A 115,343-nucleotide genomic window follows, 5' to 3' on the forward strand; every position below is an offset into this window, starting at 1 on the left:
CTTCTCTTCATCCGTCAGCTCGCGGGCATAACCGCCATCACCGGAGGCATCCTTCAGCGCCTCGGTCATGATGAACTTCGCGCCAAGCGACTGGACCTGCTCGCCCGCAGCCGCACGAACGTCGGTGGCGGTGACGACAGCGCCCAGACGGCGCGCGGTTGCGATGGCCTGAAGGCCGGCAACACCAGCACCCATGACGAACACCTTGGCAGCCGGAACGGTGCCGGCGGCGGTCATCATCATCGGCAGCGCACGATCATACTCGGCGGCTGCGTCGATCACCGCGCGGTAACCGGCAAGGTTGGCCTGCGAGGACAGGACGTCCATGGACTGGGCGCGCGTGATGCGCGGCATGAACTCCATGGCAAAGGCGGTGACGCCCGCAGCAGCCATGGCCGCAACGTCGCCCTCATTGCCGTAAGGGTCCATGCTGGCGAGAACCAGCGCGCCTTTTTTGTAGGTTTTGACTTCGGCCGGCGTCGGACGCCGCAGCTTCAGAACGACATCGGCTTTCGAGGCATCGGATGCCTTGCCGATTTTCGCTCCGGCTTTTTCAAATTCACTATCGACAATACGCGACTGCTCGCCTGCGTTCTTCTCGACGACAATGTCGAAACCCAGTCCAGCAAGCCGTTTGACCGTTTCAGGAGAGATCGCAACGCGACCTTCCGTAACGTCAACTTCTTTAGGCACAAATATGCTTTGTCCCACCGTCATATCCTTTCGGTTGGACCGTCCTCCCGGTCACGGAGCTGCGGCGGCAGCCCCGTTTGTTGTAGCGGATGGCTGCTTCAGGGCAGCAGCCAGACACCCAGCGCAGTGATGAGGATGAAGAGAACGGTGCTGGAGAAAAAGCCAGCAGGGGTGAAGAAACCAAAAGCCATGGCCACCAGAATGGCGACGATCACCAGGCTTGAATATTTGATGACGGCCAGGAAGAGATTGTAGGTCTTCTCGTGCTCGGCGTAGTCCATTTCTGCGCCCGTTTCGGCCGGTCCGGCCGGCATATTCTCTGCCATCACAAAAACCCCATCGGAATAGAATTGGTCTTGGGAGATAGCGAAAAGATGGCGCAAGGGCAATGGGAGGATTGCCCGTTAAACAGCCAGATGCGCTTTCAAACGGTTTGGGAGAACCGTTTTGGCCCAATCGGTACGCTTTTTGGAACAAATCGTCGGCACACCGCCGCAATGGAGGCGTGCAATCTCACTGCCAGATGAGAAAAGCCGGCCCGGGCGTCAGGAAAGCCAGCGCTTGCGCCGCTTGTAGTGCTTCACATTACGGAAGGAACGCCGTCCCTCGCCGCCGACGCCAAGGTAGAACTCCTTCACGTCTTCGTTTTCGCGCAGGGCCCTGGCCTCGCCATCCAGCACCACGCGTCCCGATTCCAGAATGTAACCGTATTTTGCATAGCGCAGCGCCACATTGGTGTTCTGCTCGGCCAGCAGGAACGACACGCCCTGCTCTTCATTGAGCTGTTTGACGATCTCGAAAATCTCTTCGACCAGCTGCGGCGCGAGCCCCATGGAGGGTTCGTCAAGCAGGATCATCTTCGGGCGCGACATCAGCGCCCGGCCAATCGCCGTCATCTGTTGCTCGCCGCCCGATGTGTAACCGGCCTGCGAGTTGCGCCGCTCCCTGAGGCGCGGGAAATAAGTGTAGACGAGTTCGAGGTCCTCGCGGATCGCCGCCTGCCCGTCGCGACGGGTGAAAGCGCCCGTCAGGAGATTGTCCTCGACCGAGAGATGGCCGAAACAGTGCCGCCCTTCCATGACCTGAATGCAGCCCCGGCGCACCAGATCATTGGGCGAGAGGTTCTGCACCTCATCGCCACCGAACAGGATGGACCCCTTGGTCACCTCCCCACGCTCTGCGTGAAGCAGGTTGGAGATCGCCTTCAGCGTCGTGGTCTTGCCGGCGCCATTGGCCCCCAGAAGGGCCGTGATGCCGCCGCGCGGCACCGAGAGCGAAACGCCCTTCAAGACCAGAATGACGTGATCGTAGATCACCTCGATATTGTTGACTTCAAGGATCTGCTCTGCGGCTTCTGCCGGTGATGCTGGCGCTGTGGTCGTCATGCTTGCATGTCCTGTTTGAGCGGATCGCCGCTCCCCGTCGGGGCATTGAAGGGGAGCGGCGGCAGAAGGTGCTACATCTTGCACTCTTCATTGACCGGCCAGGGCGCGTTCGCCTCGGCATACTCCTTGGCCTTTTCAAGCTCGAGCGGCTCGATCTCGGCGCGGTCGGGCGTCAGGAGGTCGGACGCCTTGACGAACTTTGCGCCGTCCCACTGCAGCATCCAGCCGCCGCCATGGCCCGTGTGGTTGGAGCAGGAGGTGCTGAAGGGCACGAGCATGCCATCCGCGCCCAGCTCTTTCAGGCGGGCTTCATCCAGATTGATGTTCTCCAGCCCCCAGCGCAGCTGCTCCGGGCTCGGCGTGCGAACGTCGAACTCTTCCTGAGCGGCCTTGATGCCTTCGACCAGGATCACGGAGATCATCAGACCGCGCTGATAGAACACGGAGTCGAACTCGCCCTCGGACTGGTTGATCTGTGACTTGCCGGCATCGACGACATATTTCTTGATGTCGGCCATCAGCGGCGCTTCAGAATTCGGCACACTCCACGAGATGGAGCGATACCCCTTGCCCTGTTCGCCAACCAGTTTCAGGTCGCCATCATGGCCGGACCACCAGACGCCGACGAACTGATCCATCGGATATTTCGTCTTCACGGCTTCGGTGATGGCGCCGGCGTTCATCGCACCCCAGCCCCACATGACCACGAAATCCGGACGCTCACGGCGGATCTGCAGCCACTGCGCCGACTGGTTCTGCATCTCGGTCAGACCGACCGGGATCGGCACCAGTTCGAAGCCATGCTTCTCGGCCAGCACTTCAAGCAGCGGAATGGGCTCCTTGCCGAAGGGGTGATCGAGGTGCAGGAAGGCGATCTTCTTGTCCTTGAGACTGTCGAGATTGCCGTCGGAAATGTTCTTCAGGATCATCGACGCGCCATCCCAGTAGGAAGATGGCGGGTTGTAGGCCCACTGGAACACCTTGCCGTCGGCCATCGGCGAGAAGCCGTAGCCGGGAGCCAAAATCGGGATCTTGTCGACATTCGATTTCGGCAGAACCTGAAGCGTAATGCCCGTGGACCAGGGCTGCGTGACCACGGCCCGCGCCTTGGTCTTTTCGTAGCACTCGACGCCCTTTTCGGTGTTGTAGCCGGTCTCGCACTCGTCATATTCGAGTTTGACGCCGTTCAGCCCGCCATCACGCTCGTTGAGCAGGGTGATGTAATCGCGCTGACCGTTCATCAGCGGCGTGCCGGTGGCCGCAAACGGGCCTGTGCGGTAGGCCAGGTTCGGAATGTAGATGCTATCGTCCTGCGCCATGGCAGGCCCGGCAATGCCAACGCCCATCATGAGCGCCGACGACAGGATCGCAGTTTTGAGCATTCTCTTCATACTGTCTCCTCCACTTGTTCCGTTCTTCAAAAGGAAGGGGCGAACAATCCCCGTTTGATGCCCCCTGCCCGCCTAGTGCGGGAAGGGCCAAAGAATGAACTTTTCGCGGATCATGGCCCAGAAACGCGCCAGACCGTGCGGTTCGATGATCAGGAAGGCGATGATGAGCGCGCCGATGATCATGATGTTCAGGTGCTCGACCATGGCGGAATCGACCGGAATGCCGAAGGCCCCCGGCACGCTGCTGATGATGACCGGCAGCGCCACGATGAGGATCGCGCCGAGGAAATTGCCGAGGATCGAGCCAAGCCCGCCAATGATGGCGATGAACAGCACACGGAACGAGAGCGGAATGTCGAACAGGTTCGCTTCCGCCGCGCCGCGCCACAGGAACACGAACAGCGCCCCGGCAATGCCCACCACATAGGACGACACGAAGAAGGCCATCAGTTTGGTGCGCATCAGGTTGATGCCCACGAGCTCGGCGGCGATGTCCATGTCGCGCACCGCCTTCCACATGCGCCCGATGCGGCCGCGCGTGATGTTGATGGCGAAGAAGGTGATCGCGCAGACCACGCACAGAACGAAATAGTACTGCGCCATGGCCGTGGCGCGCGGCCCCGCGACCGTGATGCCGAACAGATCGATATTGGGCACCTGGATCGCGCCGGAGGCGTTGTAATTGTAGAGCCAGGCCCATTTCTGAAACAGCCAGACAAGGAAGAACTGCGCCGCCAGCGTGGCGATGGCCAGATAGAAGCCCTTGATGCGCAGCGATGGCAGGCCGAACAGCACGCCAATGGCCGCCGAGAAGAAGCCCGACAGCGCGATCGCCACGACGATGTTCATCTCCGGGAAGATGGAGACGAGCTTGTAGCAGGCATAGGCGCCCACGCCCATGAATGCGCCGGTGCCGAGCGACAGCTGCCCCGCATAGCCGGTGAGGATGTTGAGGCCGAGGGCTGCCAGCGAATAGATGAGCACCGGGATCAGGAGTGCGCGAAAGGCGAACTCGCTTGCGGTGAACGGAAAGATGACGAAGGCGAAGATCAGGATGACGCCGAGCAGGATCGCATCCTGACGCACCGGAAACAGCGCGTGATCGGCTTCGTAGCTGGTCTTGAACTGGCCTGCTGTGCGGTAAAACATGGATTACACCCGCTCGATGATTTTTTCGCCAAACAGCCCCTGCGGGCGGAAGAGAAGCACGAACAGCGCCAGCATGTAGGCGAACCACGCTTCGGTGTTGCCGCCGAGCAGCGGCTGGCCCCAGTAGATCTCGAAGACCTTTTCCAGAATGCCGATGGCCAGCCCGCCGATGATCGCGCCCATCACGCTTTCCAGACCGCCGAGCATGAGCACCGGCAGCGCCTTGAAGGCGATGACCTCCAGCGCGAAGGACACACCGGCCCGCGCGCCCCAGACAATGCCCGTGGCGAGCGCGATCACACCGGCGATGAACCAGACGATCACCCAGATGGTGGAGAGCGAAATGCCGACGGACAGCGCGGCCTGATGGTCATCGCCAAGCGCGCGGATGGCCCGGCCGATCTTGGATTTGTTAAGGAAGACCAGAAGAGCCGCCACGAGAACCATGGCTCCGATGACCGCCGTCAAATCCTTTTCCTCTATGGAGACGAAGCCGCCAAACGGCTCGAACACGATGCTGCCGGTCGGGATGAAGAGCTGCTCGGTGATCATCACCTTGTTCTCGCCGCCGAAGATCAGTTCGCCGAAGCCGATCAAAAACAGGGTGATGCCGATGGTCGCCATGAACAGGATGATGTCGGGCTGGTTGACCAGCGGCCGAAGCACCACGCGCTCGATGGTCATCGCAAGGATCAGCATGACGACGAGCGTGAGCGGCAGCGCCAACAGGGCGGGAACGCCCTTTTCATAGAGGCCCACCAGCGTCAGCGCGGCGAACACAACCATGATGCCTTGCGCGAAGTTGAAGATGCGCGAGGATTTGTAGATCAGCACGAAGCCGAGCGCGATCAGCGCGTAAAGCACCCCGCCGACGAGCCCTTCCCAGAGCACCTGAAGCAGGAAATCGGGAGCCGCGGCCATATCGGCGAAGGGCTGCACCAGAACATCGTTCAAGAATTCCATACGTTCCTCCCCTCGCCGCCTAGTGCGGGACGCCCAGATAGGCGTCGATCACGTTCTGATTGTTTTTCACCTCGTCAGGCGGGCCGTCGGCGATCTTCTTGCCGTAATCGAGCACCACCACGCGGTCGGACAGGTCCATGACCACGCCCATATCGTGCTCGATCAGCGCAATCGTGGTGCCGCGCTGCTGGTTCACGTCGATGATGAACCGGCTCATGTCTTCCTTTTCCTCAAGGTTCATGCCCGCCATGGGCTCGTCGAGGAGAAGAAGGGTCGGCTCCATGGCGAGTGCGCGGCCGAGCTCGACACGCTTTTGCAGGCCATAGGGCAGCTTGCCCACCGGTGTGCGGCGAATGTGCTGGATCTCCAGAAAGTCGATGATTTCCTCGACCTTCTCGCGATGCTCGATCTCTTCGCGCAGCGCAGGCCCGTGCCAGAGCATCTGCCAGCCAATGTTGCGCTTCATCCTGACCGAACGCCCGGCCATGATGTTGTCGAGCGTCGACATGCCCTTGAAGAGAGCGACGTTCTGGAAGGTGCGGGCGATGCCCTGCCCCACCGCCTGATGCGGCTTCATGGAGCGGCGCTCCTTGCCGCGAAAGATGATGGTGCCTTCCTGCGGCGTGTAGAAACCGTTGATGACGTTGAGCATCGAGGTCTTGCCGGCGCCATTGGGACCGATGATGGCGCGGATCTCGCCCTTCAAAACGTTCAGCGAGATGTCTGTGATCGCCTTCACGCCGCCGAAGGAAAGCGAGACATTCTTCACGTCGAGAAGCACACCGCCCCTGGCGATGCCGTCATCGGGCGCGGTGAGCTCATTGGGATCGGGGCGCGGGTTCATTCGGCAGCCTCCCGGACATTTTCGGCCGGAACCTCATGGATCCCGGCATCGACGATCTTGACCGTCGCGCGGATGACGCCCTTGCGGCCATCCTCGTAAGTGACCTGGGTTTCCACGAACTTTTCCGTCGAGCCATCGTAAAGCGCCTCGATCAGCTCGCCGTAACGCTCGGCGATGAACTTGCGGCGCACTTTCTGGGTGCGGGTCAGTTCGCCGTCATCGGCATCCAGCTCCTTGTGCAGGACGAGGAAGCGCTTGACTTGCGAGGCCGCCATCAGGGGCTCGCGGGCGAGCCTGCGATTGGCTTCGTTCACATGCGCGGCGATGGTCTCATAGACGCGCGGATGCCCGGCCAGTTCCTGATAGGACGCGTAGGCGATGTTGTTGCGTTCGGCCCAGTTGCCGACCGCCTGCAGGTCAATGTTGATGAAGGCCGCGCAGAATTCGCGCCCATGGCCGAACGCCACCGCTTCCTGAATGTCGGGGAAGAATTTTAGCGTGTTCTCGATGTATTTCGGCGCAAACAGCGCGCCCGAGGCGAGCTTGCCGACATCCTTGGCCCGGTCGATGATCTTGAGCTGGCCGTCGGTGTCGAAGAAGCCGGCATCGCCGGTGTGCACCCAGCCATCCTCGGTCTTGGTTTCGCGGGTTGCCTCGTCGTTTTTGTAGTAGCCGACGAAAACGCCCGGCGAGCGATACATCACCTCACCGCTCTCAGCGATGCGAATTTCCACCTCGGGCGATGGCAGCCCCACCGTGTCGGGACGGATCTTTCCGTCTTCCTGTGCGGTGATGTAGACGGTGGCTTCGGTCTGACCGTAGAGCTGTTTCAGGTTCAGCCCGAGCGAGCGGTAGAAGGAGAAAAGCTCCGGTCCGATGGCCTCACCGGCCGTATAGCCGACCCGCATGTTCGAAAAGCCCATGCGGTTTTTCAGCGGGCCATAGACCATGAATTCGCCGAGCCGGTATTTCAGCCGGTCCACGAGCCCGACCTGCTCGCCATTCAGAATGCGCTCACCGACCTTAGCGGCATGGGCGAGGAAATAGTCGAACATGCCCTTCTTGAGCTTTCCGGCATCTTCCATCCGCACCATGATCGAGGTCAGCATTGCCTCGAAGACACGCGGCGGCGCGAAGAAATAGGTCGGCGCGATCTCGCGGCGGTCCTCGTTCACCGTTTCCGGGCTTTCGGGACAGGCAACGCAGAAGCCCGCCGTGTAGGACTGGGCGTAGGAGAACAGGTGATCGCCCACCCATGCCAGCGGCAGATAGGCGATGATCGTCTCGTTCTCGGTCAGATTGTCGAAGGCGTTGCCGTTGATGGCCGACCGCACGAAATTGTCGTTCGACAGCATCACGCCCTTGGGGCGGCCGGTGGTGCCGGAGGTGTAGAGAATGACCGACAGGTCATCCCCGCGCCCCTTCCCGATCTCGGCCAGCCAGCCGGCATTCGCCTCGGGCTCCCCGGCGAAGCGGCGCATGCCCGTTTCGCGCACATCGTCATAGGCATGAAGATGGGTGTGGTCGTAATCCCTGAGGCCGCGCTCCTCGTCATAGACGATCTCGGTCAGCAGCGGCACCTCGTCCGAGATGGAGAGAACCTTGTCGACCTGCTCCTGATCCTCGACCACGGCGAAGGTGACCTCGGCATGGTTGAGCACATAGGCCATCTCTTCCGCCACGGAATCGGCATAGACCGGCACGGGAACCGCGCCCAGAGACTGGGCGGCGGCAAAGGTCCAGTAGAGCCTTGGCCGGTTGGAGCCGATGACGGCGATCTTGTCGCCGCGCTTCAGGCCGATTTTCTGAAGGCCGAGCGCGAAAGCCCGCACCTCCTCAAGCTGTTCTGCCCAGGTCCAGCTCTGCCAGATGCCATAGTCCTTGAAACGCATGGACGGCCGGTCGCGGAACCGCTCGGCGTTCAAGAGCAGATATTTGGCGAACGTATCCTTAGACGCGTCTGTATGCGCCAAGTCGCTTACCTCCCACTGTCAGCGGTAGATCCGCTGTTGTTCCGGTTCCTCCCCGAACCGGACTATTGATTGGGTTGAGGGTTCCACGAAACCCGCAGCCATTCAACACGCCCCTTGACAGACACCGCACCAGTTTGTCTTTATACTGGAGGAAGTCTATGCGCAGGCGGCAGTATTTCCGAAGCGCGAAAAGCATCTTTCAGACCAAAGTCTAAAGCTGATCTTGGAGCCGGACGGCGCGCGCCTTTGCGCCTGCTGAACAGGCCCGAACGATGCTGCCCATCGGTCGATCAGCATCTTCCCGTCCGGCATTTTCCCGTCAGGAATCGTAGCGGCTCAGCGCCTCGGCATCGACAACCGTGATGCGCCCGTGCTCGGCCTTGAGAAGCCCCTCGTCTTCCAACTCGTGCAGGGCGCGATTGACCACCTGGCGCGAAACGCCGGCCAGAAGGCCCAGTTCCTCCTGGCTGATCTCGATGGCGTTGCCGGCGCGCGGATAGAGCGTTCGATTGAAGAACCACGACAGATTGCGCGCCACACGGGCGTTCGGCCCGAGAATGCGGTCATATTCGATGGTGGCGATGAACTGGCCCATGCGCTCGTTGAGCTGGCGCACGAGGAAGCGATTGAAGCCGGTGCTGTTTTCAAACAGCCACATGAAGGTCGGGCGCGACAGCATGGTGAGCCGCGTGTCGCGGATGGCGACCACGTCATACTGGCGCGGTTCGCCCTTGAGCACCGACCCTTCGCCGAACCAGCCGCCATCGGTCACGCCGGCAAAGGTCATTGCCTTGCCGGCAGCCGAAATCGCACTGATCTTGATGAGCCCCTCGGCGACGCCGGTCCAGTGGTCCAGCCGGTCACCGCGGTGACAGATATAGCTTCCCTTGGAAAACAGGCGTTCCGTCAGGCCGCGCCGCGCACGCTCCAGCTCGTCGTCGCTCAGTTCGACAGACCAGATGGCATCCGCTGCAATGTCCTTTTTGATGCTCATGTCTTTTCGATAACCCGCCTGCCGGCGAGCGACAAGAAGCGATCCCGGCGAATGGCAAATAGATCAGGCAGCGTCGAGCAGATATTTCGCGGTCGGGAGAACGGTCAGCGGCGCCACATGGCCGGGCGCCGGGCGCTCAAAAAGGAGCCGCTGTTCGGATTTCGTCGACAGGAAGAAGGGAAAACGCTCGACAATCGGGCCGAATTCCTTGGAGCAGATGCCGCCAAAGAGCATCAGGGGAATGCTGATCGGCGGGTATGCGCGCTCCGGGCTCATCTGACGCGCGCCAAAGATGCGGCGGTAGAAGGCCGTGTGTTCCTGACGGATCAGACAGGCGCAATAGGTTGAATGAAAATACTCATAGGCAGCAATGACCAGACGCAGCGACACATAGGGTAACGCCCGGTATTCGCGCGCGATGTCCGGATCGGCCGCAAGCATGCTCGGATTGATACAGGTTTCGCCGTCATCGATATGCGGCAACATGATATCGCCAAACCCCTTGGTGACGGGGCCAAGCGGATTGTCATGGTCGATCTGGTGCAGACGCACAGTGCTGACCAGACGCTTGTCTATGTAAACAGCGAAATTGTAGCAGTTGGGAAGATCGTCCAGATCATCCTTCACGATCTGCCGCTCCGACTCCGGCACGAAACCATGCGCATGATAGGAGCGATAGCGAAGGTGAAAGATCTCTTCCCGATCTTCGCTCGTATCGCAACGGCGATACTCCGTGCGCTCCAGAAGCGCCATCACGCCATCGATGAAGCTTGAAGACTTTCTTTCCGTTTCACGGACGAAACGCTCCGCCCCCGGTTTTAGGCCGACCAGGCCGGTACTCGTGACCATTGCCGCATGCCCCACGTCGACTTTTACAACCTCTCGTACATTACAAGCGTAAACCCCTCACGGTTTATGTAAAGCTGAAATTCGTACGAATTATATTTAGGTTTTATTAACCTTAACAAAAGCTTTTCGGGCAAACGCCATTGCAAAGCAAAGAATCACGCCTTGTCAGACAGATGCGCGGTTGGTGCCGGAAGGGGAATGGGCGGGGAAGGACTGCTTCACTTCCGCCATGGTCTCGATGCCGGAAGCCGTAAGCGCTGCACCGAACAGGAAACCCTGTAAAAGATCGGGTTTCACATGGCTTTCGAGCAGCCGGAGCTGGTCGAAACGCTCGACGCCTTCGACGGTCACATCGAGGCCGAGCTTGCGCGACAGGTCCACAACGCCCTGAAGCAGGTGAAGCGAACGCTCGCCCTCCTTCAGATTGGCAACGAAGCTGCCGTCGATCTTGACCTTGTCGAGCGGTAAGGTGTGCAAATAGCTGAGCGAGGAATAGCCGGTGCCGAAATCATCGAGCGCGATCCGCACGCCAAGCTTCTTGAGCGTGTTGATGTAGCGCACCGTGGCTTCCGTATCATTCAGAAGCGCGGTCTCTGTCACCTCGATTTCGAGGCGCGACGGATGCAGCCCTGCCCTCTCGAGCGCGCGCTCCACCTTGCCGATGACGTCACTGGAACGAAAATCCTTGGCCGACAGGTTGACCGAAACGCCCACATGTTCGGGCCATGTCACGCATTCCTTGCAGGCCGCTTCCAGCACGATGGTGCTGATTTCGGAGATCAGCCCCATTTCCTCGGCAAGCGGAATGAAGATGGCCGGCGACACGAGACCAAGATCCGGGTGATCCCAGCGGCACAGCGCCTCGCAGCTTGCGATCCGCATCGTGTGGGCGTCCACGATCGGCTGGTAGACAACCCGCAGGCTGCGGGCCTCAATGGCGCTTCTGAGGTCGGCCTTCATCACCTGGCGATTGCGGAAGGCAACATCCATTTCCGTCTCGAACAGGCTCCAGCCGTTCTTACCGAGCTCCTTGGCCTTGTAGAGCGCAAGGTCGGCCTTGACGATCATGGAATCCACATCGCTGGAGCGAACGGGAACAACCACGGCGCCACCGCTCGACTGGATGCGCATCGCGTGGCCGGCAACATCGACTTCACCACTGAGCGACGAGAAGATCTGCTCGAACTGACGGGCGAACTCGGCCTCGTCTTCCACCTGGTTGAAATAGAGCATGAACTCATCGCCGCCAAAGCGGCTGATGCGCACATTGGCGCTCTCAAAAGCGGAAAGCCGCTCCGCCATGGCGTAGATCAGCCCGTCGCCAACCGGATGACCCAGCGTGTCGTTCACCGTCTTGAAATCGTCGAGGTCGAGAACGGCCAGACCGCACAGGCGGTCCTGATCGCCCGCAGCCATGGCCTCGGAAACCTTTTCATGGAAATAGGCCCGGTTGGGCAGGCTGGTGAGGCTGTCATAGCGCGCCATGAAGCGGATCTTCTCTTCCGCCTCCACACGGCTTGTCACCTCTTCGAAGGTGAGCACACCGACCTCGTCATGGCCTTCGCGCGCGGCGAACTCGAAGTGACGGCCATTGGTCATCCGCAGCAGAACCTTTCGGTTGCGCCCCTCGCGCAGGGCCTTCGAAAGGTGCTCCTCGGCATAATCGTAATCACGCTGGGACAGGAGACCGCTCGCCACGCCGCGCATCAGCAGCGATTTGAGCGTGCGGCCAAGCATCTGCTCCGGTGATTTGAAGCCCAGCATTTCGGCGGCCTGGGTATTGCTAACCACCACCCGCTCCTCATTGTTCAGCATGAGAAGGCCGTGGTGCATGGTGTTCAGCGCCCGGTCGAAACGCTGCGCCAGGCGCGTGGAGCGCTTTTCCTCGCTGATCGCCGTGAACAGCACGGTGCGCACCAGATCGGCCATCTTGGTGACCACCAGCATGAAGGGCGCGATGAAAAGGCCAAGCGCGAAATGATAGAAATCGCCCTTCAGCATCAGGCCGAGCGCCATCGGGAAGACGATGGTGAGCGTCAGGATCGACACCATTTTGTGGGAGCCGTAATTGCGCCCGGCAATGGTGATTGTGCCGCTCAGAATGGCGGAAACGGCGGCGAGTTCACTGAAATTGTCGCTCGACCAGACGATCGCGAAGAAGCCGAACGCACCGACCACAAGGCCGTGCAGGCTGCCCCACCAGAGATAACGGTTCTCCCAGGCGAGCGCCGAGGGGTAATCAGAGATCAGATCGTGATCGACGCGCGTGATCTTGAAGTAGCGCCACAGTCCGGCGGCAAACATGGCCGGTCCGAAGAACAGATGCGCGGCCTGGCCGGTTTTATAGTAGAGGAGAAGCGCAATCAGGCCATAGCAAGCCGCGCCTACGGGCAGTACTCCGACGTCCTGAAACAACGAACGGATGTACCCAACGTAGACGTCTTCCGGTATGCTGTTCTTAGAGTTTTTCACTGCATGAGCCCGATTGACGGTCCCATTTGTGACACAACAGCATTAAGAAAAGTTTATCCGGCTTTTCACCATGCCAGTCGGCAAAATCCAGCTATTCCGCAGCCTTCAGAAGCGTCCCCGGCTCATCGCCATCCTCAAGACGCTGCCTGAGCCGCGCCCGCTCGCCGGCAGCCTTTTCGGCGTTGCCTTCCTTGATGTAGCCGAAACCGCGAATGAGAGAAGGCACCGAAGCCAGAGCAACAGCGGCCTCAGCACGCTCGGGCGACAGAAGCGCCTCGATGCGATCCAGATCGCTTTCATACTCGGCAAGCAGCCTGCGCTCCATGCGCCGTTCTTCGGTGCGACCGAAGAAATCCAGAGCGGTTCCGCGCAGGCCCTTCAGGCCTGCAAGCAGGCGGAAAGCGGTCATCATCCACGGACCGAAAGCCGACTTCCTTGGATGGCCCTGCGCATCGTGACGACCGAGGATCGGTGGCGCCAGATGGAACTCCAGATGGTCGTAGCTCTCGAACTCGGCGGCGAGCTGACGCTTGAAAGCGCCATCCGTATAGAGCCGGGCAACCTCGTACTCATCCTTGATGGCCATGAGCTTGAAGAGATTGCGGGCGGCGGCTTCCGTCACTGCCGTTGAGCCTGGTAACGCCTTTTCCTCGGCGGCGCGCAGGCGGGCGATGCGGGCGCGATAGCGTTCCGCATAGGCCGCGTTCTGATAGCCGGTGAGGAACGTCGCACGCCGCTCGATGACCTCGTCCAGCGTCTGCGACAGGGGCTGGCGCACATTGCCATTGGACGATTTGGCGACAAGCCGGCGCACATGCTCGGGATCATGCGCGGCCCGGCGGCCCCAGCGGAAGGCCGAGACATTCATGGACACGGCCTGCCCGTTGAGCGCGATGGCCTTCTCGATGGCTTCCGCCGATACGGGTAACCCGCCGTACTGATAGGCCATGCCGAGCATGAACATGTTTGCGCCGACGGAATTGCCAAACAGCACGCTGGCCGTGCGCGTGGCGTCGAAGAAATGCGCCTTCTCCTCGCCTGCCGCAGCGCGAATGGCCTGTTTCAGCCGTTCGATGGGCAGCGAGAAATCGGCGGAGCGGGCGAAATCGCCCGGCATGACTTCCGCCGTGTTGGCCATGAACAGCGTGTGCCCGTGGCGTGCGGACGCCAGAACCTTCTTCGCGCCTGAAACGACGAGATCGCAGCCCAGAACCAGATCGGCCTCGCCTGCAGAAACGCGGATGGCGTAGATGTCTTCAGGCGTCGGCGCGATGCGCAGATGCGTGAACACCGCCCCGCCCTTCTGCGCGAGGCCGGCCATGTCGATGATGCCAGCGCCCTTGCCTTCCAGATGCGCGGCCATGCCGAGGATTGCGCCGATGGTGACGACGCCGGTGCCGCCGATGCCATCCACCACGGCCGACCAGCCGCGCTCCATCTGGTAAAGCGCAGGCTCCGGCACACCTTCCAGCGGATCGTTCGCACCGGTGACGCCCTTCGCCTTCTTCAGCTTCGCCCCGTGAACGGTGACGAAGGAGGGGCAGAAGCCGTTGACGCAGGAGAAATCCTTGTTGCAGCTGGACTGGTCGATGCGGCGCTTGCGGCCGAATTCGGTTTCCTGCGGCTGCACCGAAACGCAGTTCGACTTGACGCCGCAATCGCCACAGCCCTCGCAGACCAGCTCATTGATGAACACGCGCTTGTCGGGATCGGGGAACGTGCCGCGCTTGCGACGGCGGCGTTTTTCGGCGGCGCAGGTCTGATCGTAAAGCAGGACCGAAACGCCCTTCACCTCGCGCAGATCGCGCTGCACCTGATCGAGATCGTCGCGGTGGTTGATGGTCGTGCCCTGCGGGAACGCCACCACGCCGGCATATTTTTCCGGCTCGTCGCTGACCACGGCGATGCGTTCCACACCCTCGGCGCGCACCTGATCGGCAATCATGTCGACGGTGAGACCGCCCTCATGCGGCTGGCCGCCGGTCATGGCCACGGCATCATTGTAAAGGATCTTGTAGGTGATGTTCGCACCGGACGCGATGGCGAAGCGGATCGCCATGGAGCCGGAATGATTGTAGGTGCCGTCGCCCAGATTCTGGAAGAAATGCTCGCGTTTCGAGAAGGGCGCCTGGCCGATGAACTGCGCGCCCTCCCCGCCCATGGCCGTGAAACCGATATTGGAGCGGTCCATCCAGGTGGCCATGAAGTGGCAGCCAATGCCGCCGCCGGCGATGGAGCCCTCGGGCACATTGGTGGAAGTGTTGTGCGGGCAGCCGGAGCAGAAATAGGGTGCGCGACCGGAGACGTCCTTGGTGTCGGCAAGCATCGCCTGAAACTGGCGCAGGCGCGACACATGAGCCGCGATCTCTTCGGACGGGCCGATTACCCGCAAGATGCGCTCGCCGATGGCGATGGCGATCTCGTTGGGATCGAGTGCCGCAGTGGGCGCAAACAGGCGTTCGCCCCTCTCGTTCACCTTGCCGATGATCTCCGGCTGGTTGGCCGTGCCGTACAGGTTTTCGCGCAGCTGCACCTCGATGAGCGAGCGCTTCTCCTCCACGACGATGACCATGTCGAGACCGCGCGCGAAGTCGCGCATATGCTCCACGTCGAACGGCCAGGGACAGGCCACCTTGAAAAGACGGATGCCAAGCTGGTTGGCGCGCGCCTTGTCAATGCCCAGATCGTCGAGCGCCTGACGCGTATCGAGATAGCTCTTGCCGAGCGTGACAATGCCGATCTTCGCCTTCGAACCGCCGGAATAGATGATGCGGTTGAGGTTGTTGGCCTGCACGAAGGCGGCGGCGGCAGCGCGCTTGTAATCGTAAAGCCGCGCCTCCTGGCCGAGCATGTTGATCTCGTTGCGGATGTTCAGCCCGCCGGGCGGCATGTCGAATTCCGGGCGAACGATGTTCAGCCGTTCAAGCGAGACATCCACGGCTGCGGTCGACTCGATGTTGTCCTTCACGCATTTGATCGCCGTCCAGGTGCCGGCGAAACGGGAGAGCGCGTAACCGTAAAGCCCGTAATCGATGAGCTCCTGAACGCCGGCCGGGTTCAGGATGGGGATCATCGCATCCACGAAGGCGAATTCGCTGGCGTTGGCGACGGTGGAGGACTCGGCCGTGTGGTCGTCGCCCATCAGCGCCAGGACGCCGCCATGCTTGGAGGAACCGGCCTGATTGGCGTGGCGGAACACGTCGCCGGACCGGTCGACGCCCGGCCCCTTGCCGTACCAGACGCCGAAAACGCCGTCATATTTGCCCTCGCCCAGAAGCTCGGTCTGCTGCGAACCCCAGCAGGCGGTGGCGGCCAGTTCCTCATTCAGGCCCGGCTGAAAAATCACATTGGACGCTTCAAGCTGCTTCTTGGCCTTCCACAGCTGGAGATCGAGACCGCCAATGGGCGATCCGCGATAGCCGGAAACGAAGCCTGCCGTGTTGAGCCCTGCGCGTCGATCACGCTCGCGCTGCATCAGGAGCATGCGGACAACCGCCTGCGCGCCGGAAACGAAGATGCGTTCCTTGGTCAGATCATACTTGTCGTCGAGCGCAACGTCATGAAGCGTCATGAATTATTTCCTCCTCCGCGGATCACGTGTTGGAAACGTTTCCGCAAGGGTAGTTTTGTATTCGACCGGCATCCCGTCAAACGAATTTGCCGCTCGGGCCACAATGCGCAACACCGCAGCAAAGCAGCGATTTGAAAGGACATTTTATTAGCCCTGCAACGCGTGCGACGAACGAATCTAACGGCGCCGCACTTACACTTCTCCCGTTCCGTGCGGCGAGTGCAACAGCCACATCCATTAATTTAGGTGGGCAGCGCAAAAAGGCGACTTTTCTTGCGCCATTACTTTTGCAGCCGCAACAAAGCTGCTAATCACTCGATACCCGTTTTACGGGCAGGAAGGGCAGGACAGGGAACAACTGCCGCCCAACCAAAGGGGAAATGCAAGAGGGCCCATATGGCAGATCACACCGCGCAACTCGCCGTGCGCGCAAACGGCGGAGGTTTGTGACCCCGTGCGCGCAATCGCTTCTCTCGTCCGCGCCATAAGCGGATTGAACGCCTTTATCGGAAACGTCTTTTCCTGGCTTTCGCTGGCCATCGTTCTGGTCTGCTTCACCGTCGTGGTGCAGCGTTATGTCTTCTCCGTCAGTTTCGTGTGGATGCAGGATCTCTACATCTGGCTGAACGGCGCAATGTTCACGGCGGTGGCCGGCTTTGCGCTGTTGAGAAACGACCATGTCCGCGTCGACATCTTCTACCGGCCCGCCAGCACAAGGCGGAAGGCCGTGGTCGACCTGATCGGCGTGTTCCTGTTCCTGCTGCCTTTCTGCTGGATCGTCGTCTATTACGGCTGGAGCTTTGTTAGCCGGTCATGGCGGCTGGGCGAAGCGTCCGCCAATGTGGGCGGCATGCCGGGGCTTTTCATACTCAAGGGGTTCATCCTTGCTTTCGCGGTGCTTTTGGCGTTGCAGGGCATCGCCATGGCGCTGCGGTCCATTCTCGTCCTCAATGACGCAGAAGACCTCCTGCCCCCGAAACTCCGTTACACCAACGATGAAGAAGAGCAGCCGGAGGCAAGCGTCTGATGGATCCGGTTCTTATTGGCGAGCTCCTTTCGGGGCTCATGTTCTTCGGCATTATCGGCTTTCTGCTCCTGGGCTTCCCGGTGGCTTTCACGCTGGCCGGCGTATCGCTCATGTTCGGCCTTGTCGGCATGTGGTTCGGCGTGTTCGACCCGTCCAATTTCGGCAGTCTGGCCAACCGCTATATCGGCTACATGACCAATGAAGTGCTGGTGGCCGTGCCGCTCTTCATCTTCATGGGCGTGATGCTCGAACGCTCCAAGATCGCCGAGCAATTGCTGCTTACGATGGGCAAGCTGTTCGGCAATCTGCGCGGCGGCCTTGGCATGTCGGTCATCATTGTCGGCGCGCTTCTTGCCGCTTCCACCGGCGTGGTGGGCGCAACGGTCGTCACGATGGGCCTGATTTCGCTGCCGGCCATGCTGCGCGCGAATTACGATCCAAAGCTGGCGACCGGCGTCATCTGCGCGTCGGGCACGCTCGGCCAGATCATCCCGCCATCCACCGTTCTCATCTTCATGGGCGACATGCTTTCGGGCATCAACGCGCAGGTGCAGATGGCCAAGGGCAATTTCGCCCCGGTGCCCGTCTCCGTCGGCGATTTGTTCGCCGGCGCGCTTCTGCCCGGCGTCATGCTGGTGGCGCTCTATCTCGGCTGGACAATCTTCAAGGCCATCTTCGATCCCGCCTCCTGCCCGGCAACGCCGGTGCCACCTGAAGAGAAGAAAGAGCTGCTTGGCGAAGTCGCGGTGGCGCTGGTGCCGCCGCTGCTTCTGATCATGGCCGTTCTGGGCTCCATTCTGGGCGGCATCGCAACGCCGACAGAGGCAGCCTCCGTGGGTGCGGTGGGCGCAATGGTGCTGGCGGGGCTCCGCTGGCGGCTTTCCTTCGCGGTTCTGCGCGAGACGGCCATCGCCACGGCCTCCATCACCTGCATGGTGTTCATCATCCTGTTCGGCGCGTCCGTGTTCTCCATCGTCTTCCGCCTGATGGGCGGCGACAATCTGGTGCACGAGTTCCTCGCCAACCTGCCGGGCGGCACGCTGGCGGCCGTGGCCGTGGTGATGCTGATCATGTTCCTGCTGGGCTTCATCCTGGATACGTTCGAGATCATCTTCATCGTGATCCCGATCACCGCACCGATCCTGCTGGCTCTCGACGTGGACCCAGTGTGGCTCGGCGTTCTGGTGGGCGTGAACCTGCAGACGAGCTTCCTGACGCCGCCCTTCGGCTTTGCGCTGTTCTATCTGCGCGGCGTCGCGCCGCCCAATGTGAAGACATCGATGATCTACAAGGGCGTTCTGCCCTTCGTGGGACTGCAGGTGCTCGCAATCGCGATCATGTTCATGTTCCCCGAGATCGCGACATGGCTGCCAAGGGCGATCTACAATTAAGGCGTCCGGCAGCCGGGTGATCTGCTCCAGCTGCCGCATGCAAGGACTGCCGCTCAAGAGGCGACAGTCTGACGGCAACAAAAAAGCCCGGGCCAATGCCCGGGCTTTTTTATTTCAGCCGAAACCGGTCAGATCGAGAAGTACTTCTTGCGCGCCTCGATGAAGGGACCATCCGTGCCTTCGGTGCGGGTGCGCAGGATGTTGAGCGACTCGATGAAGCTCTCGGTCGTCTTCTTGGTGAGCGCATCACCGGAATCGCGCAGCTCGCCCATGATCTCGGCAGCGGCCACCGCACCGGCCTCGACGATATCGTCGGGGAACTGACGCACATTCACGCCATGCTCTTCGACAAGCGTCTTCAGCGCACGCGGATCGTTGGCGTAGAAGTCCGAAGCCACCTGGTCGTACTCGGCCTGGCAGACGTCACGGACGATTGCCTGCAAATCAGCCGGCAGTTCCTGATACTTCGCCTTGTTGACCACCAGCTCGGTTGCCAGACCCGGCTCCACGAAGCTCGGGAAGTAGTAGTTCTTGGCAACCTGATAGAAGCCCAGCGCCAGATCGTTGTAGGGACCGACGAACTCGGCGGCGTCCAGCGTGCCGGACTGCAGTGCCTGGAAGATCTCGCCGGCGGCCATGTTGGTGACCGTTGCGCCAAGCTTCTCCCACACGCGGCCACCGAGGCCAGGGGTGCGGAAGCGCAGACCCTTTACGGAATCGAGACCCGTAAGCTCATCGCGGAACCAGCCGCCGGCCTGCGTGCCGGTGTCGCCCGACAGGAAGCCCTGAACGCCGAACTGATCGTAGATCTCATCCCAGATTTCCTGACCGCCCATGTAACGCACCCAGGCAGCCATCTCGCGCGAGGTCATGCCATAGGGAACGCCGGTGAAGAAGGAGAGCGCGGGGCTCTTGTTCTGCCAGTAATAGGCCGCGCCGTGGCTCATCTCGGCCGAACCGTCAATGACGGCGTCGAGCGACTGAAGCGGCGGCACGAGTTCACCGGCGGAATAAACCTGTACGGTCAGGCGACCGTCGGATGCGGCGGTGATGCGGTCGGCGAGACGCTGCGCGCCAACACCCAGTCCCGGAAAATTCTTCGGCCAGGTCGTAACCATGCGCCAGGTCTGGTTGCCCTGCGCAATCGCCGGCGTGGCCAGTGCTGCAGCGCCTGCGCCGGCGCCGGCAAGGCTGGCCTTCCGGAGAAATGAACGACGATCCATGAAATACCTCCCAAGTATTCAAAAAGCGAAAAAAATGGCCGTTAAACGGCCTCTTCTACTGAACAGTGACGCGTGTAAACACAATCATCCCGTTCCGAACTGTTATCAATACACGCAGCCGCGTGGGTGTCTAGCGCGAACGGAATCTGGCCCGATGAAATTTTGTGAGTGCCTCTAGCCAGCGAAAAACCGCAGAGAAAGCCGGCTTTCAAAGAAAATACCCCTTTTCGAACCCGGCTGAATCTTCCCCAAACGCCTCAAAACGCCCCCTTACCCCTCATTTTCAACAGGAAAACGTCCACGCACACGCAGGGCGGCCCGCGCAATGTCGACTTTTGGCTCACTTGAAGCCACGCTGCATATGCAACACAAAGCAAACACCCGAGAATCATAAAAAAACGATCCGGGGGGAACACATTGCTGGGAGGAAAGCATGGCGGGGCTCCTTGGCCTTTCGCGCCTCATAGACGCTATTAATCGTTTCATCGGGAAACAGGTTTCCTGGCTCATCCTGTTCGCGGTGCTGGTCTCCGCCTACAACGCCATCGTGCGCTTTCTCGGCGACGGGCTGCCCGCCTATCTGCCGATTCCCCGCGCCTCCAACAGTCTTCTGGAACTTCAGTGGTATCTCTACGGAACCGTGTTCCTGCTGGCGTCCGCCTACACGCTGCAGCGCAATGAACACATCCGCATCGATATCGTCTCGAGCCTGTTTTCCAAGCGCACGCGCGACTGGATAGACCTGTTCTGCCACATCTTCTTTCTGCTGCCCTTCGTCACGCTGATCGTCTGGCTGAGCTGGCCATGGTTTCAGCGCTCCTTCGTGTCGGGCGAGATTTCGGCCAATGCGAGCGGACTGATCATCTGGCCGGCGAAATTCATGGTGCTCGCCGGCTTCGTGCTTCTGACCGCGCAGGCGGTTTCCGAAATCATCAAGCGCTGGGCGGTTCTGAGCGGCATGATCGACGAGCCAAATCCGCAGCATGAACTCCACCCGGCAGCGGAAGCCGCCATCGAGATGGAGGAAAAGCGCGATGATTGATTTTATCGCCCACAACCTCGCGCCCATCATGTTCGTGACCGTCATGGCGATGCTGCTGATCGGCTACCCGGTCGCGTTCACGCTGGCCGCGGGCGGTCTGCTCTTCTTCGTCATCGGTGTCGAGCTCTCGCACATTTCGAGCGAGATCCGCCTCTTCTGGCCGCTCCTGCAATCGCATCCCGAGCGCATTTACGGGATCATGTACAATGACACGCTGCTGGCGATCCCGTTCTTCACCTTCATGGGACTGATTCTCGAACGTTCGCGCATGGCCGAAGACCTGCTCGACACGATCGGCCAGCTCTTCGGGCCGGTGCGCGGCGGGCTTGCCTATGCGGCGGTTCTGGTCGGCGCGCTTCTGGCGGCGACGACCGGCGTGGTCGCCGCATCGGTGATCGCGATGGGTCTGATCTCGCTGCCGATCATGATGCGCTACAATTACAATCGCGGCTTTGCGACCGGCACCATTGCGGCCTCCGGAACGCTGGCGCAGATCGTTCCGCCGTCGCTGGTGCTGATCGTCATGGCCGATCAGCTCGGCCGTTCGGTCGGCGACATGTATGTGGGCGCGTTACTGCCGGCACTGGTCATCATCGCGGCCTATTGCCTGCTGGTTTTCGCGGTCACCATCTTCAAGCCGGAATGGGCGCCTGCACTGCCGCCGGAGACCCGCAAGCTCGGCGGCGGCGTCATGTCTCTCATCCTTCTGATCGCCGCATCCGTGGCGATTTATTTCGCCACCTATCACACCGTCTTCGCCGAAATGCGCGGCGAGGTGCGGCTTGTCTGGGCGGCCACCACGGCGACGATCTTCGCGCTTCTGTTCAGCCTCGCCAATCGCTATCTCAAACTGAACATCCTCTCGCGGCTGGCCGAACAGGTGGTGATAGTGCTAATCCCGCCGCTGGCGCTGATCTTCCTCGTGCTCGGCACCATCTTCCTGGGCATCGCCACGCCGACCGAGGGCGGCGCGATGGGGGCCGCCGGGGCGCTGCTCCTCGCCATCGTCAAAAGAAGGCTCACCTTCACCGTTCTCAAACAGGCTCTCGACGCAACGACGAAGCTCTCGGCATTCGTCATGTTCATCCTGATCGGCGCGCGCGTCTTCGGCCTGACCTTCTACGGCATCAACGGCAATGTCTGGATCGAGGAGCTTCTACTGGCGCTGCCTGGCGGCGAGATCGGCTTCCTGCTCACCGTCACGGTGATCGTGTTCATTCTCGGCTGCTTCCTCGACTTCTTCGAGATCGCCTTCATCATGGTGCCGCTTCTGGTGCCGGCAGCGGAAACGCTGGGCATCGACCTGATCTGGTTCGGCGTCATCCTCGGCATCAATCTGCAGACATCGTTCCTGACACCGCCCTTCGGCTTCTCGCTCTTCTATCTGCGCTCCATTGCGCCGATGAAGGAGTGGAAGGACGAGGTGTCCGGGCGGATATTGCCGGCGGTCAAGACGACGGAGATCTACAAGGGGGCGATCCCGTTCATCATCATCCAGTTCCTGATGATCATCCTTGTGATCAGCTTCCCCGGCCTCGTGACCCACTACAAGAAGGAAAGCACGGTCAATCCCAGCGAGGTGGAGATCAACATTCCCTCCTTCGGCAGCGGCAATGATGGCGGACCCGGATTTGGGCTGCCCGGCGGGCTCGGCAGTTCGCCCTTCGGCGCGCCACCCGGCCAGTCCGGCGGCAGCGATGGCGGCGCGCAGAACAACGGGCTGCAATTGCCGGGCCTTGGCGGCCTGCCCCCGATCGGTGCACCCGCCGATGTGCCGGAAGCCGCACCGCAGGAGCAGGAGCAGGAGCAGAAGCCGGCGACCCCGGATCTCAGCCAGCCGCCAAGCTTCGACTGACCGAACCGACAGCCAAAAGAAAACCCCGGAGCGACCGCTTCGGGGTTTTCACTATCTGCATCCAATCAGAAGGCTAGAGCTTGCCGGCCCGCTGCTGGATCATCATGAAGGTATCGAACGTGTACTCGGAAAGCTGCGCCCACAGATAGGCGTCCTTCTTGAAGGCCTGCTGATTGTCGTAGATCTTCTTGAAGGTCGCGTTCGAGCCGTTGATCTCGCTGTAGGTCTCCATGGACGCATTGTAGCACGCTTCCAGGATTTCCTGGCTGAACGGCCGCAGCTGCGCGCCATCCGCCACCAGCTGACGCAGGGCTGCCGGGTTCTTGTAATCGTAGCGCGCCATCATGTCGGCATTGGCCGCGCGACAGGCCGCATCGACAACGGTCTTGTAGGCATCCGGCAGTTCGTCCCACTTCTGCTTGTTGAACATGGCGTGGAGAACCGGGCCGCCTTCCCACCAGCCGGGATAGTAATAATACTGGGCGACCTTGTTGAAGCCGAGCTTCTGATCGTCATAGGGACCGACCCACTCCGTCGCGTCGATCGTGCCCTTCTCCAGCGCCGGATAGATGTCGCCGCCGGCGATCTGCTGGGGAACGACACCGAGTTTCTCGATGATCTTGCCGCCCATGCCGCCAATGCGCATCTTGAGGCCCTTGAGGTCCTCGACCGTGTTGATCTCCTTGCGGAACCAGCCGCCCATCTGTGCGCCGGTGTTGCCGCATGGCAGGGCATGGAGACCCTGCTCATTGTAGAACTCGTTCATCAGCGTGTTGCCGTCGCCATAATAGAACCAGGCATTCTGCTGACGGTAATTGAGGCCGAAAGGGATGGCGGTGCCGAGCGCGTATGTCGGGTCCTTGCCCCAGTAATAATAGGAGGCCGTGTGCGCCATCTCGACCGTTCCGGTGGCGGCTGCATCGGCTGCCTGCAGACCGGGCACGATCTCGCCGGCGGCAAAGACCTGAATTTCGAAATTCCCGTCCGTCGCGCCTTTCACGAAATCGGCCATGGTCTCGGCTGCGCCGTAAATCGTGTCGAGCGCCTTGGGAAAAGACGAGGTGCAGCGCCAGGTGATCTTTGGCATTGACTGGGCGATTGCCGGCGTTGCCAGGGCTGAAGCGGCAGCGACACCCGTGCCGGCCATGCCCGCCTTCTTGATGAAGGTTCTGCGGTCCATATGTTTTCCTCCCATTCTGGAACCGTCTGCCGAAGCACGCATGCACTTCGACCCGTTTATGGTTTCGTCGCTCCATATGTTTGCTTTTCTTGAGCGCCGAAAGCCTTGCGCATCAATGCACGCAGGGGTTTTCAAGTCCAGCGCCGAGCCCCCCGTTTACGACCAATGTCGAAGACCCAAGAAAAGGCTCAAACGCCCCTTTGGAAACGCTTCGGCAATCTCTACATTCGGCTTCAACACACACAGCCGCCAACCTACGGAAATTCAAATGCCCACGCCCCTCATCGCCGTCACGACGGACGCAAAGGATCTTGAGAAATACACCTGGCACGCAACGCCGCAGCCCTATCTTGACGCGGCGATCTCGACCGCCGGCGTGCTGCCGGTTCTCGTGCCCTCGCTCGGCGACAAATACGACCTCGACAGCCTGCTCGAGACGGTCAACGGCGTGCTGGTGACGGGATCGGCATCCAACGTCTATCCGGCGCTCTATGGCGGAGACGCCACGGACGAGAACGGCCCCTACGACCATGCGCGCGACGCGACGACACTGCCGCTCATTCGCCGGGCCATCGAAAAGGGTGTGCCGCTTCTGGCGATCTGCCGCGGCATTCAGGAGCTCAACGTGGCGCTTGGCGGAACGCTGGCCATGGAGGTCCACGAGCGCGACGGCGCGTTCGACCATCGCGGCGACGAGGAAGCCGCGTTCGATGCGCGTTTCGCCATCCGCCAGTCGGTGAAGATCACGCCGGGCGGGTGCCTGGCGGGACTGTTCGACACGTCAGAGATCGCGGTGAACTCGGTGCACCGGCAGGCGGCATCGACTGTCGCGCCGCGCCTTCAGGTGGAAGCCATGGCCGATGACGGAACCGTTGAAGCCGTTTCGGTGAAGGATGCGCCGGGATTTGCGCTCGGCGTGCAATGGCACCCCGAATACTGGGCGCACAATGACAATGCGTCGGCACGAATCTTCAAGGCTTTCGGCGAGGCCGTTCACCGGCACGCAAACGCCCGCATCAGCGCGCGGATTGCGGCGGAATAGGCTCAGTCTTCGCGGTAGAGGCTGAGAAGGGGCGAGCTGGGTCGCAGGGACTCATAGGTCACCCCGTCGCCGGGGAAGAACTCGACCAGCGTTTCCCCGGAAGCAGAGAGGAACGCGACCGTGCCATCGGCGCGTTCCTGCCAGACCCGCGCACCGGCAAGTGCGGGCACAAGCTGCGCGCAGGCGCTGTCGAGGGTCAGTGGCGCCTCGCCGGATGTGTCCGCGCGGCGCACCTTGCACACATCTTCAAAACCGATGCGCATCAGGGTGAATTCGGAGGCGTTCGTTCCTGCAAGCGCTTCCTGCGTCAGCGGGGTTTCGGAGCCATCCCTGGCCGAAACCGCATCTGAGAAATAGCCGCCCGAGGCCAAAAGCGTGGCCAGCAATACACCCGACACAAACAGTTTCATATAGGCGGAACCCCCAACTCAAAGTAGAATCGGAAGTTCCGCTTTCCTGGTTAACAAATCGCTAACGAAGCGCCATTCAGCGCGTGACGGAAGCCGTTTCCGGCACCGGCGTAATCGGCTGCCCTTTGACGAACCAGGAGACGAGATTATCCACCACCAGATCGGCCATCCCCTGCCGCGTGGCCACCGAGGCAGAGCCGACATGCGGCAGCAGGGATGCGTTCTCCACGGCAAGCAGCGCCTCGGGCACGTTGGGCTCATCCTCAAACACATCAAGCCCGGCAGCGAAGATCGTGCCATCCTCAAGCGCCCTGACGAGAGCTGCCTCATCAACCGTGCTGCCGCGACCGATATTCACGAAAACACCATTGGAGCCCAGCGCCTTCAACACCGCTTCATTGATGGCCTTGCTGGTTTCCTCGCCGCCGGGCGCGACGCAGATCAGCGTATCGACGGCAGAAGCGAGCCCCAGAAGCGTGTCGTGATAGGCATAGGGCACATCATCGACCGCTCGGCGGTTGTGATAGGCAATCGGCAGGCCAAAGGCTGCAAGACGCTGTGCAATGGCGCGGCCGATGCGGCCCATGCCGAAAATGCCGACCGTGCGCCCGCGAAGCGACCCGCGCGAGAATGGGTAAGCGCCCTCGCGCACCCAGTAGCCCTCGCGCAGCCATGCTTCGGCGCGCGGCAGCTCGCGCACCGTGTTGAGAAGGAGCCCGACGGCCGTGTCGGCAACTTCGTCAGTCAGCACGTCGGGCGTGTTGGTCACCATCACACCCTTGCGGGCGGCATGCGCGGCATCGACCGCATCATAACCCACGCCGAAATTCGCGATGATCTCAAGATTGGGCAGCGCATCGATAAAGGCGGCGTCCACCACCGTCATTGAAGCAATGCCACGCACTTTCGCGGCCATCTCTTCCGTGACCAGAGTGGCGTCGGCCTGCTCCAGCGTCAGGAGTTCAAATTCTGCATCAATGCGTTCCAGCGCGTGCGGGTGCAATCGCCCCGGCACCAGAATGGCGGTCCCCTGCGTTTCCGACAAATCCACTCTCCCAATAAGATCAACAGTAAAGGCCAGGACGAAACCGGTCAGCGTTCGACCGGTTTCCCCGTCGACTGGCGTATGTGCAGCTCCGGCTTGATCAGCTCCTGAGCAAGGTTCACATCAGCGCCGTTCAGCCGGTCCAGAAGGACCCGCGCAGCGCGGCGGCCAACTTCACGCTGACCATTCCAGACCGTCGTCAGCGCCGGCGTGGCGATGGCGGCTTCCTCCAGATCGTCATAGCCGGTGACGGAGACATCCACACCCGGCACGAGGCCAGCGCGCGCAATGCCGTTCATCAGGCCGATGGCAACGAGGTCGTTCCAGCAGACGGCAGCCGTCGGCTTGTCCTTGAGCGCGAGGAAAGCACCGGCGATCTCGAAGCCCGCCTGCTTGGTGCGCGGCCCCGGAAAACGCCATTGCGGCTTGATCTCCAGCCCCGCCTTCTGCATGGCGTCGACATAGCCCTGATAACGGTCGCGACCCGTAGAGGTCTGATCCGTGCCACCGATCATGGCGATGCGCGTGTGACCGAGCGAGATCAGATGGTTGGTGGCAAGCCCCGTGCCATAGGCGTCGTCACCCCGGAACACGGGCACGCGCGCGCCCTCTACCGAACGTGCAATGAGCACCGTCGGCAAACCGTTCTCCTCCACAAGACGAATGTCCTGCGGCGGCGTGCCAATGGCCGGCGACATGATCACCCCGTCTGCGCCAAGCTGCAGAAGCGTGTCGATGAAGGTGCGCTGTTTCTCAAGCTGGTCGTAATGGTTCGACAGCAGAAAGGTCTGGCGCGACCGGTCCAGCTCGCTTTCGATGGAGCGGAGAATCTCGGCAAAGAACGGGTTCATGATGTCGTGCACCACAACCCCGATAATGCCGGATCGCGAGGTGCGCAGGCTGGCTGCGCGCCTGTTGTAGATGTAACCGATCTCCCGCGCATGCTCCTTGATGCGCTGGCGCGTGGCATCTGCCACCAGCGGGCTGTCGCGAAGCGCGAGAGACACGGTCGCCGTTGAAACACCAAGCGCTTCGGCGATTGTTGAAAGCTTGATCTTCTGCGCCAGTCGACCTCTCCCCTACCCGCAATACCAACCCGCATCTGGTGTCGGACAACGACAGATGCGTCGGATCCAACCCAAAATCAGGTCGTGACAGATTAAGCCACCTTAAACTGTTTAAGGTTGCTTATGCCATGGCTGGGGAAAAGGTCAATCTAGTTACGCATTCTGCATAGAAAGCTTGATCAAGCCGATCCTCGGGCGTCGCTGGAAACGCCGAAGATCCTAACTACGCATCGACCTCCGCATCTTCGTCCTCGTCAATCATGTCGTGGCTTTCGCCATTCAGATTGGCTTCGATTTTCAAGAGGAGCGTGGCGAGGGCCTTTTGATCTTTTTTATCGAATCCCTTCAGTGCGAGCTTCTCGGTTTTGCGAACCGATTTTTCGATTGCCTTGATGGCCTGCTCGCCCTGTTCGGTCAGAAAAATATGGGCACGTCGTCCGTCTTCGTCCGATAATCGCTTTTCCAAAAACCCCTGATTGGCAAGTCGATTGATTGTTTTCGTAATGGTTGGCGGCCTGACGCCTAACAGTCCGGCAAGCTGACTTGGCGCTTGCCCGTTTTCAATGGATAAGGCTAACATGATCTTGTCCTGGCCGGCATAGAAGCCGTGTGCCAGAAGCCGCTCGGCCAGAGCGGTACGTGAAAGCCTGGCGGCCGACTGCAACAACCCTATCGTCGCGCCCCTTACAGCTTTGGCCATATATTTAGTCCCCTTTAGACATCCTCGAGAATGAGTTAGAACGCCCCTGCGGTCAAAATAGCCGTAACGAAGCTCAATGCAACCTAAGATTGACCAGTTTCATACCAATGGGGATGGTCTACTTTTGGCTAAGCATACAACGTTATCTCGTCTTGAGGCAGTCGGTATTAAGCAATGACCACACAAGAAGTTCCCTCCGCTCAAGGCAAAAGGATTTCCATTTTGCCTCTGGGCGCAACAGAGCAGCATGGCCCGCACCTGCCGCCCGAAACCGACTGGATCATCGCCCAAGCCATTGCTTCAAAAGCAAAAAGCGCCTGCCCCGCAAATCTCGACATCACGTGTCTTCCGGTTGAGAAGATAGGCTATTCTATCGAACACTCGGACTCGCCGAAAACGCGCAGCCTTTCTTTCGATGAAGCCGTTGAACGCTGGGTCGGCATCGGTGAGGCGCAGAACAAAGCCGGCGCAAAAAAACTGGTCCTTTTGAACGCTCACGGCGGAAACTCACCGCTTTTGACCATCGTGGCGACGGAATTGCGCGTTCGATTCGGCATGCTGGCGGTCGCCACGAGCTGGACCCGCTTCGGCTATCCGCAGGATCTGGTCTCCGACGAGGAGCGCGCGCTGGGCATCCATGGCGGCTTCATCGAAACATCGGTCATGCTGGCGCTGCGACCGGATCTCGTCGACATGGAGAAGGCGGCAGACTTCCAGTCTGCGCAGGCCGCCTTCCGCCGCGACTTCAGGCATCTGCGCGCCTACGGGCCACACGCTTTCGGCTGGATGATGCGCGATCTCTCGCCGGTGGGCGTGACAGGCAACGCGGCGGCTTCCAGCGCAGAAGCGGGCGAACGCATCATCGACAACGCAGTCACAGGCTTCGTCGAGCTGCTTGTCGATGTCGACCGGTTCGATCTGTCCCATTTCGAAGACTGACCGTGCAATCGGCAAAACGCCGTCTTATATAGTCGAGAAACCTTTCAAGTTATGCGAGAAACCATGTCCGACGCGCAGACCGAGACGCCCAGCGAAACGACCCCGAACCAGATCCCGGTCACGGTGCTGACCGGCTATCTCGGATCCGGCAAGACGACGCTTCTGAACCGCATTCTCACCGAAGACCACGGCAAGCGTTATGCGGTGATCGTCAACGAATTCGGCGAGATCGGCATCGATAACGACCTGATCGTGGAATCCGACGAGGAAATCTACGAGATGAACAATGGCTGCGTGTGCTGCACGGTGCGCGGCGACCTGGTGCGCGTGGTCGAAGGGCTGACCCGGCGTCCGGGCCGGTTCGACGCCATCGTGGTGGAGACCACGGGCCTGGCCGATCCCGCCCCCGTGGCGCAGACCTTCTTCATGGATGACGATGTGCGCGCCAAGACCCGCCTCGATGCGGTGGTCGCACTGGTCGACGCCAAGCACCTGCCGCTGCGCCTGAAGGATTCCAATGAGGCCGAAGACCAGATCGCGTTCGCCGATGTCGTGATCGTCAACAAGACCGATCTCGTGACGCCGGAAGAACTGGCGGCGGTCGAGGCAACGATCCGCGCGATCAACCCGATGGCCCGCATTCACCGCGCCGAACGCGCCGGCGTTTCGCTGACCGAGGTTCTGGACCGTGGCGCATTCGATCTGAAGCGCGTGCTCGACAATGATCCGCACTTCCTCGATCACGACGATCCGGACCATGTGTGCGGCCCCGACTGCGACCACGATCATCATCATGACCACGGGCATGATCACGACCATGGGCATGGGCACCACGATCATGCGCATGACCATGGCGCTGCCTCGCCGATCCACGATGCGGGCGTGAAATCATTGTCGCTGCGCGGTGGCGAGATGGACCCGAAAAAGTTCTTCCCGTGGATCGAGAAGACCACCCAGATGGACGGGCCGAGCATTCTGCGCCTCAAGGGCATCATCGCGTTCCCGGACGATCCGGACCGGTTCGTGGTGCAGGGCGTACACATGATCATCGAGGGCGATCACCAGCGCCCCTGGCGCGACGACGAAAAGCGTGAGACGCGGCTCGTCTTCATTGGCCGCGACCTCGACACCGAGCGTCTGCAGCGCACGTTCGAGGCCTGTCAGGCATAAGGCCTGACAGAGCCACGCGCGCCGCGCCACACGAAAATCCATAGACCGGCATCGCCCAGGACCTGCCCACATGCCCACAGTCGCCCCGCTCGACCTCGAAAGCCATTGCATTGCCACTGCCTGGCTGAACGACATTCCGCATTTCGCGCTGGCCGATGGCGTGGTGCATCGTCTCGACAATGGCCACAAATGGGCAGAGGTTCATGACGGGCTGCTGGCCGCCTGCCCCGACGTCGATCATGCACGCCTTATCACCGGCGGCGAAGATGGACGGGTCGCAGCACTCGCGACTGACGGCACGGTGGAAACGCTTGCCGAGATCGGCCGCAAATGGGTGACCAGCGTTGCTGCCGGTCCGCAGGGCACGGTCGGCTTTGCGGTCGGGCGCAACGCCTATGTGCGCTTTGCCGATGGAAAACAGCGCGAATTCCAGCACCCGCGCTCGGTGGAAGGCATCGCCTTCGCGCCGAAGGGGATGCGGCTTGCGGTTGCCCGCTACAATGGCGCGACGCTGCATTTTCCGGCCACCGACGGCAAGCCGACAGAGCTGGAATGGGCGGGCGCGCACACCGGCATTACCTTCTCCCCGGACGGCAAGTTCCTTGTCACCACCATGCAGGAAAACGCCCTGCACGGCTGGAAACTCGCGGATGGCAAGCATATGCGCATGGCCGGCTATCCGGGAAAGGTGAAGAGCTTTTCGTGGAGCGCCAAGGGCAAGTGGCTCGCCACGTCCGGCGCTCCGGCAGCCATTGTCTGGCCCTTTCAGGCGAAGGACGGCCCGATGGGCAAGGCGCCACTTGAGCTGGGAACACGCGGCGACACGATGGTGACGCAGGTTTGCTGCCATCCGACCGAGGAAATCGTCGCCATCGGCTATGCCGACGGCATGATCCTCGCCGGGCGCTTTGCCGACCAGAAGGAGGTGCTTCTGCGCCGGCAGGGCAAGGGCGCGATCACCGCCATGGCCTGGGACGATGATGGCCGCCGCCTTGCCTTTGGCTCCGAGACAGGTGAAAGCGGCGTGGTGGATATCGCGGGTTGAATTTCACGCCCTGTGCCTCAGTCTTTGCTTGCAGCGCGCGCCGCGTCCTGTAGCTTCCTCACCTGACTGGAAGCATGGGGGAGCGAGCGGTGGATAGCAGGCAAACAGTGCAGGAGATGCCTGCCCGGCTTGAACTCACCCCCGCGACCTATCGCCATCTTCTGAAAACGGCGCATCGCCACGCATCGCACCAGATTGAAGCGGAAGACCTGCTGCATGAAACGCTGATCGCAGCGCTGAATGCCGGCAACCGGCCATGCGTGGAGAACCGCGCCTGGCTTCAGGGCGTCATGCGCAACGTGGCGGCGACGAAACGGCGCTCCGCCGCCCGTCGGTCAACCCGTGAGAGCGCCGCAAGCCTTCTTGAACCTTCGGAAGACGGGGATGTTCCGACCGCGTTTCTCGCCGGCCTGCCAAGGGGCCAGAGAATTGTTGCGCTCCTCGCGCTCGGCGGTCATACGCGCAGTGAAATCCGGCACCTTCTGCGCATTTCCGATGCGAGCCTGCGTCAGCGCATTGCCGGCCTTCGCAAGCGTTGGCGCGATGCCCCGCCCGATGCAGCTCCCCTTCCCGGAAAGTTGCTGGCGGGCACGCTCGCCTTCGGCACGATCCGGCAGAACCTTCTTCCGCTGACCGGTCGCAATTCTGCATTCCTTGCAAGCCACGATCCGGACGGACACCTCTTTGCGGTAAGTTTTTCTCACCCCAAAGCTCACAAACCTGGCTCCTGCGGCAATCAAGAAGCAGAACCAACATTGTAACATCAGGAGACACACATGCTTTCCAACGTCCGCATCGGCACCATCTGCTACTACGTCAACGACATCGACCGCACGGAAGCGTTCTACCGCGACGTGGCCGGGCTGAATGTCCAGAGGATGGAAGGGGACGAGGAGACGGGCGACTGGCTGCTGGCCAGCACCGAGAACAATATCGAGCTCATCTTCTTCAAGATGGAGTCGCGCCCCGGAAACACCCCCATTGTGGTGTTCGACCTCTCAGAAGGTGGCATCGACAATGTCGTGGAAGGCCTTGCCGAGAAAGGCGCGACCATTGTGACGCCCGTCAGCCATGCTCCCGGCGGATGGTCTGCCGAATTCGCAGATCCGGACGGGCATGTCCTGTCCGTTTATCAGTCGGAAGAGCGCCCGCGCAGAAGCGCCTAAGGATCACCGCACCAGAACCGCTCGCAGATCGTTGACATTCGTGCCGGTTGGCCCCGGCGCGAACAGATCGCCCAGAGCATCAAACGCGCCCCAGGCGTCATGCGCGGCAAGCAGCGCCTTCGGGCCGTGGCCGGCAGAGCGCAACCGCGCGACGGTGCCGTGATCGGCAAAGGCGCCGGCATTCTCCTCAGACCCGTCGATACCGTCCGTATCGGCGGCGAAAGCCGAGATGCCGGAAATACCCTCGATGCCAAGCGCAAGCGCCAGAAGGAATTCGGTGTTGCGCCCGCCGCGCCCGCCGCTTCGGCGCAGCGTCACCGTGGTTTCACCGCCCGAAAGCAGCACGACCGGCTTTCTGAAAGGCCGGTCGCGCAGCGCAACCTCTCGGGCAATCGCCGCATGAACGCGGCCCACCTCACGCGCCTCACCCTCAATCGCATCCGACAGGATGACAGCAGGCACGCCCTGCGCCTCGGCGGCGGCGGAGGCCGCTTCCAGTGAACGCGCGGCCGAGGCGATGACATGAACATCATGACCTGCAAAACGCGGATCATCCGGCTTGGGCGCGTCTGCCGCCGGTGATGCGAGATGCTGCATCACCGCATCGGGCAGCTGCATGCCATAGGTCTCGATCACGGCAAGCGCGTCCGCGCGGCTGGCCATGTCGGGTACGGTCGGACCGGATGAAACAAGCGCCGGATCATCGCCGGGAATATCCGAAACAATCAGCGAGACGACCCGCGCGGGATGGGCCGCGGCGGCCAGCCTGCCGCCCTTGATTGCGGAGATGTGCTTGCGCACCGTGTTCATGGCGGAGATCGGCGCGCCGGACGCCAGAAGCGCCTCGTTGACGGCGATCTCATCGGCGAGCGTCAGGGAACCTGCGGGGGCGGGCAGCAGCGCCGATCCGCCACCGCAGACGAGCGCGATCACCAGATCATCCGGGCCGAGCCCGGCCACGCTGTCCATGAGACGCTTTGCGCCGGAAAGGCCGGCCTCATCCGGCACCGGATGCGCCGCCTCCAGAACCTCGATCATGCGGGTCGGCGCGCCATAGCCGTAGCGGGTGACGACCACGCCTTCCAGAGGCCCGTCCCAGGCATCTTCCAGCGCCGCCGCCATCTGGGCGGCCCCCTTGCCGGCCCCGACCACGATTGTGCGGCCCCGGGGCTTTTCCGGCAGGAATGCGCGAATGGTTTTGGCCGGGTCGGCGGCAGCGACAGCAGCGTCGAACAGTCTTGTGAAAAACGCCTTCGGATCGATGCTGCCGGTCACATGCGCCTCCGGAATTTACCCCCAGAATTTACAAGGCGCTTTTGGCAGCCTCTCCTGCGACATAGGTTTCCACGATGGCGCGGTCATCGGCAAGCGTCTGGAGCAGGAAAAGCTCCTCGGCCAGCGTTTCGATGCGCTCCATGCGCAGCGCCATGACCGGCGTTGCGCGCGCGTTCAGAACCACGATATCGGCGTCGGTGCCCGGTTCCAGCGTGCCCACGCGCTCCGACAGGGAAAGCGCCTCGGCATTGCCGCGCGTGATCTGCCAGAAGGAGGCAAGCGGGTTCAGCTTCTCGCCATTGAGCGCGATCACCTTGTAGCCCTCATCCATGGTGCGCAGCATGGAGTAATTGGTGCCGCCGCCCACATCCGTCGCAGAGGCCAGACGCAGCGGCTTCTCACGCTTGCGATAACGCAGATAGTCGAACAGGCCAGAGCCGAGGAAGAGGTTGGAGGTGGGGCAGAACACGGCGACCGAGCCCGTGTCCGAAAGCACATCCGCCTCGCGCTCGGAAAGATGAATGCAATGGCCGAGCAGTGCCCTGGGGCCGAGCAGACCGTACTGCTCGTAGATGCCGGTATAGTCCGGCGCGTCGGGATAAAGCTCCGCCGTCAGCGCGATCTCGTCGTGATTTTCGGAGAGATGCGTCTGCATGTGGAGGTCGGGGAATTCGCGCATCAGCGCTGCGGCCATCTCCAGCTGCTCGGGGCTGGAGGTGATGGCGAAACGCGGTGTGACGGCATAATTGAGCCGGCCCCTGCCGTGCCATTCGCCGATCAGCGCCTTCGTGTCGTCGTAAGAGGATTGCGGCGTATCGGTGAGTGCGGCCGGCGCGTTGCGGTCCATCATCACCTTGCCGCCCACAACGCACATGTTGCGCGCCAGCGCCTCACCGAAAAACGCCTCCGCGCTTTCCTTGTGAACGGAGCAATAGGCGGCAACCGTGGTCGTGCCGTTGCGCAGCAGCTCATCGAAGAACAGACGGGCGATGTGACGGCCGTGCTGAATGTCGGAGAACCTGGTTTCTTCGGGGAAAGTGTAGTTGTTCAGCCAGTCCAGAAGCTCGGCGCCATAGCTCGCGATCACCTGCATCTGCGGGAAATGCGCATGGGCGTCGATGAAGCCCGGCAGGATGAGGTGCGGGCGGTGATCCACCACCGCATGCCCCGCTTCTGCGCCTGCTGCGACCTCGGCAAAGCTGCCGGATGCAAGGATAACGCCATCTTCGACCAGAACCGCGCCATCCTCTTCAAACAGATAGGCGTCGTGGTCGTCGATGCTCCGCGGTTCGGCTTTGAACGACAGGAGCCGCCCGCGGATGAGTTTCTGTGCCATGCGCTAGCGCGCCTCCTCGAACCAGGTAACGATCAATTGCCGCTCCTCGTCCGTGATGCCCGAAACATTGCCGGGCGGCATGGCGTGGCTGCGGCCTGCCTGCAGATAGATTTCACGCGCGTGCTCGGCAATAGCCGCATCCGTGTCGAGCACAACATTCTTCGGTGGGTAGGGAATGCCCTCATAGCCCGGCACCACTGCATGGCACATGGCGCAACGCCCCATCACCGTGTCGCGCACGGCTGGAAAATGGGTCGAGGCGACGAAGGTCTGCCCCGTCGCCGAAAGCTTCGTCTCACCCGTCAGCACCTGCGGCACGGTGGAGAGCCACATGATGATGATGAAGAGAACGCCGGCCAGCCCCCAGGTCCAGTGCGGGGTGCCCTTGCGGGCGTGCACGGTGTTGAAATAGTGCCGGATCAGCACGCCGATGATGAAGATGAGCGATGCGATGATCCAGTTGAACTGGGTGCCGAAGGCCAGCGGATAATGGTTCGACAGCATCAGGAAGACGACGGGCAGCGTCAGGTAATTGTTGTGCAGTGAACGCTGCTTCGCCTGCAGGCCAAGTTTCGGGTCGGGCGTGCGCCCCGCCTTCAGATCGGCCACCACGATCTTCTGATTGGGGATGATGATCAGGAAGACATTCGCCGTCATGATCGTCGCGGTGAACGCGCCCAGATGCAGGAAGGCCGCGCGACCGGTGAAGAGCTGCGTATAGCCCCACGCCATCACAACAAGGATCACATAAAGCACAAGCATCAGCGCCGTGTCGTTCTTGCCGAGCGGCGATTTGCACAGAAGGTCGTAGAGCAGCCAGCCAAGCCCGATGGAAGCAAGCGAGATCAGGATGCCGCCCCAGGCCGGCACATCAAGCACATTGCGGTCGACCAGATAAAGATCCGCGCCCGCATAATAGACGATGGCCAGAAGCGCGAAGCCGGACAGCCAGGTGGAGTAGGATTCCCATTTGAACCAGGTCAGGTGCTCGGGCATGGAGGCCGGCGCGACCATGTATTTCTGGATATGGTAGAAGCCGCCGCCATGGACCTGCCATTCCTCGCCATGCACGCCCTCGGGCAGACCCGGCCGCTTCACCAGCCCCAGATCCAGCGCGATGAAATAGAAGGATGAGCCAATCCAGGCGATGGCCGTGACCACATGCAGCCAGCGCACGCCAAAGGACAGCCAGTCCCACAATACCGCGTAATCGTTCATGCCCGTTCCCTCAACTCCCGTCAGCCCTGCCCCAATAGCCAGCCTTGTCCCTGCGCGCTTCCTTTTGCCCAACTTCGGACGGAAAACCGGTGACCACTTTTCCTGGAATTGCTCATTCATTGTTCCTGCGCAATTCCGAACGGAAAACCGGTAACCACTTTTCCTGGAATTGCTCTGGCGGCCCAAGGTGACGGAACCCGGTATAAACGGAAAGCGGGGAAGATCACGATGACTTTCAAAAAAATATGGAAAATAATGCGCGCGAATCTTGGGGGAACCGCATGGCCTATCTCGACAATATCGCCGTTTTTGTCCGCGTCGTGGAACTCGGCAATCTGTCTTCAGCAGGCCGCGACATGCGGCTTTCTCCGGCCGTTGCCTCGAACCGGGTGAAGGAGCTCGAAAAGCATCTTGGCGTGCGGCTCTTCAACCGCACCACGCGCCAGCTCACCCCCACCGAGCAGGGCCGCGTCTTCTATGAGGGCGCGCGCAAGGTTCTCGAAGCGGTGGCGGAAGCCGAAGCCTCGGTCGCAGATCTTTCCGGCCAGCCGCGCGGCACGATCCGCGTCACCGCGCCGCTCGGCATCGGCAAGCGTCTGATCGCCAGCGGCATTCCCGAATTCCGCGACCAGTATCCCGAAATCGAGGTTCGCTTACGGCTCTCCGACCATGAGGTCGACATGATGCGCGAGGGCATCGACGTCGCCTTCAAGCTCGGCATTCTGGAGAATTCCTCTTTCCGCATGCGCGGCATCATGGATTGCGAGCGCGTTCTGGCGGCGGCCCCTGATTATCTGAAACGGCGCGGCGAACCGAAGACGCCCGAAGCGCTGATCGATGAGCGGCACGACTGCCTGATGTTGCGCTTTCCCGGCGCGCGCGAGCATTTCTGGATGCTGCAAACGCCGGAGGGCGCGCGAAAGTTCGAGGTCGGGGGACCGTTCGATTCCGACGATGGCGACGTGATCACCGACTGGGCGCTTGCCGGGCGCGGCATCGTCAACAAGCCCCGCTTCGAGATCGAACCATTCCTGCGCGACGGGCGGCTCCAGGTGGTCCTGTCCGAAACCCCGCCAGTGCCGGTAAAGCTTGCCGCGCTCTACCCGCACAAGAAGTTTCAGGACCCCAAAGTGCGGCTCCTGGTCGACTTCATGGCAGGCCGCTGCCAGCGCATGATTGGCGCGACCCTGTCAGAGCAATAATGGTCAGCCTGCACGCAGACTTTCCAGACCGCGCTGAACAAGCTCGCGCATGAGCCGCTGATAGGGAACACCACGCTTCTTCGCCTCAGCCTTCACGGCATCCAACTGGCTTTGCGGCATGCGCATATTCACCCTTGCCGCCTTGTTCTCGAACTCGAACCCGGCGGGTTTGAATGCACCAAAATCCAGATCGGAAAGATCCTGATCGAGGAAGTCTTCCGCATCCTTATCAGTTTTCAGTTTGGGAACGCTGCGTTTCATAGCGTTTCACCTCCTTGGCATGCATATAGCGCGCTGTGATCGGACGAATAAGACGCTTCCCATCAACCATGCGAAAGGTCACGCCCATGAACATGGGGCGGCCCTGCCGGTTGCGTCCGATGACGATGTAGCGATCTTCGGGCCCAGAGTGTGCTGGATCAGGCGCAATCAACGGGTCATGAAGAAGCGCATGTTCGATCTCGTCCTTCGAGACACCATGCTTTGCGCATTTCGGCCAGTTTCCGGTGTCCCAGTCAAAGCCCGCGATCTTCATTCATGAAGTATGTAAGTTTGTACACACAAATGTCAACATCACGACTGCAAAGCCGTCAGTATCTCCGCAGCCGCCATGGCTGCGATGACAGCGGGGCGCTTGTCGTGCACGGCGTTCCCGCCAATGGGGGTGGTCAGCTGCGCGAAACGGCGTTCATCGCCGCCATTCTTCAGATACCAGTTCCGGAAGGTCGCGCGTTTGGTTTTGGAGCCGATCATGCCGACATAGGCCGCGTCATCGCGCGCCAGTGCCTCGGCAACCAGCAGGAAATCAAGCGCATGATCATGGGTCAGGACCACGAAGGCCGTCCCGGCGCGGGCTGAACGCACCGCCTCTTCCGGCAGGGCCGCAAGGCGCGTCTCCACATCATCCGGAAAATCCTCCAGCGCTTCCTCACGGGTCTCGACCACCAGCACCCGCACGGGCAGCGGGGTCAATGCTGCCGCCAGCGCGTGGCCGACATGGCCACCGCCGAACAGGATCACCTGCGGGAACGCGCCAGCCTCATCGCGGACGCGCTTCACCAGCGCCCTGCGCTCCGCCTGATCGAGAAGGCGAATGTCGAGCGCCACCCGGCCGCCGCAGCACTGGCCGATTTCCGGTCCCAGCGGAATGTCGAGAGCACCGTTTGCAAGATTGTCCGAGATGAGTTCGCGCGCCCTGGCAATCGCCATGAATTCAAGCTGGCCGCCACCGATGGTTCCAAAAATCGCCTCGGGCGAAACCAGCATCCACGCGCCCTCTTCGCGCGGGGTGGAGCCTTTCGCCTCGCGCACCTCGACGAGAGCGGCGGACGGCGCGGCATCCAGAAATGTCCGAAGGGTTTCAGTTGGATGGCTCATTGCCGCCCCCATGCATGACGGTGAGAAGACGCGAACCAGAGACCAGTGCGAAGAAGCAGAAGCATGTCAGAACGATAACGGCAGGAAGGCGCCCAATCTAGGGTCAGGACCCATTAATATGGCCGCAATGGTCGGCCTGATTTGTTCGGATACGCGAAGCAAGGCTGCAGGAAGACTTCATGTCTTTCAAGGCTTTGCGACAAAGTAGCCCGTGCAAATCAGGCCGACCATTGCGGCCATATTAATGGGTCCTGACCCTAGCGCGCGCCTTCAGCCTTCATGCGTTCCACCGCCATCAGCACACGCTCCGGCGTGGCCGGCGCATCGAGACGCGGGCAGACCGTGTGACCGGCAACGCTCGCCACTGCATCGGACAGCGCGTGAAGCACGCACATGGCCAGCATGAAGGGCGGCTCGCCCACGGCCTTGGAACGATGCACCGTCGGCTCGGCGTTTTCCGCCCAGTCGGCAAGCGCCACGTTGAACACTTTCGGCCGGTCGGACGCGAGCGGGATCTTGTAGGTGGAAGGCGCATGCGTCCGAAGCCGCCCCTTGCCATCCCAGACCAGCTCTTCCGTCGTCAGCCAGCCCATGCCCTGAATGAAGCCGCCCTCGATCTGGCCAATGTCGATGGCGCGGTTCAGCGAGCGGCCCGTCTCGTGCAGAATATCAACGCGCTCGACCATGTATTCGCCGGTCAGCGTGTCCACGGAGACCTCGGCGCAGGCTGCGCCATAGGCGAAGTAGTAGAACGGCCGCCCCTGCCCCTTGTCACGATCCCAGTGGATCTTCGGCGTCTTGTAGAAACCGGCTGCGGAAAGCTGGATGCGGGCCATATAGGCCTCGCCAATCAGCTCGGCGAAGGGAATTTCACGGTTGCCGATGCGCACCCGGCCCGGGAGGAACACCACCTGATCCTTCGGCACGTCATGCGCCTCGGCGGCGAAGGCGATCAGCCGGTTCTTGATCTGGCGCGCCGCATCCTGCGCGGCCATGCCGTTCAGATCCGTGCCGGAGGAAGCCGCCGTTGCGGAGGTGTTGGGCACCTTGCCCGTGGTCGTGGCGGTGATCTTCACCTGATCGATGTCGATCTGGAATTCCTCGGCAACGATCTGCGCCACCTTGGTGTGCAGCCCCTGCCCCATTTCGGTGCCGCCATGGTTCAGATGCACCGAGCCATCCGTGTAGACATGCACCAGCGCGCCGGCCTGATTGAAATGCGTGGCCGTGAAGGAGATGCCGAACTTTACCGGCGTCAGCGCCAGACCACGCTTGATGACCGGGCTTTTCGCGTTGAAGGCCGCGATTTCACGCCGACGCGCGGCATAATCCGCACTTGCCTCCAATTCGGCGATGACCCGTTCTGCAACATTGTCCTCCACCGTCTGGTGATAGGGCGTGACGTTGCGGTCATCCGTGCCGTAGAGGTTTTTCTTGCGGATTTCGAGCGGGTCCCTGCCCAGCGCAAAGGCCACCTCATCGATGATGCGCTCTGCGCCAATCATGCCCTGCGGCCCACCGAAACCACGAAACGCGGTGTTGGAAACGGTGTTCGTGTAGAGCGGGCGCGAGACGGCCCGCGCAGCCGGGTAGAAATAGGTGTTGTCGCAGTGAAACAGCGCCCGGTCTGTCACCGGACCGGAGAGATCGGCCGCATAGCCGCAGCGCGCGGCATAGGTGAAATCGACGCCGAGAATACCGCCCTCATCATCGAAACCAACCGTGTAATCGATCAGGAAGTCGTGACGCTTGCCGGTCGCGGTCATGTCGTCATCCCGGTCGGGACGCAGCTTGACCGGCCGGTTCAGCTTCTTGGCGGCAATGGCCGCAATGGTGGCGAACAGATTGGCCTGCGTTTCCTTGCCACCGAAGCCGCCGCCCATGCGCCGCACCTCGATGGTGACGGCATGGGAGGGAACGCCCAGCGCATGCGCCACCATGTGCTGCACCTCGCTTGGGTGCTGGGTGGAGGAAAACACGGTCACATCGCCGTCTTCGCCCGGAAGCGCGAAAGCGATCTGGCCTTCAAGATAGAAATGGTCCTGCCCGCCAACGCGCATCTGACCGCAGATCGTGTGCGGCGCAGCGGCAATCGCCGCAGCGCTGTCACCGCGCTCGAGCTTCAGCGGTGCGGTAACGAGCTTCGCGTCATCCGCGGCATCGGCGACATCGATCAGTGCGGGTTCTTCCGCATAGTCGATCTTCGCCAGACGGCAGGCGCGCCGCGCCGCTTCGCGCGTTTCGGCAATGACGGCGAAAACCGGCTGGCCGAAAAACTGTACACGCCCGTCTGCCAGAATGGGCTCGTCATGCAGCCCGGTCGGGCTCATATCGTTGTCGCCGGGCACATCGTTCGCCGTCAGAACGGCGACAACGCCGGGCGCTGCCCGCACATCGGAGAGGTCAAAGCCGGTGATCGCGCCATGCGCCACCTCGGAAAGACCGAGACAGGCATGCAGCGTGCCGGCGGGCTCGGCCATGTCATCGATATAGATGGCCTCGCCGCTCACATGCTTGCGGGCGGAATCGTGCTTCTCGTCGCTGGCGACGCCGCCATCGATCTTCGCCTTGCCCTGCGTGCGTGGTTCATGCCGCGTCATGGTCAGGCCGCCTCATGTCTGGAGAGGTTCACCGCGCCGGCGCCGGTGCTTTCAAGGAAATAGCGGCGCAGCAGGTTCTTCGCCGCCATCATGCGATAGTCGGCGGATGCGCGCATATCGGAAATCGGCTGAAAGTCGTCGTCATAGGCCGAGAGTGCTGCCTCGACGGTTTCCTGCGTCCATGCCTTGCCGGTCAGCGCCGCCTCGACGGATTTTGCGCGTTTCGGCGTCGCGGCCATGCCGCCATAGGCGATGCGGGCGGCTTCGACCCGGCCATCGGCGATCCGCAGATCGAACGCGCCGAGAACCGCCGTGATGTCTTCATCGCGACGCTTGGAGATTTTCCAGACCGCGAAACGGGAGGCCGCATCGGGCACCGGCACATGCACCGCCTCGACGAACTCGCCGGGCACACGATCCTGCTTGCCATAATCGATGAAGAAATCTTCCAGCGGAATGGTGCGGCGCGCGCTGCCCCTGCGCAGTGTGAGCGTTGCGCCAAGCGCGATCAGTGGCGGCGGCGTGTCGCCGATGGGCGAGCCATTGGCGATGTTGCCGCCAATCGTGCCCATATTGCGCACCTGCTCGCCGCCAATGCGGTCGATCAGTGCACCCAGCGCGGGAATGCGTTTCGCCAGAAGCTCAAAAGCCCCGGTATAGCTCACGCCCGCGCCAATGCTGATGACGCCATCCTGCTCACGGATTTCCTGCAGGCCGTCGAGCCCGCCGATGAAGACCACCGGCGCGATGTCGCGCATGAACTTGGTGACCCATAAGCCCACATCCGTTGCACCGGCGACGATGGTGGCCTCGGGCTCGGCTTCAAGGATCGCGGCAAAATCATCGACATCCGCCGGGATCAGCAGACGCTCGCGGCCCGAGCCGATCTCCACCCGCGCGCCATCCTTCATGCCTTGCAGCGCGGCGATGACCGCAGCGCGCTCCGTCGCCAGCGGGTCAGACGCGGCATTGCCATAATCGGAGACCGCGCGCGCAGCCCGCACGATGGGTTCATAGCCGGTGCAGCGGCACAGATTGCCCTGCAATGCCTTTTCGATGGCCCTGTCGGAGGGCTGCGCCTCGCGCATCCAGAGCGCGTAAAGCGACATGACGAAGCCCGGCGTGCAGAAACCGCATTGCGAGCCGTGATAATCGACCATCGCCTGCTGAACCGGATGCAGGCTGCCATCGGCCCGCTTCAAATGCTCCACCGTCACCACGTGACAGGCATCCAGCGATCCCAGGAAGCGGATGCAGGCATTGACGCTCTCATAGGAAAGCGCGCCATTGCGCAACCGACCGACGAGCACGGTGCACGCGCCGCAATCGCCTTCCGCGCAGCCTTCCTTGGTGCCGGTCAGGCGCTGCCGCAGGCGCAGATAGTCAAGCAGGGTTTCGTCCGGGCGGACATTGCCCAGCGCCACCGGCGCGCCGTTCAAAAGAAAACGGATTTCACCGCGCGCGCCCATCAGCTCCCCCTGTAGGTGGAATAGCCATAGGGCGAGATGAGAAGCGGCACGTGATAATGCGTGTTTTCAGCCATGCCGAAGCGGATCGGCACCTGATCGAGAAAGGCCGGAGCCGGCAGATCAACGCCCTGCCCACGCAGATAGGCGCCGGCTTCGAACACCAGTTCATAGAAGCCGGTGCGAAACGCATCGCCGGCAAGCAGCGGTGCATCGCAGCGGCCATCGCTGTTGGTCGTGACCGTCTTCACATGAGTGCGCGCCTCGCCCTCCAGGCGATAGAGCGCAATCTCCAGTCCTCCGGCCGGTTTTCCGCTGGCCGTGTCCAGCACATGGGTCGTCAGACGGCCCTCACCCGCATTGCTCATGCGGCCTCCCTTTAAATTCACTAAAGCCACTTGCCCTATATATAGGGTTGATTGTGGGACAAATCCGCAGCGAGCATAAGAGCCCCGGCGAAGGATCGACAACTAAACTCTTTCAAATTTTTCGGGAAAGTTCACACCCCATTCCATCGATTATCCTTGCCAATAAAGAATATCGGAAAGTTTGCATGACCCGCTACCTCAGAAACATGACCGGCTACGGCCAGACCCCGCCAAATGCCGACTGGCCCGATGGCGCGCGCGTAGCCGTGCAGTTCGTCGTCAATTACGAGGAAGGCGGCGAAAACTGCATTCTGCATGGCGATGAGGCCTCCGAAGCCTTCCTGTCGGAAGTGGTGGGCGCAGCGCCCTGGCAGGGCATGCGCCACTGGAACATGGAATCCATTTATGAGTACGGCTCGCGCGCCGGGTTCTGGCGGCTCCACCGCATGTTCACGGCAGCCGGCGTGCCGGTCACCGTTTTCGGCGTCGCTTCGGCGCTTGCCCGCAGCCCCGACCAGCTTGCCGCCATGCAGGACGCCGGCTGGGAAATCGCGTCGCACGGCCTGAAATGGATCGACTACCGCGCCCATTCGGAAGAAAGCGAGCGCGCCGACCTTCTGGAAGCCATCCGGCTGCACACCGAAGTGGTGGGCGAACGCCCGCGCGGCCTGTATCTCGGACGCACCTCGGTCAATTCGGTGAAACTGGCCATTGAGGAAGGCGGGTTCGACTGGATTTCCGACACCTATGACGACGACCTGCCCTACTGGATCGACCATGACGGCCACGGGCACGGCACGCGCGCGCAACTGGTCGTCCCCTACACGCTTGATGCAAACGACATGCGTTTTGCCACGGCGCAGGGCTTCAATTCCGGCGATCAGTTCTTCAGCTATCTGAAAGACGCTTTCGACACACTCTATACCGAGGGGGGCTCGGGGCGGCCGGCCATGATGAGCATCGGCCTTCATTGCCGTCTCATCGGCCGGCCGGGACGCGCTGCAGCCCTCCAGCGCTTCATCGATTATGTGAAGAGCCACGACCATGTTTGGCTTGCGACACGTGGCGAGATCGCCCGGCACTGGCGCGAAAAGCACCCCTATGAAGCGCCGGCGCTGCGCCCGAGCCGCATGAGCGAACCGGAGTTCATCGAACGGTTCGGCAGCATCTATGAGCATTCGCCATGGATCGCCGAACGCGCGGCAAAGCTGGAACTCGGCCCCGCACATGACACGGCCGGGGGCCTCGCCAATGCGCTCGCCCGCGCCTTCCGTTCGGCCAGCGAAGACGAACGCCTTGGCGTTCTGAAAGCCCACCCGGACCTTGCGGGCAAGCTGGCGGCAGCCAAAAGGCTGACCGAGGAATCGAGCAAAGAGCAGGCTTCGGCAGGGCTCGATGCGCTGACCGACAGCGAACGCGCGCGCTTTACCGAACTCAACACCGCCTATACGCAAAAATTCGGGTTTCCCTTCATCATCGCCGTCAAGGACAACACCAAGGACAGCATTCTGAAGGCCTTCGAAGCCCGCTTGGAGAACAGTCGCGACGAGGAATTCGCCACCGCCTGCCGGCAGGTGGAGCGGATCGCCCGGCTGCGGCTCAACGACATCCTCCCCGTGTGAAATCAGGACGAGACCAGATGAACGCCCGCACCTATTACGCCCCGCATGGCGGGCATCCGCCGCAGACCCAGCTCCTGACCGACCGCGCGGTTCTGACGGACGCCTATGCACTGATGCCGAAAGGCGTCATGCAGGACATCGTCACCAGCCTGCTGCCGTTCTGGGAGAAGACCCGCTGCTGGATCATTGCGCGTCCCCTTTCCGGCTTTGCCGAGACCTTTTCGCAATACATCATGGAAGTGGAACCCGGCGGCGGCAGCGACCGGGCCGAACTCGATGAGACCGCGGAAGGCGTGCTTTTCATCGTCGAGGGCGAGCTGACCGTCGAGATCGCAGGCGAGACGCACAGGATGACGCCCGGCGGCTACGCCTATCTGCCGCCATCAAGCGGCTGGACCGCGCACAATCGGGGCGACGCGCCCGCGCGCTTCCACTGGGTGCGCAAGGCCTATGAGCCCGTTGCCGGCCTCGACACGCCCGATCCGCTGTTTATGAACGAGGCCGATGTCGCGCCCTCTCCCATGCCGGGAACGGATGGCAAATGGGCAACGACGCGCTTTGTCGATCCGGCCGATCTGCGCCACGACATGCATGTGACCATCGTCACGCTGCAGCCCGGCGCGGTGATCCCCTTCGCCGAAACGCATGTCATGGAGCACGGTCTCTATGTGCTGGAAGGCAAGGCGGTCTACAGGCTCAACCAGGACTGGGTGGAGGTGGAAGCCGGCGACTTCATGTGGCTGCGCGCCTTCTGTCCGCAGGCCTGCTATGCGGGCGGGCCGGGCAATTTCCGCTACCTGCTCTACAAGGACGTCAACCGGCACGCCCGGCTGGGTGGCAGCTTCGCGCGATGAAGCGGATCGAAGCCGAGAAGCTGACACGCGCAGCCTTCGCGCCCTTCGGCGACGTGATCGAAACCGAAGGCGCGGAGAGCTTCCTCATCAATGCCGACAAGTGCCGCCGCTTTCACGATCTGGCGACGGTCGAAACGGCGGGTGAGAACGCCCGTGTTCTGATCAACATCTTTCGCGGCACGCCCTATGCGCTGCCGCTGCGGCTTTCCATGGTGGAGCGGCACCCGCTTGGAAGCCAGGCCTTCATGCCGCTTTCACCGGCCCCCTTTCTGGTGATCGTGTGCCCGGATGAAGACGGGCGGCCCGGCTACCCCCGCGCCTTCATCACGCATCCCGGACAGGGCGTGAACTATGCGCGCGGCACTTGGCATGGCGTTTTGACGCCCATTGCCGCACCCCAGGATTTCGTGGTGGTCGACCGTGGCGGAGACGGCAACAATCTGGAAGAGTTCCACTTTCAGGAACTTTTTGAAATCACGGTGCCATCCCTCACATGACCGCTCCCGACCTTCACCTCATCAACCGGCTGCTCGACGTGATCGAACAGGACATCCTGCCGAAGACAGCCGCAGGCGTCGCCCATGGCAACAAGCTCTTCGGCGCGGCCATCCTGAAGAAAAGCGACCTGTCGCTGGTGCTTGCCGAAACCAACAATGAGCTGGAAAACCCGCTCTGGCATGGTGAGGTTCATACGCTGAAGCGGTTCTACGAACTGCCGAAGGATGCGCGCCCGGACACGAAAGACTGCATTTTCCTGTCCACGCACGAGCCCTGCTCGCTGTGTCTTTCGGCGATCACCTGGACCGGCTTCGACAATTTCTACTATCTGTTCAGCCACGAAGATTCGCGCGACGCCTTCGCGATCCCGCACGATCTGAAGATTCTCAAGGAAGTCTTCACGCTGGAGCCCGGCGGCTACAATGCCGAAAACGCCTTCTGGAAAAGCTACGCCCTGCCCGCTCTGGCAACCGCACTGCCTGCGGCTGATGCGGAAGCCGTGAAAGCGCGGATCGCAAAGCTCGCCACAGCCTATGCCGCCCTTTCCGAACGCTATCAGGACAGCAAGGCGGAGAACGACATTCCGCTGAACTGACGGGGATGGCCGGGGTGAAGGCACGCGCCAACGTCACCGCCTGAGCCCGTCATGCCGCCCCCGCCCTTCGACAGGCTCAGGATGAGGGCTGTGTTGGCGAAGCCGCCGCGCGAGACGATGGGATGAACACTTCGAAGACCAAGACAGTGCGGAAGCGCTGATGATCTGGGAGAGGCGAACAGTCACCTCACGGCATAGCAAGGCGCTGCAACGCAACCCAAGGCAGGGCGAGGCAAGCGCCCCACATCTCCCTGCTTTCACCTCATCCTGACCCTGTCGAAGAGCGAGGTGAAGGCACGCGCCAACGTCACCGCCTGAGCCCGTCATGCCGCCCCCGCCCTTCGACAAGCTCAGGATGAGGGCTGTGTGGCGAAATCGACGCGCGAGACGATGGGATGAACACTTCGAAGACCAAGACAGTGCGGAAGCGCTGATGATCTGGGAGAGGCGAACAAGGACCTCACGGCATGGCAAAGCGCAGCAACGCAACACAAGGCGAGGTAACCCAAGGCAAGACGAGGTAAGCGCCTCGCATATCCCTGCCTTCACCTCACCCTGAGCTTGTCGAAGGGCGGGGTGAAGGCACGCACAACATCGCCACCTGAGCCCGTCATGTCGCCCTCGCCCTTCGACAAGCTCAGGATGAGGGCTGTGTTGGTGAAGTCGACGCGCGAGACGATGGGCTGAACACTTCGAAGACCAAGACAATGCGGAAGCGCTGGTGATGTGGGAGAGGCGAACAAACACATCACGGCATCGCAAAGCACTGCAACGCAACCCAAGGCGAGGCAACCCAAGGCGGGGCACCGCAACGCGAGACAAGACAACGCAAGGCAAGGCAAGCGCCTCACATCTCCCTGCTTTCACCTCATCCTGAGCCTGTCGAAGGGCGAGATGAAAGCACGCGCCAACGTCACCACCTGAGCCCGTCATACCGCCCTCGCCCTTCGACAAGCTCAGGATGAGGGCTGATGTTGTCACCCAGCGAGGATAAAGACCCTCACCGCAATGAGCGCCCAAAAGCAAAAGGGCGGGTTACCCCGCCCCATCGCCATCGTGATTAAACGCGTTCCATCGCCAGCGCGATGCCCTGGCCAACGCCGATGCACATGGTGGCAAGCGCGCGCTTGCCGCCGCCGGCCTGCAACTCAAGCGCAGCGGTGCCGGAGATGCGGGCGCCCGACATGCCCAGCGGATGGCCAAGCGCGATTGCGCCGCCATTCGGGTTCACCTGCGGCGCATCCTCGGCAAGGCCCAGTTCGCGCAGCACGGCGATGCCCTGCGAGGCGAACGCCTCGTTGAGCTCGATGACGTCGAAATCCGAAGGTTTCAGGCCAAGCCGCGCACAAAGGCGCTGCGTCGCCGGAGCCGGGCCGATGCCCATGATGCGCGGCGGAACGCCCGCCGTCGCGCCGCCGAGAATGCGGGCAATCGGCGTCAGGCCGTACTTCTTCGCCGCTGCTTCCGAAGCAATGATGAGCGCAGCCGCACCGTCATTGACGCCGGAGGCGTTGCCGGCAGTCACGCTGCCGCCCTCGCGGAAAGGCGTCGGCAGCTTGCCGAGCTTTTCAACCGTGGTGCCCGGACGCGGATGCTCGTCCCTGTCGACGACCACCGGGTCGCCCTTGCGCTGGGGAATGGTGACGGGGATGATTTCCTTGGCGAGACGCCCGTTTTCCTGCGCGGCAACAGCCTTGTTCTGGCTGCGCACGGCAAAGGCGTCCTGATCGGCGCGGCTGACAGAGAAATCCGCCGCCACGTTCTCACCCGTCTCCGGCATGGAATCGACGCCATACTGCTTCTTGAGCAGCTTGTTGACGAAGCGCCAGCCAATGGTGGTGTCGTAGATTTCCGCATGACGCGAGAAGGCCGTTTCGGCCTTCGGCATGACGAAGGGCGCGCGGCTCATGGATTCCACGCCGCCTGCGATCATGATCTCCGCCTCACCCGCCTTGATGGCGCGCGCGGCAATGGTGATCGCATCCATGCCCGAACCGCACAGGCGGTTCACCGTGGAGCCCGGCACCTCGATGGGCAGGCCCGCAAGAAGCACGGCCATGCGCGCCACGTTGCGGTTGTCCTCACCGGCCTGGTTGGCGCAGCCATAGAACACATCGTCCAGCGCCGCCCAGTCGACATTCGGGTTGCGCTCCATCAGCGCCTTGATCGGCAGGGCAGCCAGATCGTCGGCGCGAACGGAGGAAAGCGCGCCGCCGAAACGGCCGATCGGCGTGCGGATGTAGTCGCAGATGAAAGCTTCAGCCATGAGTGAGGTCTCCTAACCATCAATGCCGGGCAGCGCCCAGCCGCCGCGTGCGCCACGCGGCGGAAAGATCATGCGCCCTTATGGGCCGCTTCGGTGCGGGCTTTCAAGTCGCGCAATGTCGCAAGCTCGAGTTCGGTGGGCGGCGGCGTCTCTTCGACACCGTCAGCAAACGTCACGGTCCAGCCGCAGGTCTCCTGCACCTGATCGCGCGTAACGCCGGGATGCAGCGACACGACGGTGAACTCCTTCGTCACCGGATCCGGCTTCCAGATCGCAAGATCGGTGATGAGCAGCGTCGGCCCCTTGGTGTCGATGCCGAGCTTCTGGCGGTGGTCGCCGCCATCGCCATGTCCAAAGGAGGTGTAGAAGTCGATCTTCTCCACCATGCCCCGCTTCGACTGGGCGAGCGTGATGTAGACTTCCTGCGAGGAGGTAGCGATTTCCGGAGCACCGCCGCCACCGGGAAGCCGCGTCTTCGGGCTGTCATAGTCACCGATGACGGTGGTGTTGATGTTGCCGTATTTGTCGATCTGGGCCGCGCCCAGAAAGCCGATGGTGATGCGCCCGCCCTGCAGCCAGTAGCGGAACATTTCCGGCACCGGCACCGTGGTCAGCGCGGTGTCGCACAGCTCGCCATCACCAATCGAGAGCGGCAGCACGTCCGGCGCGGTGCCGATGGTGCCGGATTCGTAGATCAGCGTGATGTCGGGCGCATGCGTCAGGCGCGCAATGTTGCAGGCAGCCGAGGGCGCGCCGATGCCGACGAAGCACACATCGTCGTTCTTCAGCGCGCGCGAGGCGGCAATCGTCATCATTTCATTGGGAGTGAATTCGGGCTTGCTCATCCTGCGTCCCTCAGCTTCTCGACGCGGCCTGCGAAATCCTCGGGCGTCGCATCAAGCACATTCTTCTGCATCCAGTCGCGGAACAGATCGCGGTCTGCGGCGATCTTGTCCCATTTCAGATATTCGGCGTTGTCACGCGCGTAATAGCCATGCGTGTAGGACGGGTGCGCGCCACCCGGCACCACGGCGATGTCAGTCACCGTCCAGTGGGGCAGAATGGTCAGATTGGGGTGCAGGTCGGAGAAATCGTCGACGACTTCTTCCACAGTCACGACAGCGCGTTTCGCTGCAAGCACCGCCTCTTTCTGAATGCCGACAATGCCCTCGACCAGAACATTGCCCTTCCGGTCCGCCTTCTGCGCATGAATGAAGACAACATCTGGCCGCAGCGCCGGCACGGCGGCCAGGCTCTCGCCCGTGAAGGGGCACTCGATGAACTTGATGTTCGGGTTGACACGGGCGAGCTCCGCGCCGCGATAGCCACGGAAGATCGCACAGGGAAGCCCGGCCGCGCCCGCCTCATAGGCATTGGCCATGGCGGCGTGCGAATGTTCCTCGATCTCGATCTTGTGCGGAAAACCGTTTTCCACCGCATCGCGCAGGCGGCGCAGAAGCCCCACCCCCGGATTGCCGGCATAGGAAAAGACCAGCTTGCGGGCGAGGCCCATGCCGATCATCTGGTCGTAGACCACATCGGGGGTCATGCGGATCAGCGTGAGATCACGGAAACCCTGGCGGATCGCCTCATGGGCGGCGGCGGTGGGGATGAGATGGGTGAAGCCTTCAAAAGCGACGCTGTCGCCGTTGTTCAGGTTCTCCGCAACCGCCTGGGGCAGCGGGACGAAACGCGCCATGGCACTCCTCGTAAGTTCGTATTGCGAACAAAAGTTTTATATGCGATACTTTCTAGATGGAGAATGAAACCGAGTCAAATGCCCCCGCCACAGCTGACGCCCAGGCTTCCCGCGATCTCGTGGGATCGCTGCAGAAGGGGCTGGGCGTTCTGGAAATTCTGGCAAATGCGCCGGACGGCATGACGCTCACGGAAGTGGCGACGGAGGCCGGGCTGACACGCGCAGGCGCGCGGCGGCTGCTCCTCACACTGGTGGCGAGCGGCTATGCGCGCCAGGCGGACCGGCGCTTCCTGCTTTCCGCGAAACTGCTGGGGCTCGCCCGGACATGGATGGGCGACGCCGCGCTCTGGCGCTATGCAGAGCCCGTCATGCGGCGGGTGTCCGCAACACTTGGCGAATCCTGCTCCGCAGCCGTTCTGGAGGGCGAGGATGTCGTCTATGTGGCCCGCGTGGCCGGCCGGCGAATCGTGTCCGTGAGGCTCAATGTCGGCACGCGGCTTCCGGCCTATTGCACGTCGATGGGTCGGGTTCTTCTGTCAGATCTGGAAGCGTCCGAACTCACCGGTTTTCTCGCGAAGGCGTCGATCAGCGCCAAGACCGAACGAACGGTGACGGACCGTGCCGAACTCGCCGAAACGGTGGCCCTGGCCGGCGCGCGCGGTTACGCCATCGTCGACCAGGAGCTGGAGCTCGGACTGCGCTCGATTGCGGTGCCTATACGCAACAAGGCGGGGCGCATCACCGCCGCCCTCAACGTCTCCACGCAGTCGGCGCGCTTCACCTGCGCCCAGATGGAGCAGTCCATCCTGCCCACCCTGCTGGCTGCCGCGCGCGAAATCGAAGACTTTCTCGCCCTGCAATAGGCGGCCGCCCTCAAGCGGTATGACACAGCGGTTCATGCGGCACTCCTTGGACGTTTGTCGTCATTGCCTGGAGATTGCTCGATGGTCTGGCGCATACGGCGTGCAAGGCGCGCTTCGAGCCGCGCCTCCAGCACACGCTCCAACACGTCGCGCGCACCGGCATGGCCATGCCCCTTTGACATGGTGAAAAGCGAATCCACGATGGACACCTCATCCTGCGGAGACAGGAGGGCATCGATTTGCGCATCAGTCTGCGCGTCCGAACGGGCGTTTTGAATCAGTCTTCTCATAATTTGGAATCTTGCGCGCCGAACCTGACGGCAAAGCGGCGGCTGGGTGAAATTTTGACGACAGTTTCTAGGCATAACAGCGCCGCGCAGAGACCTGCGCGGCGGCATGCCGATTTGGCGGGCGCTATCTATTGATGGGCCAGGCCCTGCCCCTGATAGGCAGAAGGCGGGGGTGTCATGCGATGCAACTCACCCTGCAGAAGTTCGAAAATGTCCATTGCGAGCCGCAGATTGAAACGCTTGTCGTCGAAGAACATGCCGTAGCGGATCTCGAGCCCGCCCGGAATGACCTCGACACAGTCTTCATGCAGCGCCGGATTGCCATCGAAAACGAAACCCGGCAACGGTGAGACCGCAGCCCCGTTGGCGACCAGCTTCATCGCGTTGGTGATATCATCCACCTCGCCGATCACGTCATAGGAAACGCGGCGATGGCGGAGCCATTCGCGGGCGACGATGCCGAGCGGCGACTGCGGATTGGTCAGCACCACCGGTATGGAGCCGCTGTTTCACTTGGTCTGTTCGGCCAGCTCGCGCGAGCCCATCCACCGCATCGCATATTCGCTGATCAGATCCGGCCCCATTTCATTCGGGTAGAGCGCGCGGAAAACGGCATCCACCTGCCCCAGATCGTACATCTCTTCGAGCCGCCTGGAATCGGCGATGCGCCAACTCACGCTCTCCTTGATCTTGCCAAGACGCCCGAGGCCGGCAAGCAGCAGCGGCGCGGTGTAGGTGCAGATACCGACCTTCAGCTTCGAGACATTTTTTTCATAACCCACCGTGCGCAGACGCCGCTCAAGATCGAGCATCTGGCGGATAAGCCGGGAAATCTCTTCCTTCACGATGATCCGGTTGCCGAGTTTCTTGATCAGCGGCGTGCCGATCGCCTTCTCAAGACGCCCCAGATGCATACTCACTGCCGGCTGGCTGATGCCCAGCTTCTGCGCCGCGCCGGTCAGGCTGCGCGTGTCGATGACCGCTTCGGCAGCCCGCAAAGTTGCAAATGAAAGTCCATCCTGTCTGTGCATGCCCATATGCTCTACGCCTCGCTTCATAAGAGGTGGGAATCTGACCCGAAAGACGCTGCCGCGAACGCGGCACACAACGCTTCTGCAAGACGGCAATAACCGTCCGTCCGCATCACACGGTTCATCCGCGCAATGCAGTTTCACGATGCGCTCTGCACCGTTCTGCATCAGCCGCGACAAGCGCTGCCGATGCGACGCCAACTCATCAGCCCGGACCCTACTGGCCCGGAAAACCGATCAAAGCGGCGCTACAAACATGTCCGCTGAAACATAAGTACCCCCGGATTTCCGACGCACCCTGTTCGATACAACTTCTGAACGATATCGGATTCAGATTACATATACAACCTGTAATGGATTATGTGGATATCTATGCAACCTTTGGGGAATCAATATCGGGAAAATCCATACTTTTCATAAGGATAATCGGTTATCAACATCGATAAGTGATAAACAAGAAATACAACTTATACGCTAAATTTCACGTATAATTATGCGTATACAACCCCGTAAAAAAGCCGGCCACAGGGGCCGGCTTTTGTCGATTCTGAAGGGAGCGAAAAAGCGTCGAAACCGACGGCTATCCATCAATGTTCCAGATCGCCCTTTTGAGCATCCGATCGCTCGCAGGACGATCTAACGCTCCATGCGGAAGCCCAGAAGCCTCAGCGCATTCAGCGTTACCAGAACGGTCGCGCCGGTGTCTGCAAGGATTGCGATCCAGAGCCCCGTGACGCCCAGCACCGTGGTGACCAGGAACACGGCCTTGAGCCCCAGCGCGATGGCGATGTTCTGATGGATATTGGCCATCGTCGCACGCGCCAGCCGCACCATGCCGGCGACATCGCCCACACGGTTGCGCAGAAGCGCGCCATCGGCCGATTCGAGCGCCACATCGGTGCCCGAGCCCATGGCCACGCCAACATTGGCGGTGGCCAGCGCCGGCGCGTCGTTGATGCCGTCGCCAACCATCATCACCGTGTTCCGACCGGTCAGCTCACGGATCGCGGACACCTTGTCATCGGGCAGAAGCTCGGCGCGATACTCCATCGAAAGGCGTCCGGCGATGGCTTCCGCCGTGCGCGCATTGTCACCGGTGAGCATCATGGTGCGCACGCCGAGCGCCTTGAGCTCCTGCATGGCAGCGGCGGCATCCTCGCGCGGCTCGTCGCGCAGGGCGATCACGCCTGAAAGCGCACCGGCGCGGAAAACGGCGGCAACCGTCTTGCCCTCGGCCTCCAGAGCCTCAATGCGGCTCCTTGCCAGCGCGGTCATCGCGCCTTCTTCCTCGGCATGGCGCGGCGAACCGACGAACACGGTCTCGCCACCCACGCGCGCCTCCACACCGCGGCCGGGAATGGCGCGCGCATCCCTGCCCGCCTCATAGGAAACGCCAAGGCTCTCGGCATGGGCCAGAACGGCTTCGGCCAGCGGATGGCTGGAACCGGCTTCAACGCCGGCAGCCAGCGCCAGAACACGCGCCTCATCGCCATCGGCGGCCCACACATCCGTCACCGCCGGACGGCCGACCGTGAGCGTGCCGGTCTTGTCGAAGGTCACGAGATCGGTCCGGGCGGCAGCCTCGATAACGGCCCCGCCCTTCAGAAGCAGGCCACGCCGCGCACCGGTGGAGAGTGCGGAGGCGATGGAAGCAGGAACGGAGATCACCAGCGCACAGGGGCAGCCGATCAGGAGCAGCGCCAGCGCGCGATAGATCCAGACATCCCAGGCAGCCCCCGCCGCAAGCGGCGGCACGATGGCGACCAGCAGGGCGAACCCCACCACTGCCGGCATGTAGTAACGGCTGAACCGGTCGATGAAACGCTCTGTTGGCGCACGCGCATCCTGCGCTTCCTCGACCAGACGAATGATGCGCGCAATGGTGTTGTCCTCCGGCGCGCGCGTCACGCGCACACGGATCGCCGCATCGGTGCTGATCGAACCGGCGAAAACGTCTTCGCCCTCGCCCTTCGTGCGCGGCACGGATTCGCCCGTCACCGGCGCTTCGTCGATGCCGGCAATGCCGTCGACGATCTCGCCATCGGCGGGAATCCGGTCGCCCGGCCGCACCATGACGATCTGGCCGATTTTCAGCTCTGCGGCCTGCACCTTGCGGGTCTTGCCGTTTTCCTCAAGCAGCGCGGTCTTGGGCACCAGATCGCCCAGCGCCCGGATGCCGGCGCGCGCGCGGTTGGCCGCCACACCTTCCAGCACTTCGCCCACGGCGAACAGGAAGACGACAAGCGCCGCTTCCTCGGCAGCGCCAATGAACAGGGCACCGGCGGCGGCCACCGTCATCAGCATTTCAATGGTGAAGGGCATGCCTGCGCTGAGCGCGGCAAAGGCCCGGCGGGCGATGGGCGCAACGCCGATCAGACAGGCCGCAACGAATGCCCACATGCCGAGTTCACCCGGCAGCAGGAATTCCGCACCCCAGGCGGCGACCAGAAGAAGTCCGGTCAGGATCACCAGACGCCCCTTACCGGTCTGATACCAGCTGCGGTCGCCATCATCCGCGCCGTGCACATGACCGGCAACGCCATGTCCCGGCTCGGCGCGCTCAACTTTAGAACCCTGCCCATGTGCGTGATCATGCCCACTACAACAGGAGCTCTGCGTAACCGCGCCCGTTTCGGCCGCTTCCCCGCGCTGACGCGGCGCAATCGAATAGCCGAGTTTCTTGACCGCACGCTCCACCTTGTCGCGCCCGGTCTTGTTTTCATCCAGCGACAGGGCCAGCGTCTCGGACATCACCGAAACACTGACATCACTCACACCGGGAAAACGCTCCACGGCGGTGCGGATCTTGTTCGCACAGCTTCCACAATCCATGCCGCCCACCTTCCAGGAATAGGGGTTTGCGGCGCTATCATCCTGTTTCAAGGACACGATGATTCTCCTTACAGACTTTCAACGCCTGCAAGGATAGGATCTCTAGTCACTAGAGCTTCAAGAGGAAAAATGCGCGAATTCGATCAGCCGGCCTGATGCACGGGTTCGCCGCCGATCCAGGTGGAGACAACGCCGAGATCATCGTTCAGAACCACGAAATCGGCGTCCCTGCCAGCGCCAAGGCGCCCCTTGGCGTGATCGAGCCCGATGGCCTGCGCCGGATAGACGCTTACCATGCGAAGCGCTTCCTCGAGCGGCAGCCCGACCGTGCGGTGCAGATAGGCAACCGTCGCAATCATGTCGATATCCGCGCCGGCCAGCGTCCCGTCTTCCAGCGTCAGCCGGCCGTTTTCGCGCATGATCGTGCGACCGTTCAGCGTGAAGGATTTCAGATCGGTGCCGATGGTCGACATCGCGTCCGTCACCGCGAAAATGCGGGCCGGGCCATTCTTGCCGCGCAGGGCAACGCCAATCGCCACCGGATCGACGTGAACACCATCGGCAATGATGCCAACCCACAGACGGCCACTGTCGAGCGCAGCGCCAACGACACCCGGCTCGCGATGGGCAAGCGGGCTCATGGCATTGAAGAGATGGGTTACCAGCGATGCGCCCGCCTCGGCATAGGCCAGCGCCGTGCGGCAGGTCGTGTCCGTGTGCCCGAGGCTCACCTTCACACCGCCCCCGACCAGCGCCTTCACCTGTTCAGCCGTCGCATTTTCGGGCGCCAGCGTCACCATCAGCGCCGGCAGCTCCCGGCGCGCCTCGATCATGGCGGCGAGATCGCCATCCTCCAGCGGACGGATCAGCGCCGGATCATGCGCGCCCTTGCGCGCGATGGAAAGGTGCGGTCCTTCCAGATGCAGGCCGAGAAAGCCGGGCATCTTCATCCGCGCCGCTTCAACACCGGCGGCAATCGACGCTGCGGTCGATTCGCGCGTATCGGTGATCAGCGTCGGCAGAAGCCCGGTCGTGCCGAATTTCGCATGCGCGCTGCAGATTTTCTGCAGTCCCCCGACCCCGCAATCGCCGTCGAACATCACGCCGCCGCCGCCATTGACCTGCAGATCGATGAAGCCCGGCACGACCATCGCACCGCCCGCCTCGCGCCGTTCGCAGTCGGGAGCAAGCGCTTCCAGCGGCTCGATCCCGGCAATCCGACCGTTCTCGACGATCAGCGCCCGGTCATCCTGCCAGGCGTCTCCATCAAAGATGCGCGCGCCGACGAGTGCGAAAGAAGACATGTCTCGGTTCCGATTTTCTGGATTACATCAACGTTCCGGGATCTTCAGCTCGGCGACGAAATCATAGGCGTCGCCGCGATAGATCGAACGGGTGAATTCAATGACCCGGCCATTGGGCAGGTAGGAAACGCGCTCGATATAAAGCGCGGCCTCACCGGGCGCGACCTTGAGAAGCTTGGCCTCGCGCTCATCCACATTGCGCGCGGAAATGCGCTGCGTGGCGCGGCACGGCCGGGCAGAACGCATGTCCAGCGCATCATAGAGCGAATCCGTCACCGATGCCGGATCGGGAAGGAAGCTGCCAATGATGGATGCCCGCTCGATGGCCATGGGCACATCGTCGGCGATGCGCAGGCGCTCCAGCCGGGAGACCGTATCCCCCACCGAAAGCCCCAGCACCATCATTTCGTCAGGAGACGGCGCAACAACCACCCGCTCCAGCCACTCGGACCGGGCAGACAGTCCGCGCCGCGCCATGTCCTCGGTGAACGAGGTCAGCAGCGAGAGAGACTGTTCGACGCGCGACACCGAGGGCGCAACGAACGTGCCGGAGCCATGGCGGCGAATGAGACGCCCCTGCTTCACCAGATCATCGACGGCGCGGCGCACCGTGACACGGCTCAAGCCCGTCAGTTCGGCGATGTCGCGCTCGGTCGGCAGGGCCGCGCCCTCGCCCAGCGCTCCACCGCTGATCGCATCTTCAAGAAGGCGACGCAGGCGCACATAAAGCGGGCCGGACCCCATGGCCGCCACGCTCTCTTCGGTGAAGAGTTTCGATACGCTCATCGTCGCACCTCCCCTTCCATGGCCGGCGGGAACGCGCGCAGCGCAAGCTGCACCGCACCACCCAGCGCGTCGGCCAGTGGCTCTTTCAGGATCGCCTGATGCCGCGGCTCAAGCCGCCCGGCATAGAGCGCCCCGAGACCACCCAGGAGGCAGAGGCGTTCGCACCCCTCGAAAACGACCGTGTCGAGCGTCTCGGTGATATCGCGCACCGTGTCGCGCAGAATGCGTCTGGCCAGAGGGTCGCCCTGATCGTCGTACTCGAAAACCATCGGCGCGAAGGAACCATAATCGGCCGGTCGCGCATTCTGCTGCGCGAACTCCACCATCGCCTCCGGATTGTTCTGGAAATGCGCCATGACGGCGCGGCTGAGCGGCGTGTGTGCGCGAATGCCGTCATGGGCGAGCAGGGTCTGCTGTAACAGTGTTCGGCCAAGAACCGCACCACTGCCCTGATCGCCGATGGCGAAACCCCAGCCGCCCACATTGCGCAGCACGCCACCGGATCGCGCAACATAGGCGGAGCCGGTGCCCAGAATGGCCATGACACCGTCATTGTCGCCGAGCGCGCCCTGAAGCGCGATCAGACCGTCATGCACGAATTGTGTGTCGGCAAAGGGCAGCGCCCGGGCAAGCGCCCGCTGCCGCTCACCGACATTGATGCCCGCAAGCCCCAGATAGGCCGGAATGCCGGAGAGATCGAGCGCATCGAGCCCTGCATCGTGGAGTGCCTCACGGGCGGCCATCACGATGTTCTCGCCAATCGCGTCCGACGCGGTAAAAATATTGGCGGAGCCGCGTTTTCCGCGCCCGAGAACATTGCCATGCCGGTCGGCCAATGCGGCCCGGCAGCTCGTTCCCCCACCATCGATTGCAATGACAAATTCGCTCATGATCACTCCTCGCAATCATGATACCAAAAAGATACCTCTAGGAAACAAGAAAAAACAGAGCGCCGAAAATTTAACGCATCCATCTGTTTTTGCTTCACAAAAATCTGAGCCACTCAAAAAACCGTTCGAAGATGAAAGATTCACCTCTGGACAAATGGTATTTTTTTGGCCTTTAATTTCTCCATTGGAGGAGCAGAGGGGTCCGGGGAGCGGAGCGCACAAGGCACACAAAGAAGCGCCAGTGCGTGACCAGAAAACCGGAAATGCCGGCCGGGCTCAAGAGCCGGCTACCAAAAAGAACCTCCATAGGAACATTTCAGCAGCGCTCCGGGCGCCGTTGCGACCTGTCGTGCAGGCGCGGCTGCGATGCCCCGGGGCAAACCAGGGAGAAGACCATGATGAAATCCACCAAACTGGCGTTACTCGCCGCAACCATGCTCGGCGCGTCCGGCGTGGCGATGGCGCAGGATGCCGAGCTCACCATCGAAAGCTGGCGCAATGACGACCTGACCATCTGGCAGGAAAAGCTCATCCCGGCTTTCGAAGCCAAGAATCCCGGCATCAAGGTCAAGTTCGCGCCGAGCGCGCCGACCGAGTACAACGCGGTCCTCAATTCCAAGCTGGACGCCGGCACGGCTGGCGACCTGATCACCTGCCGTCCGTTCGACGCATCGCTCAGCCTCTACCAGAAGGGTCACCTGTCGGCGATCCAGGATCTGGAGAACATGGCGAACTTCTCCGATGTGGCGAAGGCCGCGTGGAGCACGGATGACGGCGCGGAAACCTTCTGCGTGCCGATGGCGTCCGTGATCCACGGCTTCATCTACAATGCCGACGCTTTCGAAGAGCTGGGCATCGAGCCGCCGAAGACCAATGAAGAGTTCTTCGCCGTTCTGGAGAAGATCAAGGAAGACGGCACCTACATTCCCATGGCCATGGGCGCCAAGGACCAGTGGGAAGCCGCCACGATGGGCTACACCAATATCGGCCCGAACTACTGGAAAGGCGAAGAAGGCCGTCTGGCGCTGATCAGCGGCGAGCAGAAGCTCACCGACGACCAGTGGGTCGAGCCCTTCCGCCAGCTCGCCGCATGGGCGCCCTATCTGGGCGACGGCTATGAGGCGCAGGCCTATCCCGACAGCCAGAACCTGTTCACGCTCGGCCGCGCGGCGATCTTCCCCGCCGGTTCGTGGGAAATTTCGATCTTCAACGACCAGGCCGACTTCAAGCTGGGCGCATTCGCACCGCCGGTGCAGAACGCCGGCGACGAGTGCTACATCTCCGATCACACGGATATCGGCATCGGCATGAACGCCAAGACCGAGAATGCGGAAGCCGCCCGCACCTTCCTGAACTGGGTCGGTTCGGCTGAGTTCGCCTCGCTCTACGCCAACTCGCTGCCGGGCTTCTTCTCGCTCTCCAGCGAAACGGTCGAGATGGAAGATCCGCTGGCGCAGGAATTCGTTTCCTGGCGCGAAAACTGCAAATCCACCATCCGTCCCGCGCATCAGATCATCTCGCGCGGCACGCCGAACCTCTGGAACGAGATGTGGAACGTCTCGGCCAATGTTCTGCGCGGCGCACAGTCGCCCGAGGATGGCGCGAAGCAGCTTCAGGACGGCCTGGCAGGCTGGTACGAGCCGCAGCAGTAAATCCTGATCCTTTGAACAGGAAGCCGGGTCCGCCACCTGCGCGGGCCCGGCGCCATAGAGCCTTTTCCGATCAGATGAAATCACCTGATCGGCAAGAAATGGCTCCAGATTCAATAAGTTGAGCAATTCCTTTTCATTCGCATTGGTTCATTCCGAACGGGAAATGCTCCAGAGAGACGTTCCATGGCCCAAGCCACCAAGAAGCCCATACGCTGGCATATCGCCGTGTTTCTGGCGCCCGCCGTGCTGATCTACACGGCCATCATGATCATCCCGCTGTTCAGCACACTGCAGCTGGCCATGTACAGCGACGTGGAAAACAGCCAGGTCTATGTGGGCCTGCAGAACTTCCGCGCCCTGTTCGGCGATCCGCAATGGTCGGATCAGTTCTGGAACGCGCTCAAGAACAATACCTGGTTCTTCATCGTTCACATGATCGTGCAGAACCCGATCGGCATTCTTCTGGCTGCGCTGCTTTCAAGCCCGCGCCTGCGCATGCGCTCCTTCTATCGCACGGCCATCTTCATCCCGACGATCCTTTCCTTCGTCATTGCAGGCTTTGCGTGGAAACTCATCCTGAGCCCGTTATGGGGCGTGGCCCCCAACCTGCTCGACATGGTCGGCCTGAAAAGCCTTTTCCAGCCCTGGCTCGGCAAGGAAGCCTACGCGCTGACGACGCTGGCGCTGATTTCGGTGTGGCAGTTCGTCGGCATTCCGATGATGCTGATCTATGCCGCGCTGCTCTCCATCCCGGACGAACTTCTGGAAGCCGCCGAATGCGACGGCATCACCGGCATGGCGCAGTTCTGGAAGGTCAAGCTGCCGCTGATCCTGCCCGCCATCGGCATCATCTCGATCCTCACCTTTGTCGGCAATTTCAACGCCTTTGACCTGATTTACGCCACGCAGGGCGCGCTGGCGGGACCGGATTTCTCGACCGACATTCTGGGCACGTTCATGTTCCGCACCTTCTTCGGCTTCCAGCTTCAGCTGGGTGACCCGAACCTGGGCGCGGCCATCGCCACCGCCATGTTCGTCATCATTCTCATCGGCGTGTCGATCTATCTGTTCGGCATCCAGCGGCGGCTGCGCCGCTACCAGTTCTGAGCGGGAGGACACAGACATGAGCATGGCAAGACACTCCCCCGCCCGCTCCATCGCCGCCCATGCGGTGCTGGCCACCTACACGATCATCGCACTGTTCCCGGTGTTCGTGATCGTCATCAACGCCTTCAAGTCGCGCAAGGCCATCTTCCGCACGCCGCTGGAGCTGCCCAATGCGGAAAGCTTCAGCCTGGTCGGCTTCGAAACCGTTCTGAAACAGGGCGACTTCCTGCTCTATTTCCAGAACAGCTTCATCGTCACCGTCGTGTCGCTGTTCATGGTGCTGCTGTTCGGCGCCATGGCCGCCTTCGCGCTTGCCGAATACCGCTTCAAGGGCAATTCGCTGATGGGCCTTTACCTGGCGCTCGGCATCATGATCCCGATCCGGCTCGGCACCGTGGCGATCCTGCAGATGATGGCCGCCTCCGGCCTCGTCAACACACTGACCTCGCTGATCCTCGTCTACACGGCGCAGGGCCTGCCGCTGGCCGTCTTCATCCTGTCGGAGTTCATGCGACAGGTATCCGACGACCTGAAGAACGCCGGTCGCATCGACGGGCTCAGCGAATACCGCATCTTCTTCCGCCTCGTCCTGCCGCTCGTACGGCCGGCCATGGCCACGGTCGCGGTCTTCACCATGATCCCGATCTGGAACGATCTGTGGTTCCCGCTGATCCTCGCCCCTGCCGAGGAAACGAAAACCATCACACTTGGCGCACAGGTCTTCATCGGCCAGTTCGTCACCAACTGGAACGCGGTTCTGGCGGCCCTGTCGCTCGCCATCCTGCCGGTGCTGATCCTCTATCTGATCTTCTCGCGCCAGCTCATCCGCGGCATCACCTCGGGAGCAGTGAAATGAGTGCGCAGGAGACGCCCGTGCGGGTGCTGGTCGCAGGCCTCGGCAATATGGGAATGAGCCACGCGCTCGCCTATCACGCCAATCCCGGTTTCGAGATCGTCGGCCTTGTCAGCCGCTCGAAGCCGGACCTGCCGGATGCGCTGAAAGCCTATCCGCACTTCACCGGCTATGAGGAAGCGCTGGCCGAAACCCGGCCGGATCTCGCCTCCGTCAACACCTATTCCGACAGCCATGCGGCCTACGCCATCGCAGCGATGGAAGCCGGCGCGCATGTGTTCGTGGAAAAGCCACTGGCCACCAATGTCGCAGATGCAAGGCGCGTGGTGGAAACGGCAAAGGCCCATGGCCGCAAGCTGGTCGTCGGCTACATCCTGCGTCACCACCCCTCCTGGGTGCGGCTGATCGAGGAAGCGCGCGGGCTCGGCGGGCCTTACGTGTTCCGGCTGAACCTGAACCAGCAGTCCTCCGGTCCGAGCTGGCACACGCACAGGCAGCTGATGGAGACCACGCCGCCCATCGTCGATTGCGGCGTGCACTATGTGGACGTGATGTGCCAGATCACCGACGCCAAACCGGTGAAAGTGCGCGGCATGGGGGTCCGGCTTTCAGACGAAATCGCCCCGGACATGTACAATTACGGACATTTCCAGGTGATGTTCGAAGACGGTTCGGTCGGCTGGTATGAGGCCGGCTGGGGGCCGATGATGTCGGAAACCGCCTTCTTCGTGAAGGACATCGTGTCGCCGAATGGCTGCGTCTCCATCGTCATGGACGAGGGCGCGAAATCGGACGACATCGACGCCCACACGAAAACCTCACGCATCCGCATCCACAGGGCCGAAACCAATGCCCAGGGCCGCTTTGCCAATGAGGACACGCTCCTCTCCATGGAAGGCGAGCCGGGTCATCAGGAGCTGTGCGACCGCGAACAGGCCTTCGTTCTCAAAGCCATCCGCGAAGACATCGATCTCTCGCGGCACATGAACGATGCCGTGCAATCTCTCAACATCTGCCTCGCCGCCGACGAAAGCGTGCGAAGCGGCAAAGAAGTAGAACTGTAGGACGAAACCGTGGGCTCACTCGCACTCAAGAACATCACCAAGTCGTTCGGCCAGGTAGACGTCATCAAGGGCGTGGACCTGGAGGTTCAGGACGGCGAACTCGTCATCTTCGTCGGCCCGTCGGGCTGCGGAAAATCCACCCTTCTGCGCATCATCGCCGGGCTGGAAGACGCCAGCGGCGGCCATGTCGAAATCGACGGTGCCGAAGTCAACACAACGCCGCCCTCCAAGCGCGGCATCGCCATGGTGTTCCAGACCTACGCGCTCTATCCGCACCTCACCGTGCGCGACAATATGAGCCTCGGCCTGAAACAGGCGAAGCACCCGGCCGCGCATATTGCCGAGCGTGTCGATTTCGCTTCGAAAATGCTGTCGCTCGAACCCTATCTCGACCGCAGGCCCGCAGAGCTTTCGGGCGGCCAGCGCCAGCGCGTCGCCATTGGTCGCGCCGTGGTGCGCAAGCCCAAGCTCTTCCTGTTCGATGAACCGCTTTCAAACCTCGATGCGGCGCTGCGCGTCAACACGCGTCTGGAGATTGCGCGTCTCCACCGCGAGCTGGGCGCAACCATGGTCTACGTCACCCATGACCAGACCGAAGCCATGACGCTGGCCGACCGTATCGTCGTTCTGAATGCGGGCAGGATCGAGCAGGTCGGCACGCCGATGGAACTCTACAACGATCCGGCCAATCTGTTTGTCGCCGGCTTCATCGGGTCGCCGCAGATGAACTTCATCGAGGCTGCACGGCTTGGCCGCGACGATGCGAAAACCATCGGCATTCGCCCCGAGCATATCTCCATCGTTGCCGAAGGCGGCGATATCGAAGGCCGTGTCTCTCACATCGAGCATCTGGGTGCAGACACCAATGTCTATCTGGACTGCGGCGAATCCGGCCTCGTCTGCGCGCGCCTGTTCGGCGAGCAGAACTTCGAGATCGACAGCACGCAGCAGGCAAAGTTCGACGAGAACCGCGTCTTCCGCTTCGACGACGAGGGCAAGGCCATCCGCCGGAACGGCTGAACAGGCTCCAACTCAGATATATGGGGGACGCGGGCGTGGTTCATGTCTGCGCCCCCGCGCCCCTGCCCGCCTGCGCCAAAACGCGCCGCAACCATCGCTTAGTCTATCCTTAACCCGTCCACCGGAAGCTGTTATCGTGCGTTTGATACGGACAGGAGGTTGGATTGGCCATGGATAGCGGATTTGTCCCGGTCTCCCGACGCGTCACCATTCAGGACGGCGTCTACCAGCAGCTTCGTCATGCGCTCATGGTCGGTCGTTTCGATCCCGGCCAGACACTCACAATTGCATCGCTCGCGGAGACTTTCGGCACCAGCCACATGCCGGTGCGCGAAGCCCTGCGCCGGCTTGCTGCCGAGAACGCGCTCGAAATCGCCTCAAACGGCTCCGCCCGCATCCCCGCCATCAGCATCGCAAGGCTGGATGATCTGTGCCGCGCCCGTGTCGCAGTGGAAGGACTTGCCGCAGAACTCGCCTCCACCCAGGCAACGGACGAGGCCATCGGCACGCTCGAGCGCCTCACCACCGCACATGACGCCTCAAGCGGTGAGGAGAGCATCTACGAGATGCTCGTGAAAAACCGTGATTTCCATTTCACGCTTTATCGCTGTTCCGGTTCGGACGTGCTGCTGCAAATCGCGGAAACCTTATGGCTGCGCTTCGGCCCTTACATGCGCCTGCTCTCACGCCACCTGGAGCAAATTCTGCGCTCGCCGGAAGGCAAGAACTTCACCCGCCATCATCACGACGCCATCGCCGCCCTGCGCAGACAGGACGGCACCGGACTGCGCCAAGCCATCAATGCCGACATCGGCGCAACACAGTCGCTGCTGCGTCCGCTCTGCAAGTGAGGCGCGATCCCCTTGGTGCCCCGCGCCCTCGTGGTTCGACAGGCTCACCATGAGGGCTACTGGAGATCGGGCGCAAGGCATCGAAAAGCCAGGCCTCACACGTTCAGAAAGCGGCAGTCGGCGCTTGTGCCGGTCTCGGCACCTCAACAGCCCTCATGGTGAGCCTGTCGAACCACGAGGGCGCTCGGCGCAACCGGCTGATACTCCCGGCTACTCCGTGGCAGGCGGTTTGTTCCAGTGAATGTGCTCCAGCGCCTGAATGCGGCTGCGCGCGGCGTCCCAGTCCCGGTGCGTCACGCGGTCGACAATGGCTTCCGCCAGCGCCATCAGCACGACCCCGGAATCCCAGGTGCGGCCGGAATCGATGGCGCAGGGCAGAACCACCCGCGCGTAATGCGAGATCGGCGAAAGCCAGGTGTCGGTGATGAGCACAATACGCGCCTTGCGCTCGCAAAGAAGCTCACTCAGATGCACGAGGTCGCGCTGGTAGCGACGAATGTCGAACAGCACCACCACGTCCCCTGCCCTCACATCCAGCAACTGATCGTCCCAGGTAGAGGTCTGGTCCTGAAAGCGGCGCACATTGGGCCGCACGATGCGCAGATGCGCCGCCATGTAGCGCGCAATGGCATCGCTGAAGCGCCCGCCAAGCATGTAGCAGGCCGATTTGTGATCTGAAAGCAACGCGCAGGCAGCCTCGAACTCGCTTTCGGGAATGGCGTCGAGCGTCGCCTGAATGTTGGCGGTCGCCCGTGCGAAGTAAGACCCGAGCGCTGAGCCATCCGCGCTGCGCGCCGGCGAGGTGTCACCCTTTTCCAGCGGCGAGAGAAGCTCCGCCTGGATTTCCGTGCGCAGCAGGCGCTGAAACTCCGGATACCCGGAGAAACCCAGCCGCGAGACGAAGCGCAGCACGGTCGGCGCGCTGGTTCCGGCAAGAGCGGCGAACTCGGCAACCGTCGACAGGCCGCTGCTCGGATAGTTGGCGAGAAACGCATGCGCCACCTTGCGCTCTGCGCCCGTCATCTGGCCGAGCGCTGCGTGAACCTGTTCTTTCATTCCCAAACGCGTTTCTCCAAAGAGCGCTGCCCCATTCCGTAACAAAAATTACACGATTGACAAATGAGCGGCAATGCTAATCAATATTACAGAGCCGTTTCAGGGGATCGTTCCACTCAAAAAACAACAAGGGAACGGACGGCTTGTGTGGAGGTTTGATGGTCAGGGCATTGCTTGCTCCATCCGAAGGACAGCCATTCGAGATTGAGCGCGCCGACGGGCAGTCGCCGGTCATTCTCGTGTGCGAGCACGCTTCGCGCGCCATCCCGCGCGCGCTTTCAACGCTTGGCGTAAAGCCGGAAACGCTGACAAGCCACGCGGCCTGGGACATCGGTGCGCTGGCAACCGCGCGCAGGCTCTCGGCCCTGCTCGACGCGCCACTGATCCATCAGCGTTTTTCGCGCCTCGTCTATGACTGCAATCGCCCGCCGGAGGCGATGGACGCCATCCCGGAAATGAGCGAAGTCCACGCCATTCCAGGCAACCGCAACCTTTCCGACGATGCCCGCCGCGAGCGCGTCGCGGCAATCTACGAACCGTTTCGCGATGCGCTGGCGGAGCTGATCGCCAGCCGCACCGGCCCGGGGAAACTGCCGGTCATCGTCACGATCCACTCCTTCACGCGCGTCTATTTCGGCATCGCCCGCCACCGCGCCGTCGGCATTCTGCATGACCGCGACCGTCGGCTGGCCGACGCCATGCTTCAGCACGCGGAGGAGGAAGGCGTCGCCAATGCGATGCGCAACTATCCTTACGGGCCGGATGATGGCGTCACGCACACGCTGCGCCTCCACGCCATCCAGCACGGCCTCCTGAATGTCATGATCGAATATTGCAGCGACCTGATTGCCGACGAGGCGGGGCAACAGGAATGGGCGGAGCGCACTGCGCGGCTGCTCGAAACAGCGCTGGAGCGCTTTCACATCGACATACACGCAGCCGGCCCCAGGCAAAACTGACAACAACAGGGCTGGCGGCGAAACCAGAACGGGGAACGAGGGAGAGAGGAATGGGAGACAGGAGCCGATGCCAAACGCCATAAGGCGCTATGTGCGCCTGATCGACCGGACGAACCATTATGTCGGTCTGGTGGTCATGTACATGATCTTCCTGATGATCGGCATCCTGCTGTACTCGTCGATCATGAAGACCGTGTCCATTCCGCCGCTGTGGACGCTGGAAATGGCGCAGTTCGCCATGGTCGCCTACTACATGGTCGGCGGCGGATGGGCGCTGCAGAACGATTCCCACGTGCGGATGGACCTGATCTATGCGCGGTGGTCACCGCGCACCAAGGCCATCGTCGATTCCATCACCATCCTGTTCCTGATCTTCTACCTGTCGCTGCTCCTTTACGGCGGCTTTTCCTCCACGTCCTACGCGCTGAAATACGGCGAAACCAGCTACTCGTCCTGGTCGCCCTACATGGCGCCCATCAAGATCATCATGTGCATCGGCATCGCGCTGACGCTGCTTCAGGCGGTGGCCCAGCTCTTCAAGGATCTGGCGCGGGTGCGCGGGGAGGAACTCACTTGAGCTACGAACTCACCGCCATCCTCATGTTCACGGGCATGATGGGCCTGCTTCTGACCGGCCAGCGCGTGTTTGGGGCCATCGGCTTCATCGCCGTGGTGTTCGCGCTTCTTCTGTGGGGCACGGGCGGCTCCGAGATCGCCTTCTCGGCCGCCATGAAGCTGATGAAATGGTACGCGCTTTTGACGCTGCCGCTGTTCATCTACATGGGCTACATGCTGTCGGAATCGGGCATCGCCGACGATCTCTACAAGATGTTCCATGTCTGGTTCGGGCCGGTGCGCGGCGGGCTTGCCATCGGCACCATCGCCCTGATGGTCGTGATCTCGGCCATGAACGGCCTGTCGGTCGCCGGCATGGCCATCGGCGCGACCATCGCGCTGCCCGAGCTGCTCCGGCGCGGCTATGACAAGATCATGGTGACCGGCGTCATCCAGGCGGGCTCGTCATTGGGCATTCTCGTGCCGCCCAGCGTGGTGCTCGTGCTCTACGCGATGATCGCGCGCCAGCCGGTCGGCCAGCTCTGGCTTGCCGGCGTGTTTCCGGGTCTCCTGATGGCCGGCCTGTTCATTCTCTACATCGCCGTGCGCTGCTGGCTGCAGCCCAATCTCGGCCCCGTCCTTCCGGCGGAAGAGCGGCGCATTCCGATGTCGGAAAAGATCAAGCTCCTGTCGGCCGGCATCCTGCCCTTCATGATCTTCTTCCTGATGACCGGGCTCTTCGTCATGGGCATCACCAGCCTCGTGGAAAGCTCCGCCATCGGCGCGGTTTCGGCAACGGCGGCTGCCGCCATTCGTGGCCGGCTGACGCTGAAAGTGGTTCACGACACGGTGCGCAAGACGCTCGCCGTCTCGTGCATGTTCATGTGGATCATCCTGGCCGCACTCTGCTTCGGCGCGGTGTTCGACGGGCTTGGCGCGGTCAAGGCCATCGAAGGCTTCTTCCTCGACCAGCTAGGCCTGTCGCCCTGGGAGGTGCTGATCCTGATGCAGCTCTCCTATCTCATCATGGGCATGTTCCTCGACGACACGGCCATGCTGGTCATCGTCGCGCCGCTCTACGTGCCGCTGGTCAAGCTGCTCGGCTTCGACCTCATCTGGTACGGCGTGCTCTACACGATCACCTGCCAGATCGCCTACATGACCCCGCCCTTCGGCTACAATCTGTTCCTGATGCGCGCCATGGCGCCGCCGGAAATCAAACTCGGAGACATCTACCGATCCATTGTGCCCTTCGTGGCGGTGATGGTGTTCGCGCTCATCATCGTCATGGTCTTCCCGCAGATCGCGCTGTGGCTTCCCCAGCACGTCTACCTTCGCTGACACGCCAAAAACCCAAGGAGGTCACGACCAGAAAAGCCTGCGCCAATGCCCGGCATCAACGACCGGGACAACAACCAGAGGAGTGAACAGAGATGCAAAACAGACGCGACTTTCTGAAGAAAGCGGGCATGGCATCGGCGGCGGCCGCTGGCACCACGGCCCTGGCAACGCCTTATGTTCGCGCGCAGAGCCCGATCCGCTGGCGGCTGCAGACCTATGCCGGACCGGCGCTCGCAGAGCATGTCGTCAAACCCGCCATCGACGCTTTCAACAAGGCAGCCAATGGCGAGATGGTGATCGAGCTCTACCACGCCGACCAGCTGGTTCCGACGGGCGAGCTTTTCCGCGCCATGCAGAACGGCACGATCGATGCCGTGCAGTCGGATGACGATTCCATGGCCGCGCCGGTCGATGTGTCGGTGTTCGGCGGCTACTTCCCCTTCGCCACGCGCTATTCGCTGGACGTGCAGGCGCTGTTCTACAAGCATGGCCTGGCCGAGATCTGGGAAGAGGCCTATGGCGAGGTGGAAGGCGTGACCTGGCTTTCCGCCGGCTCCTGGGATCCGTGCCACTTCAACACCAAGGAACCGATCAAGAGCCTGGAAGACCTGAAGGGCAAACGTGTCTTCACCTTCCCAACAGCCGGCAAGTTCCTCTCCCGATTCGGCGTCGTGCCCGTCACCCTGCCCTGGGAAGACGTGGAAGTGGCGGTGCAGACGGGCGAGCTCGACGGCATCGCCTGGTCAGGCATCACCGAGGACTACACGGTGGGCTGGGCCGACGTCACGCCCTACCTGCTCACCAACAATATCTGCGGCGCGTGGGTTGGCTCCTTCTTCGCCAATTCCGACCGCTGGAACGAAGTGCCGGACCATCTCAAGCAACTCTTCCGGCTCGCCATGGACTCGTCGCACTATTACCGCCTGCACTGGTACTGGGCGGGCGAAGCAGATCTGCGCGTCAATGGCGGCAAGATGGAGCTCACCACCATCCCCGATGCCGAATGGGCGACGGTGGAAGCCGAGGCCGAAAACTTCTGGGACGAGATCGCTGCCGAAGGCGGTCGCAAAGAGCGCGTGGTCGAGATCCTGCGCAACTACCGTTCCCTCATGCAGAAGGCCGGTCCGCCCTATCGCTACGGCTGAGCGCAACGCGACTTCATGGCCCCGGGGCGTTCGCGCCGGGGCCATATCCCAAAGCATCGGACAAAACCGCGAAAGCGGTTTTCCTTTGTCCCGGTGCTCAATCCGCAAGTCAGATCACCGTTTGAGCGTCCGGATGACGCGCGGCGATCAGGAACCACCGACAGGACGAATTGAATGGCGGGCAAACTGACACTGGAAAGCCTCAGAGCAGCAGCGGAGGCCGGCGAGATCGACACCGTGCTCGTGGCGCTGGTCGACATGCAGGGGCGTCTGATGGGCAAACGCTTCCATGTGGAATATTTTTTGGAAAGCGCCTTTGAGGAAACCCATAGCTGCAACTATCTGCTCGCCACCGACATGGAGATGTTCACCGTCGAGGGCTACCACGCGACGAGCTGGTCGGCGGGCTATGGCGACTACACGATGAAGCCGGACCTCTCGACCATGCGCCGCATTCCCTGGCTGGAAGGCACGGCGCTGGTTCTGTGCGACGTGCTCGACCACCACACCCATGAGGACGTGCCGCACTCGCCCCGCGCTATCCTGAAAAAACAGGTCGCGCGGCTGGAAGCCATGGGCATGAAGGCGATGATGGCCTCGGAACTGGAGTTCCACCTGTTCCGCGACACGTTTGAGGAAGCCGCCGCCAAGGGCTATCGCGGGCTGGAGCGCATCAGCACCTACAACGAGGATTACCACATCTTCCAGACCACCAAGGAGGAGGATGTGATGCGGGCGATCCGCAACGGTCTCCATGGCGCGGATGTGCCGGTGGAGAACTCCAAGGGCGAGGCCGATGCCGGACAGGAAGAAATCAATGTCCGCTACACCGACGCGCTGACCATGGCCGACCGCCATTCAATCGTGAAGAATGGCTGCAAGGAAATCGCCTGGAAGGCCGGGCGCGCCGTCAGCTTCATGGCCAAGTGGGACGACAGCGCCGCCGGCAATTCCTCCCATGTCCACCAATCGCTGTGGACGCTCGACGGCAAGCCGCTTTTCTTCGATCCGGCGGGCGAACACGGCATGTCCCCGCTCATGCGGCACTACATGGCCGGTCTTCTCGCCCATGCCGGCGAGATCACCTGTTTCCTCGCGCCCTGTATCAATTCCTACAAGCGCTTTGCAGCCGGCACCTTCGCCCCCACCAAGGCGATCTGGTCGTTCGACAACCGCACGGCGGGCTACCGCGTCTGCGGTTCGGATACCAAGGCGGTGCGCGTGGAATGCCGGGTCGGCGGCGCCGACCTGAACCCCTATCTGGCCTTCGCCGCGCTGATTGCGGCGGGCATTCACGGCATCGAGAACAGGACCGAGCTGGAGCCGGCCTTCGTTGGCGATGCCTATGAAGGCCAGGGCGTGCGCGAAATACCGAAAACCCTGCGCGACGCCACCACCGCACTGGACGGTTCGGCCATGCTGCGTGAAGCCTTTGGCGACGCGGTGGTGGATCATTACGTCCACGCAGCCCGGTGGGAACAATCCGAGTATGATCGTCGCGTGACCGACTGGGAGGTCAGGCGCGGTTTTGAGAGAGCATGACATGACCAAGACACTGCAATGCATTTCCCCCATCGACGGCTCGGTCTATGCCGAGCGCGCCGTGATGGACCCCGACATGGCTTCTGCCCTTCTGGCGCGCGCGCGCCAGGCGCAAAAGACCTGGGCCGCGCGTCCGCTTGATGAGCGCATCGCGATGGTGAACGCCGGCGTCGCCCGCCTCAACGAGATGAAAGACGAGGTGGTGCCGGAGCTTGCCCACATGATGGGCCGCCCGGTGCGCTATGGCGGCGAGTTCGGCGGGATGAACGAGCGCTCCTCCTATATGGCCGGGGTCGCCGCACAGGGCCTCGCCCCCATCGTGCTGGAGGATTCGGAGAATTTCGACCGCCGCATCGAACGCGTACCCCACGGGCTCGTCGGCGTCATCGCGCCGTGGAACTATCCCTACATGACGGCCATGAACACCATCGTTCCCGCCCTCATCGCGGGCAATGCCGTCGCCGTCAAACACGCCACGCAGACGCTGCTGGTGGGCGAGCGCATCGTGCGCGCCTTCCATGAGGCGGGCATTCCCGAAGAGCTGTTCGTCAACCTCTTCCTCGACCATGCCGGAACGGAAAAACTGATCGGCGAACGCTCTTTCGACTTTATCAACTTCACAGGCTCCGTCGGCGGCGGGCGCGCCATCGAGCGGGCGGCTGCCGGCACCTTCACCGGGCTCGGGCTCGAACTCGGCGGCAAGGATCCCGCCTATGTGATGGACGATGCGGATATCGACTGGGCAGTCGATGGCCTGATGGACGGCGCGATGTTCAATGCCGGCCAGTGCTGCTGCGGCATTGAGCGCATCTATGTGGCCGAGCGGCATTTCGACAGTTTCGTCGAGAAATCCGCCGAATGGGTCGGCAAGCTGAAGCTCGGCAACCCCTTCGATGCAGAAACCACCATCGGTCCCATGGCCAACCGCCGGTTTGCAGCCGAAGTGCGCAGCCAGACCGAAGATGCGCTGGCGCAGGGCGCGAAAGCGCTGGTCGATCCGAAAAACTTTCCCGAGGATGATGGCGGCACCTATCTCATGCCGCAGATCCTTGTGGACGTGAACCACCAGATGCGGGTGATGCGCGAGGAGAGTTTTGGCCCGGTCGTCGGCATCATGCCGGTGAAGAACGACGCCGAAGCGCTCGACCTCATGAACGATTGCGAATTCGGCCTCACCGCCTCGCTCTGGACCGCCGATCCGGACCGTGCGGCGTCACTCGGAGCCGAAATCGACACGGGCACCGTGTTCATGAACCGCGCCGATTATCTCGATCCCGCCCTGTGCTGGACCGGCTGCAAGAACACCGGGCGCGGCGGCGCGCTGTCGGAAATCGGCTACCACAATCTGACCCGTCCGAAATCCTACCATCTGAGAAAGAAACAGGCATGAAGCTCGAAGGAAACTGGTCCTATCCCACCTCCGTGCGGTTCGGCGCGGGCCGCATCCGGGAACTGGCCGAGGCCTGCAAAGCGGCCGGCATCACAAGGCCGCTGCTCGTCACCGACCGGGGCCTCGCCGGCATGGAGATCACAAAGAATGCCCTCGGCATTCTGGAAGAAGCGGGCCTTGGCCGCGCGCTCTTCTCCGAGGTCGACCCCAATCCCAATGAGAAGAACCTCGAAGCCGGCATCAGGGCGTTCGTGGATGGCGGGCATGATGGGGTCGTCGCCTTTGGCGGCGGCTCGGGCCTTGATCTGGGCAAGCTGATCGCCTTCATGGCCGGTCAGACGCGGCCCGTGTGGGATTTCGAGGATATTGGCGACTGGTGGACCCGCGCCGACGCCTCGAAGATCGCCCCCAATGTGGCCGTGCCCACCACGGCAGGCACCGGCTCGGAAATGGGCCGTGCGGGCGTTCTCACCAATTCGCAGACCCATGTGAAGAAGATCATCTTCCATCCGAAAATTCTGCCCTCGGTGGTGATCTGCGATCCCGAACTGACCGTCGGCATGCCGAAGGCGATCACCGCGGGCACCGGCATGGACGCCTTTGCCCACTGTCTGGAAGCCTATTCCTCACCCTTCTATCACCCGATGAGCCAGGGCATTGCGCTGGAGGGGCTTCGGCTCGTGAAGGAAAACCTGCCGCGCGTCTATGAAAATGGCGGTGATCTGGAAGCGCGCGCGCACATGATGAGCGCTGCCGCCATGGGCGCGGTCGCCTTCCAGAAGGGGCTCGGCGCGATCCACGCGCTGTCGCATCCGGTCGGCGCGATCTACAACACCCATCACGGCACCACCAATGCCGTTGTCATGCCGGCGGTTCTGAAGCTCAACCGGCCCGAGATCGAGGAGCGCATCGCCGCCGCTGCCGCCTATCTGGGCATTGCGGGCGGGTTCGACGGTTTCTTCGATTTCGTGATGCAGCTTCGGGCCGATCTCGGCATTCCCGATCGGCTGGGCGACATGGGCGTCGGCACGGACCGCATCGACGAGATGGTGGCGATGGCGCTGGAAGACCCAAGCGCCGGCGGCAACCCGGTCAAGATGACCGCCGCCAACACGAAAGCGCTGTTCGAAGCCTGCATCTGAGGTTCGGCGCACGCGCCCCTCATTCGCCTGCCGGCACCTTCTCCCCGTGAACGGGGAGAAGGACAGCGCGGCAATGAAGCCGGAACCATTTCACCGCTGCAGTGAAGGGCGCTAACACCAAAACTTCCCCCTTCTCCCCGCGCGCGGGGAGAAGGTGCCGGCAGGCGGATGAGGGGCCTGCACCAACGTTACAAGACAGCGCCCTCCATCCCGCCCTCGCCCTTCGCCTTTCGGCAAGCTCAAGAAGCTCAGGATGAGGGCTGTGGTGGCGCAAGAGATCAGTAGATCAGTGCTGAAGCGCGATGTTTTCCTGACACGCTCCCAAACAAGAGAGCGAGGCCGCCCGCCGTCATCCGCGTCTGCCAGGAACCTCTCCTACCTTGCCTACCTTACCCTACCTCTCCTTGCCTTTCCCTCATCCTGAGCTTGTCGAAGGGCGAGGGAAAGGGCACGCACCATCATCTCCGCCGCCACCCGCCTAAAGCTTCAGCAACATGGTGACAATCCCCGCCTCGCCGCTGTCCTTCACCACGAAACCGAAATCGCGGCACATTTTGAGCATCTTGATGTTGTCGCTCAGGACAATGCCCTCGATGGCCCCGATGCCCTCTTCCTTGCCGTAGTCGATGAGCTGCTTCAAAAGCGCGAAGCCAAGCCCGTGGCCCTGAAGATCGGTGCGCACGAGCAGCCCGTATTCGGCGATCTCCTTGTCCGGATCAGAGGAAAGACGGCCAATGCCCGCCATCTCGCCATCCTCCTCGCGCAGCGCGATGAAGGCCATGTCGCGCTCGTAATCGAGCTGGCTCAGCCGCTCCAGCATCTCGTCCGGGAAATGCTTGCGCGGGGCAAGGAAACGGAACCTGATGTCTTCGGGCGAAACGCGTGCGAGAAAATCAGGGAAAAGCGCCACATCCGCCGGCTTGATGGGGCGTAAATGATAGTGATGCCCCTCCAGGTTCACATCCTTTTCCCACCCGTCCGGATAGGGCCGGATGGCAAGGTCGGGGTTCGGTCCCCTGCGGTTGATCTCCGCCGGCTCGATCTCGATACGCGCATCGAGCGCCACCACGCCGTCGGCATCGGCCAGCAGCGGGTTGATGTCCATACCCTTGATGCAGGGGAAGTCGACGATCATCTGCGACACCGCATTGAGCGCGCCGGCAATCGCCTCGCGGTCTGCGGGGGCGCGGTCGCGGTAGCCGGCGAGCAGCTTGCCGATGCGCGTCGAGGCCATCAGATCGCCGGCAAGCACATCGTCGAGCGGCGGCAGCGCGATTGCCGTGTCCTCCATCACCTCGACAGCCGTGCCGCCCGCGCCGAACAGCACGACCGGCCCGAAAATCGGGTCCTGGCTGACGCCGAGGATCAGCTCGTGGGCATGCTTGCGCTCCACCATGGGCTGAACGACGAACCCTTCGAGTTCCTCGCGCGTGCCGGCATCCTCCAGCCGCTTGATGATGTTTTCGGCAGCCTTTTCCGCAGCCTCTCGCGTTTTCAGGCCAAGCACCACGCCGCCGACATCGGATTTGTGCGTGATGGTCCTGGAGAGAAGCTTGACGACCACCTTCTCGAATTTCTCGAAAAGCCGCGCGGCCGCCTCGCCCACATCCTGCGGCGTCTCCACGATCAGCGTCTCCGGCACGCGAATGCCGTAGGCAGCAATCGCCGCCTTGGCCTCCGGTTCCGTCAGCATGCGCCGGCCTTCGGCAGCCACTTTTTCGAGAATGGCGCGCAGGCCCTCACGGTCGCCCTGCACATCCTCGCTGCGGCTCGAAGGCACACGGGTCAGCGCCTTTTGCGCGCGCGACCACTCGCCGAGATAAGACAGCGCCGCGGTGGCGCTGGACGGTGTGCTGAAATTGGCGATGCCGGATTCCTGCAGGATGCGCCGTCCCTCGCGTGCGGTCTCCTCGCCCAGCCAGCAGGTGATCAGCGGCTTGCCGTTGATCTTGCCCCGGTCGGCAAGGGCCGCAACCGCGCGGGCGGCATCGGAGGGCGAGGCAAGCCCCGTCGGGCAATTGAAGACGAGAACGGCGTCCGTGTCTGCATCGTCGGCGACCGCCAGAACCGCCTCGCTGTAACGCTCCGGCGGTGCATCACCGATAATGTCGGCGGGGTTCGAATGCGACCAGTTGGGCGGCAGCGCCCGGTCCATGCGGGCAATCGTTTCGGGCGAGAACTCGGCCATGGTGCCGCCCAGATCGTTGACCCGGTCGACCGCCAGAACACCCGCGCCACCGCCATTGCTGACAATGCCCACCTGCGCCCGCTGCAACGGGCGAAAGCGCGCCAGCACCTCGGCGGCGTCAAACAGTTCGCCCAGATCCAGAACCCGCAGAATGCCGGCGCGGCGCAGCGCCGCTTCGACCACGCGGTCCGCGCCTGAAAGCGCGCCGGTGTGGGTTGCCGCCGCCTGCGCCGCCTGCGCATGGCGACCCGCCTTGATGGCGATCACCGGCTTCAGCCTTGCGGCCGCGCGCGCAGCCGTCATGAATTTGCGCGGGCTGGGGATCGTCTCGAGATACATGAGAATGCCGCGCGTGCGGCCGTCGCCCGCAAGCATTTCCAGATAGTCGCCCACATCCACGTCGGCCATGTCGCCCAGCGACACGATGTGCGAGAAGCCCACGCCCTCCGCCGCCGCCCAGTCGACCAGCGATGTGGCGATCGCGCCCGACTGCGACAGGAGCGCCAGCCCACCGGGCTTTGCCTGCATATGCGCGAAACTGGCGTTGAAATTCATCGGCGGCACCATCAGCCCCACCGTGTTCGGCCCGATGATGCGGAAGAGATAGGGCCGCGCCGCGTCGAGCATGGCCTGCCGCAGACCGTTCTCGCGCGTCAGCCCGGCGGTGATGACAACCGCCGCGCGCGTTCCCTTCTCGCCAAGCTCGGTGATGATGCCGGGCACGGTTTCCGGCGGCGTGACGATGACGGCGATGTCGGGCACGCCGGGAATGTCTGCCGCGCTCCTGTAACAGGGACGGCCGTCGATCTCGCTGTATTTCGGATTGACCGCCCAGACCTCGCCGGCAAACCCGCCATCCTTCAGGTTCTGCATCACGATGTGGCCGACAGCGCCGGGCCTGCCCGATGCGCCGATCACGGCCACGGAGCGCGGGCGGGCGGCGAATTCGAGATTGCGGATCGTCATGGGCGATGACTCCGGGTTTTTCAGTGCGGAAATTTGCAGGGTCACTATAGCGGCATCCGGCAACGGAAATGCAACCCGCCACGGGCGGTTCCCCTCAGCCTATTTCGGTCAAATGCCCTAACGCACAAGCCGTGGTGCGGCGGCCACGAGCGCCCGGCCCGCCTGCGACTGCGGATCTGCGATAATCTGCGGTGTCGCTCCCGTTTCGACAATGCGGCCTGCCTCCATGATCGCCACCCGATGCGCGATGAGACGCACCACCGCCAGATCATGCGCGATGAAGAGGTAGGAGAGACCGTCGCTTTTCTGCAAATCAGCGATGAGTTCGAGAATATGGCCGCGCACCGACTGGTCGAGCGCGGAGACAGGCTCGTCGAACACGATCAGCGAGGGGCGTGCAGCCAGCGCACGGGCGATGGCGACCCGCTGGCGCTCGCCGCCCGACACTTCGTGAACGCCGCGCGCGGCATAGCCTGCGGGAAGCCCGACCCGCTCCAGCAGCGCGCCCACCCGCACCGGGCGCGCCGCACGATCCGCAAGGCCATGGATGCGCAACGGGTCCGCCAGCACACCGCCAATGGTCGCGCGCGGGTTGAAGGCCGCAAGCGGATCCTGAAACACCATCTGGATCGCGCGGCGGCGCGTGCGAAGCGCCCGCCCGCGAAGCTCAAGCCAGTTCTCGCCGAGAAGCCGCACCGCTCCCGCATCGGCCGGCAAAAGCCTGAGCAGCACCCGCGCGAGCGTCGACTTGCCGCTGCCCGACGCGCCCACCAGCCCCAGCGTCTCGCCCGGAGCAAGCGTCAGGCTCACATCATCAAGTGCGGTCACCCTGCGCCCCCGGCTGGTGAAGGTCTTGCAGAGGTTCTGCGCAACGAGAAGCGGCTCAGACATCGGCCACCCCGTCGATCAGGCGCGGTGTAGAAAAGTCGATCTGTGCGGCAAGAAGGCGCTTCGTACAGGCGTGCGCCGGCTTGGCGAGAACCGCCTGCGCCGCTCCCTTTTCCACCAGCTGCGCCCGTTGAAACACGGCTATGTCGTCGGCAAAGCCGGAGGCGAGCGCAATGTCATGCGTGATGAAAACCAGCGTCATGCCCGCCTCGCGCACCAATTCGTCGAGCAGCGCCACGATCTCGGCCTGCACCACCATGTCGAGCGCGCTTGTGGGCTCGTCGGCGATCAGCAGCCCCGGCCGCGCCGCAATGGCGGCGGCAATGGCGATGCGCTGGCGCTGCCCGCCGGAAAACTGATGCGGATAGGCACGAAGCGCAGCCTGCGGATCTGGAATGCGCACCCGCTCAAGCAGGGCCAGCGCATGCGACCGCGCCGCGCGCCAGTCGAGCCCCAGATGACGCACCGCGCCTTCCGCCACCTGTTCGCCAATGGTCAGAACGGGGTTGAGGCTGCCGCCGGGATCCTGAAACACCATGCCGATATCGCGACCCGCAACCGGCGCTTTCGCAAGGCCGGGCCAGCCAACACTCCCCTTAATCCGCGCCTGCGGCGGCAGCAGCCCGGCGAGCGCCAGCGCCAGCGTGCTCTTGCCCGATCCGCTCTCGCCGATCACCGCCAGCCGGCGGCCTTTCGCAATGTCGAGATCGACGTCACGAAGCGCGAAGCTTCGCGCATCATCACGCAAGTAGGAAACGGAGAGGCCCCGGATTTCGGCCAGTGGCGCGCTCATCCGCGCGCCTCACGGCCCGCCATCGCATCCGCCAGCCCCTCGCCCAGAAGATAGACGCCGAGCACGGTGGCCACGAGGCCCAGCCCCGGAACGATGGAAAGATGCGGCGCGGTGCGCAGCACATTGCGCCCTTCGGCGATCATCGAGCCCCAGGTCACCACATTGGGATCGCCAAGCCCGAGAAACGAAAGCGCGGCCTCCACCAGAACCGCCGTGGCGACAATCACCGCCGTGAGCGCCAGAACCGGCGGCAGCGCATTGGGCAGGACTTCGCGCAGAGCAATCTCGGCCGGGTGCATGCCGATCACCCGCGCCGCCGCCACATAGTCGCGCTCGCGGATCGACAGGACTTCCGCCCGCACCAGCCGCGCCGGCCCGGTCCACGCACCAAGGGCAATGGCGAAAATGATCACCGGAAGCGACGCCCCGGTGACGCTGACAAAAGCCAGCGCCAGAAGGAAGCCCGGCACGATCTGAAACGCATCGACCACCCGCATCAGCGCCTCGTCCACCAGCCCGCCAGCAAGCCCGGCAACCGTGCCGACAAGCGCCCCGGCGGCAAGTGCGACCAACGCCGTGGTGAGCCCGACCAGAAGCGATGTCTGCGCACCATGCATCAGGCCCGCAGCCACATCCCGGCCCAGCCGGTCCGTGCCAAGCGGAAGCGCCGGATCGGTGAAGGGTACAGTCATCGGTCGCCCGACAATCGTCAGCGGATCGCCCGGAAAAAGAAGCGGCGCGGCAAGCGCCATGGCGGCAAGCAGCACCAGAAGACAAAGCCCCGCCACCCCTTCCGGCGAGTGCAGAAGACGTCCGGCAACACGGTTCATGACGCCGCCTCCCCGCTGCCCACGCGCGGGTCGAGCGCCGCATAGGCAATGTCCACCAGAAGATTGACGACGATCACGAGCACCGCACTGACGATGATGATGCCGGTCAGAAGCGGCGCATCGCGGCCTGAAACCGCTTCATGCGCAAGCCGCCCGAAACCCGGAATGGCAAACACGCTTTCCACCACCACACTGCCGCCCAGCATGGCCGCCGCCTGCAGGCCAAGCATGGTGACCAGCGGCAAAAGCGCATTGAGCGCCACGTGGCGCAGCACGATGTGCCGCCGCGCCAACCCCTTGGCGCGCGCAAAAAGCACAAAATCCTGCCGCCAGGCTTCCGCCATGCCGGTTCGCATCATGCGCAGAAAAAGAGCCAGGTAAATGAAACCGAGCGCGGAAACCGGCAGCACCAGATGCCAGGCGATGTCGGCCACGCGCGCCAGTCCGGTCTTGCCGGAAGCGATGGTTTCGATGCCGGCCGTGGGAAACCAGCGCAGATCGACCGCAAACACCAGAACCAGAACAAGGCCAAGCCAGAAGCTCGGAACCGCGTAAAGCGCCAGAGACCCGATGGAAAGCGCCCGGTCCGTCAGGCTTCCCGGTCGCGCGCCGGCAACAATGCCCAGAAACGAGCCAAGCGAGAAGGCAAGAGCCGTGGCCGCCCCCATGAGCCAGAGCGTGTTGGGCAACCGCTCCGCGATCAGATCGAGAACCGGCCGGTCGAACGTCACCGACCAGCCGAGATCGAACCGCAGCAAGGCCCCCACATAAAGCGTCAGACGTTTCAGCAGTGATTGATCAAGCCCGTAGCTCTGGCGAAGCTCCGCCACGAGGCCCGCATCGCCGCCGCCCAGTGAAAGCAGATAGGCGTCCACCGCATCGCCGGGTGCTGCTTCCAGAAGCAGAAACGTGCCCACAATGACGATCAGCAGCACCGGGATGCTGCTGACGATACGCCGCCGCGTCAAAGTCAGGGCCCGGTGCATGCCAGTGCGTGTTCCTTGCGTTCTCAGGAAGCGAGTGCAGTATCAGCCCAGCTCGAAACCGGCCAGCGCGGATTGTTGCCCACATTGAGAACGGTGTCACTGGCAACCGTGGTAAAGCCCCACTCGGCCACATTGATTAGCGGCAGGTCTTCCACCACGATGCGCTGGAAATCGTTGTAGAGCGCGGTGCGCGCTTCCGTGTCGATGGTCTCGGCCGCCTGATCGATGATCGTGTCGAGCTCGGCATTGGCATAACCACCCTGATTGGAAAACGGCACGCCGTCAGGAATGCCCGACTGCACGAGGATCGTGGTCGAGATGGCCGGATCGCCGCGGAACACGGGCGAGCCAACGGCAATGTCGAAATCATGATCCGTGTAGACCGCCTTCAGATGCGCCGGCGTGTCGTTGTTCACCAGCGTCACGTCGATGCCCACCTTGCCAAGCGCCTGACGCAGATAGTCGCCGAACTGGCGCGTTTCGCTGAAGAAGGGCGCGGGCAGGAGGCGCAGCGAAAAGCGCTTGCCATCCTCGCCGCGCGGATACCCCGCATCGTCAAGCAGCCTGTTCGCCCGCTCGATGTCGAAGGAATAGGGTTTCACATCGGGATTGTAGAATTGCGGCGCGTTCTGCGGCACCGGGCCGGTGGCCGCCTGCGCATAGCCAAGAAACACCGTATCGACCACGAAATCCCGGTCGATGGCGTGCGAGATGGCCTGCCGCACCTTCTGGTCGGCGAGGATCTCGTTGCGATGGTTGATCTCCACCACAAGCTGATAGGTAAGCGCCTCATAGCCTTCCGTCACCACTTTCAGCCCCGGCACGCTGGCGATGCGTTCCAGATCCACCAGCGGCACCTGCGAGAAGGCGGCAAGCTGGATTTCGCCTGCCTCCAGCGCGGAGGCCGCCGCCGCCCGGTCGGGCAGAACGCGGAAGATGACCTCGTCCAGCTTCGGCAGCCCCTCGCCCCAATAGGCGTCATTGCGGGTAAGGCGATAATATTCGCCGGGCCTGTGCTCGGCGAATTTGAACGGACCGGTTCCCACCGGCGCCTTGTTGGCCGGGTTGGCGGCAATGTCCGTGCCCTCATAGAGATGTTTTGGCAGAACGCTCGTCACCACCGGCAGCGCATTGCGAATGAGCTGGATGGGCGTGGGCGCGGAAAAGCGGAAAATGGCGGTGTGCGCATCGGGCGTTTCCACCGTGTCGAGATTGGCGAACACCACGCGGCCGAGATTTTGCAGCGGCTTCCAGACCTCCATCGCGGAGAAGGCCACATCCGCAGAGGTGAACGGCTCGCCATCGTGCCAGGTCACGCCCTCGCGCAGTTTGAAGGTGATGGAAAGCCCGTCTTCCGAGCCTTCCCAACTTTGGGCCAGGCGTGGCGCAAGTCCGCCCTCGCCATCCATCATGGCTTCGGCCAGCGGCTCGATGACCTTGCTGGCGATGAAAAACACGCCGTTCGACGCGACAATTGCCGGGTTCAACGTGCGCGGCTCGGAATCAGCCGCCACAACCAGCCGTCCGCCGCGTGGCGCTTCTTCGGCCCCTGCCGCCCATGCCATGCGCAGCGGCCAGCCGGCCGCCGCCAGCGCCCCCGCGCCAAGAAGAAGATTGCGTCTCGAGATCAAAAGACCGGCCATCAGAAACCCTCGTTTTACGAGCCAACCATTTCCGGGCGGATCAGGTTCCCCGAAAACGTCATGCGCGAAGTTTAAAAGCAGCGCCTTGCACGAACAGGGCCATGAATGCGTTGCGTTGGTCCAGCCTGTTGAAGATGATCGCCTCAGAGATAAGGCGGCGTGCAGGCGGAAACGACGATGGTGCGCGTATCGGACAGATTTTGGAAACGGTGCGGCTGGCGGCTGTCGAAGAGATAGGCTTCGCCGGCCTTCAGAATGCGCATCTCATCCCCTACGGTGAGAGCGAGCTCACCCTCCACCACATAGCCGCCCTCGCTTGAGGCGTGCTGCAGCATGGTCTCGCCCGTGTCCGCCCCCGGCTCATAGACCTCGTGCAGGATCTGGAGATTGTGCAGGCGCGCATCGCCGATCTGCCGCAGGACCAGAAGCCCGCTCTCCGGCGCGCCCGCATTGATCGCCACACGCGACGTCAGGTCGATCAGCTCATCCCTGCCGAAAAAGGGACCGGGATTGTCCTCCCGCTCCGGCTCGAAGAAATCCGCCATGCTGACGCCCATTCCCCCAAGCACCTTGCGCAGGGTGGAGATGGACGGGCTGATCTTGTTCTTCTCGATGTTGGAAATCTGTGCATGGGGCACGCCCGCCTGCTCGGCGAGCTGCCGCTGCGAGAGATTGCCGGCCGTACGCATGGCCTTCAGACGGGAGCCAATGTCGAAATCGTCCATAAATCCTTCGCCGCAACCTTTGCCCGTTCTGGTTTCCATCATCGCGCTCGCAGGGCCAAAACCGTGCAGACGCCTTTTCATGCGCTCAAGATATTAGCCTCGAAGCGATTTCACAATGCGCAGATGCGTATAATTTTCAGTGCCTTCTAAGTCGCGCCGAGAATGATCGCTCAAAATATTGAACAGAGAATTGCCTAGCTGCAAAATGAGTGCTACCGCTAGAAAAAGAGGAGAGAGGCGATGAGACAGCCTCATCCCGCAACAATACCTTCATTTCGACGCAGGACAAGCCGATGACCGACAAGCCAAATTCCCCAGAAGCGCGCGATATCGCCTATCACCTGCACCCCTATACGAACGCCAAGAAACACCTGCAGGACGGCCCGCTGATCATCGACCGCGGTGAAGGCGTGTTCGTCTACGACAACAATGGCAAGCAGTACATCGAGGGCATGGCCGGCCTGTGGAGCGTCGCGCTCGGCTTCAACGAGAAGCGCCTTGTGAAGGCCGCGACCGAGCAGATGGAAAAACTGCCCTATTACCACACCTTCACGCACAAATCGCACGGGCCGGTGATCGAGCTTTCCGAAAAGCTGATCGGCATGGCCCCGGTGCCGATGAGCAAGGCGTTCTTCACCAATTCCGGCTCGGAAGCCATCGACACGGCGCTGAAGCTGATCTGGTACCGCTCCAACGCGCTTGGAAAGCCGGAAAAGAAGAAGATCATCGTCCGCAACCGCGCCTATCACGGCGTGACCATCGCCGGCGCATGCCTCACCAGCCTGCCGGCAAACCACAAATCCTTCGACCTGATCGTGCCGAACGTGCTGCGCATGACCGCGCCGCATTACTGGCGCGAGGCAATGCCGGGCGAGAGCGAAGAAGAATTCGCAACCCGCCTCGCCAGGGAACTGGAAGACACGATCCTGGCTGAAGGCCCGGAAACGATTGCCGCCTTCTTCGGCGAGCCCGTGCAGGGCGCCGGCGGCGTGGTCGTCCCGCCGGCCACCTACTGGGAAAAGGTGCAGGCCGTTCTGAACAAGTACGACATCCTGCTGGTCGCCGACGAAGTGATCTGCGGCTTCGGCCGCACGGGCACCATGTTCGGCTCCACCACCTATGACATCAAGCCGGACATCATGGTCATGTCCAAGCAGCTTTCGTCGTCCTACCTGCCGGCCTCGGCCCTGATGATCAACGACCGGGTGTTCGAGCCGATCATGGAAGAAAGCGGCCGCATCGGCACGCTCGGCCATGGCTACACGGCCAGCGGCCATCCGGTTGTCGCAGCCGTTGCGCTTGAAAACCTCAAGATCATCGAGGAGCGCGATCTGGTGGGCAATGCCGCACGCATGGGCGAACGCCTGCGCAACGGCCTTGCCGCACTGGCCGATCATCCGCTGGTTGGCGAAGTGCGCGGCGTCGGCCTCATCGCCGCCGTCGAGCTCGTCACCGACAAGGCAAACAAGACGGCGCTTGAGACGCCCGGCGCGCTTGGCGCACTGGTGAACGCGCATCTCCAGGAAGCCGGCCTCATCAGCCGCGCCATGGCCGATGCCGTCGCCTTCTGCCCGCCGCTCATCATTACCGAGGGCGAGGTCGACGACCTGCTCGCCCGCTTCAAGACCGGCCTCGACAAGGCGCTCGCCGAACTGCCCAGGGAGGCAATGCCGGCATAACGGGCACCGCCAGCACATAATCGGAAAAGCACAATTGGAGGAGAATGCTTATGAAGATGAAGAACTGGCTTGCAATGACCGCGCTTGCTGCGGTGGCGGGTTTCTCCGCCACCACGGCAAACGCACGCGACCTCACGGTCGTCTCGTGGGGCGGCACCTATCAGGACGCCCAGCGCGAGATCTACTTCAAGCCGTTTGCCGAAAAGGCCGGCAAACCGCTTCTCGACGAGGCATGGAACGGCGGCTACGGCGTTCTTCAGGCCAAGGTGAAGGCCGGCGCACCCAACTGGGATGTCGTTCAGGTCGAAGCCGAAGAGCTTGAGCTGGGCTGCGGCGACGGCCTCTTCGAGTATATCGACTGGGACAGGCTCGGCGGCGAGGACAAGTTCCTGGAAAGCGCCGTGCATGACTGCGGCGTGGGCGCAATCGTCTGGTCCACGGCAATCGCCTATGACGCCGACAAGCTGCCCGATGGCGGCCCGGCCTCATGGGCCGATTTCTGGGACACCGAAAAGTTCCCCGGCAAGCGCTCGCTGCGCAAGGGCCCGAAATACACGCTGGAGTTCGCGCTCCTTGCCGACGGCGTCGACAAGGACGAGATCTACGACGTGCTCGCCACGCCCGAGGGCATCGACCGCGCCTTCGCCAAGCTCGAAGAAATCCGCGACGAAGTGGTCTGGTGGGAGGCCGGCGCGCAGCCGCTCCAGTTCCTGGCCTCCGGCGAAGTCGCCATGGCGTCCGCCTATAATGGCCGCATCACCGGCATCAACCGCACCGAGGGCCGCAACTTCAAGGTCGTCTGGCCCGGCAGCATCTATGCCGTCGACAGCTGGGTGATCCTGAAGGACGCCGAAAACCGCGATGCGGGCATGGATTTCATCGCCTTCGCCAGCGAACCGGAAAACCAGAAGAAGCTGCCGGAGTATGTGGCCTACGGCCTGCCCAACAACGAAGCCGCCAAAATGGTGAGCGACGCGCAGAAGGCAGAGCTGCCGACCACCGAGGAAAACCTCACCGACGCAATCGCGCTCGATGTCGATTTCTGGATCGACAATTCAGAAGCCCTGACCGAGCGTTTCAACGCCTGGCTGGCTCAATAAGAGCCAGTCGAGAGCCGCATCGGGCAAAGCGTCCATCGCCCTGCCCGGTGCGGCTCTCATCGAAACGATCCATCGTTTCCGACAGCGCGACATCAAGCCAGCCGGGGGAGAGGCTCTTGAGCGAACTACGCATTCGATTTGACCGCGTGACCAAGTGTTTTGGCTCTTTGTGCGTGGTCGATGATCTTGAACTGGACATCGCGAAAGGCGAGTTCGTCAGCCTTCTTGGACCGTCCGGCTCCGGCAAGACCACGCTTTTGATGATGCTCGCCGGCTTCGAGCGCCCGACCAAGGGCCGCATCCTGGTCGATGGCGCGGTGGTGGACACGACCCCCACCTACAAGCGCGACATGGGCGTCGTCTTCCAGAATTACGCGCTCTTCCCGCATATGAGTGTCGGCGACAACATCGCCTTCCCGCTCCAGATGCGCGGCGTCGGCAAGGCCGAAATCGACGAACGCGTCGCCAGAGCGCTCGACATGGTGCAGCTCAGCGCACTTGCAGACCGGTGGCCCGCCCAGCTTTCCGGCGGCCAGCAGCAGCGCGTGGCACTCGCCCGCGCCCTCGTTTTCGAACCCCGCGTGGTGCTCATGGACGAGCCGCTCGGCGCGCTCGACAAAAATCTGCGCGAGCAGATGCAGCTCGACATCCGCGCGCTGCACAACCGGCTCGGCCTGACCATCGTCTTCGTCACGCACGACCAGTCGGAAGCCCTCACCATGTCCGACCGGATCGCCGTCTTCAACAAGGGCAAGATCGAGCAGATCGGTACCCCTCGCGAGATCTACGACCATCCGCAGACGCGCTTCGTCGCCAATTTCATCGGCGAAACCAATCTTCTGGAAGGCACGGTCGCGGGCAGGTCCGCAGACGGTTTGCGCGTCCGCCTCGCCAATGGCGCGGAACTGACGGCCTCGGCTTCCGACAATTACACGCCGGGCGAAAACGTGCTCGTCTCCATCCGGCCGGAGCGCATTCGCCTCGACGCGCTGCATGGCGGCGACAACCAGTTTACTGCAAAAGTTGCCGACAGCGTCTATCAGGGCAATCACCTGCGCATCCAGCTTGACGAGCAGGCGCACGACTTCGTCATCCATCTCGACCGCAAGGCCGAGCAGCATGCGCCCGGCGCAGATGTCACCGCCCGCTTCCAGCCGGACGACTGCTGGGTGATCCGGCCATGAGCGGCACGGGCGGAAAAGGGCATCTGAGCGCGATCGCGCTGGTCGCGCCGCTCTTCCTCTTCATCGCGGTTTTCTTCCTGTGGCCGCTGGGCACGATGATGTCACAGGCGGTCTCCGACACCGCCGTCCTGCGCATCCTCCCGCAGACGGCGAAGGTCGCAGCCAAGTGGGATCCGGAAACGCCACCCACGGCAGAAATGAAGGAAGCGCTCGCCGCCGATCTTCGCGCCGCCGATGACCGGCAGGCCGTGGGCGACATGACGCGCCGTCTCAACAGCGCCCAGCCCGGCTTCCGTACGCTGATGTCGCGCACCACGCGCGCGCTGCGCAAGGATGACGCGCCACCGCTCTCCGAGATTGACGAGCGCTGGGACGATCCCCGCTTCTGGCAGGCCATCACCGGCGCGCTTTCACCGACCACGGACCGTTATCTGCTCGCCGCCGTCGATCTGGAGCGCGATGTTTCCGGCAACATTGTCGCCATGCCCGAAGAGGCGTCCGCCAACCGCGACATCATGATCCGAACCTTCTGGATCGGCGCGCTCGTCACGCTCGCCTGCCTGGCCATCGGCTTTCCCTATGCGATGCTGATCGCCTCCACGGAAGGCTGGAAACGCCAGCTCCTGCTCGGCGCGGTTCTGCTGCCGCTGTGGACCTCGCTTCTGGTGCGCACCGCCGCGTGGTTCATCATCCTGCAGGACAACGGCCTCATAAACGCGGTCATCACCGGGCTTGGCATCTCCAGCGAACCGCTTGCCCTGATCTTCAACCGCACCGGCGTCGTGATCGCCATGACCCATGTGCTTCTGCCGCTCATGGTGCTGCCGATCTACAGCGTCCTGATCTCGATCCCGGGCAACCTGATGCCGGCAGCCGCCTCGCTCGGCGCAAATCCGCTGCGCGCTTTCGTGCGGGTGCTTCTGCCGCTCAGCCTGCGTGGCGTCGCCTCCGGCTCGCTGCTCGTGTTCATGACCGCCATCGGCTACTACATCACGCCGGCGCTCATCGGCGGCGCGGGCGACCAGATGATCAGTTCCGTCATCGCCTTCTACGCAACCGGTTCGGCGAACTGGGGCATGGCCGGCGCGCTTGGCATCGTGCTGCTTGTCGTCACCCTCCTGCTCTACGCGGTCTACGGTCGTCTGTCGGCGGCCGAAGAAAGGAGAAGCTGACATGCTGTTGAAAAGCGCCCGGCTCACATTCGGCACGCTCGCAGTCATCTTCCTGCTCGCGCCTCTGATCGCCATCCTGCCGCTGGCCTTCACGTCCAGCCAGTTCCTCACCTATCCAATCCCGGAATTCTCGTTGCGCTGGTTCGACGAGCTGTTCACCGCCGCCGCCTGGCGTCGGGCGATCTTCAACAGCCTTGTCATCGGCGGCGGCACGACGGTGCTCGCCACCGTTCTCGGCACGCTCGCCGCGCTCGGCCTGCGCAACTGGAACCTGCCGTTCAAAGGCACGGTGCGCACCCTATTTCTTCTGCCCATGGTGGTTCCCGCCGTGGTCATGGGCGTGGGCATGCAGGTGCTGTTCGTGCAGTTCGGCATCGCGTCGAGCTATTTCGGCGTCATCGTCGCCCACACCATCGTCGCCATCCCCTTCGTGGTGGTGAGCGTGATCGGCGGCCTCGGCGGCATCGACCGGCGTGTGGAACTGGCGGCGGCCAGCCTCGGCGCATCCCCGGTCACCGTGTTCCGGCGCGTGACCCTGCCGCTCGCCATGCCCGGCATCCTGTCCGGCGCGGTCTTGGCCTTCGCCACATCGCTGGACGAGGTGGTTCTCACGCTTTTCGTGGCAGGCCCCAACCAGCGCACGCTGGCGCGGCAGATGTTCGCCACGATCCGCGAGAACATCAGCCCGGCCATCGCCGCCGCAGCCTTCCTGTTCATTGTCGGCACCATCGCGCTCGCCATCATCGCACTGCTTGTGCGCCGGCAGATCGCGGCGCGACGGGGCGGCTAAGCCCCGCAAACCAGCGCTTTCCAGCCCAAAAGCAGCCCGCAGCCGCATCCGGTTGCGGGCTGTTTTCACTCAGCAAAACCGACTTATGTTTTTAAGTTATAATTGAGTCTGAAATTGCGATAGGACAGCGCACCTCCTGCGCTATAGGGTCGCGGAAAGCGTTCCCTATTGAGGTCCAACAGTGACAGATCAAATTCAGGAGACGCGGGAGGGTACAGGTGTGCCGATGTCCGCGCCCCAAGGAAATACGGAAAAATCAAGCCATATCAAATTCTTGATATGGGGCATTGTGGTCGCGGCCATTGTCGCCGTCTTTTTGCCGGCTCCATTGTTCGCCAGCAATCTCTCCTTCCTCTTCTACATGATGCTGTGGATCACCATGGCGACGTCGTTCAATTTCGTCGCTGGCCTGGCCGGATATATGCCTTTTGGTTATGTGGCGTTCTACGGCATCGGCGCTTACGCCACCGGCGTTCTGTACAAGACCTTCGGCCTGCCCATTCCCGTGGCGCTTGCCGGTGCGGCGCTGGCCGGTGTCACCATCGGTCTTCTGGTCGCACCCACGCTGCGGCTCAAGGGCGTCTATTTCGGCATTGTCAGCCTCGCGCTCGCCATGGCCATGAAGCTCGTGATCTCGCTCATGCCGAGCGACATTACCGGCGGCAGCCTCGGCCTCATCCTGTCGGCGGCAAACGATCCCGTGGCCGCCTATTACGCCATGTTCGTGGTGCTGATGGGCGCTCTGGCAGCCGGCACCTGGCTCACCATGTCGCGCCTCGGCACGGCGCTGCGCGCCATTCGCGATGACAGCGAGGCCGCAGAGGTGGTCGGCGTCAATGTGGTGGGCACCCGCCTCAAGGCCTGGATCATGGCCACCATGTTCCCTGCCCTCGTGGGCGGCGTCGAGGCCTGGTACACCAATGCCATCGACCTCGATTCCTCCTTCAACCTGCTGGTGACGGCAAAGAGCATCGTCTACGCCATGGCCGGCGGCCTCGGCTTCCTGGTCGGCCCGATCATCGGCGCATCCACGCTCTACGGCATCGACCAGCTGATCTGGCGGCATTTCCCGACCCTCAACCTGCTCATTCTCGGCGTGGTCATCATCGCACTGATGCTGCTCCTGCCGCGTGGCATCGTCGGGGCCTTCGCCCAGCGCTTCTCGCGCTTCCGGCGCTTCATTCCGTAAGACGTACAGGATTGAAACAAAGATGAACGAACTTCTGCTTCAAGGCCTCGTCAACGGCATCGTCGTCGGGCTGATCTACGCGCTGATCGGCGTCAGCCTCAACGTGATCTTCGGCGTCCTGCGCGTCGTCAACTTCGCCCATGGCGAATTCATCGTGCTGGGTGCCTATGGCGCCTATTTCGCCCAGGCCTGGCTCGGCCTGTCCCCGCTGCTCGCAATGCCGCTGATCTTTATCGTCTTCGGCATGATGGGCTACGGCCTCTATTTCGTGCTGGTGAAGCGTCTTGCGCGCTCCAACGATCCCGAGCACGCATCGCTTCTGGTCATGTTCGGCCTGTCGCTCGTGCTGGGCGCACTCATGCTGCTCGCCTTCGAGGCGGATGCACGCTCGCTCAACTTCACGCTCGACCCGCCCTTCCTGATGTTCGGCAACATCATCCTGCCGACCACCAAGCTGCTCGGCCTTGCGGTTGCGGTCGTCGTCACCGGTGCGCTGGCGTTCTTCCTCTACCGCACGCTGCCGGGCAAGGCGCTGCGCGCCATCATCATGAACCGTGACGCGATCCAGATCGTCGGCGTGGACCTGAACCACCTTTCGGCCCTGACCTTCGGTCTCGGCCTTGGTCTGGCGGGCATCACCGGCATCCTCGTGTCGATGATCTTCCCCTCCTTCTCCCCCTTCATCGGCCAGGACTACACCCTGATCGGCTTCATCGTGATCGTTCTGGGCGGCCTCGGCCATCCGATCGGCGCAGTCGCCGGCGGCATCCTGTTCGGCCTCGCCGAGCAGACGGCCATGGTGTTCTTCAGCGGAACCGTGGCGATGCTCCTCGGCTTCGTGCTCCTGATCGCCGTCATTCTCATTCGCCCCGCCGGCCTGTTCGGCGTGCAGAACTCGCGGTGACGTCATGTTGAAAGTCGACAAGCTCGTAAAGAAATTCGGTGGCATGACGGCGCTCGACGGCGTCAGCCTCACCCTCCCCGACCGGTCGATCCTTGGCGTTCTGGGCATGAACGGCTCCGGCAAGACCACGATGCTCAACTGCATCAACGGTCTCTATGACGCGACCGCCGGTGAAATCACGCTCGATGGCGTCAGCCTCATCGGCAAGGCCCCGCATGCGGTCTTCTCCGAAGGCGTGGGCCGCACCTTCCAGGTGCCGCGCATCTTCCCGCAGATGTCGCTCCTGGAAAATCTCTCGGTCGCACTCCTCAACAAGGGGATGAGCAACGCCGAGATCGCCGAAATCAGCGCCTACTGGCTGCAAAAGGTGGAGCTCTACCGGCTGCGCCACAACTATGCGGAAGAGCTTTCCGGCGGCCAGCAGAAGCTTCTGGAACTCGCCCGCATCATGGTGGCCAATCCGAAGCTGGTGCTGCTCGACGAGCCGTTCGCGGGCGTCAATCCGAGCCTCGCACTGCTGCTCATCAACATCATCCGCGAAATGCCGAAGGAGCTGGGCTGTTCGGTGCTTCTCGTCAGCCACGACCTCACCTCCGTCTACGAACTGTCCGACAACATTCTGGTCATGCATGAAGGCCGTGTCCTCGCTGAGGGCGACGCCGAAGCGATCCAGAAGAATCCGGACGTCATCGAAGCATACCTAGGAGCCTGACCATGCATGGCGTTGAACTGAGCATGGAGAACATCTCCGTCGCCTATAACGGAGACATCACGGTTCTCAAGGAAGTGGCATTGCGGGCAAAGCCCGGCGAGGTCACCGGCATTATCGGGCCGAACGGCGCGGGCAAGTCCACCGTGCTGAAAACCATCTTCGGCCTTCTGTCCACCAAGACCGGCACCATCACCATGGGCGGTCGCGACATCACCAATCTGAAGGCGTTCCAGCGCGCACTCGAAGGCGTGTCCTTCGTGCCGCAGAACCGCAGCGCCTTTGCGGGCCTGTCGGTCTACGACAATCTGCTTCTGGGTTGCTGGCCCTTCCGCAAGGACAAGGCCCGCATCGAACGCGCCATCGACGGCATTTTCGAGCGGTTCCCGATCCTCAAGGAAAAGCGCTCGACACTCGCCGGCTCCATGAGCGGCGGCCAGCAGCGCTTTCTGGAAATCGCCCGCGCGCTCGTCACCGAGCCGAAGGTGATCCTGCTCGATGAGCCCACGGCCATGATCGCGCCGAAGATTTCCAAGGATATCTACGCGCTCACCCGCGATCTCGCAGACCAGGGCGCCACCATCATTCTGGTGGACCAGAACGTGCGCCAGTGCGCCACGATTTCGGACCGCCTCTACATTCTGGAGCTTGGCCGCAACAAGGCGGAAGGCACCAGGGAGGATTTCGCCACCGACGGCCAGCTCAAGGAAATGGTCGCCGAGTGGATGAACTACAAGATCGACGTGTGAGGCGTCGTTTTTCCAAGATCAACAAAAGGGGAATGCCCATGTGGAATATGACCAAACGAAGCTTCATGGCAGGCACGCTGCTTGCCTGCTTTGCGCTGCCGGTCACCGGCCAGGCGCAGGAAAAGATCCGGATCGGCATGACGGTTTCGTCGTCCGGCAACTTCGCGCTCGCCTCGCAGTCGGGTGTGCGCGGCGTGGAAATCTGGGTCGATGAAGTCAACGCCAAGGGCGGCCTGGAAGTGAATGGCGAGAAGCGCCTCGTCGAGCTCGTCAAGCGCGACGACCGCTCCGACAAGCAGATGGTGGCGCGCGTCTATGAAGACCTGATCGCCAATGAGAATGTCGACGTGCTGATGGCCCCGTTCGGCTCCACCCTGACGGCAGCCGCCGCCACCGTGACCGAGCGTCTCGGCAAGTTCATGGTCATCTGGTCCGCGGCCTCCGATGCGCTGTATGACCAGGGCTTCAAGAACATCGTCTCGGCAACCCAGATGCCGGTGTCGCGCATGCCGTCGGCCGGTCTCGAAGCCGCCGCAGCACTTGGCAACAAGAAGGTCGCCATCGTCAATGTGGACGAGCCCTTCCCGGCCGGTCTCGCCGATGGCGCGGAAGCGATTGCCGAAAAGCTCGGCATGGAAGTGGTCCTGAAGGAAGACTATCCGAAGGGCACGAAGGATTTCAGCCTACTCCTGCAGAAGGCGCGCGCGGCCGGGGCCGACGTGTTCTTCCCCACCAGCTATGAGGGCGACCTGATCTCCATGGTGCGGCAGATGCACCAGATGAACGTGAACTTCCCGTTCTCGTTCATGGTCTACGCCTCGACGCCGCAGTTCATCGAGATCGGCGACGATGCGCAGTACATCTACAGCCACACCAACTTCCACCCGACCATCAACTGGGAGGTCAATGCCGGCCTCGACCGTGAAGGCTTCCTGGCAGCTTACGAAAAGCTCTTCCCGGACGTCTCCTATGAGCCGGACTTCCAGACCGTTCTCGCCTATGGCGCCGCCGTCATCGCCGGCGAAATCATCGAGAACGCAGACAGCTTCGACGCCGCCGACATGAAGAAGGCGGCCATGGAACTCAGCGACAACCTGACGGTCCTCGCCGGTCCTTACGCGATCGACGAAACCGGCAAGCAGCTGAAAATGCCTTTCCCGGTCGTGCAGTTGCAGCCGGGCAAGGGGCTCGTGACCGTGTGGCCTGAAGAAGTCGCCGTTGCCGAGCCTGTGTACCCGATCCCCGGTTGGGATCAACGCGACTAGCCAACTTGCGCCCGGCTTCCGAAACGTCTCCCTCGGGGTCGGGCGCATTTTCTCAAGAAAAGAACATCATGGATCCGTCATTCGCGTCCCTCGCGGACCTCTCGAAAGCGCTGAGCGAAGGCTCGCTCACGTCCAGCACCATCACCCGGCATTTCCTGGAGCGCATCGCCAGGCATGACAAGGCTCTCGGCGCCTTCGTGCATGTCGATGCCGAGCGGGCAATGTCCATGGCGGAGGGGCTCGACAAGCTGCGCGCGTCTGGCGTGGTCTACGGCCCCCTTCACGGCCTGCCAATTGCCGTGAAGGACCTGGTCGACTGGCAGGACGAAACCTGTACGGTGGGCAGCGCCGCCTGGAAAGACCGGCGCTCAACCAGCGACGCCACCGTCATGCGCAAACTGCTTGCCGCCGGCATGATTCCGATCGGGCGCGCAGCAATGGTCGAATTCGCATTCGGAGGCTGGGGCACGAATCCGATATGCGGAACACCGCGCAACCCCTGGGACATGCAGACACATCGCATTCCCGGAGGCTCCTCCAGCGGCTCGGGCGTGGCCGTTGCCGCCGGCCTTGCGCCGGCGGCCATCGGCAGCGACACGGGCGGCTCCGTGCGCATTCCCGCCGCACTCAACGGCATTGTGGGCCTGAAACCCACCTATGGACGGATCAGCCTGAAAGGCTGTTTCCCGCTTTCCAGCACACTCGATTCCATCGGCCCGATGACGCGCACCGTCGCCGACGCGGCCCTTCTGCTCGACGCGCTTTGCGGACCGGACGCCAGCGACCCGGCCACCCGTCTTGCACCGGCGCTGAAGCCCGGCGCATGGCAGGGCCTGCGCACACAGGGCATGCGGGTCGCGGTCATGCGTGAAGAGGATTTCCCGATCCCGCTCGATGCCGAAAGCCAGGCCGCTTACGATCAGGCAAAGGAAGCGCTCATCAGCCTCGGCGTGACGCTGGTTCCCGCCGACCTGCCCTTCGCCTTCAACGAGCTGACGGAGAGCAACGGCCGCATCATCGCCGCCGAAGCCTATGCGGTTCATCGCGATTACATCCACGACGAGAGCGTTCCCATCGGCCCCTATGTGCGCCAGCGCGTGCTCGCCGGGGCCAATGTCAGCGCCAACGACTATATCGAGACGCTCGCCGGCCACAGGCGCATGAAGGCGGTCTATGCCGATTTCATGAAGCCGTTCGACGCGCTGCTCACGCCGACGGTGCCCTTCCCCGCCATCCCCGTCTCGGAGGTGGACGAGAGTGCGGTTCCGATGGCCGCCTATGGCCGCCCGGCAAACTATGTCGGCGCATGCGGTCTGGCGCTGCCGGCCGGCTTCACCGAAACGGGCCTGCCGCTCTCGGTGCAGCTCATGGGAGCAGCCTTCGCGGAGGAGCCGCTGCTTGCGCTCGGCGCGGCGCTTGAACAGCGCATCTCGACAACAGACCGGCTGCCGGACCTCACGGCAGGCTGACTCTCTACGGACAGCAAGGAGTTTCCGATGACGCAATCCACCTGCGACACGCTTTTGACAAACGCTTTGCTGTTCGATGGCCTGGGGGGGCAACCGACCCGCGGCGGCGTGGCACTCTGCAATGGCCGCATCGCCGCGGTCGGCGACGTTTCCGGCTGGCAGGCAAAAGAGACAATCGACCTCGACGGTCTCAGCCTCGCACCCGGCTTCATCGACGTTCACACCCATGACGATCTCGCCGTCCTGAACGACAGCGCGATGGAGCCCAAGATCACGCAGGGCGTGACCAGCGTGATCGTCGGCAATTGCGGCATCAGCCTCGCACCATACGAAAAGCCCGCCGAACTGGTGCCCCCGCTCGGCCTTCTGGGCACGGCGGAAGACTATCGTTTCGGTTCCTTTGCCGCCTACCGCAAGGCGGTGGATGCAGCCGGCGTCGCCGTCAATGTGGCCGCCCTTGCCGGCCATGGCACGCTGCGCGCCATGACGCTCGAAGACACGGATGCGCCAGCCTCCGAAGGCCAGATCGTGGCCATGCGCCTCCTGCTCGAAGAAGCGCTGGAGGCAGGCGTTCTGGGCCTCAGCACCGGCCTTGCCTATCCGGTCGCCCGCCACGCACCGACCGATGAGGTGGTGGCTCTCTCACAGACACTCGCCGCCTTCCCCGGCGCGCTCTACGTCACCCATATGCGCGACGAACGTGACAAGGTGGAAGACGCCGTCGGCGAGACGATTGCCATCGGTCGCCGAGCCGGCGTCCCGGTGGTGATTTCGCACCACAAATGCATCGGCCGCCACAATTACGGGCGCTCGAAGAAAACACTGTCGATGATCGACAGCGCGCTTCGCCACCAAGACATCGCCATGGATGTCTATCCCTATGAGGCAAGCTCGACCGTGCTCCTGCCGGAGCTGACCCGTCATGCGGAGCGCATTCTGGTCATCGATTCCACCGCCCATCCCGAGTTCAACGGGCTGGAGCTTTCCAAAGTCGCGGAGAAAATGGGTTGTGATCAGGAAGAAGCGGCCCGCAGGCTTTCCCCCGCGCGCGGCATCTATTTCCAGATGTCGCCGGAAGACATCAACCGCATCATGCAGCACCCGCGCACCATGATCGGCTCCGACGGCATCCCCGGCCCGCAGGCCCATCCTCGTCTCTGGGGCACCTTCCCCCGCGTGCTTGGCCGCTATGTGCGCGAAGATGGCGTGCTGCCGCTCGAAGAAGCCATCCGCAAGATGACCTCACTGCCCGCCCAGATCTTCGGCTTCGCCCGGCGCGGCAGGCTGCAGGAAGGCTTCCATGCCGATCTCGTCGCCTTCGATGCCGACACGGTTCTGGATCTTGCCGATTACGACACGCCAGACCGCCCGTCGGCCGGCATCGAGCATGTCTTCGTCAATGGCGTCGCGGTGCTCGCCAATGGCGCGGTCACCGGCGCGCGTGGCGGGCGTTTCGTGGCACGTGGCGAGGCCTGAGCGGCAGGAAAAGCGTCACCCTTCCCGGTGCAGTTCCTGACAGGCCGATTTCAGAATCCTGATGAACATTTCCTCGGCGTTGGAGATCGCACGGTTCTCCGACGTCAGCGCCGTGATCGAGAATTGCAGGTTGGGCACCAGCGGGCGCAACCGCACGCCGCGCGTGTAGCGCGCTGAAAACTCGTCCACGATGGCGCAACCCACGCCCTGGCTGACACAGGCCGCCGCCACTGAATAGGTGTGCACCGAAATCCGTGGCTCATAGGGCAGGCCCTCCTCGTCGAAGGCCGCCTTCAGGAACGTGCCCACGGGCGATTCCTTCTCAAGCCCGACAAAGGATTGCATGTCGATCTCGCTCAGATGCACCGGCGAAGGATCGAACGGCCTGGCGGGATCATCCGTCTCCAGATAGGTCAGGCTCATCGTGCCCACCGTGGTGGAGCTGATGCCCGGCGTTTCAACGATGTTGAAGGCCACCGCCAGATCGAGATCGAGCGCATGAAGGCGCTTCAAAAGCACGTCATAGTGATGGGTGAACAGCTCGATCTTGAAGCCTTCCCAGTGACGGGGCAGGTTCGACATCACTTTCGGCGCAAGCCCCACGCCAAGACTCGGCAGAAAGCCCACCCGCAGCACATCGTCGGGATTGCGCCCCAGATTGCGGGCAAGCGTGCGGAAACGCTCCAGCGCGCCATGCACATCCACGGCCTCCGCAAACAGAAGCTCCGCCTCGCGCGTCGGCACAAGCCGCTGCTTCACGCGATCGAACAGCTTGAAGCCGAGAAGCGATTCCGCGTGCTTCAGCGTCCGGCTGAGCGCCGGCTGCGAGACATTCAGCCTTTCAGCCGCAGCATTGATCGACCCGGCCAGACGGATCGCGTGAAAAACCTCTATGTGCCGTAGATTCATTAAGCCCGATTTGCTTCTGCGTGTTCCCATCGCAGTCTTGTGGCTGCGCTTGCCGGCAATCATACACGCTCGCCGGAATGCCATGCACAAAAACTTTCCGGCGCAAAAGAATTCATAAACAACTTTAGGTCACACATTGGTCCCGAGTGTATTTGTATTCAACCGGGGCGCGTAATTGTCCGTGAGTGAAATCCGTCCATTGGAGCGTGATGACATTTCCGCCATTGCGGAGATGTTCCAGCGCATATTGCGCAAGGGACACGGCCCCGCGCCGCTCGGCGCGCGCGAATATCTCGAGACACTTTTTCTCGACCCGCCCTACCGCGACGACGACATCCAATCACTTGTGCATCTGCGCGAAGACGGCACGGTCAATGGTTTCATGGGCGTGCTTCCCATGCCCTTCGTCTATCAGGGCAAAACCCTGAAGAGCGCCATCGGCGGCAGCTTCATGGTGGATGGTCACGAACAGGATCCCTATGCCGGCGCGCGCCTTCTGCGCGCCTTCCAGTCCGGCCCGCAGGATCTCTCGCTGACCGAAACCGCCAACGATGTTTCTACGACCATGTGGCGCAAGCTGCGCGGCACGGTCCTTCCGGATTACAGCCTCGAATGGCTGCGCATCCTGCGCCCGGCCGGCTTCATCGCCGCCATGGCCGCCTCCGCCTTCCCGCCTGCCGCCATCGCAAAGCCTCTCGCACGACCCTTCGACGCCCTTCTGCGGCGACGGGGCGCAGCACCCCAGTGGACCCACGTGTCGGATGCGGAATTTGCGGGCAAGACACTTGCCACCGAGGACGCCGACGCGGCTGAAACGGTGTCGCTGTTCCAGCAATTCGTCTCTGCCTTCGCCCTGCATCCTCAATGGACGGAGAACGCGCTTCAACGCATGGTGCATGAATCGCAGCGCAAGGCGGATTACGGCGCGATGGTGCGCCGCAAGGTGCTCTCGCGCGGCGGCAAGCCGGTCGGCCTGTTCCTCTATTACGGCGATGCGGGCGGCATCGGGCGCGTGATCCAGATCCTGTCTCTGCCCGGTCAGGAAGGCCCGGTCATCGACGCAATGCTGGCGGACGCGACCGAACGCGGGCTGGTGGCTCTGCGCGGGCGCGGACAGCCGACCCTGATCAACGCCATGCTCGGTCGCCGCTTCGCATTCATCCATGCGTCCTCCAGCATTGTTCATGCGAAAGACAAGACGCTGCTCGAACCGTTCATCAAGGGGCAGGCTTTTTTCAACGGCTTTGCGGGAGAATCTTGGACGCGGCTTCTTGGGGACCGTTTCGACTAAAGCAATTCCAGGAAAAGTGGGCACCGGTTTTCCGTCCGGAATTGCGGAAAAGCAAAAAACTGGAGCGCTTTCGCGATTCAACGAAAAGCTGCGAAAGCGGAACCGGGCCAAATGGCCCGCAGAGGTGGTTTGTAAATGTGCGGAATAGCGGGTTATTGCGGAGCGGGTCTTCACCCGCAGGAAGCTGAAAGGCTTCTTGCGGCCATGTCCGCCACAATCGCCCATCGCGGCCCGGACGAAGCCGGCATCCACGTGACAGAAGATGTGGGCCTTGCCCATCGCCGCCTTTCCATTGTCGATCTGGCGGACGGCCAGCAGCCCATGACGAGTGCCGACGGGCAGCTCCGCATCACCTATAATGGCGAGATCTTCAATCACGTCGAACTGCGCCAGGACCTTGAAAGCCGCGGTCATCGCTTTCGCACATCAAGCGACACCGAAGTCATTCTGCACCTCTACGACGAGCTTGGGCCGGACTGCGTTGAGCAGCTCAATGGCGACTTCGCCTTCGCGATCCATGATGCGCGCCGCAAGCGCCTTTTCCTCGCCCGCGACCGCATGGGCGTGCGCCCGCTTTACCACACATGGCGTCAGGGCCGGTTCCATTTCGCGTCCGAGATCAAGGCGCTCCTGACCGTTCCCGGCATGGAGGCGCGGCTCGACCCCTTCGCGCTCGACCAGATTTTTACGCTCTGGGCTCCCATTCCACCGCGCACGGCGTTTGAAGGCGTCAGCGAACTGCCGCCAGCGCACTGGATGATCGTCGAGAATGGCGCGGCCCGCACGCAACGCTACTGGGATCTGGATTTCTCCAATGTCCGGCACGATTGTTCCGAGGCACAGCTGGCGGAGGAGACGCGGGCGCTTCTGGAAGACGCGACGCGCATTCGCCTGCGCGCCGATGTGGAGGTGGGAACCTATCTGTCGGGCGGGCTCGATTCCTCCATCATCGCCGCACTCGCCAAGCGCATGGCGCCCGCTGGCCTGACCAGTTTCGCCGTCACCTTTTCCGATCCCGCCTTCGACGAAAGCGCATTCCAGAACGAGATGGTGCGAGCGCTCGGCACGGAGCATCACACTGTCGATTGCGACATGGACGAGATCGCCACCGTGTTTCCGCAGGTCATCCGCCACACGGAGCAGCCCATCCTGCGCACCGGTCCCGCACCACTCTACCGGCTGTCCGGTCTGGTGCGCTCGAAAGGCATCAAGGCGGTCCTTTCCGGCGAAGGGGCAGACGAGGTCTTTGCCGGTTACGACATTTTCAAGGAGGCGCGCATCCGGCGCTTCTGCGCGCGCCAGCCGGGCTCGCAATTGCGGCCGCACCTGTTCCGCCGCATCTATCCCTATCTCTCCAATCTGAAACGCCAGACACCGGATTATCTCGCCGCCTTTTTCGGCGTTGCCGGCGACGATCTGAACGATCCGCTGTTCTCGCATCGTCCCCGCATGCGCAGCACCGCCGGTACGAAGCTCTTCTTCTCCGATGCACTCAAGGCGACGCTCGGCGACTATGATGCGGCAGACGAACTCGCCGCCACACTGCCCGACGCCTTCAGCGAATGGCATCCCCTGCATCAGGCACAGTATCTGGAAACCCGCTTTCTCCTGCCCGGCTACATTCTCTCCAGCCAGGGCGACCGCATGGCGATGGCGCACGGGATCGAAACACGCTTTCCCTTCCTCGACCACCGGCTGGTCATGCATGCCGCGCAGATACCGGCAAGCATCAAGCTCAGAGGGCTCAGGGAGAAGCACCTTCTGCGCGAGGCGATGCGCGATGTCGTGCCGCCACAGATCGCCGACCGGCCCAAACAGCCCTATCGCGCGCCAGAGGCCAGCGCCTTCACCGATCACGCGCAGGCCTATGTGGAAGAAGCATTCGAGAAATCGGCGCTGGAAGAAAACGGAAACTTCCACGTTGAAAAAACAGCCAGATTGTATAAAAAAAGCCGGCTAAATAGTTTCACCGGTTTTCGAGACAACGCAGCATTCGTCGGCATTCTGTCGACACAGCTTTGGTCCCAGCAGTTCGCCAGGCCGGTTCGGATAACGGATCAACCTCTGGCGGTTCGTGCCTGACCGTGAAAGGAAGCACCATGCCCCAGTCCATCAATGCCGATATCCGCGCCTTCATTATCGAGAACTTCCTGTTCGGCGATGAAGCAGACGCCCCGGAAGACGATGTATCTCTGATCGAGAACGACATTGTCGATTCCACCGGCATTCTGGAGATGGTCTCGTTTCTCGAGGAGCACTTCGCCATCGATGTCGCCGACCCGGAGATCGTGCCGGAAAACTTCGACACGATTGCCCGCTTAAGCGCCTTTGTCGCGGGCAAGAAGAAGGCCAGGGAGACCGCGCCAGCCGGCGCATAGGAGCGACGCAATGCGCGTTGAGACCTTACTGAAAGACCGTGCAGGGCTTGCCCCCTCCGCCACCGCGCTTGTCACGGGGCCGAACCGGTTAAGCTACGCCGATTTCGACCGTCTGGCCGACCGTCTGGCCGGGGCCTTATGCGCCCACGGGGTCGAGCCCGGCGACCGGGTTGCGCTTTGCATGGACAATAGCCGGGAGATGGCCATCGCCATATTTGCCGGTCTCAGGGCCGGCGCGACGGTCGTTCCGGTCAACCCCGGCGTCAGGGCCGAGGGCCTCGCCCAAATCTTAATGGACTGCACGCCAAAAGCCCTCATTCATGAGGCCAGGCATGGCGGCCTCGTGAACGAGGCGATTGCTGCGGCGGGCCACGCGCCCCTTTCCATCGTCGCCCGGACGGACATCGTCACCCGGACGGACAGGGCCACGCTCAGCGACGCCATCGCCTTCGACACCTGCCTCGATTTAGAGGCGCCCTTACCCGCCCGGCAGGAAAACGACCGGGATCTCGCCTTTCTGATCTACACCTCCGGCTCATCCGGCAGGCCGAAGGGCGTGATGATGAGCCACCGCAATGTCGATGCGGCAGCGGCGATGATCGCCGATTATCTGGAAAACGACGACAGGGACGTGGTGCTTTCCGCACTGCCGCTCTCCTTCACCTACGGGCTGTATCAGCTCCTCGTGGCCGTGCGCAGCGGCGCGACGCTCGTTCTGGAAAAGAGCTTCGCCTTCCCCCATGCGGTTCTGGAAAAGGCGCATGCCGAAGGCGTTACCGGGTTTCCCCTCGTGCCAACCATGGCGGCCATGCTCGCCACGCTCGAAGGGCTCAAGCCCGACCGGCTACCGCCGCTGCGCTACATCACCAATGCCGCAGCCCATCTGCCGCCCGCCCACATTCAGGCGCTGCGCGCCCTTTTCCCGGCAGCGCGCATCTACTCCATGTACGGTCTCACCGAATGCGCGCGGGCAAGCTTCCTTGCACCGGAAGAGCTCGACCGTCATCCCACCTCCGTCGGCAAGGCCCTGCCGGGCACCGAGGCCCTTGTCGTCGATGAAGACGGCAACGAAGCCGAGGCGGACGTCACGGGCGAACTTGTCATCCGCGGACCGCATGTCATGCAGGGCTACTGGAACAATCCGGAAGCAACCGCGCTTGCGCTGCGCGATGCGCCGGACGGCGGCGGTCGAAGGCTCCACACGGGCGACCTCTTCAAACGCGATGCGGAAGGCTTCCTCCATTTCGTCGGCCGCCGCGACGAGGTGGTGAAGATCCGCGGCGAAAAGGTTTCGCCCGGACAGGTGGACGCCGTTCTGGCCGCCTGTCCCGGCGTGCGCGAGGCGCTTTCCTTCACCACCCCCGATCCCGTCTTCGGCCACCGGCTCGACGCGCTGATCGTCGCCGACGATCCCGGCCTCACCGGACGCATGCTCGCCCGGCACTGCAAACACCGCTTACCGGACACGATGGTCCCGAAGTCATTCAATTTCCAGGCGGAACTGCCGAAAACGGCAAACGGAAAACCCAGCCGCCGCCTCGCCGCCATGGAGGCCCTGAAAGCATCATGAACGACATGAACATCAGCTTTTCCATCGACGATCTGAAGATCGATCCCGCCGCTGAAGCCCAGCGCATCGTCACGGCGCTGCGCACCCAGCTGCGCAGCAGGCTGCGCAAGCGGGGATTAGTGCTCGGCCTGTCCGGCGGCATCGATTCCAGCGTCTGCGCGACCCTTGCCGCGCGTGCGCTCGGGCCAGACCGCGTCTTCTGCCTGTTCATGCCGGAATATGATTCCGACCCGGAGAGCCTGCGGCTCGGCCAGGAAGTCGCAACGACGTTCGGTCTCTCCAGCGTGATCGAGGATATCGGCCCGTCGCTTGCCGCCATGGGCTGCTATGAGCGCCGCGACGCCTTCATTCGCCAGGTCGTGCCGGACTATGGCGCAGGCTGGTCGATGAAGATCGCCATCGCCAATGCGCTCACCACCAAGGCCTACAACATCTCCTATCTGGTGGTGCGGCGGCCCGACGGCACCGTCGAGAAGCACCGGCTCCCGCCAGAAGTCTATCTCGGCATCGTCGCCGCCACCAACATGAAGCAGCGCACCCGCAAACAGCTCGAATATTACCATGCCGACCGGCTGAACTATGCGGTCATCGGCACGCCCAACCGGCTGGAATATGATCAGGGTTTCTTCGTGAAGAACGGTGACGGCGCAGCCGATGTGAAGCCCATCGCCCACCTCTACAAGTCGCAGGTCTACCAGCTCGCGAAATATCTCGGCGTGCCCGCCGAAATCCGCCGCCGCATGCCCACGACAGACACCTATTCGCTCGCCCAGTCACAGGAGGAGTTCTATTTCGCGCTCCCCTATCGCGAGATGGATCTGTGCCTCTACGGGCTCGACCACGCCATTCCGGCCAAGAAGGTCGCCTGCGCCACCGGCCTCAGCGAGCGGCAGGTGGGGCTTGTGTGGCGCGACATTGCCGCAAAACGCAAGGTCGCCCACTATCTGCACCTGCCCCCGCAGTTGGTCGAGGAGATCGACGCCCCCTGATCAGCCAGCCTTTTTGGCCGCGAGCAGCGAAGAGCCGGGGAAACGCAGAAGCATGCCGAAGAGATCGCGCGGTTCATCGGGGTCGGCCAGAAGGTCGAGTTCGATGAAGTGATCGGTCTCGCGCACGCGGTCATAAACATAGCGCAACGCCGAGAAATCCTCCGTCGCGAAACCGACGGAATCGAACAGCGTGATCTGGCGCGGCTCGCGACGCCCCTTCACCTTTCCGGCAATCACCTGCCACAGCTCTTCCACCGGGTGATCCTCCGCAAGCTGCTGGATCTCACCCTCAATGCGGGTCTGCGGCGGATATTCCACGAAAATGTCGGAGCGGGTGAGAATGTCGCGATGCAGCTCGGTCTTGCCGGGGCAGTCGCCGCCCACCGCGTTGATGTGCACGCCGGAGCCAACCATGTTGTCGGTCAGGATCGTCGCATATTGCTTGTCGGCGGTCGCGGTGGTGATGATGTCCGCGCCCTCCACGGCCTCTTCCGGCGTCTTGCAGGCGGTCAGCTCGAAACCCAGCCCTGAGAGATTGCGCAGGCACTTTTCCGTCGCGCCGCCATCAACGTCATAGAGCCGCAGCCGGTCGACGCCGAGTGCCGCCTTGAAGGCCATCGCCTGAAACTCGGACTGCGCGCCGTTGCCGATAAGCGCCATGGTGCGCGAGCCTTCGGGCGCAAGATACTTCGCCGCCAGAGCAGATGTCGCCGCCGTGCGCAGCGCCGTCAGGATCGTCATTTCGGTGATCAAAAGCGGATAGCCATTGCCCACATCGGCATAGACGCCAAATGCCGTCACCGTCTGCCGTCCCTCGCGGGTGTTCTTGGGATGACCGTTCACATATTTGAAGCCGTAATGCTTGCCATCGCTCGTCGGCATCAGCTCGATCACGCCTTCGCGGCTGTGCGCGGCCACACGCGGCGTCTTGTCGAAATCCTCCCAGCGGAGAAAATCTTCCTCAATGTAATTCGTCAGTTCCGCCAGAAAGCGTTCCACGCCGATTTCCAGCACCAGTTCCATCATGTGATGCACACTGACGAAGGGAACGAGGTTCAGCTTGTCGATCGAAGGGGTATAGGTCATCGTCAATGGCTCCTGGTAGGCCGATCCATGATGCGCCGGCCAAGCAGACTGGCTGTGAGGTCGACAAGCAGGGTCGCCGTGCGACCGCGCTCATCGAGGAAAGGGTTGAGTTCCACGAGGTCGAGGCTGGTGACGAGACCGCTGTCGTGCAGCATCTCCATCGCCAGATGGGCCTCGCGGAAGGTTGCGCCGCCGGGCACGGTGGTGCCCACCGCCGGCGCAATGGCGGGATCGAGAAAGTCCACGTCGAGGCTCACATGCAGGCGTCCGCCCTCGGCGGCCACCCGCTCCAGAAAGGCACGCAGCAGCGGCGCAATCCCATGCTCATCAATGGCGCGCATGTCATGAACGGTCACGCCCGCCCCGCGCAGCGCAGTGTGCTCCGCCGGGTCCACGCTGCGCAGCCCAAGGGCGCAGATGCGGGTGGGATCGATCGGTGTGTGAAGGCGCGGAAAGAAGCCGTCAAAACCCGCCTGCCCGCTGGCATAGGCAAGCGGCACGCCATGCAGATTGCCGCTGGCGGTGGTGTCGAGCGTGTGAAAGTCCGGATGCGCATCGAGCCAGAGAACAAAAAGCGGCCTGTCGGCTTCCGCCGCCCGGCGCGCCATCCCGGCAAGGGTGCCGGCCGCCATGCTGTGGTCGCCGCCAAGAAAGATCGGCATGCCGTCTTCGCCTGCGGCGTAAGAGGCCTCGCTGATCGCATCCGTCCAGGCGACGATCTCCGGCAGCGCCTTCAGCGCGGGGTTGCCATGCGGCTTCACATTCTGCGGTTTTGGAACAACGGTTCCGAGATCGGAAACCTGATGGCCAAGCTCGCCAAGCGCCGCCACAAGACCGGCCGTGCGCAAGGCGCTCGGTCCCATTTCGCAACCCATGCGCCCGGCGCCATCCTGCACCGGAATACCCAAGATCTTGCAATGCATAGCGCCACCGACCCATCGAACAGTTCCCATTATTCGACCCCGGATCGTCGGCAGAATGAACAAACCAAATTGCCAAAAATTTCATAAGCATTTATCATTTTGCTAATTATGGATTTCATTTTGCACAATCATGGATGAACTCGACGAACGCCTGATCACCCTTCTGCGCCATGATGCGCGCCGCAGCATCTCGGATCTGGCAATGGATCTGGGCGTGTCGCGCGCCACGGTGCGCGCCCGTATGGAGCGGCTGGAAAAGGCCGGTCACATTGTCGGATACACGGTCATCCTGCGGGCCGACACGGTGGAAGCGCCCGTGCGCGGTATCACCATGGTGGAGATCGAAGGGCGCTCCGCCGACCGGGTGATCCACGCGCTTGAGGGTTTTCCGGAAGTTTCCGCCGTTCACACCACCAATGGCCGCTGGGACATCGTGGTGGAGCTCGGCGCGTCCACCCTGACCGATCTCGACGCGGTGCTGCGCCGCATTCGCCTCATTCCCGGCATCATGAACAGCGAAACAAGCCTGCTTCTGGCCACCCCGCACAGCACCCGCGCGCGGCTGTGATCGAACACCGGCCTGCACCTGTCCGCACCGGGCTTATTCGGGCGTTAACCCGGCAAAGCTAACCTGCACTCCCCTGCCCCTTTCCAGAACCGGCGAGCAAGCGACGATGCATTCAAGACCCTCAGAAACGATCCGCTGGGGCATCGTCGGCGCCGGCGTCATGGCCGAGCAGTTCGCCAGCGATCTGGCACTGACGGAGAAAGCCGCGCTCACCGCCGTTTCCTCCCGCACGCCTGAAAAGGCCGCGGCCTTTGCCGCGCGGCATGGCAATGTCACGGCGCATGCCGCTTGTCAGGCACTTCTGGGCGATCCTTCAGTGGACGCGGTCTACATCGCCACGCCAAACGACACGCATTTCGAAATCGCCCGCGCCGCCATCGAGAGCGGCAAGGCGGTTCTGGTCGAGAAGCCGCTGGTGACCACCAGCCGGGATGCCGCCCGGTTGGCGACACTTGCCTCGGAGCGCAGCGTCTTTCTGATGGAGGCCATGTGGACGCGCTTCCTGCCGGCCATCGCCAAAACCAGGGCGCTGATCGGGGAAGGCGCAATTGGCGAGGTCACGCGCCTGCGCGGCAGCCTCGCCTTCCACCACCCCTACGATGCCGAAAGCCGCTTCTATTCCAGAGCCCATGGCGGCGGGGCCATGCTCGATCTCGGCATTTACGGCATCTCGCTCGCCCGCTACCTGATGGGCGAGCCGCTGGAAGTTGATGGCGAATGGCGACAGGCCCCAAGCGGCGTCGACAAATCCGCCTCGGTCACGCTTCTGTTCGACCGGGACGTCGAGGCGCATCTTTCCTGCTCCTTCGAGCATGAGGGCGACAACTGCTTCATCATCGAGGGCAGCGACGGGGCGCTGGTTTTGCAGCCCCCCTTCATTGCCGCAAACGCCGTCCTGCATTGCCGCAACCGGCTTGCAGCCCGCCTTGCCGCCTTTCCCGGTCAGTCGGCCCTGTCCCGCGCCATTCGCAAATTCGCGCGAGGCGCGCCATTGCCGGGCATCCGCCGGCACGCTTTTCCCCGCGCGGGATACGGACTTCAGTATGAAATCGCGGTGGTCGGCGACGCTCTCCGCGCCGGCCACACACATGACCGGCGCAGCGCCCCGCTCGACACGGCGCGCACTCTGGAAATCATCGAAACGGTTCTTGCCGAGCAAAACCGGAAGGGTTGAGGACCGCTCAGTCCTTCTGCGCCTCCGGCTTGAAAGCAAAATGCGTTTTCGGCGTGTAATCATGCTCGCCGGCGCTCAGCGCCAGAACGAGCTCGGTCAGGTGCAGGGCCACCTTTCCTGAATAGAAGGGCATGCTGCCGCCAGAGAGGGCCTTCGCCTGCTCTGCAACGCCCCGGACAAAATCGATCCGCGAGGGATAGGCAGGCAGGGCCTTGCCATCCTTCGGCGCGCTGCTCGCAACGCGCCGGCCGGGCGTGATGCGCAAAGGCAGGGTGCGCCCGATGCGGTTTTCGATCCCGTCGAGAACCTTCTGCAAAAGGCTGCGCTCACGCCCCGGCGCGGAAAGGTGGATTGCGGAGTTGTCGTCCCACAGGTCGCGCAGGATCATGCTTCCACGGTCGCCAAGCACGGTGAGCGAGCGGTCGCGCGGTGCTGCCAGCCCACAGGTGATCCGTGCCTTGACCCCGCTCTCGAAGGTCATGATGCCAACGGAGAAATCCGGGGCCAGCGCCTCGCCTTCAAGCTCCGGCCCCTTTTCGGCAAAGCAGAGGGCGGATGACGCCGACATATGCACAACGGGGCCGAACAGACCGACCAGCCAGCTCATGGCATAGCCAGCATGCTCCAGCGTGCACCCGACCTTGAACTCCTCGGCGCCCGGCCAGCGCGCGCCAGAGCGGCTGCGCCAGCTTCGCCAGTCGGCGCGAAACACAGGACCGTCTTCCATCTCGGCATAGACCAGCCGGGGCGCGCCGATGTCACCGCGCGCCAGGATCTGCGAGAATGTCCGGTAGGCCGGGCTCAACCCGTTGGCGGGCGCAGTGCAGAGAATGAGGCCGCGCTTTTCGGCCAGCGCTGCAAGCTCTATGGCCTCATCCAACGACATCGCCAGCGGCTTCTCACAATACACATGCTTTCCCGCTTCAAGGCAGGCGCGGTTGATTTCGTAATGGCTTTCCGTGCTCGTCAGATTGACGACAATCGCAACATCAGGATCGCTTAGAAGCGCCGGCTGGTCCTCATAGGCGCGCACACCATGAAAGGCGCAAAAGCGCTCCAGCCGCTCAGCCTTGCGGTCCCACACACCGGCAAGTTCAAGCCCGGGGTGGTTGGCCAGCGTGGTCATATAATAATCGGCAACAAAACCGGTGCCGATGAATGCGATTTTTGTCATGGGAGCGCCTCAATTTGAGACGGCTTACAATTACCCGCCTAAGTTTTCCAGAGGACGCCAGTCTAGTTTTTCAGCTCCCCGATCATGCGCAGCACATCATCTTCTGCCCGGCGCCCGCCGAATTCTTCAACAATTCCAAAGGCTCCGCCATAGCCCCAGATAGACCAGGAAAAACCGCGCTCCTCGGCCTGCGCGATCATGTCACGCATATAGGCCGCTCTCCATTCGGCGGGCATCACATCCGGGTTCTGATATTCCTGACGGATCATCCCGAACTCACCGAGAATGATGTTCGCAGGATCGACACCATACTTCGCCGCCCAGTCGGCAACGATGTTGAAGGGGGCCGCCATTTCGGCTGCCAGTTCCTCCTTCGTGTCGACACCGGCGATCAGCTCGTCCAGATAGGCCAGCATGCCGGCGCGGCGCAGGAATGGCGCGTCGTTGCGAATGCGTTCGCGCGCCTTCTCAATGGCTTCGGCCAGTGCTTCCGGGTGCGCATGCGGCGGATAGGGAACGCGCGTCACATAGCGGATGAAATCGCCGGCCCACAGCGCGCCCTGCGAGGTCAGGACAAACGGCGCATAGGAGTGAAAGCCCCAGAGAATGTTGTCGTCGGGAATGGTGTTCGGGTTGAGCGCGGCAAGCCCTTCCGCCGTTCCCCAGCATGCGCCGGACAGTATCAGCGTCGTGCGTGGAGCCGACGAGCGCGCAGCGGCAAAGAGCCTGCCCAGCTGCTCGTCCCAGGCAGCGCCTTCCGCGCCCTCGCAGCCCGTCACCGGCTCGTTCAGAAGCTCGAATGCGACCATGGCCGGGTCTTCTGCGGCGAGTGTGCGCCCCATCTCTCGCACCAGGTCCAGATAGCGCTCGAACAGGGCCTCGTCGCGCAGGATCTCCTCAACGCCTGCAAAGCGGTCCGCGCCGCGCGGAATGGGATGCAGATCGACGATGACCTTCAGGCCCGCCGCATTGATTGCGCGCGCGCCTTCGAGAACGGAAGCAAACAGCCTGTCGCGGAAGCCGGCCGATTTCGGCGACAGGAACGGGATCGGATCGACCGGCATGCGCACGAAGTCGAAACCCGTCTCCTTCAGAAGCGCCAGATCTTCGGCATCGATCTTGCGACGCCATTCGGGATAAGGCAGGAGCACATCTTCCTGCGTCCACTCCGCTTCATCGGGCCATGTGTCCCAGATGTCGAGGTTGACGCCACGGGCAGGCGCAAACGTCGCTGCCTCAAGCGGTCCCGCGAAACAGGCCAGAAGGCTTGCCGCCGCCAGAAAGCCCCTGAACCGCATTGTTCTGCCCACCATGGCGGCGCTCCTCTCTCCGATCCTTCCGAGCGCGCATCAGCGCCCACGGCATACCAGTGGGTATCAGCCCCGGATTAACGAAATATAGCGATTTGCTTGCATACGGTGCACGCGCCGGTTGCGACCGGCAAAACGCATTTGCGCAAGGGAAAGATGATGACGGTGACTGACCGATGGCGGCCTGAAACGGCAGCCGGGGGATTTACGCGCGATGACGAAGACATCGCTTTCTACACGCGCATCAACGCCCTTGTCCGCCCGGACATGGTGCTGGTCGACCTCGGTGCGGGACGCGGTTCGCGCTTCGATGAAGGCACCTCTCCCTTCCGCAAAGATTTCTGCAATTTCCAGGGCAAGGTGAAGCACGTGATCGGCCTCGACGTCGATCCGGTGGTCATGGAACACCCGCATCTGGACGAGGCGCATGTGATCGAGCCGGGCGGCAGGCTACCGCTGGCGGATTCGAGTGTCGACATCATCGTGTGCGAATGGGTGATCGAGCATGTCGAGCATCCGCAGGAATTCGCCGACGAGATCCACCGGGTGCTGAAGCCCGGCGGCTGGTTCTGCGCCCTGACGCCGAACAGCTATGGCTATGTGGGCATCTCGAACCGCATCATCCCCGACAGCGTGAAAGACCGGCTGATGCGCCTTGTCTGGCCGGAGCGGCCGCATGAGGACGTGTTCCCCACCTTCTACCGCATGAACACGATGGGCAGTGTCCGTCGCGCCTTCGGCGAGGAGAAGTGGACGCATCACGGCTACACGGCCAATGGCACGCCGCGCTACCACGGCAACACCGCGATCGGCTTTGCTGCGGTCGCCTTCTTTCAGGCGATCATGCCGCCGCCGATGCGCACCAATCTTCTGGTGTTTTCGCAAAAACGTCCGGACGCCGCAGCAGCGCGCGTCGAGGCCGTAAAAGCCGCCTGAAAATCCGGAAATTTTGCCCGGAATTTCGTCATTCCGGGCAAAATTTCCGAAAAAATCACCGAATGAAAGAATTCGGGCGGCCAGTGGGCGGCCGGGGGGCCGCCCGTCAAAATCAGTGGATCGCCTGCGCCCGGAACTCGCCGGGCTGGCCGCCATTGGCGGCATCCTGTTCGGCCTGACTGGCAAGCCCGGCGGCAACCACCGAAACACGGAACGTGCCTTCAAGCTTGTCGTCAAAGATCGCGCCGACGATGATTTCGGCGTCGTCACCGACCTCTTCGCGGATGCGGGTCGCGGCTTCGTCGACCTCGAACAGCGTCATGTCGCGGCCGCCGGAGATCGAGACCAGAACGCCGCGGGCGCCCTTCATGTTGGCCTCGTCCAGAAGCGGGTTGGCGATGGCGGCTTCAGCAGCCTTCATCGCGCGCGCATCACCCGTCGCCTCGCCCGTGCCCATCATCGCGCGGCCCATGTCACGCATGACAGAGCGGACGTCGGCGAAGTCGAGGTTGATCAGGCCTTCCTTGACGATCAGATCCGTGATGCAGCGCACGCCCGAATAGAGAACCTTGTCGGCCAGCTCGAACGCCTCGGCAAACGTGGTCTTGGCGTCGGCAATGCGGAACAGGTTCTGGTTGGGAATGACGATGACCGTATCGGCGGCCTGACGCAGAAGCTCGATGCCCTGCTCGGCAATGGCCATGCGGCGATTGCCCTCGAAGGTGAACGGCTTAGTGACGACAGCCACGGTCAGGATGCCGGCATTGCGCGCGGCAGCGGCGATGACCGGCGCTGCACCCGTGCCGGTGCCGCCGCCCATGCCGGCGGTGACGAAGCACATATGGGTGCCCGACAGATGATCCATGATCTCGTCGATGGTCTCTTCGGCAGCAGCCTGACCGATCTCCGGCAGCGAGCCCGCGCCGAGACCCTCGGTCGAATTCGCGCCCAGCTGGATCAGCCGTTCGGCCTTGGACATGGTCAGCGCCTGCGCATCGGTGTTGGCGCCGATGAAGTCCACGCCCTGCAGATTGTGCGCGATCATGTTGTTGACGGCATTGCCGCCACCGCCGCCGACACCGATGATGGTGATCTTGGGGCGCATTTCAGAAATTTCGGGCTTCTTCTCGTCCGTCATTGGGCCTTGGTCCTTCCTGGGGGCAAGCGGCGACAGCGAATCGCTCCGCCCGCGCGTCCGCCTGAAGGAATCAGAGTGCGCCGGCTTGTTCAAGTGTGCGCAACGCCCTGAACACCCGGAGTTTACAGCTCTGATTCAAATGTGATGACGGCCTGTAACGCTTTCAATGGCGGCTCACGCATTATCCGCCTCGACACCCTCACGCAGCGTCCTCAAGACATCCGGGTCCGCCGACTGGACGCGGCTCCAGTTGGGGATGAAGGGCGTCTCCATGGGATGTTCGAGAAAGGTATGGCCTGCCTCGACGATGTTCGCGGCAAAAAGCTCCACAGCCTTTTCCTCCCTGTGACGGTCCACATGGAGCCCGTTCATCACCGCGTCGTTGTAGTAGCGTTCGATCAGGTCGAGCGCGAGGCGGTAATAGGTGGCTTTCAGGGTGCGGAAATGCTCCTGGCTGAAGACGACGCCATCGGTGGCGAGCTTGCGGAAGATCGCCTTGGAAATGTCGATGGACATGCGCGAGAGACCGCGTGCGGCATCCTGTGCCGAAAGCGGCTGGTGCTTGTGGTCGTAACCGTCGCAGATATCCACCTGGCAAACCGCATGGCGGCCGAGATTGCGCCACGCCTCGGACAGGACACCGATCTCCAGCCCCCAGTCGGAGGGGATGCGGATATCCGGCAGAATGGAGGTGCGCATGGCGAATTCACCGGCCAGCGGGTAGCGGAACGCCTGCAGATATTCGACATAATCGCTGTGCCCGAAGGTGCGCTGAAGGGCGAGCAGAAGCGGCGCAATGAGGAGCCGGCTCACGCGGCCATTGAGCTTTCCGTCCGCAACGCGCGGATAGTAGCCCTTGCAGAACTGATAGGGGAAGGACGGATTGGCCAGCGGATAGACCAGCCGCATCAGCATTTCGCGCGTGTAGGTGATGATGTCGCAATCATGCAGGGCCACCACATCGCTGTCCTGACAGGCGAGCGTATAGCCCATGCAGTACCAGACATTGCGCCCCTTTCCAGGCTCCTCGGGCGCAAGCCCCAATGAGGACAGACGCTTCTGGACCGCCTTCAGGCGCGGCCCGTCATTCCAGAGGATCGAATGGCGCTGCGGCAGCCGGGCGAAATATTCCTGCGCGAAATGGAACTGCTCTTCACTGGCGCGGTCGAGGCCGATGACGATGTGATTGATGTAATCAACCTCACAGAGTTCATCAACGATCCGCCCCAGCGCCGGCGCTTCAAGCTCGGAGAAGAGCGACGGCAGGATGAGCGTGATCCTTCGCCGTTCGGCGAAAAGCCTGAGCTGGCGCTCCATCTCTTCCGGCGTGGTCGTGCCGAGATTGTGCAGCGTGGCCACGCTGCCGCTCTGCTGGAAATCCGACATGGCGCTCCTCCCTATTCCGGTGCGTTCAACAGTGCGAGGATTTCCTCGTTCCAGCCTTCAGGTCCGGGAAGCCTTGCCCATCGTATCACCCCACCCTTTACCGGTGCGAACGGGGCGAGACCGGCATGGGCCGGATTGGGTATGACAATCCCGATATCGACGCTCTGCAGCATGGCGACATCATTGGGCGCATCGCCCAGCGCTACGCTGACCAGAGCTTCGTCTTCCGTGCGGTAGCGGGCAAAAAGTTCGTCCACCCGCGCGCCCTTCGTTCCGCCGAAGGAGAGCGTGGCAAAGCGCCCGCCCTTTTGAACGGTGACGCCGTTCTCCTTCAACGCGGCACAGAAATCTGCGTAGCCCTCTTCCGTGCCGTTCCAGAGACCGGGTTCCGAAAAAGCGCGCTGTTTCGCGCGCGCGGCAGCCTCCATACTCAGGCCGGTGCGGGCCGCAACCTCTTCTGCGCTCCAGTCGGAAAAGCCAGTGAAATGCCGGCGCAATTCTGATGGAAGCGCATCCAGCGTGCGCATGAGGCGTTGATGTCCGGACGCCACGGGCTCGTCACCAGCCTCGTGCTCCGGCGGCAGAATGCCAGCGCCGTTTTCCACGATTGCAGGACAGTCGGCAAAGCCGGCCGCCTGCCGGATCGGCGCGACCTCGGCTGCGGTCTTGCTGGATGCAAGGATGAGGCGGTGCCCTTCGGCCCGCAACCGCGCAAGCGCCGGGCGGGCTGCATCGAAATCATAGGTCTCGTGGTCGAGCAGCGTTCCGTCCAGATCGCTGAAGACAATGAAGGACCGCCGGGCGCTCATGAGACCTGCCGCCGGTTGGAGATCCAGCGCGTCTGGTAGGGCGCGAAGGCAATGTCGCCGGCAAGCTGCGCCACCGGATCGCCGGTCAGGAGATCGTGCCAGTCATCGCCCTCGATCAGGTTCAACGTCATGGACGGCACGCTGCGCTCCTCATTGGTGAGATTGGAAATGGCAAAAATGCTCTGCGAGCGGTCGAGGCTCTGCCGCCAGAAGCCGAAGAAGGCGTCGCCGAGCTGGAGGGTGAACTGGGTGGCGTTGGGATGGAAGGCCGGCTGCGCGGAGCGCACACGCACCATGGCCCTGAGGCGTGAAAGGACACGCGCCGGTAAGGTCTGCGGATCGTCCAACTGCTCCCGTAACGC

At 62.5% G+C, this 115,343-nt stretch carries 103 protein-coding genes (2 of these 103 running past the window's edge); 49 read left to right on the plus strand and 54 right to left on the minus strand.

The window, feature by feature from the left end:
• The 12 genes from DEJ54_RS01300 to DEJ54_RS01355 all read right to left on the minus strand — a co-directional run.
• Window positions 1-711 carry the 5' portion of a Re/Si-specific NAD(P)(+) transhydrogenase subunit alpha gene (locus DEJ54_RS01300; RefSeq protein WP_113156011.1) on the minus strand. It extends 627 nt beyond the left edge of the window, so only the first 711 of its 1,338 coding nucleotides appear in the window; it begins with the start codon at window positions 709-711; the stop codon falls past the left edge of the window.
• A gap of 80 nt (window positions 712-791) precedes the next feature.
• On the minus strand, window positions 792-1,019 hold the full coding sequence (locus DEJ54_RS01305; RefSeq protein WP_113156012.1) for an aa3-type cytochrome c oxidase subunit IV: 228 nt from the start codon (window positions 1,017-1,019) through the stop codon (window positions 792-794).
• 219 nt (window positions 1,020-1,238) lie between these two features.
• Window positions 1,239-2,078, minus strand: coding sequence for an ABC transporter ATP-binding protein (locus DEJ54_RS01310; protein WP_113152969.1), 840 nt, complete (start codon window positions 2,076-2,078; stop codon window positions 1,239-1,241).
• Window positions 2,079-2,149: 71 nt separating this feature from the next.
• Window positions 2,150-3,469 (minus strand): ABC transporter substrate-binding protein, encoded by a 1,320-nt coding sequence (locus DEJ54_RS01315; protein WP_113152970.1) that lies wholly within the window; start codon window positions 3,467-3,469, stop codon window positions 2,150-2,152.
• Between the two features lie 72 nt (window positions 3,470-3,541).
• Window positions 3,542-4,618: a branched-chain amino acid ABC transporter permease gene (locus DEJ54_RS01320; protein WP_113152971.1), complete on the minus strand. Its 1,077-nt coding sequence runs from the start codon at window positions 4,616-4,618 to the stop codon at window positions 3,542-3,544.
• 3 nt (window positions 4,619-4,621) lie between these two features.
• Entirely contained in the window at window positions 4,622-5,581 is a 960-nt protein-coding gene (locus tag DEJ54_RS01325; protein ID WP_113152972.1) for a branched-chain amino acid ABC transporter permease, read from the minus strand.
• Window positions 5,582-5,600: 19 nt separating this feature from the next.
• Complete coding sequence (locus DEJ54_RS01330) at window positions 5,601-6,425, minus strand: ABC transporter ATP-binding protein (protein ID WP_113152973.1); 825 nt, start codon at window positions 6,423-6,425, stop codon at window positions 5,601-5,603.
• On the minus strand, window positions 6,422-8,398 hold the full coding sequence (locus DEJ54_RS01335) for an AMP-binding protein (protein WP_113152974.1): 1,977 nt from the start codon (window positions 8,396-8,398) through the stop codon (window positions 6,422-6,424). Before DEJ54_RS01335 ends, DEJ54_RS01330 begins: the two co-directional genes overlap by 4 nt.
• A 319-nt stretch (window positions 8,399-8,717) precedes the next feature.
• On the minus strand, window positions 8,718-9,392 hold the full coding sequence (locus DEJ54_RS01340; protein WP_113152975.1) for a Crp/Fnr family transcriptional regulator: 675 nt from the start codon (window positions 9,390-9,392) through the stop codon (window positions 8,718-8,720).
• A gap of 63 nt (window positions 9,393-9,455) precedes the next feature.
• On the minus strand, window positions 9,456-10,241 hold the full coding sequence (locus DEJ54_RS01345) for a hypothetical protein (RefSeq protein WP_204360839.1): 786 nt from the start codon (window positions 10,239-10,241) through the stop codon (window positions 9,456-9,458).
• 165 nt (window positions 10,242-10,406) lie between these two features.
• The gene (locus DEJ54_RS01350; RefSeq protein WP_113152976.1) at window positions 10,407-12,713 is read right to left on the minus strand and encodes a bifunctional diguanylate cyclase/phosphodiesterase; all 2,307 of its coding nucleotides are present in this window, start codon (window positions 12,711-12,713) and stop codon (window positions 10,407-10,409) included.
• A 91-nt stretch (window positions 12,714-12,804) separates the two neighbouring features.
• The gene (locus DEJ54_RS01355) at window positions 12,805-16,284 is read right to left on the minus strand and encodes an indolepyruvate ferredoxin oxidoreductase family protein (RefSeq protein WP_113152977.1); all 3,480 of its coding nucleotides are present in this window, start codon (window positions 16,282-16,284) and stop codon (window positions 12,805-12,807) included.
• A 454-nt stretch (window positions 16,285-16,738) separates the two neighbouring features.
• Here DEJ54_RS01355 and DEJ54_RS01360 point away from each other — a divergent pair, with 454 nt between their 5' ends.
• A complete protein-coding gene (locus DEJ54_RS01360; RefSeq protein ID WP_113152978.1) occupies window positions 16,739-17,311 on the plus strand; it encodes a TRAP transporter small permease subunit in 573 nt (190 codons plus the stop codon).
• Window positions 17,311-18,702, plus strand: a complete 1,392-nt coding sequence (locus DEJ54_RS01365) for a TRAP transporter large permease subunit (RefSeq protein ID WP_113152979.1) — start codon at window positions 17,311-17,313, stop codon at window positions 18,700-18,702. Before DEJ54_RS01360 ends, DEJ54_RS01365 begins: the two co-directional genes overlap by 1 nt.
• A 128-nt stretch (window positions 18,703-18,830) precedes the next feature.
• Here DEJ54_RS01365 and DEJ54_RS01370 read toward each other — a convergent pair whose 3' ends face one another.
• Window positions 18,831-19,925, minus strand: coding sequence for a TRAP transporter substrate-binding protein (locus tag DEJ54_RS01370; protein WP_113152980.1), 1,095 nt, complete (start codon window positions 19,923-19,925; stop codon window positions 18,831-18,833).
• A gap of 433 nt (window positions 19,926-20,358) precedes the next feature.
• On the opposite strand from DEJ54_RS01370, the gene DEJ54_RS01375 reads away from it, so the two are divergent.
• Together DEJ54_RS01375 and DEJ54_RS01380 are read left to right on the plus strand one after the other, a co-directional pair.
• Window positions 20,359-20,967, plus strand: a complete 609-nt coding sequence (locus DEJ54_RS01375) for a TRAP transporter small permease subunit (RefSeq protein WP_113152981.1) — start codon at window positions 20,359-20,361, stop codon at window positions 20,965-20,967.
• Window positions 20,960-22,822, plus strand: coding sequence for a TRAP transporter large permease subunit (locus tag DEJ54_RS01380; RefSeq protein WP_113152982.1), 1,863 nt, complete (start codon window positions 20,960-20,962; stop codon window positions 22,820-22,822). Before DEJ54_RS01375 ends, DEJ54_RS01380 begins: the two co-directional genes overlap by 8 nt.
• Window positions 22,823-22,895: 73 nt before the next feature.
• Here DEJ54_RS01380 and DEJ54_RS01385 read toward each other — a convergent pair whose 3' ends face one another.
• Window positions 22,896-24,002, minus strand: a complete 1,107-nt coding sequence (locus tag DEJ54_RS01385) for a TRAP transporter substrate-binding protein (protein WP_113152983.1) — start codon at window positions 24,000-24,002, stop codon at window positions 22,896-22,898.
• Window positions 24,003-24,270: 268 nt separating this feature from the next.
• On the opposite strand from DEJ54_RS01385, the gene DEJ54_RS01390 reads away from it, so the two are divergent.
• Window positions 24,271-25,044, plus strand: coding sequence for a gamma-glutamyl-gamma-aminobutyrate hydrolase family protein (locus DEJ54_RS01390; protein ID WP_113152984.1), 774 nt, complete (start codon window positions 24,271-24,273; stop codon window positions 25,042-25,044).
• Between the two features lie 2 nt (window positions 25,045-25,046).
• Here DEJ54_RS01390 and DEJ54_RS01395 read toward each other — a convergent pair whose 3' ends face one another.
• The 4 genes from DEJ54_RS01395 to DEJ54_RS01410 form a co-directional block, all read right to left on the minus strand.
• Complete coding sequence (locus DEJ54_RS01395; protein WP_162742201.1) at window positions 25,047-25,454, minus strand: hypothetical protein; 408 nt, start codon at window positions 25,452-25,454, stop codon at window positions 25,047-25,049.
• A gap of 76 nt (window positions 25,455-25,530) precedes the next feature.
• Window positions 25,531-26,499 carry a 2-hydroxyacid dehydrogenase gene (locus DEJ54_RS01400; RefSeq protein WP_113152986.1) on the minus strand — a complete coding sequence of 323 codons (969 nt, stop codon included), beginning with the start codon at window positions 26,497-26,499 and terminating at the stop codon, window positions 25,531-25,533.
• A 47-nt stretch (window positions 26,500-26,546) separates the two neighbouring features.
• Window positions 26,547-27,566 carry a LacI family DNA-binding transcriptional regulator gene (locus DEJ54_RS01405; protein WP_113152987.1) on the minus strand — a complete coding sequence of 340 codons (1,020 nt, stop codon included), beginning with the start codon at window positions 27,564-27,566 and terminating at the stop codon, window positions 26,547-26,549.
• Window positions 27,567-27,789: 223 nt separating this feature from the next.
• Window positions 27,790-28,266, minus strand: coding sequence for a MarR family winged helix-turn-helix transcriptional regulator (locus tag DEJ54_RS01410; RefSeq protein WP_113152988.1), 477 nt, complete (start codon window positions 28,264-28,266; stop codon window positions 27,790-27,792).
• 174 nt (window positions 28,267-28,440) lie between these two features.
• Here DEJ54_RS01410 and DEJ54_RS01415 point away from each other — a divergent pair, with 174 nt between their 5' ends.
• The 5 genes from DEJ54_RS01415 (at window position 28,441) to DEJ54_RS01435 (ending at window position 32,586) form a co-directional block, all read left to right on the plus strand.
• On the plus strand, window positions 28,441-29,205 hold the full coding sequence (locus DEJ54_RS01415; protein ID WP_113152989.1) for a creatininase family protein: 765 nt from the start codon (window positions 28,441-28,443) through the stop codon (window positions 29,203-29,205).
• 63 nt (window positions 29,206-29,268) lie between these two features.
• Entirely contained in the window at window positions 29,269-30,375 is a 1,107-nt protein-coding gene (locus tag DEJ54_RS01420; protein WP_204360840.1) for a GTP-binding protein, read from the plus strand.
• Window positions 30,376-30,445: 70 nt separating this feature from the next.
• Entirely contained in the window at window positions 30,446-31,420 is a 975-nt protein-coding gene (locus tag DEJ54_RS01425; RefSeq protein WP_113152991.1) for a WD40 repeat domain-containing protein, read from the plus strand.
• Window positions 31,421-31,509: 89 nt separating this feature from the next.
• Window positions 31,510-32,181 carry an RNA polymerase sigma factor gene (locus DEJ54_RS01430; RefSeq protein WP_162742202.1) on the plus strand — a complete coding sequence of 224 codons (672 nt, stop codon included), beginning with the start codon at window positions 31,510-31,512 and terminating at the stop codon, window positions 32,179-32,181.
• A gap of 15 nt (window positions 32,182-32,196) precedes the next feature.
• Window positions 32,197-32,586 (plus strand): VOC family protein, encoded by a 390-nt coding sequence (locus tag DEJ54_RS01435; protein WP_113152993.1) that lies wholly within the window; start codon window positions 32,197-32,199, stop codon window positions 32,584-32,586.
• 3 nt (window positions 32,587-32,589) lie between these two features.
• Here the strand turns inward: DEJ54_RS01435 and DEJ54_RS01440 are convergent, their stop codons facing one another.
• The 3 genes from DEJ54_RS01440 to DEJ54_RS01450 are packed head-to-tail and all read right to left on the minus strand — an operon-like array spanning window position 32,590 to window position 36,415.
• On the minus strand, window positions 32,590-33,861 hold the full coding sequence (locus tag DEJ54_RS01440; protein WP_113152994.1) for a glycerate kinase: 1,272 nt from the start codon (window positions 33,859-33,861) through the stop codon (window positions 32,590-32,592).
• A 28-nt stretch (window positions 33,862-33,889) separates the two neighbouring features.
• Window positions 33,890-35,197 (minus strand): guanine deaminase, encoded by a 1,308-nt coding sequence (gene guaD / locus DEJ54_RS01445; protein ID WP_113152995.1) that lies wholly within the window; start codon window positions 35,195-35,197, stop codon window positions 33,890-33,892.
• A 3-nt stretch (window positions 35,198-35,200) separates the two neighbouring features.
• Window positions 35,201-36,415 carry a urate hydroxylase PuuD gene (locus DEJ54_RS01450; RefSeq protein WP_113152996.1) on the minus strand — a complete coding sequence of 405 codons (1,215 nt, stop codon included), beginning with the start codon at window positions 36,413-36,415 and terminating at the stop codon, window positions 35,201-35,203.
• Window positions 36,416-36,696: 281 nt separating this feature from the next.
• Here DEJ54_RS01450 and DEJ54_RS01455 point away from each other — a divergent pair, with 281 nt between their 5' ends.
• The gene (locus DEJ54_RS01455) at window positions 36,697-37,617 is read left to right on the plus strand and encodes a LysR family transcriptional regulator (protein ID WP_113156013.1); all 921 of its coding nucleotides are present in this window, start codon (window positions 36,697-36,699) and stop codon (window positions 37,615-37,617) included.
• A 3-nt stretch (window positions 37,618-37,620) separates the two neighbouring features.
• Here DEJ54_RS01455 and DEJ54_RS01460 read toward each other — a convergent pair whose 3' ends face one another.
• The 6 genes from DEJ54_RS01460 to uraH all read right to left on the minus strand — a co-directional run bounded on the left by DEJ54_RS01460 (window position 37,621) and on the right by uraH (window position 43,428).
• On the minus strand, window positions 37,621-37,878 hold the full coding sequence (locus DEJ54_RS01460; protein ID WP_065815836.1) for a CopG family antitoxin: 258 nt from the start codon (window positions 37,876-37,878) through the stop codon (window positions 37,621-37,623).
• The gene (locus DEJ54_RS01465; protein ID WP_113152997.1) at window positions 37,847-38,152 is read right to left on the minus strand and encodes a BrnT family toxin; all 306 of its coding nucleotides are present in this window, start codon (window positions 38,150-38,152) and stop codon (window positions 37,847-37,849) included. Before DEJ54_RS01465 ends, DEJ54_RS01460 begins: the two co-directional genes overlap by 32 nt.
• A gap of 38 nt (window positions 38,153-38,190) precedes the next feature.
• Window positions 38,191-38,994, minus strand: a complete 804-nt coding sequence (gene xdhC / locus DEJ54_RS01470; RefSeq protein WP_113152998.1) for a xanthine dehydrogenase accessory protein XdhC — start codon at window positions 38,992-38,994, stop codon at window positions 38,191-38,193.
• A 257-nt stretch (window positions 38,995-39,251) separates the two neighbouring features.
• Window positions 39,252-41,594, minus strand: a complete 2,343-nt coding sequence (gene xdhB / locus DEJ54_RS01475) for a xanthine dehydrogenase molybdopterin binding subunit (RefSeq protein ID WP_113152999.1) — start codon at window positions 41,592-41,594, stop codon at window positions 39,252-39,254.
• Window positions 41,595-41,596: 2 nt separating this feature from the next.
• Window positions 41,597-43,063 (minus strand): xanthine dehydrogenase small subunit, encoded by a 1,467-nt coding sequence (xdhA, locus tag DEJ54_RS01480; protein ID WP_113153000.1) that lies wholly within the window; start codon window positions 43,061-43,063, stop codon window positions 41,597-41,599.
• Window positions 43,063-43,428 carry a hydroxyisourate hydrolase gene (gene uraH, locus DEJ54_RS01485; RefSeq protein WP_113153001.1) on the minus strand — a complete coding sequence of 122 codons (366 nt, stop codon included), beginning with the start codon at window positions 43,426-43,428 and terminating at the stop codon, window positions 43,063-43,065. The genes xdhA and uraH overlap by 1 nt, the downstream gene beginning before the upstream one ends.
• A gap of 185 nt (window positions 43,429-43,613) precedes the next feature.
• Between uraH and puuE the strand changes: the two genes are divergently transcribed.
• Genes puuE through DEJ54_RS01505 form a run of 4 tightly spaced genes read left to right on the plus strand, consistent with a single transcriptional unit; the run spans window position 43,614 to window position 46,997 of the window.
• Window positions 43,614-45,050: an allantoinase PuuE gene (gene puuE, locus DEJ54_RS01490; RefSeq protein WP_113153002.1), complete on the plus strand. Its 1,437-nt coding sequence runs from the start codon at window positions 43,614-43,616 to the stop codon at window positions 45,048-45,050.
• Window positions 45,051-45,067: 17 nt separating this feature from the next.
• A complete protein-coding gene (locus tag DEJ54_RS01495) occupies window positions 45,068-45,904 on the plus strand; it encodes a bifunctional allantoicase/(S)-ureidoglycine aminohydrolase (RefSeq protein ID WP_113153003.1) in 837 nt (278 codons plus the stop codon).
• Window positions 45,901-46,401, plus strand: coding sequence for an ureidoglycolate lyase (locus DEJ54_RS01500; RefSeq protein ID WP_113153004.1), 501 nt, complete (start codon window positions 45,901-45,903; stop codon window positions 46,399-46,401). The genes DEJ54_RS01495 and DEJ54_RS01500 overlap by 4 nt, the downstream gene beginning before the upstream one ends.
• Window positions 46,398-46,997, plus strand: coding sequence for a nucleoside deaminase (locus DEJ54_RS01505; RefSeq protein ID WP_113153005.1), 600 nt, complete (start codon window positions 46,398-46,400; stop codon window positions 46,995-46,997). Before DEJ54_RS01500 ends, DEJ54_RS01505 begins: the two co-directional genes overlap by 4 nt.
• Before the next feature lie 1,060 nt (window positions 46,998-48,057).
• Here the strand turns inward: DEJ54_RS01505 and pcaF are convergent.
• The 3 genes from pcaF to DEJ54_RS01525 all read right to left on the minus strand — a co-directional run bounded on the left by pcaF (window position 48,058) and on the right by DEJ54_RS01525 (window position 50,962).
• The gene (pcaF, locus tag DEJ54_RS01515) at window positions 48,058-49,263 is read right to left on the minus strand and encodes a 3-oxoadipyl-CoA thiolase (RefSeq protein WP_113153007.1); all 1,206 of its coding nucleotides are present in this window, start codon (window positions 49,261-49,263) and stop codon (window positions 48,058-48,060) included.
• Between the two features lie 68 nt (window positions 49,264-49,331).
• Window positions 49,332-50,108: a CoA-transferase subunit beta gene (locus DEJ54_RS01520; protein WP_113153008.1), complete on the minus strand. Its 777-nt coding sequence runs from the start codon at window positions 50,106-50,108 to the stop codon at window positions 49,332-49,334.
• On the minus strand, window positions 50,105-50,962 hold the full coding sequence (locus tag DEJ54_RS01525) for a CoA transferase subunit A (protein WP_113153009.1): 858 nt from the start codon (window positions 50,960-50,962) through the stop codon (window positions 50,105-50,107). Before DEJ54_RS01525 ends, DEJ54_RS01520 begins: the two co-directional genes overlap by 4 nt.
• 56 nt (window positions 50,963-51,018) lie before the next feature.
• Between DEJ54_RS01525 and DEJ54_RS01530 the strand changes: the two genes are divergently transcribed.
• Window positions 51,019-51,825 carry an IclR family transcriptional regulator C-terminal domain-containing protein gene (locus DEJ54_RS01530; RefSeq protein WP_113153010.1) on the plus strand — a complete coding sequence of 269 codons (807 nt, stop codon included), beginning with the start codon at window positions 51,019-51,021 and terminating at the stop codon, window positions 51,823-51,825.
• A gap of 32 nt (window positions 51,826-51,857) precedes the next feature.
• On the opposite strand, the gene DEJ54_RS01535 is transcribed toward DEJ54_RS01530, so the two are convergent.
• From DEJ54_RS01535 to DEJ54_RS01560, 7 genes are all read right to left on the minus strand, one after another.
• Window positions 51,858-52,115 carry a hypothetical protein gene (locus DEJ54_RS01535; protein WP_113153011.1) on the minus strand — a complete coding sequence of 86 codons (258 nt, stop codon included), beginning with the start codon at window positions 52,113-52,115 and terminating at the stop codon, window positions 51,858-51,860.
• A gap of 128 nt (window positions 52,116-52,243) precedes the next feature.
• The gene (locus DEJ54_RS23445) at window positions 52,244-52,606 is read right to left on the minus strand and encodes a hypothetical protein (RefSeq protein ID WP_245447665.1); all 363 of its coding nucleotides are present in this window, start codon (window positions 52,604-52,606) and stop codon (window positions 52,244-52,246) included.
• An 18-nt stretch (window positions 52,607-52,624) separates the two neighbouring features.
• Entirely contained in the window at window positions 52,625-53,146 is a 522-nt protein-coding gene (locus DEJ54_RS23450; protein WP_224873389.1) for a LysR family transcriptional regulator, read from the minus strand.
• Between the two features lie 636 nt (window positions 53,147-53,782).
• Window positions 53,783-56,035 (minus strand): heavy metal translocating P-type ATPase, encoded by a 2,253-nt coding sequence (locus DEJ54_RS01545; RefSeq protein ID WP_204360841.1) that lies wholly within the window; start codon window positions 56,033-56,035, stop codon window positions 53,783-53,785.
• Window positions 56,036-56,121: 86 nt separating this feature from the next.
• Complete coding sequence (gene nagA / locus DEJ54_RS01550; protein ID WP_113153012.1) at window positions 56,122-57,282, minus strand: N-acetylglucosamine-6-phosphate deacetylase; 1,161 nt, start codon at window positions 57,280-57,282, stop codon at window positions 56,122-56,124.
• A 27-nt stretch (window positions 57,283-57,309) separates the two neighbouring features.
• The gene (locus DEJ54_RS01555) at window positions 57,310-58,068 is read right to left on the minus strand and encodes a GntR family transcriptional regulator (RefSeq protein WP_113153013.1); all 759 of its coding nucleotides are present in this window, start codon (window positions 58,066-58,068) and stop codon (window positions 57,310-57,312) included.
• A complete protein-coding gene (locus tag DEJ54_RS01560; protein WP_113153014.1) occupies window positions 58,065-58,958 on the minus strand; it encodes an N-acetylglucosamine kinase in 894 nt (297 codons plus the stop codon). Before DEJ54_RS01560 ends, DEJ54_RS01555 begins: the two co-directional genes overlap by 4 nt.
• A 395-nt stretch (window positions 58,959-59,353) precedes the next feature.
• Between DEJ54_RS01560 and DEJ54_RS01565 the strand changes: the two genes are divergently transcribed.
• The 6 genes from DEJ54_RS01565 to DEJ54_RS01590 all read left to right on the plus strand — a co-directional run bounded on the left by DEJ54_RS01565 (window position 59,354) and on the right by DEJ54_RS01590 (window position 65,505).
• On the plus strand, window positions 59,354-60,610 hold the full coding sequence (locus DEJ54_RS01565) for an ABC transporter substrate-binding protein (RefSeq protein ID WP_113153015.1): 1,257 nt from the start codon (window positions 59,354-59,356) through the stop codon (window positions 60,608-60,610).
• A gap of 183 nt (window positions 60,611-60,793) precedes the next feature.
• Complete coding sequence (locus tag DEJ54_RS01570; RefSeq protein ID WP_113153016.1) at window positions 60,794-61,717, plus strand: carbohydrate ABC transporter permease; 924 nt, start codon at window positions 60,794-60,796, stop codon at window positions 61,715-61,717.
• A gap of 16 nt (window positions 61,718-61,733) precedes the next feature.
• Window positions 61,734-62,573, plus strand: coding sequence for a carbohydrate ABC transporter permease (locus DEJ54_RS01575; protein ID WP_113153017.1), 840 nt, complete (start codon window positions 61,734-61,736; stop codon window positions 62,571-62,573).
• Window positions 62,570-63,634, plus strand: a complete 1,065-nt coding sequence (locus tag DEJ54_RS01580) for a Gfo/Idh/MocA family protein (RefSeq protein ID WP_113153018.1) — start codon at window positions 62,570-62,572, stop codon at window positions 63,632-63,634. Before DEJ54_RS01575 ends, DEJ54_RS01580 begins: the two co-directional genes overlap by 4 nt.
• Before the next feature lie 9 nt (window positions 63,635-63,643).
• Window positions 63,644-64,654, plus strand: coding sequence for an ABC transporter ATP-binding protein (locus DEJ54_RS01585; RefSeq protein ID WP_113153019.1), 1,011 nt, complete (start codon window positions 63,644-63,646; stop codon window positions 64,652-64,654).
• A 170-nt stretch (window positions 64,655-64,824) separates the two neighbouring features.
• Entirely contained in the window at window positions 64,825-65,505 is a 681-nt protein-coding gene (locus DEJ54_RS01590; protein ID WP_113153020.1) for a GntR family transcriptional regulator, read from the plus strand.
• Window positions 65,506-65,715: 210 nt separating this feature from the next.
• Here DEJ54_RS01590 and DEJ54_RS01595 read toward each other — a convergent pair whose 3' ends face one another.
• On the minus strand, window positions 65,716-66,561 hold the full coding sequence (locus DEJ54_RS01595) for a MurR/RpiR family transcriptional regulator (protein WP_113153021.1): 846 nt from the start codon (window positions 66,559-66,561) through the stop codon (window positions 65,716-65,718).
• Window positions 66,562-66,719: 158 nt separating this feature from the next.
• On the opposite strand from DEJ54_RS01595, the gene DEJ54_RS01600 reads away from it, so the two are divergent.
• The 7 genes from DEJ54_RS01600 to DEJ54_RS01630 all read left to right on the plus strand — a co-directional run bounded on the left by DEJ54_RS01600 (window position 66,720) and on the right by DEJ54_RS01630 (window position 74,635).
• A complete protein-coding gene (locus tag DEJ54_RS01600) occupies window positions 66,720-67,520 on the plus strand; it encodes an N-formylglutamate amidohydrolase (protein WP_113156015.1) in 801 nt (266 codons plus the stop codon).
• Window positions 67,521-67,587: 67 nt separating this feature from the next.
• Entirely contained in the window at window positions 67,588-68,097 is a 510-nt protein-coding gene (locus tag DEJ54_RS01605; RefSeq protein ID WP_113153022.1) for a TRAP transporter small permease subunit, read from the plus strand.
• Window positions 68,094-69,416 (plus strand): TRAP transporter large permease subunit, encoded by a 1,323-nt coding sequence (locus DEJ54_RS01610; RefSeq protein ID WP_113153023.1) that lies wholly within the window; start codon window positions 68,094-68,096, stop codon window positions 69,414-69,416. The genes DEJ54_RS01605 and DEJ54_RS01610 overlap by 4 nt, the downstream gene beginning before the upstream one ends.
• 92 nt (window positions 69,417-69,508) lie before the next feature.
• Window positions 69,509-70,561: a TRAP transporter substrate-binding protein gene (locus DEJ54_RS01615; RefSeq protein ID WP_113153024.1), complete on the plus strand. Its 1,053-nt coding sequence runs from the start codon at window positions 69,509-69,511 to the stop codon at window positions 70,559-70,561.
• A 174-nt stretch (window positions 70,562-70,735) separates the two neighbouring features.
• Window positions 70,736-72,103: a glutamine synthetase family protein gene (locus tag DEJ54_RS01620; protein WP_113153025.1), complete on the plus strand. Its 1,368-nt coding sequence runs from the start codon at window positions 70,736-70,738 to the stop codon at window positions 72,101-72,103.
• A 1-nt stretch (window position 72,104) separates the two neighbouring features.
• On the plus strand, window positions 72,105-73,493 hold the full coding sequence (locus DEJ54_RS01625) for an aldehyde dehydrogenase family protein (protein WP_113153026.1): 1,389 nt from the start codon (window positions 72,105-72,107) through the stop codon (window positions 73,491-73,493).
• Window positions 73,490-74,635, plus strand: coding sequence for an iron-containing alcohol dehydrogenase (locus DEJ54_RS01630; protein WP_113153027.1), 1,146 nt, complete (start codon window positions 73,490-73,492; stop codon window positions 74,633-74,635). The genes DEJ54_RS01625 and DEJ54_RS01630 overlap by 4 nt, the downstream gene beginning before the upstream one ends.
• A 478-nt stretch (window positions 74,636-75,113) precedes the next feature.
• Here DEJ54_RS01630 and DEJ54_RS01635 read toward each other — a convergent pair whose 3' ends face one another.
• The 7 genes from DEJ54_RS01635 to DEJ54_RS01665 form a co-directional block, all read right to left on the minus strand.
• Window positions 75,114-77,789 carry a bifunctional acetate--CoA ligase family protein/GNAT family N-acetyltransferase gene (locus DEJ54_RS01635; RefSeq protein ID WP_113153028.1) on the minus strand — a complete coding sequence of 892 codons (2,676 nt, stop codon included), beginning with the start codon at window positions 77,787-77,789 and terminating at the stop codon, window positions 75,114-75,116.
• A gap of 117 nt (window positions 77,790-77,906) precedes the next feature.
• Entirely contained in the window at window positions 77,907-78,680 is a 774-nt protein-coding gene (locus DEJ54_RS01640) for an ABC transporter ATP-binding protein (protein WP_113153029.1), read from the minus strand.
• Entirely contained in the window at window positions 78,673-79,470 is a 798-nt protein-coding gene (locus DEJ54_RS01645; RefSeq protein WP_113153030.1) for an ABC transporter ATP-binding protein, read from the minus strand. The genes DEJ54_RS01640 and DEJ54_RS01645 overlap by 8 nt, the downstream gene beginning before the upstream one ends.
• On the minus strand, window positions 79,467-80,300 hold the full coding sequence (locus DEJ54_RS01650) for an ABC transporter permease (RefSeq protein WP_113153031.1): 834 nt from the start codon (window positions 80,298-80,300) through the stop codon (window positions 79,467-79,469). The genes DEJ54_RS01645 and DEJ54_RS01650 overlap by 4 nt, the downstream gene beginning before the upstream one ends.
• Window positions 80,297-81,286, minus strand: a complete 990-nt coding sequence (locus DEJ54_RS01655; protein WP_113153032.1) for an ABC transporter permease — start codon at window positions 81,284-81,286, stop codon at window positions 80,297-80,299. Before DEJ54_RS01655 ends, DEJ54_RS01650 begins: the two co-directional genes overlap by 4 nt.
• Window positions 81,287-81,309: 23 nt before the next feature.
• The gene (locus tag DEJ54_RS01660; RefSeq protein ID WP_113153033.1) at window positions 81,310-82,929 is read right to left on the minus strand and encodes an ABC transporter substrate-binding protein; all 1,620 of its coding nucleotides are present in this window, start codon (window positions 82,927-82,929) and stop codon (window positions 81,310-81,312) included.
• A 143-nt stretch (window positions 82,930-83,072) separates the two neighbouring features.
• Window positions 83,073-83,654, minus strand: coding sequence for a cupin domain-containing protein (locus DEJ54_RS01665; protein ID WP_113156016.1), 582 nt, complete (start codon window positions 83,652-83,654; stop codon window positions 83,073-83,075).
• Between the two features lie 293 nt (window positions 83,655-83,947).
• Here DEJ54_RS01665 and DEJ54_RS01670 point away from each other — a divergent pair, with 293 nt between their 5' ends.
• The 12 genes from DEJ54_RS01670 (at window position 83,948) to DEJ54_RS01725 (ending at window position 97,340) form a co-directional block, all read left to right on the plus strand.
• Window positions 83,948-85,333: an aspartate aminotransferase family protein gene (locus tag DEJ54_RS01670; RefSeq protein ID WP_113153034.1), complete on the plus strand. Its 1,386-nt coding sequence runs from the start codon at window positions 83,948-83,950 to the stop codon at window positions 85,331-85,333.
• 56 nt (window positions 85,334-85,389) lie between these two features.
• The gene (locus DEJ54_RS01675; RefSeq protein WP_371685971.1) at window positions 85,390-86,433 is read left to right on the plus strand and encodes an ABC transporter substrate-binding protein; all 1,044 of its coding nucleotides are present in this window, start codon (window positions 85,390-85,392) and stop codon (window positions 86,431-86,433) included.
• Between the two features lie 116 nt (window positions 86,434-86,549).
• Window positions 86,550-87,617, plus strand: a complete 1,068-nt coding sequence (locus DEJ54_RS01680) for an ABC transporter ATP-binding protein (protein WP_113153036.1) — start codon at window positions 86,550-86,552, stop codon at window positions 87,615-87,617.
• Window positions 87,614-88,789 (plus strand): ABC transporter permease, encoded by a 1,176-nt coding sequence (locus DEJ54_RS01685; protein ID WP_113153037.1) that lies wholly within the window; start codon window positions 87,614-87,616, stop codon window positions 88,787-88,789. Before DEJ54_RS01680 ends, DEJ54_RS01685 begins: the two co-directional genes overlap by 4 nt.
• Before the next feature lies 1 nt (window position 88,790).
• A complete protein-coding gene (locus DEJ54_RS01690; RefSeq protein ID WP_113153038.1) occupies window positions 88,791-89,579 on the plus strand; it encodes an ABC transporter permease in 789 nt (262 codons plus the stop codon).
• Between the two features lie 274 nt (window positions 89,580-89,853).
• On the plus strand, window positions 89,854-90,768 hold the full coding sequence (locus DEJ54_RS01695; protein ID WP_222473983.1) for a branched-chain amino acid ABC transporter permease: 915 nt from the start codon (window positions 89,854-89,856) through the stop codon (window positions 90,766-90,768).
• A gap of 22 nt (window positions 90,769-90,790) precedes the next feature.
• Window positions 90,791-91,672: a branched-chain amino acid ABC transporter permease gene (locus tag DEJ54_RS01700; RefSeq protein WP_113153040.1), complete on the plus strand. Its 882-nt coding sequence runs from the start codon at window positions 90,791-90,793 to the stop codon at window positions 91,670-91,672.
• Between the two features lie 4 nt (window positions 91,673-91,676).
• Complete coding sequence (locus tag DEJ54_RS01705; protein WP_113153041.1) at window positions 91,677-92,384, plus strand: ABC transporter ATP-binding protein; 708 nt, start codon at window positions 91,677-91,679, stop codon at window positions 92,382-92,384.
• 2 nt (window positions 92,385-92,386) lie between these two features.
• Window positions 92,387-93,130, plus strand: coding sequence for an ABC transporter ATP-binding protein (locus DEJ54_RS01710; RefSeq protein ID WP_065815876.1), 744 nt, complete (start codon window positions 92,387-92,389; stop codon window positions 93,128-93,130).
• 47 nt (window positions 93,131-93,177) lie between these two features.
• On the plus strand, window positions 93,178-94,395 hold the full coding sequence (locus DEJ54_RS01715) for an amino acid ABC transporter substrate-binding protein (protein WP_162742363.1): 1,218 nt from the start codon (window positions 93,178-93,180) through the stop codon (window positions 94,393-94,395).
• A gap of 68 nt (window positions 94,396-94,463) precedes the next feature.
• Window positions 94,464-95,864 (plus strand): amidase, encoded by a 1,401-nt coding sequence (locus DEJ54_RS01720; protein ID WP_113153042.1) that lies wholly within the window; start codon window positions 94,464-94,466, stop codon window positions 95,862-95,864.
• 27 nt (window positions 95,865-95,891) lie between these two features.
• On the plus strand, window positions 95,892-97,340 hold the full coding sequence (locus tag DEJ54_RS01725; protein WP_113153043.1) for an amidohydrolase family protein: 1,449 nt from the start codon (window positions 95,892-95,894) through the stop codon (window positions 97,338-97,340).
• 15 nt (window positions 97,341-97,355) lie between these two features.
• On the opposite strand, the gene DEJ54_RS01730 is transcribed toward DEJ54_RS01725, so the two are convergent.
• Window positions 97,356-98,249, minus strand: a complete 894-nt coding sequence (locus tag DEJ54_RS01730; protein ID WP_113153044.1) for a LysR family transcriptional regulator — start codon at window positions 98,247-98,249, stop codon at window positions 97,356-97,358.
• A gap of 181 nt (window positions 98,250-98,430) precedes the next feature.
• Between DEJ54_RS01730 and DEJ54_RS01735 the strand changes: the two genes are divergently transcribed.
• The 5 genes from DEJ54_RS01735 (at window position 98,431) to nadE (ending at window position 104,477) form a co-directional block, all read left to right on the plus strand.
• Window positions 98,431-99,540, plus strand: a complete 1,110-nt coding sequence (locus tag DEJ54_RS01735) for a hypothetical protein (RefSeq protein ID WP_245447666.1) — start codon at window positions 98,431-98,433, stop codon at window positions 99,538-99,540.
• 135 nt (window positions 99,541-99,675) lie between these two features.
• Window positions 99,676-101,622 (plus strand): asparagine synthase (glutamine-hydrolyzing), encoded by a 1,947-nt coding sequence (asnB, locus tag DEJ54_RS01740; RefSeq protein WP_113153046.1) that lies wholly within the window; start codon window positions 99,676-99,678, stop codon window positions 101,620-101,622.
• A 17-nt stretch (window positions 101,623-101,639) separates the two neighbouring features.
• The gene (locus DEJ54_RS01745; RefSeq protein WP_113153047.1) at window positions 101,640-101,918 is read left to right on the plus strand and encodes an acyl carrier protein; all 279 of its coding nucleotides are present in this window, start codon (window positions 101,640-101,642) and stop codon (window positions 101,916-101,918) included.
• A gap of 10 nt (window positions 101,919-101,928) precedes the next feature.
• The gene (locus DEJ54_RS01750; RefSeq protein WP_113153048.1) at window positions 101,929-103,488 is read left to right on the plus strand and encodes a class I adenylate-forming enzyme family protein; all 1,560 of its coding nucleotides are present in this window, start codon (window positions 101,929-101,931) and stop codon (window positions 103,486-103,488) included.
• Window positions 103,485-104,477, plus strand: a complete 993-nt coding sequence (nadE, locus tag DEJ54_RS01755; protein ID WP_113153049.1) for an NAD(+) synthase — start codon at window positions 103,485-103,487, stop codon at window positions 104,475-104,477. The genes DEJ54_RS01750 and nadE overlap by 4 nt, the downstream gene beginning before the upstream one ends.
• Here the strand turns inward: nadE and DEJ54_RS01760 are convergent, their stop codons facing one another.
• Window positions 104,478-105,563: an ornithine cyclodeaminase gene (locus DEJ54_RS01760; RefSeq protein WP_113153050.1), complete on the minus strand. Its 1,086-nt coding sequence runs from the start codon at window positions 105,561-105,563 to the stop codon at window positions 104,478-104,480. It lies immediately after the preceding gene.
• Between the two features lie 2 nt (window positions 105,564-105,565).
• Window positions 105,566-106,486: an arginase gene (gene rocF / locus DEJ54_RS01765; protein ID WP_113153051.1), complete on the minus strand. Its 921-nt coding sequence runs from the start codon at window positions 106,484-106,486 to the stop codon at window positions 105,566-105,568.
• 130 nt (window positions 106,487-106,616) lie between these two features.
• Here rocF and DEJ54_RS01770 point away from each other — a divergent pair, with 130 nt between their 5' ends.
• Both DEJ54_RS01770 and DEJ54_RS01775 read left to right on the plus strand, forming a co-directional pair.
• Window positions 106,617-107,054 carry an Lrp/AsnC family transcriptional regulator gene (locus DEJ54_RS01770; RefSeq protein WP_113153052.1) on the plus strand — a complete coding sequence of 146 codons (438 nt, stop codon included), beginning with the start codon at window positions 106,617-106,619 and terminating at the stop codon, window positions 107,052-107,054.
• 106 nt (window positions 107,055-107,160) lie between these two features.
• Entirely contained in the window at window positions 107,161-108,228 is a 1,068-nt protein-coding gene (locus tag DEJ54_RS01775; RefSeq protein ID WP_113153053.1) for a Gfo/Idh/MocA family protein, read from the plus strand.
• Window positions 108,229-108,235: 7 nt separating this feature from the next.
• Here DEJ54_RS01775 and DEJ54_RS01780 read toward each other — a convergent pair whose 3' ends face one another.
• Both DEJ54_RS01780 and DEJ54_RS01785 read right to left on the minus strand, forming a co-directional pair.
• Window positions 108,236-109,402, minus strand: coding sequence for a Gfo/Idh/MocA family protein (locus DEJ54_RS01780; protein WP_113153054.1), 1,167 nt, complete (start codon window positions 109,400-109,402; stop codon window positions 108,236-108,238).
• Between the two features lie 62 nt (window positions 109,403-109,464).
• Window positions 109,465-110,715, minus strand: a complete 1,251-nt coding sequence (locus DEJ54_RS01785) for a glycoside hydrolase family 5 protein (RefSeq protein ID WP_113153055.1) — start codon at window positions 110,713-110,715, stop codon at window positions 109,465-109,467.
• A gap of 156 nt (window positions 110,716-110,871) precedes the next feature.
• Here DEJ54_RS01785 and DEJ54_RS01790 point away from each other — a divergent pair, with 156 nt between their 5' ends.
• Complete coding sequence (locus DEJ54_RS01790) at window positions 110,872-111,648, plus strand: class I SAM-dependent methyltransferase (protein WP_113156018.1); 777 nt, start codon at window positions 110,872-110,874, stop codon at window positions 111,646-111,648.
• Between the two features lie 112 nt (window positions 111,649-111,760).
• On the opposite strand, the gene ftsZ is transcribed toward DEJ54_RS01790, so the two are convergent.
• The 4 genes from ftsZ to DEJ54_RS01810 all read right to left on the minus strand — a co-directional run.
• Window positions 111,761-112,786 carry a cell division protein FtsZ gene (gene ftsZ / locus DEJ54_RS01795; RefSeq protein ID WP_113153056.1) on the minus strand — a complete coding sequence of 342 codons (1,026 nt, stop codon included), beginning with the start codon at window positions 112,784-112,786 and terminating at the stop codon, window positions 111,761-111,763.
• 174 nt (window positions 112,787-112,960) lie between these two features.
• Window positions 112,961-114,172: a glycosyl transferase gene (locus DEJ54_RS01800; protein ID WP_113153057.1), complete on the minus strand. Its 1,212-nt coding sequence runs from the start codon at window positions 114,170-114,172 to the stop codon at window positions 112,961-112,963.
• 11 nt (window positions 114,173-114,183) lie between these two features.
• Window positions 114,184-114,981: a mannosyl-3-phosphoglycerate phosphatase gene (locus tag DEJ54_RS01805; protein ID WP_113153058.1), complete on the minus strand. Its 798-nt coding sequence runs from the start codon at window positions 114,979-114,981 to the stop codon at window positions 114,184-114,186.
• Window positions 114,978-115,343 carry the 3' portion of a sugar phosphorylase gene (locus tag DEJ54_RS01810; RefSeq protein ID WP_113153059.1) on the minus strand. 1,416 nt of this gene lie beyond the right edge of the window, so 366 of the gene's 1,782 nt are visible here — the last part of the coding sequence; its start codon lies beyond the right edge, outside the window — the gene reads right to left on this strand; its stop codon occupies window positions 114,978-114,980. Before DEJ54_RS01810 ends, DEJ54_RS01805 begins: the two co-directional genes overlap by 4 nt.

It is taken from the genome of Nitratireductor sp. OM-1 (assembly GCF_003296175.1).
GTDB lineage: Bacteria > Pseudomonadota > Alphaproteobacteria > Rhizobiales > Rhizobiaceae > Nitratireductor > Nitratireductor aquimarinus.

Coding starts and splice junctions, on each gene's coding strand:
- DEJ54_RS01305 (WP_113156012.1), bottom strand. CDS start 1,019: ATGGCAGAGAATATGCCGGCCGGACCGGCCGAAACGGGCGCAGAAATG.
- DEJ54_RS01310 (WP_113152969.1), bottom strand. CDS start 2,078: ATGACGACCACAGCGCCAGCATCACCGGCAGAAGCCGCAGAGCAGATC.
- DEJ54_RS01315 (WP_113152970.1), bottom strand. CDS start 3,469: ATGAAGAGAATGCTCAAAACTGCGATCCTGTCGTCGGCGCTCATGATG.
- DEJ54_RS01320 (WP_113152971.1), bottom strand. CDS start 4,618: ATGTTTTACCGCACAGCAGGCCAGTTCAAGACCAGCTACGAAGCCGAT.
- DEJ54_RS01325 (WP_113152972.1), bottom strand. CDS start 5,581: ATGGAATTCTTGAACGATGTTCTGGTGCAGCCCTTCGCCGATATGGCC.
- DEJ54_RS01330 (WP_113152973.1), bottom strand. CDS start 6,425: ATGAACCCGCGCCCCGATCCCAATGAGCTCACCGCGCCCGATGACGGC.
- DEJ54_RS01340 (WP_113152975.1), bottom strand. CDS start 9,392: ATGAGCATCAAAAAGGACATTGCAGCGGATGCCATCTGGTCTGTCGAA.
- DEJ54_RS01345 (WP_204360839.1), bottom strand. CDS start 10,241: ATGGTCACGAGTACCGGCCTGGTCGGCCTAAAACCGGGGGCGGAGCGT.
- DEJ54_RS01355 (WP_113152977.1), bottom strand. CDS start 16,284: ATGACGCTTCATGACGTTGCGCTCGACGACAAGTATGATCTGACCAAG.
- DEJ54_RS01365 (WP_113152979.1), top strand. CDS start 17,311: ATGGATCCGGTTCTTATTGGCGAGCTCCTTTCGGGGCTCATGTTCTTC.
- DEJ54_RS01370 (WP_113152980.1), bottom strand. CDS start 19,925: ATGGATCGTCGTTCATTTCTCCGGAAGGCCAGCCTTGCCGGCGCCGGC.
- DEJ54_RS01375 (WP_113152981.1), top strand. CDS start 20,359: ATGGCGGGGCTCCTTGGCCTTTCGCGCCTCATAGACGCTATTAATCGT.
- DEJ54_RS01380 (WP_113152982.1), top strand. CDS start 20,960: ATGATTGATTTTATCGCCCACAACCTCGCGCCCATCATGTTCGTGACC.
- DEJ54_RS01385 (WP_113152983.1), bottom strand. CDS start 24,002: ATGGACCGCAGAACCTTCATCAAGAAGGCGGGCATGGCCGGCACGGGT.
- DEJ54_RS01390 (WP_113152984.1), top strand. CDS start 24,271: ATGCCCACGCCCCTCATCGCCGTCACGACGGACGCAAAGGATCTTGAG.
- DEJ54_RS01395 (WP_162742201.1), bottom strand. CDS start 25,454: ATGAAACTGTTTGTGTCGGGTGTATTGCTGGCCACGCTTTTGGCCTCG.
- DEJ54_RS01410 (WP_113152988.1), bottom strand. CDS start 28,266: ATGGCCAAAGCTGTAAGGGGCGCGACGATAGGGTTGTTGCAGTCGGCC.
- DEJ54_RS01415 (WP_113152989.1), top strand. CDS start 28,441: ATGACCACACAAGAAGTTCCCTCCGCTCAAGGCAAAAGGATTTCCATT.
- DEJ54_RS01420 (WP_204360840.1), top strand. CDS start 29,269: ATGTCCGACGCGCAGACCGAGACGCCCAGCGAAACGACCCCGAACCAG.
- DEJ54_RS01425 (WP_113152991.1), top strand. CDS start 30,446: ATGCCCACAGTCGCCCCGCTCGACCTCGAAAGCCATTGCATTGCCACT.
- DEJ54_RS01435 (WP_113152993.1), top strand. CDS start 32,197: ATGCTTTCCAACGTCCGCATCGGCACCATCTGCTACTACGTCAACGAC.
- guaD (WP_113152995.1), bottom strand. CDS start 35,197: ATGGCACAGAAACTCATCCGCGGGCGGCTCCTGTCGTTCAAAGCCGAA.
- DEJ54_RS01450 (WP_113152996.1), bottom strand. CDS start 36,415: ATGAACGATTACGCGGTATTGTGGGACTGGCTGTCCTTTGGCGTGCGC.
- DEJ54_RS01455 (WP_113156013.1), top strand. CDS start 36,697: ATGGCCTATCTCGACAATATCGCCGTTTTTGTCCGCGTCGTGGAACTC.
- DEJ54_RS01460 (WP_065815836.1), bottom strand. CDS start 37,878: ATGAAACGCAGCGTTCCCAAACTGAAAACTGATAAGGATGCGGAAGAC.
- DEJ54_RS01465 (WP_113152997.1), bottom strand. CDS start 38,152: ATGAAGATCGCGGGCTTTGACTGGGACACCGGAAACTGGCCGAAATGC.
- xdhC (WP_113152998.1), bottom strand. CDS start 38,994: ATGAGCCATCCAACTGAAACCCTTCGGACATTTCTGGATGCCGCGCCG.
- xdhB (WP_113152999.1), bottom strand. CDS start 41,594: ATGACGCGGCATGAACCACGCACGCAGGGCAAGGCGAAGATCGATGGC.
- xdhA (WP_113153000.1), bottom strand. CDS start 43,063: ATGGGCGCGCGCGGTGAAATCCGTTTTCTTTTGAACGGCGCGCCGGTG.
- uraH (WP_113153001.1), bottom strand. CDS start 43,428: ATGAGCAATGCGGGTGAGGGCCGTCTGACGACCCATGTGCTGGACACG.
- puuE (WP_113153002.1), top strand. CDS start 43,614: ATGACCCGCTACCTCAGAAACATGACCGGCTACGGCCAGACCCCGCCA.
- DEJ54_RS01495 (WP_113153003.1), top strand. CDS start 45,068: ATGAACGCCCGCACCTATTACGCCCCGCATGGCGGGCATCCGCCGCAG.
- DEJ54_RS01500 (WP_113153004.1), top strand. CDS start 45,901: ATGAAGCGGATCGAAGCCGAGAAGCTGACACGCGCAGCCTTCGCGCCC.
- DEJ54_RS01505 (WP_113153005.1), top strand. CDS start 46,398: ATGACCGCTCCCGACCTTCACCTCATCAACCGGCTGCTCGACGTGATC.
- pcaF (WP_113153007.1), bottom strand. CDS start 49,263: ATGGCTGAAGCTTTCATCTGCGACTACATCCGCACGCCGATCGGCCGT.
- DEJ54_RS01520 (WP_113153008.1), bottom strand. CDS start 50,108: ATGAGCAAGCCCGAATTCACTCCCAATGAAATGATGACGATTGCCGCC.
- DEJ54_RS01525 (WP_113153009.1), bottom strand. CDS start 50,962: ATGGCGCGTTTCGTCCCGCTGCCCCAGGCGGTTGCGGAGAACCTGAAC.
- DEJ54_RS01530 (WP_113153010.1), top strand. CDS start 51,019: ATGGAGAATGAAACCGAGTCAAATGCCCCCGCCACAGCTGACGCCCAG.
- DEJ54_RS01535 (WP_113153011.1), bottom strand. CDS start 52,115: ATGAGAAGACTGATTCAAAACGCCCGTTCGGACGCGCAGACTGATGCG.
- DEJ54_RS23450 (WP_224873389.1), bottom strand. CDS start 53,146: ATGCACAGACAGGATGGACTTTCATTTGCAACTTTGCGGGCTGCCGAA.
- nagA (WP_113153012.1), bottom strand. CDS start 57,282: ATGTCTTCTTTCGCACTCGTCGGCGCGCGCATCTTTGATGGAGACGCC.
- DEJ54_RS01555 (WP_113153013.1), bottom strand. CDS start 58,068: ATGAGCGTATCGAAACTCTTCACCGAAGAGAGCGTGGCGGCCATGGGG.
- DEJ54_RS01560 (WP_113153014.1), bottom strand. CDS start 58,958: ATGAGCGAATTTGTCATTGCAATCGATGGTGGGGGAACGAGCTGCCGG.
- DEJ54_RS01565 (WP_113153015.1), top strand. CDS start 59,354: ATGATGAAATCCACCAAACTGGCGTTACTCGCCGCAACCATGCTCGGC.
- DEJ54_RS01570 (WP_113153016.1), top strand. CDS start 60,794: ATGGCCCAAGCCACCAAGAAGCCCATACGCTGGCATATCGCCGTGTTT.
- DEJ54_RS01575 (WP_113153017.1), top strand. CDS start 61,734: ATGAGCATGGCAAGACACTCCCCCGCCCGCTCCATCGCCGCCCATGCG.
- DEJ54_RS01580 (WP_113153018.1), top strand. CDS start 62,570: ATGAGTGCGCAGGAGACGCCCGTGCGGGTGCTGGTCGCAGGCCTCGGC.
- DEJ54_RS01590 (WP_113153020.1), top strand. CDS start 64,825: ATGGATAGCGGATTTGTCCCGGTCTCCCGACGCGTCACCATTCAGGAC.
- DEJ54_RS01595 (WP_113153021.1), bottom strand. CDS start 66,561: ATGAAAGAACAGGTTCACGCAGCGCTCGGCCAGATGACGGGCGCAGAG.
- DEJ54_RS01600 (WP_113156015.1), top strand. CDS start 66,720: ATGGTCAGGGCATTGCTTGCTCCATCCGAAGGACAGCCATTCGAGATT.
- DEJ54_RS01605 (WP_113153022.1), top strand. CDS start 67,588: ATGCCAAACGCCATAAGGCGCTATGTGCGCCTGATCGACCGGACGAAC.
- DEJ54_RS01615 (WP_113153024.1), top strand. CDS start 69,509: ATGCAAAACAGACGCGACTTTCTGAAGAAAGCGGGCATGGCATCGGCG.
- DEJ54_RS01620 (WP_113153025.1), top strand. CDS start 70,736: ATGGCGGGCAAACTGACACTGGAAAGCCTCAGAGCAGCAGCGGAGGCC.
- DEJ54_RS01625 (WP_113153026.1), top strand. CDS start 72,105: ATGACCAAGACACTGCAATGCATTTCCCCCATCGACGGCTCGGTCTAT.
- DEJ54_RS01630 (WP_113153027.1), top strand. CDS start 73,490: ATGAAGCTCGAAGGAAACTGGTCCTATCCCACCTCCGTGCGGTTCGGC.
- DEJ54_RS01635 (WP_113153028.1), bottom strand. CDS start 77,789: ATGACGATCCGCAATCTCGAATTCGCCGCCCGCCCGCGCTCCGTGGCC.
- DEJ54_RS01640 (WP_113153029.1), bottom strand. CDS start 78,680: ATGTCTGAGCCGCTTCTCGTTGCGCAGAACCTCTGCAAGACCTTCACC.
- DEJ54_RS01645 (WP_113153030.1), bottom strand. CDS start 79,470: ATGAGCGCGCCACTGGCCGAAATCCGGGGCCTCTCCGTTTCCTACTTG.
- DEJ54_RS01650 (WP_113153031.1), bottom strand. CDS start 80,300: ATGAACCGTGTTGCCGGACGTCTTCTGCACTCGCCGGAAGGGGTGGCG.
- DEJ54_RS01655 (WP_113153032.1), bottom strand. CDS start 81,286: ATGCACCGGGCCCTGACTTTGACGCGGCGGCGTATCGTCAGCAGCATC.
- DEJ54_RS01660 (WP_113153033.1), bottom strand. CDS start 82,929: ATGGCCGGTCTTTTGATCTCGAGACGCAATCTTCTTCTTGGCGCGGGG.
- DEJ54_RS01665 (WP_113156016.1), bottom strand. CDS start 83,654: ATGGACGATTTCGACATTGGCTCCCGTCTGAAGGCCATGCGTACGGCC.
- DEJ54_RS01670 (WP_113153034.1), top strand. CDS start 83,948: ATGACCGACAAGCCAAATTCCCCAGAAGCGCGCGATATCGCCTATCAC.
- DEJ54_RS01675 (WP_371685971.1), top strand. CDS start 85,390: ATGAAGAACTGGCTTGCAATGACCGCGCTTGCTGCGGTGGCGGGTTTC.
- DEJ54_RS01685 (WP_113153037.1), top strand. CDS start 87,614: ATGAGCGGCACGGGCGGAAAAGGGCATCTGAGCGCGATCGCGCTGGTC.
- DEJ54_RS01690 (WP_113153038.1), top strand. CDS start 88,791: ATGCTGTTGAAAAGCGCCCGGCTCACATTCGGCACGCTCGCAGTCATC.
- DEJ54_RS01700 (WP_113153040.1), top strand. CDS start 90,791: ATGAACGAACTTCTGCTTCAAGGCCTCGTCAACGGCATCGTCGTCGGG.
- DEJ54_RS01705 (WP_113153041.1), top strand. CDS start 91,677: ATGTTGAAAGTCGACAAGCTCGTAAAGAAATTCGGTGGCATGACGGCG.
- DEJ54_RS01710 (WP_065815876.1), top strand. CDS start 92,387: ATGCATGGCGTTGAACTGAGCATGGAGAACATCTCCGTCGCCTATAAC.
- DEJ54_RS01715 (WP_162742363.1), top strand. CDS start 93,178: ATGACCAAACGAAGCTTCATGGCAGGCACGCTGCTTGCCTGCTTTGCG.
- DEJ54_RS01720 (WP_113153042.1), top strand. CDS start 94,464: ATGGATCCGTCATTCGCGTCCCTCGCGGACCTCTCGAAAGCGCTGAGC.
- DEJ54_RS01725 (WP_113153043.1), top strand. CDS start 95,892: ATGACGCAATCCACCTGCGACACGCTTTTGACAAACGCTTTGCTGTTC.
- DEJ54_RS01730 (WP_113153044.1), bottom strand. CDS start 98,249: ATGAATCTACGGCACATAGAGGTTTTTCACGCGATCCGTCTGGCCGGG.
- asnB (WP_113153046.1), top strand. CDS start 99,676: ATGTGCGGAATAGCGGGTTATTGCGGAGCGGGTCTTCACCCGCAGGAA.
- DEJ54_RS01745 (WP_113153047.1), top strand. CDS start 101,640: ATGCCCCAGTCCATCAATGCCGATATCCGCGCCTTCATTATCGAGAAC.
- DEJ54_RS01750 (WP_113153048.1), top strand. CDS start 101,929: ATGCGCGTTGAGACCTTACTGAAAGACCGTGCAGGGCTTGCCCCCTCC.
- nadE (WP_113153049.1), top strand. CDS start 103,485: ATGAACGACATGAACATCAGCTTTTCCATCGACGATCTGAAGATCGAT.
- DEJ54_RS01760 (WP_113153050.1), bottom strand. CDS start 105,563: ATGACCTATACCCCTTCGATCGACAAGCTGAACCTCGTTCCCTTCGTC.
- rocF (WP_113153051.1), bottom strand. CDS start 106,486: ATGCATTGCAAGATCTTGGGTATTCCGGTGCAGGATGGCGCCGGGCGC.
- DEJ54_RS01770 (WP_113153052.1), top strand. CDS start 106,617: ATGGATGAACTCGACGAACGCCTGATCACCCTTCTGCGCCATGATGCG.
- DEJ54_RS01775 (WP_113153053.1), top strand. CDS start 107,161: ATGCATTCAAGACCCTCAGAAACGATCCGCTGGGGCATCGTCGGCGCC.
- DEJ54_RS01780 (WP_113153054.1), bottom strand. CDS start 109,402: ATGACAAAAATCGCATTCATCGGCACCGGTTTTGTTGCCGATTATTAT.
- DEJ54_RS01785 (WP_113153055.1), bottom strand. CDS start 110,715: ATGGTGGGCAGAACAATGCGGTTCAGGGGCTTTCTGGCGGCGGCAAGC.
- DEJ54_RS01790 (WP_113156018.1), top strand. CDS start 110,872: ATGACGGTGACTGACCGATGGCGGCCTGAAACGGCAGCCGGGGGATTT.
- ftsZ (WP_113153056.1), bottom strand. CDS start 112,786: ATGACGGACGAGAAGAAGCCCGAAATTTCTGAAATGCGCCCCAAGATC.
- DEJ54_RS01800 (WP_113153057.1), bottom strand. CDS start 114,172: ATGTCGGATTTCCAGCAGAGCGGCAGCGTGGCCACGCTGCACAATCTC.
- DEJ54_RS01805 (WP_113153058.1), bottom strand. CDS start 114,981: ATGAGCGCCCGGCGGTCCTTCATTGTCTTCAGCGATCTGGACGGAACG.